The sequence below is a fragment of the Pseudonocardia sp. genome (assembly GCF_050250275.1).
In the GTDB taxonomy this organism is placed as follows: domain Bacteria; phylum Actinomycetota; class Actinomycetes; order Mycobacteriales; family Pseudonocardiaceae; genus Pseudonocardia.
Window position 1 is genome coordinate 1 of record NZ_JBFWOY010000011.1, and the last position, 115343, is coordinate 115343.

At 72.7% G+C, this 115343-nt stretch carries 103 protein-coding genes and 1 tRNA gene; 56 read left to right on the plus strand and 48 right to left on the minus strand.

What is annotated here, in order from left to right:
• Window positions 1–285: 285 nt before the first annotated feature.
• Window positions 286–2154: a helix-turn-helix domain-containing protein gene (locus AB7F12_RS12085; RefSeq protein ID WP_428502581.1), complete on the minus strand. Its 1869-nt coding sequence runs from the start codon at window positions 2152–2154 to the stop codon at window positions 286–288.
• A gap of 455 nt (window positions 2155–2609) precedes the next feature.
• On the opposite strand from AB7F12_RS12085, the gene AB7F12_RS12090 reads away from it, so the two are divergent.
• Window positions 2610–2903, plus strand: coding sequence for a BMC domain-containing protein (locus AB7F12_RS12090; protein WP_428502580.1), 294 nt, complete (start codon window positions 2610–2612; stop codon window positions 2901–2903).
• Window positions 2904–2913: 10 nt separating this feature from the next.
• Here AB7F12_RS12090 and AB7F12_RS12095 read toward each other — a convergent pair whose 3' ends face one another.
• The 8 genes from AB7F12_RS12095 to AB7F12_RS12130 form a co-directional block, all read right to left on the minus strand.
• A complete protein-coding gene (locus AB7F12_RS12095; RefSeq protein WP_428516523.1) occupies window positions 2914–5091 on the minus strand; it encodes a helix-turn-helix domain-containing protein in 2178 nt (725 codons plus the stop codon).
• Window positions 5092–5108: 17 nt separating this feature from the next.
• The gene (locus tag AB7F12_RS12100) at window positions 5109–6110 is read right to left on the minus strand and encodes an alcohol dehydrogenase catalytic domain-containing protein (RefSeq protein ID WP_428502576.1); all 1002 of its coding nucleotides are present in this window, start codon (window positions 6108–6110) and stop codon (window positions 5109–5111) included.
• A 29-nt stretch (window positions 6111–6139) separates the two neighbouring features.
• Window positions 6140–7432: a malate dehydrogenase gene (locus tag AB7F12_RS12105; protein WP_428516521.1), complete on the minus strand. Its 1293-nt coding sequence runs from the start codon at window positions 7430–7432 to the stop codon at window positions 6140–6142.
• A complete protein-coding gene (locus AB7F12_RS12110; RefSeq protein WP_428499616.1) occupies window positions 7429–8070 on the minus strand; it encodes a BMC domain-containing protein in 642 nt (213 codons plus the stop codon). Before AB7F12_RS12110 ends, AB7F12_RS12105 begins: the two co-directional genes overlap by 4 nt.
• Window positions 8067–8879 (minus strand): ethanolamine utilization protein EutJ, encoded by an 813-nt coding sequence (gene eutJ, locus AB7F12_RS12115; RefSeq protein ID WP_428499615.1) that lies wholly within the window; start codon window positions 8877–8879, stop codon window positions 8067–8069. The genes AB7F12_RS12110 and eutJ overlap by 4 nt, the downstream gene beginning before the upstream one ends.
• The gene (locus AB7F12_RS12120) at window positions 8880–10268 is read right to left on the minus strand and encodes an aldehyde dehydrogenase family protein (protein WP_428499614.1); all 1389 of its coding nucleotides are present in this window, start codon (window positions 10266–10268) and stop codon (window positions 8880–8882) included.
• 83 nt (window positions 10269–10351) lie between these two features.
• Complete coding sequence (locus AB7F12_RS12125; RefSeq protein ID WP_428516519.1) at window positions 10352–10681, minus strand: BMC domain-containing protein; 330 nt, start codon at window positions 10679–10681, stop codon at window positions 10352–10354.
• Window positions 10682–10722: 41 nt separating this feature from the next.
• The gene (locus AB7F12_RS12130; protein ID WP_428499612.1) at window positions 10723–11016 is read right to left on the minus strand and encodes a EutN/CcmL family microcompartment protein; all 294 of its coding nucleotides are present in this window, start codon (window positions 11014–11016) and stop codon (window positions 10723–10725) included.
• A gap of 195 nt (window positions 11017–11211) precedes the next feature.
• On the opposite strand from AB7F12_RS12130, the gene AB7F12_RS12135 reads away from it, so the two are divergent.
• Genes AB7F12_RS12135 through AB7F12_RS12145 form a run of 3 tightly spaced genes read left to right on the plus strand, consistent with a single transcriptional unit; the run spans window position 11212 to window position 13977 of the window.
• Entirely contained in the window at window positions 11212–12219 is a 1008-nt protein-coding gene (locus AB7F12_RS12135; RefSeq protein ID WP_428499611.1) for a DUF7064 domain-containing protein, read from the plus strand.
• A 7-nt stretch (window positions 12220–12226) separates the two neighbouring features.
• The gene (locus AB7F12_RS12140) at window positions 12227–13237 is read left to right on the plus strand and encodes an HAD family hydrolase (protein ID WP_428499610.1); all 1011 of its coding nucleotides are present in this window, start codon (window positions 12227–12229) and stop codon (window positions 13235–13237) included.
• Window positions 13234–13977, plus strand: a complete 744-nt coding sequence (locus tag AB7F12_RS12145; protein WP_428499609.1) for a tyrosine-protein phosphatase — start codon at window positions 13234–13236, stop codon at window positions 13975–13977. The genes AB7F12_RS12140 and AB7F12_RS12145 overlap by 4 nt, the downstream gene beginning before the upstream one ends.
• A 101-nt stretch (window positions 13978–14078) precedes the next feature.
• Here the strand turns inward: AB7F12_RS12145 and AB7F12_RS12150 are convergent, their stop codons facing one another.
• From AB7F12_RS12150 to AB7F12_RS12200, 11 genes are all read right to left on the minus strand, one after another.
• Window positions 14079–16538: a pyruvate, phosphate dikinase gene (locus tag AB7F12_RS12150; protein WP_428516517.1), complete on the minus strand. Its 2460-nt coding sequence runs from the start codon at window positions 16536–16538 to the stop codon at window positions 14079–14081.
• On the minus strand, window positions 16535–17155 hold the full coding sequence (locus tag AB7F12_RS12155) for a hypothetical protein (RefSeq protein ID WP_428499607.1): 621 nt from the start codon (window positions 17153–17155) through the stop codon (window positions 16535–16537). The genes AB7F12_RS12150 and AB7F12_RS12155 overlap by 4 nt, the downstream gene beginning before the upstream one ends.
• Window positions 17156–17222: 67 nt before the next feature.
• The gene (locus tag AB7F12_RS12160; RefSeq protein ID WP_428499606.1) at window positions 17223–18653 is read right to left on the minus strand and encodes a hypothetical protein; all 1431 of its coding nucleotides are present in this window, start codon (window positions 18651–18653) and stop codon (window positions 17223–17225) included.
• A gap of 19 nt (window positions 18654–18672) precedes the next feature.
• Window positions 18673–19092, minus strand: a complete 420-nt coding sequence (locus tag AB7F12_RS12165; RefSeq protein ID WP_428499605.1) for a PEP-utilizing enzyme — start codon at window positions 19090–19092, stop codon at window positions 18673–18675.
• 415 nt (window positions 19093–19507) lie between these two features.
• Window positions 19508–20503 (minus strand): carbohydrate kinase family protein, encoded by a 996-nt coding sequence (locus AB7F12_RS12170; RefSeq protein ID WP_428499604.1) that lies wholly within the window; start codon window positions 20501–20503, stop codon window positions 19508–19510.
• Window positions 20504–20554: 51 nt separating this feature from the next.
• Window positions 20555–21460: a formyltetrahydrofolate deformylase gene (gene purU, locus AB7F12_RS12175; protein ID WP_428499603.1), complete on the minus strand. Its 906-nt coding sequence runs from the start codon at window positions 21458–21460 to the stop codon at window positions 20555–20557.
• Window positions 21460–22704: a methionine adenosyltransferase gene (gene metK / locus AB7F12_RS12180; RefSeq protein WP_428499602.1), complete on the minus strand. Its 1245-nt coding sequence runs from the start codon at window positions 22702–22704 to the stop codon at window positions 21460–21462. Before metK ends, purU begins: the two co-directional genes overlap by 1 nt.
• 2 nt (window positions 22705–22706) lie before the next feature.
• Complete coding sequence (locus tag AB7F12_RS12185; protein WP_428499601.1) at window positions 22707–23816, minus strand: hypothetical protein; 1110 nt, start codon at window positions 23814–23816, stop codon at window positions 22707–22709.
• Between the two features lie 19 nt (window positions 23817–23835).
• Complete coding sequence (locus tag AB7F12_RS12190) at window positions 23836–25374, minus strand: hypothetical protein (protein WP_428499600.1); 1539 nt, start codon at window positions 25372–25374, stop codon at window positions 23836–23838.
• Window positions 25364–26302, minus strand: coding sequence for a methylenetetrahydrofolate reductase (locus AB7F12_RS12195; protein ID WP_428499599.1), 939 nt, complete (start codon window positions 26300–26302; stop codon window positions 25364–25366). The genes AB7F12_RS12190 and AB7F12_RS12195 overlap by 11 nt, the downstream gene beginning before the upstream one ends.
• Window positions 26303–26375: 73 nt before the next feature.
• Window positions 26376–26915, minus strand: coding sequence for a methylenetetrahydrofolate reductase C-terminal domain-containing protein (locus tag AB7F12_RS12200; RefSeq protein WP_428499598.1), 540 nt, complete (start codon window positions 26913–26915; stop codon window positions 26376–26378).
• A 280-nt stretch (window positions 26916–27195) separates the two neighbouring features.
• On the opposite strand from AB7F12_RS12200, the gene AB7F12_RS12205 reads away from it, so the two are divergent.
• Together AB7F12_RS12205 and AB7F12_RS12210 are read left to right on the plus strand one after the other, a co-directional pair.
• On the plus strand, window positions 27196–28554 hold the full coding sequence (locus AB7F12_RS12205) for a PucR family transcriptional regulator (RefSeq protein ID WP_428499597.1): 1359 nt from the start codon (window positions 27196–27198) through the stop codon (window positions 28552–28554).
• Entirely contained in the window at window positions 28551–30368 is a 1818-nt protein-coding gene (locus AB7F12_RS12210; protein ID WP_428499596.1) for a bifunctional homocysteine S-methyltransferase/methylenetetrahydrofolate reductase, read from the plus strand. The genes AB7F12_RS12205 and AB7F12_RS12210 overlap by 4 nt, the downstream gene beginning before the upstream one ends.
• A gap of 28 nt (window positions 30369–30396) precedes the next feature.
• Here the strand turns inward: AB7F12_RS12210 and AB7F12_RS12215 are convergent, their stop codons facing one another.
• Window positions 30397–32028 carry an AMP-binding protein gene (locus AB7F12_RS12215; protein WP_428499595.1) on the minus strand — a complete coding sequence of 544 codons (1632 nt, stop codon included), beginning with the start codon at window positions 32026–32028 and terminating at the stop codon, window positions 30397–30399.
• 248 nt (window positions 32029–32276) lie between these two features.
• On the opposite strand from AB7F12_RS12215, the gene AB7F12_RS12220 reads away from it, so the two are divergent.
• The gene (locus AB7F12_RS12220; protein ID WP_428499594.1) at window positions 32277–34127 is read left to right on the plus strand and encodes an acyltransferase family protein; all 1851 of its coding nucleotides are present in this window, start codon (window positions 32277–32279) and stop codon (window positions 34125–34127) included.
• Window positions 34128–34154: 27 nt separating this feature from the next.
• Here AB7F12_RS12220 and AB7F12_RS12225 read toward each other — a convergent pair whose 3' ends face one another.
• Window positions 34155–36143 carry a M13 family metallopeptidase gene (locus AB7F12_RS12225; protein ID WP_428499593.1) on the minus strand — a complete coding sequence of 663 codons (1989 nt, stop codon included), beginning with the start codon at window positions 36141–36143 and terminating at the stop codon, window positions 34155–34157.
• 63 nt (window positions 36144–36206) lie between these two features.
• On the opposite strand from AB7F12_RS12225, the gene AB7F12_RS12230 reads away from it, so the two are divergent.
• Window positions 36207–37637, plus strand: a complete 1431-nt coding sequence (locus AB7F12_RS12230; protein ID WP_428499592.1) for a DHA2 family efflux MFS transporter permease subunit — start codon at window positions 36207–36209, stop codon at window positions 37635–37637.
• Window positions 37638–37640: 3 nt separating this feature from the next.
• Here the strand turns inward: AB7F12_RS12230 and AB7F12_RS12235 are convergent, their stop codons facing one another.
• Window positions 37641–38021 carry a cupin domain-containing protein gene (locus AB7F12_RS12235; protein WP_428499591.1) on the minus strand — a complete coding sequence of 127 codons (381 nt, stop codon included), beginning with the start codon at window positions 38019–38021 and terminating at the stop codon, window positions 37641–37643.
• A 105-nt stretch (window positions 38022–38126) separates the two neighbouring features.
• A complete protein-coding gene (locus AB7F12_RS12240; RefSeq protein ID WP_428499619.1) occupies window positions 38127–39410 on the minus strand; it encodes a DUF349 domain-containing protein in 1284 nt (427 codons plus the stop codon).
• 628 nt (window positions 39411–40038) lie between these two features.
• On the opposite strand from AB7F12_RS12240, the gene AB7F12_RS12245 reads away from it, so the two are divergent.
• The 5 genes from AB7F12_RS12245 (at window position 40039) to AB7F12_RS12265 (ending at window position 46115) form a co-directional block, all read left to right on the plus strand.
• Entirely contained in the window at window positions 40039–40779 is a 741-nt protein-coding gene (locus AB7F12_RS12245; RefSeq protein ID WP_428499590.1) for a hypothetical protein, read from the plus strand.
• Window positions 40776–41690, plus strand: a complete 915-nt coding sequence (gene miaA, locus AB7F12_RS12250) for a tRNA (adenosine(37)-N6)-dimethylallyltransferase MiaA (protein WP_428499589.1) — start codon at window positions 40776–40778, stop codon at window positions 41688–41690. The genes AB7F12_RS12245 and miaA overlap by 4 nt, the downstream gene beginning before the upstream one ends.
• Entirely contained in the window at window positions 41687–42580 is an 894-nt protein-coding gene (gene dapF, locus AB7F12_RS12255) for a diaminopimelate epimerase (protein WP_428499588.1), read from the plus strand. Before miaA ends, dapF begins: the two co-directional genes overlap by 4 nt.
• A gap of 177 nt (window positions 42581–42757) precedes the next feature.
• Complete coding sequence (gene hflX / locus AB7F12_RS12260; RefSeq protein WP_428516525.1) at window positions 42758–44128, plus strand: GTPase HflX; 1371 nt, start codon at window positions 42758–42760, stop codon at window positions 44126–44128.
• 10 nt (window positions 44129–44138) lie between these two features.
• A complete protein-coding gene (locus AB7F12_RS12265) occupies window positions 44139–46115 on the plus strand; it encodes a hypothetical protein (protein WP_428516515.1) in 1977 nt (658 codons plus the stop codon).
• A gap of 147 nt (window positions 46116–46262) precedes the next feature.
• Here AB7F12_RS12265 and lexA read toward each other — a convergent pair whose 3' ends face one another.
• Complete coding sequence (gene lexA, locus AB7F12_RS12270; RefSeq protein WP_428502586.1) at window positions 46263–46997, minus strand: transcriptional repressor LexA; 735 nt, start codon at window positions 46995–46997, stop codon at window positions 46263–46265.
• A 492-nt stretch (window positions 46998–47489) separates the two neighbouring features.
• Here lexA and AB7F12_RS12275 point away from each other — a divergent pair, with 492 nt between their 5' ends.
• From AB7F12_RS12275 to AB7F12_RS12305, 7 genes are all read left to right on the plus strand, one after another.
• Window positions 47490–48017: a LysM peptidoglycan-binding domain-containing protein gene (locus AB7F12_RS12275; protein ID WP_428516513.1), complete on the plus strand. Its 528-nt coding sequence runs from the start codon at window positions 47490–47492 to the stop codon at window positions 48015–48017.
• 588 nt (window positions 48018–48605) lie between these two features.
• Window positions 48606–49118: a transcriptional regulator NrdR gene (nrdR, locus tag AB7F12_RS12280; RefSeq protein WP_428502584.1), complete on the plus strand. Its 513-nt coding sequence runs from the start codon at window positions 48606–48608 to the stop codon at window positions 49116–49118.
• Window positions 49119–49263: 145 nt separating this feature from the next.
• On the plus strand, window positions 49264–52119 hold the full coding sequence (locus tag AB7F12_RS12285) for a vitamin B12-dependent ribonucleotide reductase (protein ID WP_428502583.1): 2856 nt from the start codon (window positions 49264–49266) through the stop codon (window positions 52117–52119).
• A 181-nt stretch (window positions 52120–52300) separates the two neighbouring features.
• Window positions 52301–52441 (plus strand): hypothetical protein, encoded by a 141-nt coding sequence (locus tag AB7F12_RS12290; RefSeq protein WP_428498946.1) that lies wholly within the window; start codon window positions 52301–52303, stop codon window positions 52439–52441.
• Between the two features lie 215 nt (window positions 52442–52656).
• Window positions 52657–53721, plus strand: a complete 1065-nt coding sequence (locus tag AB7F12_RS12295) for a CHAT domain-containing protein (RefSeq protein WP_428498945.1) — start codon at window positions 52657–52659, stop codon at window positions 53719–53721.
• 428 nt (window positions 53722–54149) lie between these two features.
• Window positions 54150–54962: an NUDIX domain-containing protein gene (locus tag AB7F12_RS12300; protein WP_428498944.1), complete on the plus strand. Its 813-nt coding sequence runs from the start codon at window positions 54150–54152 to the stop codon at window positions 54960–54962.
• 25 nt (window positions 54963–54987) lie between these two features.
• A complete protein-coding gene (locus tag AB7F12_RS12305) occupies window positions 54988–55962 on the plus strand; it encodes a pirin family protein (RefSeq protein WP_428498943.1) in 975 nt (324 codons plus the stop codon).
• A gap of 82 nt (window positions 55963–56044) precedes the next feature.
• Here the strand turns inward: AB7F12_RS12305 and AB7F12_RS12310 are convergent, their stop codons facing one another.
• The gene (locus tag AB7F12_RS12310; RefSeq protein ID WP_428498942.1) at window positions 56045–56257 is read right to left on the minus strand and encodes a helix-turn-helix domain-containing protein; all 213 of its coding nucleotides are present in this window, start codon (window positions 56255–56257) and stop codon (window positions 56045–56047) included.
• Between the two features lie 187 nt (window positions 56258–56444).
• Between AB7F12_RS12310 and AB7F12_RS12315 the strand changes: the two genes are divergently transcribed.
• The 4 genes from AB7F12_RS12315 to AB7F12_RS12330 all read left to right on the plus strand — a co-directional run bounded on the left by AB7F12_RS12315 (window position 56445) and on the right by AB7F12_RS12330 (window position 59743).
• Entirely contained in the window at window positions 56445–57170 is a 726-nt protein-coding gene (locus AB7F12_RS12315) for a transglutaminase-like domain-containing protein (RefSeq protein WP_428498941.1), read from the plus strand.
• A 9-nt stretch (window positions 57171–57179) separates the two neighbouring features.
• The gene (locus AB7F12_RS12320) at window positions 57180–58286 is read left to right on the plus strand and encodes an MBL fold metallo-hydrolase (RefSeq protein ID WP_428498940.1); all 1107 of its coding nucleotides are present in this window, start codon (window positions 57180–57182) and stop codon (window positions 58284–58286) included.
• A gap of 221 nt (window positions 58287–58507) precedes the next feature.
• A complete protein-coding gene (locus tag AB7F12_RS12325) occupies window positions 58508–58996 on the plus strand; it encodes a DUF3145 domain-containing protein (RefSeq protein WP_428498939.1) in 489 nt (162 codons plus the stop codon).
• Window positions 58997–59188: 192 nt separating this feature from the next.
• On the plus strand, window positions 59189–59743 hold the full coding sequence (locus AB7F12_RS12330; RefSeq protein WP_428498938.1) for a hypothetical protein: 555 nt from the start codon (window positions 59189–59191) through the stop codon (window positions 59741–59743).
• 70 nt (window positions 59744–59813) lie between these two features.
• Here the strand turns inward: AB7F12_RS12330 and AB7F12_RS12335 are convergent, their stop codons facing one another.
• The 5 genes from AB7F12_RS12335 to AB7F12_RS12355 form a co-directional block, all read right to left on the minus strand.
• Window positions 59814–61058, minus strand: a complete 1245-nt coding sequence (locus tag AB7F12_RS12335) for a beta-ketoacyl-[acyl-carrier-protein] synthase family protein (protein WP_428498937.1) — start codon at window positions 61056–61058, stop codon at window positions 59814–59816.
• Entirely contained in the window at window positions 61055–61297 is a 243-nt protein-coding gene (locus AB7F12_RS12340; protein ID WP_098960337.1) for an acyl carrier protein, read from the minus strand. The genes AB7F12_RS12335 and AB7F12_RS12340 overlap by 4 nt, the downstream gene beginning before the upstream one ends.
• A 50-nt stretch (window positions 61298–61347) precedes the next feature.
• Complete coding sequence (locus AB7F12_RS12345) at window positions 61348–62334, minus strand: beta-ketoacyl-ACP synthase III (protein ID WP_428498936.1); 987 nt, start codon at window positions 62332–62334, stop codon at window positions 61348–61350.
• Window positions 62331–63263 (minus strand): ACP S-malonyltransferase, encoded by a 933-nt coding sequence (locus tag AB7F12_RS12350; RefSeq protein ID WP_428498935.1) that lies wholly within the window; start codon window positions 63261–63263, stop codon window positions 62331–62333. Before AB7F12_RS12350 ends, AB7F12_RS12345 begins: the two co-directional genes overlap by 4 nt.
• 184 nt (window positions 63264–63447) lie before the next feature.
• Window positions 63448–64767, minus strand: a complete 1320-nt coding sequence (locus tag AB7F12_RS12355; protein ID WP_428498934.1) for a PucR family transcriptional regulator — start codon at window positions 64765–64767, stop codon at window positions 63448–63450.
• A 185-nt stretch (window positions 64768–64952) separates the two neighbouring features.
• Here AB7F12_RS12355 and AB7F12_RS12360 point away from each other — a divergent pair, with 185 nt between their 5' ends.
• Window positions 64953–66074 carry a HoxN/HupN/NixA family nickel/cobalt transporter gene (locus tag AB7F12_RS12360; protein WP_428498933.1) on the plus strand — a complete coding sequence of 374 codons (1122 nt, stop codon included), beginning with the start codon at window positions 64953–64955 and terminating at the stop codon, window positions 66072–66074.
• Window positions 66075–66191: 117 nt separating this feature from the next.
• Window positions 66192–66956: a pirin family protein gene (locus AB7F12_RS12365; RefSeq protein WP_428498932.1), complete on the plus strand. Its 765-nt coding sequence runs from the start codon at window positions 66192–66194 to the stop codon at window positions 66954–66956.
• A 120-nt stretch (window positions 66957–67076) separates the two neighbouring features.
• Here the strand turns inward: AB7F12_RS12365 and AB7F12_RS12370 are convergent, their stop codons facing one another.
• Both AB7F12_RS12370 and aceE read right to left on the minus strand, forming a co-directional pair.
• On the minus strand, window positions 67077–67283 hold the full coding sequence (locus AB7F12_RS12370; RefSeq protein ID WP_098960333.1) for a cold-shock protein: 207 nt from the start codon (window positions 67281–67283) through the stop codon (window positions 67077–67079).
• Between the two features lie 345 nt (window positions 67284–67628).
• Window positions 67629–70421, minus strand: coding sequence for a pyruvate dehydrogenase (acetyl-transferring), homodimeric type (aceE, locus tag AB7F12_RS12375; RefSeq protein WP_428498931.1), 2793 nt, complete (start codon window positions 70419–70421; stop codon window positions 67629–67631).
• Window positions 70422–70607: 186 nt separating this feature from the next.
• Here aceE and AB7F12_RS12380 point away from each other — a divergent pair, with 186 nt between their 5' ends.
• The 3 genes from AB7F12_RS12380 to AB7F12_RS12390 all read left to right on the plus strand — a co-directional run bounded on the left by AB7F12_RS12380 (window position 70608) and on the right by AB7F12_RS12390 (window position 71748).
• Window positions 70608–71042: a DUF3052 domain-containing protein gene (locus tag AB7F12_RS12380; protein WP_147110864.1), complete on the plus strand. Its 435-nt coding sequence runs from the start codon at window positions 70608–70610 to the stop codon at window positions 71040–71042.
• A 141-nt stretch (window positions 71043–71183) separates the two neighbouring features.
• Complete coding sequence (locus tag AB7F12_RS12385) at window positions 71184–71642, plus strand: peroxiredoxin (RefSeq protein ID WP_428498930.1); 459 nt, start codon at window positions 71184–71186, stop codon at window positions 71640–71642.
• 31 nt (window positions 71643–71673) lie between these two features.
• A tRNA-Val gene (locus AB7F12_RS12390) sits at window positions 71674–71748 on the plus strand.
• Window positions 71749–72829: 1081 nt separating this feature from the next.
• Here AB7F12_RS12390 and AB7F12_RS12395 read toward each other — a convergent pair.
• From AB7F12_RS12395 to AB7F12_RS12410, 4 genes are all read right to left on the minus strand, one after another.
• Window positions 72830–73672: an alpha/beta fold hydrolase gene (locus AB7F12_RS12395; protein ID WP_428498929.1), complete on the minus strand. Its 843-nt coding sequence runs from the start codon at window positions 73670–73672 to the stop codon at window positions 72830–72832.
• A gap of 4 nt (window positions 73673–73676) precedes the next feature.
• Window positions 73677–74621 (minus strand): thioredoxin-disulfide reductase, encoded by a 945-nt coding sequence (trxB, locus tag AB7F12_RS12400; RefSeq protein ID WP_428498928.1) that lies wholly within the window; start codon window positions 74619–74621, stop codon window positions 73677–73679.
• Between the two features lie 102 nt (window positions 74622–74723).
• The gene (locus tag AB7F12_RS12405; RefSeq protein ID WP_428498927.1) at window positions 74724–75572 is read right to left on the minus strand and encodes a mycofactocin-coupled SDR family oxidoreductase; all 849 of its coding nucleotides are present in this window, start codon (window positions 75570–75572) and stop codon (window positions 74724–74726) included.
• A gap of 34 nt (window positions 75573–75606) precedes the next feature.
• Window positions 75607–77250 carry a flavin-containing monooxygenase gene (locus AB7F12_RS12410; protein ID WP_428498926.1) on the minus strand — a complete coding sequence of 548 codons (1644 nt, stop codon included), beginning with the start codon at window positions 77248–77250 and terminating at the stop codon, window positions 75607–75609.
• Window positions 77251–77360: 110 nt separating this feature from the next.
• On the opposite strand from AB7F12_RS12410, the gene AB7F12_RS12415 reads away from it, so the two are divergent.
• The 4 genes from AB7F12_RS12415 to AB7F12_RS12430 are packed head-to-tail and all read left to right on the plus strand — an operon-like array spanning window position 77361 to window position 81952.
• The gene (locus AB7F12_RS12415) at window positions 77361–78503 is read left to right on the plus strand and encodes a thiolase family protein (protein WP_428498925.1); all 1143 of its coding nucleotides are present in this window, start codon (window positions 77361–77363) and stop codon (window positions 78501–78503) included.
• Window positions 78500–78823 carry a hypothetical protein gene (locus tag AB7F12_RS12420; RefSeq protein WP_428498924.1) on the plus strand — a complete coding sequence of 108 codons (324 nt, stop codon included), beginning with the start codon at window positions 78500–78502 and terminating at the stop codon, window positions 78821–78823. The genes AB7F12_RS12415 and AB7F12_RS12420 overlap by 4 nt, the downstream gene beginning before the upstream one ends.
• Window positions 78820–80931: an acetate--CoA ligase family protein gene (locus tag AB7F12_RS12425; protein WP_428498923.1), complete on the plus strand. Its 2112-nt coding sequence runs from the start codon at window positions 78820–78822 to the stop codon at window positions 80929–80931. The genes AB7F12_RS12420 and AB7F12_RS12425 overlap by 4 nt, the downstream gene beginning before the upstream one ends.
• Window positions 80932–80950: 19 nt before the next feature.
• A complete protein-coding gene (locus AB7F12_RS12430) occupies window positions 80951–81952 on the plus strand; it encodes a cyclase family protein (RefSeq protein WP_428498922.1) in 1002 nt (333 codons plus the stop codon).
• Window positions 81953–82112: 160 nt separating this feature from the next.
• Here the strand turns inward: AB7F12_RS12430 and AB7F12_RS12435 are convergent, their stop codons facing one another.
• The 4 genes from AB7F12_RS12435 to AB7F12_RS12450 form a co-directional block, all read right to left on the minus strand.
• Window positions 82113–82940, minus strand: coding sequence for an LLM class F420-dependent oxidoreductase (locus tag AB7F12_RS12435; RefSeq protein WP_428498921.1), 828 nt, complete (start codon window positions 82938–82940; stop codon window positions 82113–82115).
• Window positions 82941–82965: 25 nt separating this feature from the next.
• Complete coding sequence (locus tag AB7F12_RS12440; protein ID WP_428498920.1) at window positions 82966–83799, minus strand: mycofactocin-coupled SDR family oxidoreductase; 834 nt, start codon at window positions 83797–83799, stop codon at window positions 82966–82968.
• A gap of 8 nt (window positions 83800–83807) precedes the next feature.
• Window positions 83808–84203 carry a nuclear transport factor 2 family protein gene (locus AB7F12_RS12445; RefSeq protein ID WP_428498919.1) on the minus strand — a complete coding sequence of 132 codons (396 nt, stop codon included), beginning with the start codon at window positions 84201–84203 and terminating at the stop codon, window positions 83808–83810.
• A 110-nt stretch (window positions 84204–84313) separates the two neighbouring features.
• The gene (locus tag AB7F12_RS12450; protein ID WP_428498918.1) at window positions 84314–84709 is read right to left on the minus strand and encodes an FmdB family zinc ribbon protein; all 396 of its coding nucleotides are present in this window, start codon (window positions 84707–84709) and stop codon (window positions 84314–84316) included.
• A gap of 117 nt (window positions 84710–84826) precedes the next feature.
• Between AB7F12_RS12450 and AB7F12_RS12455 the strand changes: the two genes are divergently transcribed.
• Genes AB7F12_RS12455 through AB7F12_RS12470 form a run of 4 tightly spaced genes read left to right on the plus strand, consistent with a single transcriptional unit; the run spans window position 84827 to window position 87088 of the window.
• Window positions 84827–85468 carry an aldehyde dehydrogenase family protein gene (locus AB7F12_RS12455; protein WP_428498917.1) on the plus strand — a complete coding sequence of 214 codons (642 nt, stop codon included), beginning with the start codon at window positions 84827–84829 and terminating at the stop codon, window positions 85466–85468.
• Window positions 85447–86166: an aldehyde dehydrogenase family protein gene (locus AB7F12_RS12460; protein WP_428498916.1), complete on the plus strand. Its 720-nt coding sequence runs from the start codon at window positions 85447–85449 to the stop codon at window positions 86164–86166. The genes AB7F12_RS12455 and AB7F12_RS12460 overlap by 22 nt, the downstream gene beginning before the upstream one ends.
• Complete coding sequence (locus tag AB7F12_RS12465) at window positions 86133–86255, plus strand: aldehyde dehydrogenase family protein (protein WP_428498948.1); 123 nt, start codon at window positions 86133–86135, stop codon at window positions 86253–86255. Before AB7F12_RS12460 ends, AB7F12_RS12465 begins: the two co-directional genes overlap by 34 nt.
• Window positions 86256–86299: 44 nt before the next feature.
• A complete protein-coding gene (locus AB7F12_RS12470; protein WP_428498915.1) occupies window positions 86300–87088 on the plus strand; it encodes an N-acyl homoserine lactonase family protein in 789 nt (262 codons plus the stop codon).
• A 46-nt stretch (window positions 87089–87134) separates the two neighbouring features.
• Here AB7F12_RS12470 and AB7F12_RS12475 read toward each other — a convergent pair whose 3' ends face one another.
• From AB7F12_RS12475 to AB7F12_RS12490, 4 genes are all read right to left on the minus strand, one after another.
• Window positions 87135–88721 carry an AMP-binding protein gene (locus tag AB7F12_RS12475; protein WP_428498914.1) on the minus strand — a complete coding sequence of 529 codons (1587 nt, stop codon included), beginning with the start codon at window positions 88719–88721 and terminating at the stop codon, window positions 87135–87137.
• Between the two features lie 79 nt (window positions 88722–88800).
• Window positions 88801–89394 (minus strand): carboxymuconolactone decarboxylase family protein, encoded by a 594-nt coding sequence (locus AB7F12_RS12480; protein ID WP_428498913.1) that lies wholly within the window; start codon window positions 89392–89394, stop codon window positions 88801–88803.
• Window positions 89395–89499: 105 nt separating this feature from the next.
• Window positions 89500–89955, minus strand: a complete 456-nt coding sequence (locus tag AB7F12_RS12485; protein ID WP_428498912.1) for a VOC family protein — start codon at window positions 89953–89955, stop codon at window positions 89500–89502.
• The gene (locus AB7F12_RS12490) at window positions 89952–90806 is read right to left on the minus strand and encodes a sugar phosphate isomerase/epimerase family protein (RefSeq protein ID WP_428498911.1); all 855 of its coding nucleotides are present in this window, start codon (window positions 90804–90806) and stop codon (window positions 89952–89954) included. The genes AB7F12_RS12485 and AB7F12_RS12490 overlap by 4 nt, the downstream gene beginning before the upstream one ends.
• 250 nt (window positions 90807–91056) lie before the next feature.
• Between AB7F12_RS12490 and AB7F12_RS12495 the strand changes: the two genes are divergently transcribed.
• From AB7F12_RS12495 to AB7F12_RS12505, 3 genes are all read left to right on the plus strand, one after another.
• On the plus strand, window positions 91057–92244 hold the full coding sequence (locus AB7F12_RS12495; protein ID WP_428498910.1) for a M24 family metallopeptidase: 1188 nt from the start codon (window positions 91057–91059) through the stop codon (window positions 92242–92244).
• A 201-nt stretch (window positions 92245–92445) separates the two neighbouring features.
• Complete coding sequence (locus AB7F12_RS12500) at window positions 92446–94200, plus strand: sigma-54-dependent Fis family transcriptional regulator (protein ID WP_428498909.1); 1755 nt, start codon at window positions 92446–92448, stop codon at window positions 94198–94200.
• Between the two features lie 76 nt (window positions 94201–94276).
• Window positions 94277–94978 (plus strand): GntR family transcriptional regulator, encoded by a 702-nt coding sequence (locus AB7F12_RS12505; protein ID WP_428498908.1) that lies wholly within the window; start codon window positions 94277–94279, stop codon window positions 94976–94978.
• 71 nt (window positions 94979–95049) lie between these two features.
• Here AB7F12_RS12505 and AB7F12_RS12510 read toward each other — a convergent pair whose 3' ends face one another.
• From AB7F12_RS12510 to AB7F12_RS12520, 3 genes are all read right to left on the minus strand, one after another.
• Window positions 95050–95916, minus strand: a complete 867-nt coding sequence (locus AB7F12_RS12510) for a mycofactocin-coupled SDR family oxidoreductase (RefSeq protein WP_428498907.1) — start codon at window positions 95914–95916, stop codon at window positions 95050–95052.
• Complete coding sequence (locus AB7F12_RS12515) at window positions 95916–96281, minus strand: DUF1330 domain-containing protein (RefSeq protein WP_428498906.1); 366 nt, start codon at window positions 96279–96281, stop codon at window positions 95916–95918. Before AB7F12_RS12515 ends, AB7F12_RS12510 begins: the two co-directional genes overlap by 1 nt.
• A gap of 114 nt (window positions 96282–96395) precedes the next feature.
• Complete coding sequence (locus tag AB7F12_RS12520; protein WP_428498947.1) at window positions 96396–97337, minus strand: NADP-dependent oxidoreductase; 942 nt, start codon at window positions 97335–97337, stop codon at window positions 96396–96398.
• A gap of 166 nt (window positions 97338–97503) precedes the next feature.
• On the opposite strand from AB7F12_RS12520, the gene AB7F12_RS12525 reads away from it, so the two are divergent.
• The 16 genes from AB7F12_RS12525 (at window position 97504) to AB7F12_RS12600 (ending at window position 115211) form a co-directional block, all read left to right on the plus strand.
• Entirely contained in the window at window positions 97504–98415 is a 912-nt protein-coding gene (locus AB7F12_RS12525; RefSeq protein ID WP_428498905.1) for an FAD binding domain-containing protein, read from the plus strand.
• Window positions 98412–98954 (plus strand): (2Fe-2S)-binding protein, encoded by a 543-nt coding sequence (locus AB7F12_RS12530; RefSeq protein ID WP_428498904.1) that lies wholly within the window; start codon window positions 98412–98414, stop codon window positions 98952–98954. Before AB7F12_RS12525 ends, AB7F12_RS12530 begins: the two co-directional genes overlap by 4 nt.
• On the plus strand, window positions 98954–101404 hold the full coding sequence (locus AB7F12_RS12535) for a xanthine dehydrogenase family protein molybdopterin-binding subunit (RefSeq protein ID WP_428516509.1): 2451 nt from the start codon (window positions 98954–98956) through the stop codon (window positions 101402–101404). Before AB7F12_RS12530 ends, AB7F12_RS12535 begins: the two co-directional genes overlap by 1 nt.
• Window positions 101405–101406: 2 nt before the next feature.
• Window positions 101407–102165 (plus strand): SDR family oxidoreductase, encoded by a 759-nt coding sequence (locus tag AB7F12_RS12540; protein WP_428501536.1) that lies wholly within the window; start codon window positions 101407–101409, stop codon window positions 102163–102165.
• A complete protein-coding gene (locus tag AB7F12_RS12545; RefSeq protein WP_428501535.1) occupies window positions 102162–103340 on the plus strand; it encodes an epoxide hydrolase family protein in 1179 nt (392 codons plus the stop codon). The genes AB7F12_RS12540 and AB7F12_RS12545 overlap by 4 nt, the downstream gene beginning before the upstream one ends.
• On the plus strand, window positions 103337–104251 hold the full coding sequence (locus tag AB7F12_RS12550) for an AAA family ATPase (RefSeq protein ID WP_428501534.1): 915 nt from the start codon (window positions 103337–103339) through the stop codon (window positions 104249–104251). Before AB7F12_RS12545 ends, AB7F12_RS12550 begins: the two co-directional genes overlap by 4 nt.
• A gap of 185 nt (window positions 104252–104436) precedes the next feature.
• Window positions 104437–105237, plus strand: coding sequence for a vWA domain-containing protein (locus AB7F12_RS12555; RefSeq protein WP_428501533.1), 801 nt, complete (start codon window positions 104437–104439; stop codon window positions 105235–105237).
• Window positions 105238–105356: 119 nt separating this feature from the next.
• Window positions 105357–106199 carry a mycofactocin-coupled SDR family oxidoreductase gene (locus AB7F12_RS12560; RefSeq protein WP_428501532.1) on the plus strand — a complete coding sequence of 281 codons (843 nt, stop codon included), beginning with the start codon at window positions 105357–105359 and terminating at the stop codon, window positions 106197–106199.
• 290 nt (window positions 106200–106489) lie between these two features.
• The gene (locus AB7F12_RS12565) at window positions 106490–107473 is read left to right on the plus strand and encodes a substrate-binding domain-containing protein (protein ID WP_428501531.1); all 984 of its coding nucleotides are present in this window, start codon (window positions 106490–106492) and stop codon (window positions 107471–107473) included.
• A complete protein-coding gene (locus AB7F12_RS12570) occupies window positions 107466–109952 on the plus strand; it encodes an ATP-binding cassette domain-containing protein (RefSeq protein WP_428501530.1) in 2487 nt (828 codons plus the stop codon). Before AB7F12_RS12565 ends, AB7F12_RS12570 begins: the two co-directional genes overlap by 8 nt.
• A gap of 13 nt (window positions 109953–109965) precedes the next feature.
• Window positions 109966–110976, plus strand: a complete 1011-nt coding sequence (locus AB7F12_RS12575) for an ABC transporter permease (RefSeq protein WP_428501529.1) — start codon at window positions 109966–109968, stop codon at window positions 110974–110976.
• Entirely contained in the window at window positions 110973–111761 is a 789-nt protein-coding gene (locus tag AB7F12_RS12580; protein ID WP_428501528.1) for an alpha/beta fold hydrolase, read from the plus strand. The genes AB7F12_RS12575 and AB7F12_RS12580 overlap by 4 nt, the downstream gene beginning before the upstream one ends.
• Entirely contained in the window at window positions 111751–112488 is a 738-nt protein-coding gene (locus AB7F12_RS12585; protein ID WP_428501527.1) for an HpcH/HpaI aldolase family protein, read from the plus strand. The genes AB7F12_RS12580 and AB7F12_RS12585 overlap by 11 nt, the downstream gene beginning before the upstream one ends.
• 18 nt (window positions 112489–112506) lie before the next feature.
• Entirely contained in the window at window positions 112507–113079 is a 573-nt protein-coding gene (locus tag AB7F12_RS12590) for a DUF421 domain-containing protein (protein ID WP_428501526.1), read from the plus strand.
• 22 nt (window positions 113080–113101) lie between these two features.
• Entirely contained in the window at window positions 113102–114214 is a 1113-nt protein-coding gene (locus AB7F12_RS12595; protein ID WP_428501525.1) for a zinc-binding dehydrogenase, read from the plus strand.
• A 124-nt stretch (window positions 114215–114338) separates the two neighbouring features.
• Window positions 114339–115211 (plus strand): sugar phosphate isomerase/epimerase family protein, encoded by an 873-nt coding sequence (locus AB7F12_RS12600; protein WP_428501524.1) that lies wholly within the window; start codon window positions 114339–114341, stop codon window positions 115209–115211.
• The last annotated feature ends 132 nt before the right edge of the window (window positions 115212–115343 follow it).

Here is a 115343-nt window from a genome sequence, read left to right on the forward strand (position 1 = left end):
CCTGCAGGATGTGCAGGTCGGTACCGCAGATCGTGGTCGTGTCGACCCGCACCACGACGTCGGTCGGGTCCTGGACCGCCGCGTCGGGAACGTCCTCCCAGGCCTTGTCGTCGGGGCCGTGGTAAACAAGTGCCTTCATCTGTTCACTCCGTGGGTCGAGGGTCGCCGTGGGCGCCGGCGTCACCGACGCTAGTGACGTGGGACCACGGACCACTGTCTCGTTCTGGGACCATCCCCGGGCCCCGCGCGACCGCGGACGGGCGCGGTGACCCGGGAGCGGGACACTCAACCGATGTAGGAGATGCCGAAGGCGTCGATCTTGCGGTACAGCGACGAGCGGGCGATGCCGAGCATCTCGGCCGCCTTGTAGCGGTTGCCGCGGGCCTCGTACAGCGCCTGGATGATCACGTCGCACTGGGCGGCCTCGAGCATCGACATCCGCGGCGCCCGGTGCGCGAAGCACGACGGCGGCAGGTCCGGCGCCTGGATCACCCCGACCGGCTTGCGCGCCACCACGTAACGCAGCACGTCCTCCAGCTCGCGGACGTTGCCCGGCCACGCGTAGCCCTCGAGCACCCGCACGACCTGCAGACTCAACGTCAGAGACCGCCCACCCGCGAGGCCGTGCAGGATCGACAACGCGATGTCGCCCAGCTCGTCGGCCCGGTAACGCAGCGCCGGCACCCGGACGGTCTCGTGGAAATGCCGCAGCAGCAGCCCGTAGGGGCGGGTCGCGTCGGCCGACGCGGTGTCGATGCACCCCGCCACCACCAGCGGATCCGGCATCGCGACCAGCGTGCGCAGCGACTCGTCCAGACGGCGGGCGGCGACCGGTGAGAGCAGGTTCATCTGGCGCAGGACGAGCAGCCGCGGGCGGTCGCCGGGCTCGCGCGCGACCCGGTCGAGCGGGTCCGGCCCGCCCGCCGAGTCGCCGATCCGGGAGCAGTCGACGACGTGCACCATCGCCGACGGGTGCGCCCGCCGGAACTGCTGCACCGCGAGGGTCTGCTTGCCGACACCCGCCTCCCCGATCAGCAGCTGGTGGCGGCGGCGCCCCACGGCGGCGGCGACCTCGTGCCGCGCCCGCAGGTAAGGGCTGAGCAGCTCGCGGTTGGCGCGCATCCGGGCCTCGGCGTGCAGCCGCGCGGAGTGCTCGCCGCCGCGCAGGTCCGCGGCGTAGTCACGGCGCGTCGTCGGCGCGACGTGCGAGCCCTGGCGGCGGACGGCCTCGGGGACGGCCGCGCGGGTCGCGTGGTCGATCGGCCCGCCCGCCACGACACAGCCGACGACGACCCCGCCGTCGACGACCGGTGTCACCGTCAGCCCCGCGCAGTGCCCGGACGGCAGGTCGACGTGCTGCTCACCGGTGTCGGCCTCACCCAGGACGGCGGCGGCGAGCGTGAGGTCGGCCAGGGCGCGCTGGTCGTCGAGCCCGAGCCGGCGCACGCCCGGGCAGGTCAGCAGCACGTCGCCGTCGGTCGCGAGCACCCACTCCGCGCCGACCTCGCGCGCCGCGGTGAAGCCGCGGTGGACCAGCAGCCCGCGCCGGTGCGCGCGGTCGGCGACGGCCTGCGCCACCCGGTCGGCCAGCAGCCCGGCGACGGTGGCCATGGCGTCGTCGGCGTGGGCGACATGGCGCAGCACGACCACCGCGTCCGGCGGCGCACCGTCGGCGCGGCGGACCCCCGCCGCGGCCTCCGACAGCCAGGCCAACGACGGGTGCAGGTGCTCGGGCCCGTCGACGCGCACGACGCCGTCGGCGCCGGGGAGCAGCGCCGCGGCCGTCGTGCCGACGTCGGCCTCCGCATAGCGGAAACCGGGCGTGAGCAGCACACCGTCGAGCAGCGAGGCCAGCACCGGGTCCCCGTCGTGGCGGACGCGGACCACGCCGTCGTGGTCGACGAGCGCCACCGAGCAGCGCGGGCGGGGGTCGAGCGCGAAGAACGCGGCGAAGACCTCGTCGGCCTCGGCGACCGCGGACTGGCCGCTCTCGTGCCCGACGTAGCCGGCGCCGATCTCGTCGAGCCGCGCGCCGGCGTCGACCGCGCGCAGCCACGACGCCAGAATCTCGGGGCGCACGGCGCCGGAGGCAGGGGCGATGCCACCTGAGCGCCGGAACCGCTGGACGGCCGCCTCGACGCCGATGGGGTCCACCGCCCCAGGCTAGGACGGGTTCGGTGCCGGGTCGGCCGACCGTCGCAGGTTGCGACACATCGCATCGCGGTCCGGGTGGACCGGCGGGGGCGGACCCGTCCACCCCGAGCGCGTCACCAGCGCGGCCGCACCGCGCTCATGACACGTCCGGCGGTGGGTCCAGCCCGCAGGGTGCAGCCCGCGGGTGCAGCCGGCGGGCGACGTGCCTGCAAGGGGGGCGACGTCGGCGAGCGAGCGTGTCGACAGCGCGCGCAGCCCGCGCTCACGACACGGTCGCTCGCGGTGGTCGGCCCGGGCGTGTCGGCGGAGCGGGGCGGCAGCGCTCACGACACGTCCGGGGGCGTGGGGTGGATCTCCGGGACGGACAACCGCGCCCCGTCCCGTTGTCCCCGCGGGACAGCGTCGTGGCCCGCGGGGAGGAGCTACCGTCGGACGCAGCGGCGGAGGGAGCCACGATGGCCGGCAGCGGTGCGCTCGGGATGGTCGAGACCCGGGGTCTGGTGGGCGCGATCGAGGCCGCGGACGCGATGGTCAAGTCCGCCAACGTCGAGGTCGAGGGCTACCGGACGCTGCGCAACGGGCAGGTGTCGGTGCTGGTGCGCGGCGACGTCGGTGCGGTCAAGGCCGCCGTCGACGCCGGCGCCGCCGCGGCCGCCCGCGTCGGGGAGCTCTACACCGCGCACGTCATCCCGCGCCCCCACGGTCAGACCGAGGGCGTCATCGCGCAGGCGGTCGTCCCGCTCGACTGAACCGGGCGGGTCAGCCGGGTTCGGCGCCGTCGTCGCCCGCCGTCTGGTTGACCTGCAGCAGCCGCAGCGCGAAGTCGGCGCGCATCCGGTCCTCGTGGCGGCTCAGGTCGAGCCCGGTGAGCTGACGGATCCGTTCCAGCCGGTACCGCAACGTCTTGTGGTGCACGAACAGCCGCTCCGCCGCGACGCGTTGCGAGCAGTCGGCGTCGAAGAACGTCCGCAGGGTCCGGATGAGGGCGCCGTCGTTGTCGCGGTCGTAGGCGACGAGCGGGCCGGTGACGTCGTCGATGAAGGTCTGCAGGTCGGGGTCGTCCCCGGACCCCAGCAGCAGCCGGACGATGCCGAGCTCCTCGTAGAGGAACGCGTTCTCCCCACCCAACCGACGCGCCGCCGACAGCGCGGTGCGCGCCTCGTTCCAGGCGCCGGGCAGGTCGACGACGTCGTGGTGCTCGCGGCTGATGCCCCAGGTCAGGCGCAGGTCGGGCCACTCCGTGCGGACGGCCGCGGAGAACGCGTTGACCAGGTCCTTCGCCTCGCCGCGACCGAGGTCGGAGGCGATCGCGACGAGCAGGTCACCCCGCAGGCTCGCGAGGCCCAGCCCGCGGCCGTCGTCGAGGGTGCGCACGGTGCGCAGCACCTGCCGGCGCAGCCGCTCGGTGCCGGAGGTGTCCCAGCCGTGCTCCGCCGCGAGGTCCTCGACGTTCTCGATGCGCCCGTGGACGACGCGCAGGGCCCCGGTGAGGGCGAGCCCGAGCTGCTGGGCGCGGGTGCGGGCGGCCAGCCGGTGCTCGACGGGCCCCTGCAGCAGGTCCCACAGCACCTGTTCGATGGCCTCGGCGCGGGCGCGGCTGGCGGCGCGTTCACGCAGCAGCGCCAGCGAGCAGGCCATCGCGATCTGCCCGGCGGTGGCTTCCATCATCTCGTCGGGGCCGCCGCCGGGGAGCAGCACGACCTGCCCGACGTGGTCGCCGTCGGCGTAGACGGGCCGGACCCAGCTGCGGCCGGCGGCGGCGCGGCGGCGCCGGTCGGGCCGGCCGACGGTCGCGGGCAGCGACGACACCAGGCGGCGCCCGCTGTGGGAGGCGAGCAGCGTCCCGTCGGGGCCGTAGACGCCGATCTCGCAGTCGAGCTCGGCGGCGACGCTCCGCACGATCGAGGGCAGCCCACCGCCCTCGACGACCGTCGTGAGCAGGTCGTGCTGCAGCCGTGAGCTGCGGTCGAGCACCGACACCTGGTGCTGCAGGGCGTCGCGGGCCCGTTCGGCGTCGGCCCTGGCGGCGGCCTGCTCGTCGTGCAGGCGGGCGTTGTCGATCGCGACGGTCGCGAAGTCGGCGAGGGTGACCATGCGCCGGACGTCGCGGTCGGTGAAGGTGGACCGGCGGCGCCGCCACACCTCCAGCACCCCGACGAACTCGCCCTGCAGCCGCATCGGCACGGCCAGCGCCGACCGGGTCTCCTCCTTCTCGGCCAGCGACATGAAGTCGTTGCTGATCGTCTCGTCGTCGAGGTAGGAGTCGATCTTCGCGGGCTCTCCGGTGAGGAACACCAGCCCGGCGACGCCCTGGCCGCGGTGCATCCGCAGCCGTGCGGTCTCGGCGACGCGGTTGCCGACGCACGCCCGCATCCGCACGACGTCGTCCTCGCGGAGCATGACGCCGCAGATGTCGGAGTCGAGCAGCCGCAGGGTGCGTTCGGCGATGGTGTGCAGGGCCTGGTCGACGTCGCGCGCGCTCAGCAGCTGGGCGACGACCTCGCGCACGGCCTCCGCCTCGGCGTCGGAGTCCTCGACGCGCCCGCCCGCCACGAGACCGGCCTGGGCGAGCGAGAGCCACACGCAGGTCTGGCGGAGCAGCGCGCGGGTGCCGGGGTCGACGTGCAGGTCCGGGTCCCAGCACAGCGCGACGGTCGTGCCCGGGGGCGCGACGAGCCCGCGCCGGTCGGAGCGGCGGGCGGGCGGCCCGGCCGGAGGCAGCCCGGCCAGCCCGGTCCCGGCACCCGCGAGCGCGCGCCAGCCGTTCTCGGCCCAGGCGGCGACGGTCACCGGGGAGCCGATGAGCAGCGACGCGTGCGCGGCGACGTCCCCGGCCGCGGCCGCGATGTCGGCGGGCATCGACTCCATGAGGGCGGCGAGGCCGGGCCGGCTCACGGTCCGGGGGACCGGGAGCTGCCGGGATTCGGCCGATGTCATGTCACCCCCCGGCCCGGTCAGGTCGCGATCAGGGTTTTGAGCGTACGTCGCTGCGCCATCGCCCGGTACGCGTCGGGGACGTCGTCGAGCGGGACGGTGCCGGTGGCGACGACGACCGGGTCGAGGACCCCGGAGGCGACGAGCGCGACGAGCGCCTCCCCGTCGCGCATGAGGTCGCCGATCGCGAAGCGCAGGGTGAGCTCGTCGGCGAACGCCCTCGCGACGGGCAGCGCGAACGCGTCGTCGGTGTGGACGCCGACGGAGACGATCGTGCCACGGCGCCGGACCAGCGAGAACGCGGTGTCGAGTCCGCGGGGGCCGCCGACGGCGTCGATCACCGCGTCGGCGCCGCGGCCGTCGGTCAGGTGCGCCACGGTCTCGTCGGCGGCGGTGGGGTCGGCGACGACCGCGCCTTCGCGTGCGGCCAGCGACCGGCGGTCGGCGACGGGTTCGACGACGACGACGGTGCCCGCACCGCACGCCTGGGCCGTCAGGCTGGTCAGCTGGCCGACCGGTCCGCCCCCGATGACGACGACGGTGTCGCCGGGGGTGAGCTGTGCCCGCCGGACGGCGGCGTAGCCGGTGGCGAGGGTGTCGCCGAGGAAGACGGCGGCGTCGAGGCCGATCCCGGCGGGGACCGGGCGCAGCACGGTGTCGGCGAACGGGACGCGCACCAGCTCGGCCTGGCTGCCGGCGAGCGGTGGGCCGTAGGCGGCGCCGGTGCCGAAGAACCGCCGGTGCGGGCACTCCCAGTGGTCGCCGCGGCGGCACCACCAGCAGGTTCCGCACGCGGTGAAGTCGGCGCCGACGACGAGGTCCCCGACGGCGTGTGCCCGCACCGCGGGGCCCGCCTCGACGATCTCGCCGACGAACTCGTGCCCCATCACGCTCCCGCGGGGCAGGTGCTCGGCGTGGGCGACGGCGTGCAGGTCGGTGCCGCACACCGCGGCGCGGCGGACGCGGACCACCGCGTCGGCGGGGTCGTCGAGGAGCGGCTCGGCGACGGACTCGACGCTCACCGCGCCATCGCCCGCGTAGAGGACGGCCTTCACGGTCGCGCCAGCGCACCGAGGCGTTCGCGGATGCGGTTGGCCGCCTCGCGCAGCGCGGCCAGCTCGGCGGGCCGCAGGTCGAGCTCGACGATGCCCTGCACCCCGCGACGCCCGAGCCGCGCGGGCAACCCGACGTAGACGTCGCGGATCCCGTAGCTGCCGTCGGCCAGCACGGCGGCGGGCACGACCTCGCCGCGGTCGGCGACCATCGACAGCACCATCCGCGCCGCGGACGTCCCGGGCGCCATGAACGCGCTGCCCGAGCGCAGCAGCCCGACGACCTCGGCCCCCGAGCCGCGGGCGCGGTCGACGGTGGCGTCGAGGTCGGCGGGCCCGACGCGTTCGAGTATCGGCCGCCCACCGGCCGTGGCCTGCGACAACGGGATGACCATCTCCTCGCCGTGGCTGCCCAGCGCCCACGCGGCCACACCGTCGGCGGGCCCGGCGCCGACGAGCGACGCGAGGGCCTGGAACCGTGCCGTGTCGAGCACCCCGGCCATGCCGACGACCCGCTGCGACGGGAACCCCGACGACACCCAGGCGTGCTGGGTCATCTCGTCGAGCGGGTTGGTGACGACGACGATCACCGCGTCCGGCGAGGTCCGCGCGAGCCGGGACGCGACGTCGCCGACGATCTCGGCGTTGGTCGCGATGAGGTCCGACCGGCTCATGCCGGGGGTGCGCGGCCTGCCGGCGGTGAGGACGACGTAGTCGGCGCGCCCGGCCTCCTCGACGGTCCCGACGCCGCGGACGCGGGTGGTGAACCCGCTCAGCGCGGCGGTGTGGGTGAGGTCGAGCGCGATGCCGGCGGCGCGGCCCTCGTCGATGTCGACGAGCACGACCTCGTCGACCACGTCGGCGTCGGCCAGGCGCATCGCCGCGATCATGCCGACGTTCCCGGCTCCCACGACCACGACCCGGTCGACCCTGCCGGTGCCACCGGCCCCGCCGCCCCGTGCCCGGCCCCGGGCCGGCGCCGTCGCGCGGGCGACGGGGGCGCCGCGGCGGTACAGCGCACCCGACGGCGGGCGGACCGGCCGCGGAGCCGACCCGAGCCGGGCCGACACCGCAGCCGGATCGGGCAGCGTCCAGTGGCGCACCGCGGTGGCGGGCGGCGGCGCAGGGACGGTCGGGGGGACGGGAGCGGGGGAGCCGACCACGATCTCCACCCCCAGCTCCCGGGCCCGTTCCCGGGCCAGCGGGGTGACGACGTCCCGGGCCCCGACGTGCACGGCCCCCGCCCCGCCCGCCACCGCCTCGTCGACGGCCGCCGCACCCCACACCGTCATCGCCGGTCCTCCCGCCCGTGCATGCCCTCCAGCGCGGCGACGGCGGCGTCGCGGGCCGTCTGCACCTCGCTCTCGGTGCCCGACAGGAACATCCGGCCGAACCGGCCCACCGCGCGCAGCTCGATCACGGTGATCGACGCGGCCTTCTCCGCCTCGTTGGCCGCCACCGCGATGTAGGCGGCGGGCGCCACCTCCATGACGAACAGGCTCTGCCCCGGCATGAGCATGGAACCCTTGCGCCACTTGTTGAGCAGCTGCGCCTGGTACGGGTGGACGTTGGTGATGAACTGCGTCGAGGCGATCGTCGGCCTGATCCGGTCGGCCTCGGTCATGCCCAGGGAGTCGAGCACCGCCTGCCCCGAGGCGAGGACCTCGGCCTGCTGCTCCGAGTGGATCTCCAACAGCCCGAACTCGCGCTCGATGATCTGCAGCGCCGGGCGCACCCCGGCGGCCTTGAGCGCGATGTCGGCGGCGCGGAACACCTCGTTGCCGGGTGCCATCTCGATGTAGAGCTCGGCCATCCCCGCGAGCGGGACGTCGCCGGGGCTGGTGGCGGCGATGTGGGCCGCGCACTGCGGCTGCATGCGGTCGACGAAGGCGTAGGTGCGCAGCGTCGGAGCGGGGTTCGAGGTGCTCACGCGGCCGACCTCGCGATCCCGACCGGGGTGATCAGCAGGGCGTGCGGATAGGTCACGACGGTTCGCTCCAGGTAGCCGGCCAGCACGTCACCCGCGCCGGGGATCATCAGTGCACCGCCGGCGAGGTGCAGCGGCAGGTCCTCGTGCCCGACGGTCAGGGCGCGCACGTTCTCCGCGATCCGTTGCAGCCCGGGGACCAGGACGGACAGGGCCTCGCGGGGGTTCGCGCGCTTGTAGGACTCGGCCTCCTCGACCGCGACCCCGAGGGCACCGGCGAGGACGAGATCGAGATGGTGGCCACCGCCGGCCCGGTCGTCGAGCCGCACGAGCCCGCCGTCGCGGTAGACGCCGACGCCCGTCGAGCCGCCGCCCACGTCGACGACGACCCCGTCCCGGACGTCGAGGGTGCGTTGCGCGGCGGTGACCTCGTCGACGAGCGCGACCTCGTCGAAGCCCGCCGCCTCGCACACGAACGTGCAGGCGCGGGCGTCGGCGACCGGGATGCACGGGGGATGGGCGGTCGCGGCGCCGGACAGCTCGGCGCCGAGCGCCTGCTGGGCGGCCTCGCGCAGGTCCCGGACGGTCGCGACGGCCCGCGCGAAGTCGACGACGACCCCGTCGGCCAGCGCGCCCGAGGCCCGGCTGTCGACCCACACCGGCCGGGAGCCCGCCAGCGCGACGAGCACGCAGCTGGCCGTACCGAGGTCGACGCCGACCCGCAGCGGCCCGTCACCGGTGGCCGCGGGCACCCCGGCCGCGGCGATCGCGGCCGCGTCGTCGAGAAGGCGGTGCACGCCGGCGACGAGCATCTACAGCTCCACCGGGTCGTAGACGGTCCGCCACGGCCGCACCTCGTGCGCGATCCGCTTGATGTTGATCAGATGCAGCGGTGTCACGTTGTCCGAGCAGATCGAGCCGCTCCACGTGCCGGTGCCGAGCTGGAACGACGGATCGACCTCCGTCGAGAACCCCATCCCGCCGAACAGGGCCGGGGTGTTGACGACGATCCGCCCCGCGGGCAGCGTCCCGAACGGCGCGATCTCCTCCGGGTCCGCCGCGTGCACCGCCGTGGTGTGGCCCTCGCCGTCGAGGGCGAGGATCTCGCGGCACCGGCGCAGGCCCGCCGCGGCGTCGGGCACCTGGTAGACCGACAGCACCGGGCCGAGGATCTCCCGCGACAGCGGCGTGTCCGCGCCGACGGTGTCGAGCTTGCAGGCCAGTACCCGCGTCGTCGACGGGACGCCGAAACCGGCGACCTCGGCGAGCCGGATCGCGGTCTGCCCCACCGCGTCGGGGCGCAGCGCGCCGCGCTCGTCGAACAGCACCCGCACGAGCGCGGCCTGCTGCGGGGCGTTCATCCAGTACGCGCCGCGGGCCTCGAACGCGGCCAGGAACGCGGGAGCGACCTCGTCGACGACGACCACCGACTGCTCGGCGACGCACGCCGTGCCGTTGTCGAACGACTTCGAGGTGATGATCATCTCGGCGGCCTCGGCCGGGTCGGGCACGCTCGCCCCGACATAGGCGGGGACGTTGCCCGCGCCCACGGCGATCGTCGGCTTCCCGCTGGAGTACGCGGCGCGGACCATGCCGGGCCCGCCCGTCGCCAGCACGAGCGCGATCTCCTTGCGGCCCATCAGCTCCGCGGTCGCGGGCAGCGTCGGGTTCTCCAGGCAGGAGATCAGCCCCGCGGGCGCGCCCGCCTTCGTCGCGGCCTCGGCCATGACCTGCGCGGCGCGCAGCGTGCAGCGGGCGGCGCGCGGGTGCGGCGCGAGCACGATCGCGTTGCCCGACTTCACCGCGGCCAGGCACTTGAACAGTGCCGTCGACGTCGGGTTCGTGACCGGGACGATCCCCGCGATCACGCCCATCGGGCAGCCGACCGCCGTCACCCGGGCCTCGTCGTCGACCCACAGGACCCCGACCGCGCGACGCTCCAGCATCCAGCGGGCGACGAACCCGGTGTTGTAGCGGTTCTTGTGGATCTTGTGCTCGTAGACGCCGTACCCGGTCTCGTCGACGGCGAGCCGGGCCAGTTCCTCGGCCGCTGCGGTCCCGGCCCTGGCCATGGCCCGCACCCAGCCGTCGAGCGTGTCCTGGTCGGTGTCCTCGATCTGCTCGAACGCGTGCCGCGCGGCCCGGGCCTTCACGCGGACGTCCGCGAGGCCTGCCAGGTCGGCGTCCAGTGCTGCGGTCATCTCCCACCTCGGGGTCGGACGGAACTGCGGGCGCGGCGGTCCGCGGGGCGCCGTCCCCGGCGACCCGCTGTCCGTGCGCCCGGTCAGCTCTTCGGGCGGGTGAGGACCGCGAGGATGCCCTCGGTCTCGTCGTGGGGGCGGGGGATGACGTGGACGGACACGACCTCGCCCGCCTTGCCCGCGGCGACCGCGCCGGCGTCGGTGGCGGCCTTCACCGCGCCGACGTCACCACGCACCATGACCGTCACGAGACCGCCGCCGATCTCGCGGTGCCCGACGATCTGCACGTTCGCGGCCTTGACCATCGCGTCGGCGGCCTCGATGGCGCCGACCAGGCCCTTGGTCTCGATCAGGCCCAGCGCGCCGCGCGGCGTCGATGGTGCGGCAGGGGTTCCCGCGGCGGTGGTCGCCATGTCGTCCTCCATGTCGGTGATGTGCTCGGTGATCGGGCGGCTCAGGTCTTGCGGTAGCGGACCGTCCCCGACCGGATCACGGTGTCGGCGATGGCGACGACCGCGCGGTCGGTGGGGGCGTCGGCGCCGGCGGCCACCCGTGCGGCGCCCCCGGTCGCGACGAGGACCACCTCGCCCACCCCGGCGCCGACGACGTCCACGGCCACGTACGCCGTGCCGTCGGTCTGCTCGGGGTCGTCGCCGGGGGCGTCCTGCACCAGCAGCAGGGTGAACCGCTCGAGCCCGGGGTCCTTCACCGTCGAGACGACCTGGCCCAGCACCTTGGCCAGCTGCATGCCCGGTCACCCCCGTCGGTCGGCGGCCCGCACCCGGCGGCTCCGCTGGCCGAACGGTAGGGCGGCCCGCGACGGCGCTGCGTTATCCCGGGCGGACAACGTCTCCCGGTGTCGTTGTCCCCGGACGCACTGGTCGCGCCGGCCCGACCGGCGAGACTGGTCGGACACGACGCCCCCGTGCCAGGAGGTTCACCGGTGATCCGCCCCGAGGACGCGCAGTTCCACGCCCCGACCAGCGACGACCCCCTGTGGGCCGAGACCAACTACTTCGGCCTGTACGCAGGCCAGGACACCGACCGGCCCATGAACATCGGCGTCTACGGCCTGTTCCGCGAGCCGCTCGGCGTCGTCGGGTCCACGGTGTCGGTCAACAGCCGCCGCGTCACGATGCCGTGGGCCGCCGACTACTGGGACGCCTGGGAGCACCTCGTCGTTCCGCAGCCGTCGAACCTGCTCGACTACACCCTCGCCAACGGGCTGCACGTCGTCTGCTCCGAGCCCAACAAGGTCTGGGACGTCGACTACTCCGACGCCGCCGCCGACCTCGAGCTGCACTTCCGCTACACCGCGCTCATGGAGCCCTACGACATCAACGACCCCGACCAGGACCCCAGGGCCGCCGGCCGGGACATGGACAAGACCTGGGGCCACGCCTACGCCGGGCACTTCGACCAGACCGGGCACTTCGAGGGCGAGATCCGGCTGCGCGGCACCACGACCCCCATCGACTGCGTGTCCACGATGGACCACAGCTGGGGCGTGCGGGCCGAGCGGCAGACGTCGCGGCTGAGCTGGATGCACGCCCACGTCGGCCCCGACCTCGCGCTGCACGCCCTGTTCGACTTCGACACCGCGAACGGCCCCGACGGCCCCTCACCGCTCACGATGACCCACGGCTACGTCCTCGACAACGGCGTCGTCCGCGGCCTCGCGTCCGGGGCGGGGGAGACGACCCGCGCCGGCCTCTACCCCGAGCACATCGAGATCAGCGTGTCCGACGCCGAGGGCCGCACCTGGGAGGCGGTGGGCGACGCGCTCACGACCTTCCCCTGGCAGTCCCAGCCCGGCGTCGTCGGCCACAACAGCCTGCTGCGCTGGACGCTCGACGGCCGCACCGCCCACGGCGAGTGCATGGACTTCGTCGGCATGGGCGAGCTCGGCCGCGTCTACGACCGCGTGCACGCCGCCGCGGCGGGCGTGTGAGCACACGGTGAGCGCCCCGCCGGTCCAGGCGGTGATCTTCGACCTCGACGGCACGCTCGTGCAGACACGCATCGCGTCCTGGGAGGTCTTCGAGAAGGTCAACCGGCGCTACCACCTGGGTGTCGACGAACCCGAACGCTACTTCGACCTGTTCCGCGGCAACATCTACGACTCCATCGCCCGGCTGTGCCGCGACGAGGCGCAGGCCGCCGAGGTGCGCGAGGAGTTCCTGCGGCTGCTGCGCAGCGACTACGCGCCACCGCTCGTGCCCGGGGTCGCCGACGTCGTGCGCCGGCTCGCGAGCACCTCGACGCTGGCGGTCATGTCGTCCAACGCCATGCAGGTGCTGCGGCGGGTCCTCACCGCGAACGACCTCGCATTCTGCTTCGCCCACGTCTTCGGCGGCGACGTCGCCCCCGACAAGCGCACCGCCATGCGCACCTTCCTCGCCGACCCCGGCACCGGCTTCGGCCGCCGCTGCGCCGCCGACTACGACGAGGCCGGCGTCCGTCCGCTGCCCGACCCGGCCGCGACCGTGCTCGTCACCGACACCGCCGGCGACGTCCGCGACGGGCTGGAGGTCGGCATCCGGGTGGTCGGCGTGGCCTGGGGGATGCACAGCGTCGAGGAGCTGACCGCGGCCGGTGCCGAGTTCGTCGCCCTGTGGCCGCAGGAGATCACCGCGCACCTGCTGGGCGACGCCGCGTCCGGCGCCTGCTCGGTCGCGGTGCCGCCCGACGCCCGCTCCGATGGGCATCGCCCCGAACGACAGGCGCAGGTCGACGGCGAGCGCGCCCGTGCCGTCGAGGCGCGCCGCGAGCGTCGCCGCGGCGCCGCAACACCCCCTCCCGCAGCACCCCTTCCCGCAGCACCCCTTCCCGCGGCACCCCTTCCCGCGGCACCCCTTCCCGCGGCACCCCCTCCCGCGGCACCCCCTCCCGCAGCCGCGCCGCCCCGGGTACCGACCGGGGTCGACGCCGAGCTCCTCGACGCCGTACGCCGGGTGGTGCGGCGATGACCGGCCCGACGGCGGTCCCCGACGCCCCGCTGGACGGCGCGTTCAACTTCCGCGACCTCGGCGGGCTGCGTGTCGGTGACCGGCTGCGGGTCCGCCGGGCGGTGCTCTTCCGCAGCGACACCCTGCAGGCGCTCACGCCCGCCGACGTCGCCCACCTCACCGAGCGCCTGCGCCTCGAGCTGATCGTCGACCTGCGGATCGGGCCGGAAGCGGTCTCCGAGGGTCGCGGCCCGATGGCCGAGGTGCCCGTCAGCTACCTCAACGCCCCGCTGCGCGACCTCCCCGTCTCCGACCTCCCGCCGCAGGAGCAGAGCCTGCGGTTCTACGTCGAGCACCTCGAGTCGCCGAGCTCGGTGCTCTCCACGGTCGTCCGCATCGTCGCCGCCATGGCCGGCCGCCCGGTCCTGCTGCACTGCGCGGCGGGCAAGGACCGGACCGGGCTCGTCGTCGCGCTCCTGCTGCGCCTGCTCGGGGTCGACGACGAGGACATCGTGGCCGACTATCTGCGTTCGGGGCTCAACATGCCGCGTATCAAGCAACGGTTCCTGGGCTGGCCGCGCTACCGCGACCACATGGCGACGGTGCCCGGCGAGGTCTACGACGCGCTCGAGTACACGATCCGCGGCTTCCTGGCCGAGCTCGACGCCCGCTTCGGCAGCGCCCGTGACTGGGCCCTCGAACGCGGTGTCGCCGACGAGGACCTCGCCCGTCTCCGCGCGGGCCTGCTGGCCCCGGCCTGACCCGGCCGCCGGCCCGACCCGACCCGACCCCGCGCGCAACCTCACGGTCGGGGATCGCGCCCGGGAGGACCGTGAGGTTGCGCGCGATGGTGTGGCGGCGGTCAGGTCGAGCCGGCGCAGGCGGCCTTCCCGAGGGCCAGCCGCATCGGCCGGACCTCCCCGACGTCCACGGCGAAGCGCCGGAACCCGAGGCCGTAGAGCTGCGCGACCAGCTGCTCCGAGACGCGCCCCGACAGCCGCATCCCGATCCGGCACCCGGCGTCCTGGGCGGCGGCGACCCGCACCAGCAGGTCCTCCACGGCCGGGTCCAACGCCACCCGCGGGTCGCAGGAGAGCAGCCCGCGGCGGACGTAGCCGTCGAGCGGCTCGGCGGTGAGCAGGTGCCGGGCGGGGATGCCGAAGACGGCGGCCTGCATCGTCCGGACCTCGACCCACAGCACGTCGCCGGCCGCCGCGATCTCCTTGGCCGCGAACGCCGCCCGGGGCCCGGTGACGTAGGCGCCCACCCCGACCGCCGAACCCCGGCCGAGCTCGCGCAGGGCGGCGGCTTCGGCCGGGTCGGTGAGGTGCCGCACGGCGAGATGCACGCGGGCGGCCCCGGCGGCCCGCTCCAGCCCCCGCAGCTGCGCCTCGACGAGGGCGGGGCGCCCGAGCGGCACGGTCAGCTCGGGGTGGCGGGTCGTGACGGCGGTCTGCTGCAACAGCTCGCGGGACTCGTCGGCGACGAGGTCGATCGCGCGGACCCCGATCTCGACGTCCCCCGCGGCCGCGAGCAGCGGTGCGAACTCGGCCTCGACGAGGTCGGCGACCCCGTCGAGTGCGTCGGAGGCCGGGCCGGGCTCGGCGAGCAGGTGCTCGACCAGCCCGTCGAGGTGCCCGGTGGCGACGAGGACGTCGTCGACCGCCGTGACCAGGCCGGACGCGCCCGCCTCCCGGGCGACGGCAACATCGGAGGGCAGGGTGACGCGCGCCAGTACCTCGGCCCCGGCGGCGTCGGCGGCGAGGGCCAGCAGGTCGCCGAGAGCCCCGGTCGCGGCGGCGGGCGTCGACACCGCGAACCGGCCGGCGAACAGTTCGCCGGTCGACCCGTCGAGGGACACCTCGTCGCCCTCGCGCAGCGTCCGGCCGTCGACGGAGAGGGTCCGGGAGGCCTCGTCGATGCGCAGCGCCCCCGCGCCGACGACGCACGTCGTGCCGAGGGCACGGGCGACGACGGCCGCGTGGCTGGTCGAGCCGCCCGTGGCGGTGACGATGCCCTGGGCGGCGATCATGCCGTGCAGGTCGGCGGGGCTGGTGACCGGTCGCGCCAGCACGACGTCCTCGCCCGCCGCGGCCCGTTCACCGGCCCGGTCGGGGTCGAGCACCAGCAGGCCGCTGACCTGGCCCGGGCAGGCGCCGATGCCGGTGGTCAGCAACCGGCCGGTGGCGCGGGCGCCCTCGACGTCGGAGTCGGCGAAGCCGGGCCGCTGTACCTGGCGGACCTGCTCGACGGTGACCCCGCGCAGCGCGGCGGCGGTCGTCGCGAGGCCTTCGGCGACGAGGTCGGCGGCGATCCGGACGGCGGCCTCCGGGGTGCGCTTGGCGCTGCGCACCTGCAGCAGGTAGAGCGTCGCCCGTTCGACGGTGAACTCGATGTCGAGGACGTCGCCCTGCGCGCGTTCCAGCCCGTCGCAGGTCGCGCGGAGCTCGGCGAGCACGTCGGGGGCGAGCGCCTCGGCGACGGGGTCGGGGGTGCGGGTGCCGGCGACGACGTCCTCGCCCTGGCTGTGCGCGAGGTACTCGCCGAACAGTCCGGGCTCCCCGGTCACCGGGTTGCGGGTGAACACCACGCCGGAGCCGGAGTCGTCGGACAGGTTCCCGAACACCATGGACTGCACGACGACGGCGGTGCCCAGGTCGTGGGGGATGGCGTGGAAGTCGCGGTAGGTGCGGGCGCGGCGGGTGTTCCAGGACCGGAAGACCGCCTCGATCGCGCCGACGAGCTGTTCCTGCGGGTCGGCGGGGACCGTCTCGCCGAGCAGCGTCTCCTCGCAGGCCGCCCAGATGCGGTCGTACACCGCGCCCGCGTCCTCGCCGGGGTCGACGGCCGCGACGAGCGTGTCCACCCCGGCGCCGGGGTCGAGGGCGTCGAGCACCGTCTCGGCGTACATGGTGTGGAACCGGGCGACGACGTCGGCCATGAAGCGGCTGTCGCCGGTGACCTCGGCGAGCGCGACGGCGGCCGCCCTGTCGAGGCCGAGGTTGAGGACCGTGTCCATCATCCCGGGCATCGAGATGGGCGCGCCCGAGCGGACGGAGAGCAGCAGCGGGACGGGCCCGCCACCGAACGTCTTGCCCGCGGCGGCCTCCAGCGCGGCGAGCCGGGTGCGCACCTCGGCGACGAGCCCGTCGGGGAGGGTCGAGTCGCCGAGGTACGCGCGGCAGGCGTCGGTCCCGATGACGTAGCCGGGTGGGACCCGCAGCCCCTGCCGGGTCATCCGGGCGAGACCGGCGCCCTTGCCGCCCAACCGGTCGAGGTCCGCGGGATCGGCCTCGTCGAAGGCGACCGTGAACCCGGTCATTCGGTCCGTTCCCGGCCGAGCGTGCGCAGCAGGTCCTCGTGGAACTCGAACCAGACGTTGTGCACGGAGTCGAGCGTCGGCGACGAGACGTACTCGTGCTCGCCGCGGTCGATCCGGTCGAGTGCGGCGCTGAAGCGTGCCGGGTAGCCGCCGAACCGCGGATCGTGGCCGGATAGGGCGTCGAGCAGCGGGCCAAGGCGGGCGACGAGCTTGTCCAGCCGCGCGATGACCTTGTCGTCGTACTCGGAGTCGGAGTGGTCGTTGGCGACCTTGCGGCCGCCGACGTCGATCTGCTGCCAGGCCGACATCGTCGTCAGGAACTGGGTGTTGACGGTCTCGAACCTGTCGACGAGCCCGCCGATCCCGGCGTCCTCGCGGACCGCGGCGTACCGGGTCGCGGCGGCGTCGGCCAGTGCGGGCCCGGCGGCGTCGGTCGGCAGGGCCGCACCGCCGGCGACGACGACGAGGCCCTGCGCGGCGAGCCGGTCGAACGTGGCCTCGACGTCGGCCTGCGCCACCCCGGAGGCGGTGGCGACGACCGGTGCGGTGGCCATCTTCTTCAGTGCGACGACGTTCAGCACGTCGTAGTCGGTCTTGTCGGACACGGTCGCGCTCATGGATGCCCCTCTCGCAGCAGGACGGGCGGCGCGGCGGGACCCCGCCACGCCGCCCGGGAGGAACGGACTACAGCCAGCGGCCCTTCGAGCTGCGCAGGTTCGCCTTGTCGGAGAACGGCAGGTAGCCGGCGCCCGAGAAGATCTTGCTGGGCACGGTCTCCTGCGCGAATCCGCGCTTGGTGATGTCGTAGTAGTAGTTCGAGACCCGCTGGTCGATCTCCCACAGGTCGTAGTCGCGGCAGGCCTTCTCGTAGGTCCCGGCCTTGCGCAGGTGCGGCAGGATCATGTCGACGTAGTAGACGTACTGGCCGTTCCAGATCAGGTCGCGCCGGCACATCTTCGACGTCTTCGTGTACAGCTTCAGGGTGGCCTGCTGCACCCGGGGCAGGTGCTCGGACAGGTCGTCGATTGCGATCGGGTTGACCTCGCCCATCGGGGTGTCCCACTTCTGGCGCGAGAACACCGCCCCGCCGATGATGGCCTCGATGTAGTTCTTGGGCCGCGTGAACGTGGTGGAGATGTCGTTGACCCGGATCTCCTCCAGCGCCATCTTCTCCGGGTCGATGATCATCGCCAGCGTGTAGGAGTAGGGCAGCCCGGCGTCCTCGGAGACGTCGGACCAGTGGTAGATCTCCTCGTTGACGAACAGGTCGCGCAGGATCAGCAGGTTGCCGTCGGGGAGCTCGTAGGGGCCGGTGTCGCCCAGGCCGAGCCGGTTGTCGTAGTGGTGCAGGAACGCCAGCAGCTCGGTCGCGGCGTTGAACTGGGTGAACGCGCCGTGCTTGGGGCTGCCCGGTTCGAGCGGCTCGATCTGGCCGACGAGCTGGTCGAGGAAGTCCTGCTCGTGGATCTGGCAGCGGTAGCGGTCCTGGGAGTTGAGGATGTAGCCGTCCTGGCGCTTGCCCCAGAGCACGCGCTGCATGAACTTGAGGATCTCGTTCGACTCGGCGACGTAGTCGTCCGGGCCGATGGCTTCCAGGGCCAGCAGGCCGCAGCGGCCCATGCCGAAGCCGACGGCTCCGATGCACCAGTCGTGCACCGAGTTGACCTTGGTGCCGATCTCGCGGCGGGCCGAGGCGCCGATGTCGAGGATGCCCTGGGCGCCGACCTCGTCGGTGGTCATGCGCAGGATCTCCGGCCACCGGTAGAACTCGTGCATGAAGGCCAGGATCTCGTACTCCTGGCGGGGGATCATGCCGCTGACGCCCTCGGTGGCGCGCATGACGAGCACGTCCCAGATGTTCCAGGCGAGGTAGTTGTTGAGGTCGTTGAGCTCGTCGATGCTGAACTGCGGGTTGAGCACGTCCTCCTTGGAGACCTTCTCCAGGACCTTGCTCTTCGCCCGCTCCTTCAGCATCTTGTCGCCCTTGATCCCGTCGGTGACGGGTTCGAGGCCGACGAAGTTGCCGGTGTAGGTGAGGCTCTGGAAGCGGAGGCCGTCGTCGCCCTGCTCGTACCGCTGCTTGTAGGTGGCGCGCTTGCCCTCGGTCGTCGTCATCGTCGGTTCTCCCCCGTCCTCAGTCGTCCGCCACGACGCGGCCGACCTCGTGGTCGGTGCAGTCGAGCCGTACCTTGCGCCCGTCCAGTGCCTTGGCGATCTCGTCGAAGTGCGACGGGTCGGTGTTGCCGACGACGTAGCGTGAGTCGCTCGAGGTGAGGTACGTGGTCATGACGCACGGGGTCTGGAACTCCCGCGACAGGATCCCGAGGTGCGACTCCGGGGCGCCGGACATCGTGATCACGCCGATCGCGCCCATGCTCAGGGCCGGGGCGAGGAACGTCGTCGTACCGCCCTGGACGAGCAGGATGTGCTCGGCGAGCTTCCCCGACTGGATCAAGCTGATGACGTCGGCCGGGGACTCGAGGTACTTCACCGTTCCGCTGGGGGATTTTCCGGTGTCGAAGACGTTGTAGCCCTCGGCCAGCACATCGGCCATGGATGTTCCTCCTTGAACTGGTGGGTCGCCCCGGCCATGCCGCCCGCAGGTGGCCGTGCGGGCCCACGCGGTGTGGCCACGCGGGGAGTTGCCTCCGTCACAGTGCCGTGGATCACCAGCGTCGCCGATGGACCGCGCGGATAGAACTGTCGGAGGGCGTTGTCCGGCCCGGATAGCGGGACGTCGCGGCTCGACCGCAGGTGGTGACGGCCCGACGGCACGCCCCGGCCGCGTCGGGACGACCCGGACGGACGCGCACCCGAGGCACAGGTCCGGCCCCGCACCGCACGACCCGCACCCGGCCGCACACGACGTCGCCGAGCCCGGCCCGGCACCGGTCGGCGGTGCTGGGCGAGCTCGGCGGGACCGGGGGTGGTCCGGGACCGGGGTGGCCGGGGCCGCGGCGGGGGAGTGGCTACGGTCGGGGGCCGGCGCGCAGCACGGGCTCGATCTCCGCGGCGGCGTCGGCGCCGTGGGCGTCACGCAGCCGGGCCAGATCGGACTCCGGTGAGAGGGTCCACTCCTGGGCGCCGTCCGTCTCCAGCACCAGTGTCGCGATCAGCGTGCCGAGCTGTGTGGCCCGCTCGACCGGGAGCCCGCCGTCCACTCCGGCGAGGAACCCGGCCCGGAAGCCGTCACCGACCCCGGTCGGGTCCTTGATCGTGTGCGCGGGGACGACGGGCAGCGAGAGGTCGGTCCCGTCGCTGCCGACGACGCGCACACCCTTGTCGGACAGCGTCGTGATGCGCAGCCCGACGCGGGAGGTGATCTCGTCGGCGTCCCACCCGGTCCGGCGGGTGAGCAGCTCCCACTCGTACTCGTTGCTGAACAGGTAGCGCGCGCCGTCGACGAGGCTGCGGCACTGGTCGCGGTCGAGCCGCGGGAGCTGCTGTGAGGGGTCGGCGGCGAATGCCAGGCCCAGCGCGCGGGCCTCCTCGGTCTGGGCGACCATCGCCTCGGGGTCGCTGGCCCCGACCAGCAGCAGCTCGATCCCGTGGCGCTCGACGATCGGGGCCAGCGCGATGTTCTTCGCCTCGGTCATCGCGCCCGGGTAGAACGACGCGAGCTGGCACTGGTCGTCGTCGGTGGTGCAGGTGAACCGGGGGGTGTTCGCGGAGTCGACGACGAGCACCGCGCCGGTCTGGACGCCGTGGCGCTGCAGCCATGCGCGGAAGTCGTCGAAGTCGTTGCCGACGGCGCCGACGAGCACCGGGCGCTGGCCGAGCACCCCCATGCCGAACGCGATGTTGGCGCCGACGCCGCCGCGGTGCACGACCAGGTCGTCGACGAGGAAGCTCAGCGAGATCCGGTCGAGGCGCTCGGCGACCAGCTGGTCGGCGAAGCGGCCGGGGAAGTGCATGAGGTGGTCGGTCGCGATCGATCCCGCGACGGCGGTGGTCCCGACAGGCATCGGCGGATCTCCCGTGGTCAGAAGACGATCGTGGTCGGAAGACGATCGTGGTCAGAAGACGATCGTGGTGCGGCCGTTGAGGAGTACCCGGTCCTCGCAGTGCCAGCCGACGGCGCGGGCCAGCACGGTGCGTTCGATGTCGGCGCCGCGGCGGGCCAGTTCCGCGACGCTCGCGCGGTGGGTCACCCGCACGACGTCCTGCTCGATGATCGGGCCCTCGTCGAGGTCCTCGGTGGCGTAGTGCGCCGTCGCGCCGATGATCTTCACGCCGCGTTCGCGGGCCCGCTCGTAGGGCCCGGCCCCGGCGAACGCGGGCAGGAACGAGTGGTGGATGTTGATGACGGGGACGCCGACCCGGTCGAGGAAGTCGCCGGAGAGGATCTGCATGTAGCGGGCGAGTACGACCAGGTCGACCCGGCCGCGCAGGAGCTCCAGCTGCCGCTGCTCGGCCTGCGGCTTGCTCGCCCTGGTCACCGGGACGTGCTCGAACGCCACCCCGAACGAGGCGACGTCCTCGGCGAGGTCGGGATGGTTGGACACGACGGTCACGACGTCGATGGGCAGCTCGCCGCGCCGGGCCCGCCACAGCAGGTCGAGCAGGCAGTGGTCGTGGCGGGAGACGAACAGCGCCACCCGCGTCGGCGCCGCGGCCTCGCTGAAGCGGTAGGTGCCGCCCAGCGGCCCCGCGACCTCGGCCTCGAAGTCCTCGTCGAGCGCGGGCAGGGCCGTCGCGAGCCCGGGCAGGTGGAAGACGATGCGCAGGAAGAACCGGCCGCCGGTGGCTCCCGTCGAGTCCTGGTCGGACTGGACGATGTTGGCGCCGTGCCGGTGCAGGAACGATGAGATCCGGGCGACGATCCCCGGTCCGTCCACGCACGACACGACGAGCCGGCCGAGGTCCGGGTCGTCGGCCGCCGCGCCGGTGGGGGTGCGGCGGCCGTCGGACAGGACCGTCATCAGGCCGTCGGGGAGTGGGCGGGCGCGGCGTCCGCGGACAGGCCGGCGGCCCGGCGCAGGGCGTCGGCGCGGTCGGTGCGCTCCCAGGGCAGGTCGACGTCGGTGCGGCCGAAGTGTCCGTAGGCGGAGGTGGGGGAGTAGATGGGGGCGTGCAGGCCCAGGTAGTCGCGGAATGCGGCGGGCCGCAGGTCGAAGTGCTCGGCGACGAGCTTCTCGATGTTGGCGCGCGAGACGCGCTCGGTGCCGAAGGTGTCGACGAGCACCGACACCGGCCGGGCCACCCCGATGGCGTAGGCGACCTGGACCTCGGCCCGCTGGGCGAGCCCGGCCGCCACGACGTTCTTGGCGACGTAGCGGGCGGCGTAGGCGGCGGAGCGGTCGACCTTCGACGGGTCCTTGCCGGAGAACGCGCCGCCGCCGTGGCGGGCGAACCCGCCGTAGGTGTCGACGATGATCTTGCGGCCGGTGAGGCCCGCGTCGCCGACGGGACCGCCGATGACGAACCGGCCGGTGGGGTTGACCAGCAACGACGACCGCAGCTCGGCGGCGTCGTAGAACTCGGCGGGCAGTACGTCGGTGACGACCTGGTTCCACAGGTCCTCGCGGATCTGCTCGTTCGTCGCCTCCTCGGCGTGCTGGGTGGAGATCAGCACGCGCTCGACGGCGACCGGCACGTTGTCGTGGTAGCGGACCGAGACCTGGGTCTTGCCGTCGGGGCGCAGGTAGTCCAGGCCGCCGCGGCGCACCTCGGCGAGGCGGCGGGAGAGCCGGTGCGCCAACGCGATCGGCATCGGCATCAGCTCGGGGGTCTCGTCGGTGGCGTAGCCGAACATCATGCCCTGGTCGCCGGCGCCGGCCTTGTCGAGCTCGTCGTCGGAGAGGTTGCCGCGGTGCTCGTGGGCCTGGTCGACGCCCTGGGCGATGTCGGGGGACTGCTTGTCGAGCGCGACCAGCACGGCGCAGGTGTGGCCGTCGAAGCCGTAGCGGCCGTCGTCGTAGCCGATCTTGTTGACGGTGTCGCGCACGATCTGGGTGTAGTCGAGCTGGCCGGGGGTGGTGATCTCGCCCGCGAGTACGACCATGCCCGTCGTGATCAGGGTCTCGCAGGCCACGCGCGAGTACGGGTCGTTGGTGAGCGCGGCGTCGAGGACGGCGTCGGAGATCGCGTCGGCGATCTTGTCGGGGTGGCCCTCGGTCACCGACTCGGAGGTGAACAGGTAGTCGTGCGACTCGTGCTGGGTCATGCTCATGCTCCTCGGGCGACGGACTCGGGCGGTGTGTCTGCGGATGTCTCTTCAGGGGCGGCGGCGATGCGGGGGGCCAGCTCCGCGCGGACGGCCGCCGTGCCGGCGACCATGGCCTCCAGCTTGGCCCGTGCGACCGCTCCCGTGACGTTGCGCAGCCCACAATCGGGGTTGACCACGAGCCGCTCGGCCGGGACCAGCTCCAGGGCGCTGCGGATGCGGGAGGCGATCAGCTCGGGCGTCTCCACCTCCGAGGACTTCACGTCGACGACGCCGAGCCCGATGGTGCGGTCCCAGCCGAACTTCTCGATCACCGGCAGGTCCGCGTAGCCCTTGCGCGCGAACTCCAGCACCAGCTGGTCGACGTCCGCGTCCAGGACGGCGGGGAACAGGAAGTCGTAGTGGCCCTCCCACAGCGGGCGGGCGTAGCGGTTGCCGTAACAGACGTGCAGGCCCCAGGTGACGTCCACGCCGTCGGTGACGATGTTGACGGCCTCGACGGCGGTGCCGACGGCGTCGGGGTAGCCGGCGAGGAACGGCTCGTCGATCTGCAGCAGCTGCGCTCCCCGCCCGGCCAGTGCGTGGGCCTCGGCGTTGAGCACCCGCGCGATCGCGAGGACCAGCTCGCGGCGGTCGGCGTAGACGGAGTCGTGGATGCGCCGCGACAGCGAGAACGGGCCGGTGAAGGAGAACTTGACCGGGCCGGTCGTCTGCTCGCAGGTGAAGGCGAAGTCGTCGGCCAGTCCCAGCGGTGACGGGCCGAACCGGTCGGGCAGCGGCGCGGGGACCCGCGCCTCGTAGTAGTCGAAGTAGAACTCCTTGGCGGTCTGCGGGATCTCCACGCCCGGCATGCGGGCGAGGAAGTAGTCGACGTCGTTGTCGCGGCGCAGCTCGCCGTCGGAGACGATGTCGATCCCGGCGAGCTCCTGGTCGCGCAGCGCGGCCTTGATCGCCATCTCGTGCAGGTCGGTGAGCTGGGCGTGGCTCATCCGGTTGCGGTAGTAGTCGGTCTTGAGCCGCTCCATCCACTCCGGCACCGGGTAGGACCCGACGACGGTCGTGGGCAGCAGCGGGACCCGCCCCATCAGGGCGGCGTTGCGCGGAGCCGACATCAGTCCCTCACCCCCGTCATCAGTCCCTCACCTGGGCCGTCATCGTGACGATGTTGCCACCGGAGCGGTGGGCGAACGGGGTGTAGTGCACGTCGAACCCGTGCCGGCGCCCGACGTGGGCGAGCAGTGGCCCGTTGACCCAGTTGACCACGGAACCGTCGTACTTGCCGGGTCCGCGGAAGTTGGCGCGGTAGGCGGCGACGTCGGTGACGAACAGGTCGTGACAGATCAGCTTCCCGAACGGATGCAGCAGCTGCAGGCTGTCGACGAAGCTGGCGAGTGCCCCGTTGTTGACGTGCATCCGCACGTCGGCGCCCGACTCCAGCAGCGGGCGCAGCATCTCCCCGCTCACCGCCGGGTCCCCGCTCGACGCGGGTGTCAGCTCGTAGAGGTCGAGCCCGGCGAGCGGGACGTAGCGCTCCTCCAGGCGCACCGCGCTCCACGCCGCCCGCCAGAACGCCACCGCGGCGTCGGTGTCGGCGAAGTGCGCGGGGGCGGCCTCGGCCAGCAGCGCCGGGCCCAGGCGCAACAGCTTGTGCACCAGCGCAGGCAGCGCGTCGGGCGTCGTGTTCGTGGTGGCGGCGAGGTCGGCGGCGGCGTCGGCGGACAGGTAGGCGCGCGTCTGCACCTGGTAGGTGCGCCCGCCCAGCTGGGCGACCTCGTCGGTGGGCAGGTTGTCGTAGACGTTGGAGATGTAGACCAGGAACACCTTGTAGCGCAGGAACCCCAGCGACGTCCGCGGCCGGGTCGCGTCGAGGGTGAACGAGCTGACGTGCGCCAGGTGCTCGGCGACGGTCTCGCGGGCCAGGTCCAGCACGTGCTGGGAGTAGTCGCACATCAGGTAGTGCAGGCGGCGGTAGTAGCCGCGGCCGTGCTCGGTGTCCAGGGCCCGGAACTCGTCGAGGAACACCTTGGCCTGGCTGCCGTTGCCCACCCCCAGCTCGACGACGTAGAGCTCCTCGGGCAGCGCGCCGGTGTCGGCGAGCGGGTCCCACACCGCGAACAGCTTGCGGATCAGGTCGCGGGCGGCGTCGTGGTTGCGGGCGTCGGACTCCCCACCGGGCAGCGCCTGCTCGTAGCCGCGGCCCGTCGACTTCTCCCACAGGGCGAGGTCGGCCCAGTAGCGGGCGTTGAACGCCCAGATGCAGCTGCGTGACCCGGCGCCCCAGTCCTCCAGCAGCACCCGCCCACCCGGGCCACCGGCCGCGCGCTCGCGCAGCAGCGCGGCGGTGTGCTCCTTGAGCGGCAGCTTCGCGCTGCGCCGGACGTCGACGGCGACCTCGAGGTCGTCGTCGCGCACGCCGACCTGCTCGATCACCGGCGCCCCCGCGGGCACGTGCTCGGGCCGGTGCAGGATCGGGCGCAGCTCGACGACGTCGCGGAAGTTCTCCTTGTACTGCACCCAGTCGCAGACCAGCCGCACCTTCGACAGGTCGACGGGCCGGCCGTCGTGTCCGGGGTCCTCCGACAGCGCCTCCACGACCGGGACCAGCGCCGTCGTGATGTCGATCGGTGTGGTGCCGCGCAGCCGGGAGTGCGGCCGGAAGTCAACCAGCATGACCGAGTCCCTCCATCGAACGGGCGGGCCGCGGGGCGATCCCCGCGCGTTCCAGGATCCCCGGGACGCCCCGCTCGTACCCGAACGCCATGACGTGCACCCCGGCGACGCCGGGGATCGCGGCGACCCGCTGGATCGTCTCGACGCACATGGATACTCCTTCGTCGGCGACCCGGTCGGACGCAACCCCGCGCAGCCGCCGCTCGACCTCGTCGGGGACGTGGATGCCAGGGACCCCCGTGCGCAGGAACTCCAGGACCCGCAGCGACCGGATCGGCCCGACCCCGGCGAGGACCTTGCAGCCCTCGGTGACGCCCAGGTCGCGCAGCCGCGCCATCCACGCCGCGAACACCTCGACGTCGAACACGTACTGGGTCTGCACGAACTCCGCGCCCGCCGCCACCTTCTTCGCCAGCCGCCGGGCGCGGAACGAGCGCGGCGGCGCGAACGGGTTCTCCACGGCCCCCACCAGCCAGCCCGGGCGCGCCCCGATCTCCCGCCCCGACGCGAGAATGCCGTCGTCGCGCAGGGTGCGCGCCGTCGACACCAGCTGGGTGGAGTCGAGGTCGAACACCGGGGCGGCGTCGGGGTGGTCGCCGAAGCGGGGGTGGTCGCCCGAGAGCAGCAGGACGTTGGGGATGCCCAGCGCGCCGGCGGAGATCAGGTCGGACTGCAGGGCGATGCGGTTGCGGTCGCGGCACGTCAGCTGCATGACGGGCTCCACCCCGGCCCGCATCGCCAGCACGCTGCCCGCGAGGCTCGACATCCGCACGTGGGCGCCCTGGTTGTCGGTGACGTTGGCGGCGTCGACCCAGCCGCGCAGCAGCTCGGCCTTGCGGGTGACCGCGTCCGGGTCGGCGCCGCGGGGCGGCCCGATCTCGGCGGTCACGGCGAACCGCCCGGCCTCGAACGCGGCCCGCAGACTCATCGCGCTCCCACGCCGGGGCCCGGTCGGCGCTGCGCGCGGGCGCGGTGCCGACCGTTCGCTCGCAGACGCTCGCTCATCGGTCGCCCACGGGCAGCAGCCCCAGCTGCCGCCCGAGCAACGGCTGCTCCGCCCACAGGTCCTCGTCGCGGCCCTGCCAGTAGTTGACCCACGAGCTCTGGTCGCGCAGCCGCTGGTCGACGGGGCGGTGCAGGAGGTCGAGGTCGGCGCCGTGCCCGGCGGCCTCGGCCCGCTCGACGGCGATGACCCACACACACGTCAGCTCGGGATGCACCTCGCACGCGCCGGTGGGGGAGACGCCCCCGCAGGGGCCGTTGCGCAGCTGCTTCGGACACGTCATCGGGCACGTGTAGCCGGTGGCGGGCAGGGCGCACTGCCCGCACATGCGGCAGCCGAACAGCTCCTGCTTGGTGACGCGCTCGGCGGCGGTGAACGCCCGGTACGCCCGGGGGTGGCGTTCCAGCCAGGCCCCCAGGCGGGCGTAGAGCGGGTTCGCGGCGAGCCCGGCGTGCAGCAGGTAGCCCAGCCGGGCGCCGACGCGGGGGCGGAACGGTCGCGGCCAGGCGCGGCGGGCCGTCCCTGCTGTGTCCGCCACGCCGCGCCTCCTCCGGTCGTCCGCCGCACCGAGGTTGGCAGCCGCCGGTGGGCCGCGTCATCGTGGCAGGCGGCAACGTCCCCACCAGCTCGTTGTGGTCCAGCACAGCGTTCGCGCATCCGGATCGGCTCGCCGGGGCGGCGTTCCTTCTGGCGGCACGGCGCCCGTGCGTGCACCGCTGGTGGAGCGGCTCACAACGGGACCGCGTGTCGTTTGTGGCCGCGGACAACGGGCTCCCGAGTCGTTGTGTCCCGTCACAGGCCGCAGGTACGGTCCGCGCATGGCGGTCCCGGGATCGACGGCGAGGACGCCCCGGCCCGTGCCGGCGCGCCCCACCGCCGGGCGGCGGTTCGGGGGCGTCGACGAGGCCGCGGTCCTGCGCCGCGTCGTCAGCATGTGCGGGCACCTGTCGGCCCTGGCCTCCCAGAGCAGCGAGCTGGCCGACGTGGTCACCCTGCTCGCCGACGGTGCCGCCGCCGGGGTCGTCGTCCTCGACCGCCGCCTCGACGTGCTGGCCCGCGCCGGCGTCGGCGACCGCGACATCGTCTCCGCGCTGCGCGACCAGGCCGGCGTCACCGGGCTGCAGACCGTGCTGGCCGCGGCGGCCCGCAACCGCCGCGCGCTCACCGTCCCCGGCACCGCCGGCGCCGGGTCGGCGACGATCGTCGCGCCCGTCTCGGTCGGCGAGGACGTCTCCGGCTACCTGGTGACGACGACACCGTGCCCGTCCGCGGTGCCCGCGTCGGGGGTGCCGGGTGGGGAGCTGACCGAGGACATGCGGCTGCTCGTCACCGAGCACGCCGCCATGGTGTGCGGGGTGGTGCTGGGCCGCGAGCTCGTCGTCACGGCGGCGGCCGGCCGGGCCCGTCAGGAGCTGGTCGAGGGGCTGCTGCTGGCCCGCGACCGCGACGACCCCGAGATCGACCGCTGGGCCCAGCACCTGGGCTTCGAGCCGGGTCGCGGGTACTGCGCCGTCGCGATCGGGGCCGCGGGGGACCGGGCCGCGCTGGTGTTCGGGACCGTCGAGGCCGCGGCGGCACGGCTGGTGCCCGACGCGATCGTCGCGACCCGGACCGACGAGGTCGTCGCGCTCGTCCCCGCACCGCCGGGCGGGGGCTCCCCGGTGGACGCCGCCCGCGCCCTCGCCGCCGGCTGTCTCGGCGCCACCGCGGGCCGGATGGGCCGGCGTACCCCGGTCGCGGCGGGCGTGGGCAACCCGTGCACGAGCGCCGCGGAGATCTCCCGCTCCTACACCGAGGCCCGGCACGCCCTGCTCGCCGGTGAACGCCTCGGCGGCACCGGCAGCGTCACGGCGTTCGCCGATCTCGGCATCCACCGGCTGCTGCTGCGGGTGCCCGACGTGGCCGACCTGCGCGGGTTCGCCGAGGAGGTCGTGGGCGCGCTCATCGCCGAGGAACGCAACGGCGGCATGGAGTACCTGGCGACGCTCTCGGCGTACTTCGAGCACAACAACTCCCCACGCCGGGCCGCGGAGAAGCTGCACGTGCACCCCAACACGGTGAGCTACCGGCTCCGGCGCATCGAGGAGATCACCGGGCTGTCGCTCGACGTGCGCCGCGACCGGCTGATGGCGGAGGTGGCGGTGGAGATCCTGGACGCGCTCGGAGGCAGGCGATGACCCGTCCGCGCGAGGTCCGGGACGTGCTGTCGTCGTCGGTGCTGGTGGGCGACGGCGCGATGGGCACCATGCTCCACGCGGCCGGGAACTCCCTGGACCAGGCGCTGCCCGCGCTCACCCTCACCGAGCCCGGTCTCGTCCGCACCATCCACGACAGCTACGTCGGCGCCGGCGTCGACCTGGTGCAGACCAACACCTTCGGCGCGAGCCGGCTCCGGCTGGCCGAGTACGGTGCCGCCGACGACGTCGCCCGCATCAACGCCGAGGCCGCCCGGCTGGCGCTCGAGGCCGCCGCCCGCGCCGACCGGCCGGTGTTCGTCGCCGGGTCGGTCGCGCCCGCGGTGAGCGTGCACCAGCGCCGGCGCGTCGGCGTCGACGAGCGCCGGGCCGCGATCCGTGAACAGGTCGAGGTCCTGGTCGGCGCCGGGGTCGACGTCGTCATGCTGGAGACGTTCGGGCATCTCGACGAGCTCGTCGAGGCCTCCGAGGTCGCGCTGGAGGTCGCGCGCCGCACCGGCGACGTGCCCGTCGTCGCGCAGGCCACGTTCGGCACCGACCACCACACGCTGTCCGGGCACAGCCCGCACGAGCTCGTGGCCGCCCTGGCCGGGCTGCCGCTGGCGGCGATCGGGGTGAACTGCACCCTCGGTCCGCAGGGCTGCCTCGCCGTCCTGCGCGAGCTGCGGTCGCACACCGCGATGCCGCTGACGGCGCAGCCCAACGCCGGGCTGCCGCGCCGTGTCGGGCCGGCCCGGTTCGAGTACGACGTCGACGCCGAGTACTTCGTCCGCTACACCCGCCAGCTGCTCGACGCCGGGGCCGCGCTCGTCGGCGGCTGCTGCGGCACCACGCCGGGCCAGCTCGCCGCCGCGGCCGCCGCCGTCGCCGAGTACCGCGCCCACCGACCGGCCACGGTCGTCGAGGCGTCGCCGGCCCTGCCCGCCCAGGCGTCGCGGCCGGGGCTGCTCGACTCGGCCGGCCCCCTGATCGGGGTCGAGCTCGCGGCCTCCACCACCGGCGGGGTCGACGAGACCGTCGCGCTGGCCGCCGAGCTGCGCGAGGCCGGCGCCGGGCTGGTCTGCGTCCCCGCGACCTCTGGCCCCCGCGCGCAGGTCAACTCCGTCGACCTCGCGCTGCACCTGCACCACCGCCTCGGCGTCACGACGCTCGCGAGCGTCACCACCTGGGACCGCACGATCATGGCGCTGCAGGCCGACCTGCTCGGCGCGCACGCCCTCGGCGTCCGCGGGGTGCTGTGCGAGACCGGCACCCCGCCGCTGGTCGGCGACTACCCGCACGTCGACGGGATCTGGGACGTCGACTCCCTGGGCCTGATCGAGCTGCTCGCCGGGCTCAACGAGGGCACCGACTACCACGGCCTGCGGCTCGGGACGAAGACGTCGTTCGACATCGGCGCCCGGGTCAACCCGGGCAGCCGCGACCCCGGGCGCGCCGCCGCGGGTGCGGTGGACAAGATCGCCGCGGGCGCACAGTTCCTCATCAGCCGGCCCGTCTTCGAGCCGGCGGGTCTGGAGCGGGTCGTGGAGGCCGTCGACGGGCGCGTCCCCGTCCTGGTGGCGATCCGCCCCCTCACCGGTTTCGACGAGGCCGACTACCTCGCCCACGAGGTCCCCGACGTCACGATCCCCGACACGACCCTGGCCGCGCTGGCCGCCGCGGGCCCCGACGCCGCGGCCGCCGGCGTCGACCTGGCGCTGGCCCTGGCCGAGCAGGTCCGCGCCATGACCCGCGGCATCGTCGTGACCGGCGACTCCGACGTGGCGACGACCGTCCGCCGCCTGCTGCACCCGTGAGCGGCGACCGTCGCCGCCCACGAGAGTGTCATCGGTTGCCGGTCATCTCCGCCGCGATCAGATGCTTGCGGATCTTCCCCGACGTCGTGGTCGGGAAGGCGTCGACGAACCGCCAGATCCGCGGGACCTTGTGCGGGGCGAGACGCTCCCGGCCCCACGCCACGAACGCGGCCTCGTCGGGGGCGGCGTCCGGGCGCAGCCGGACCGCGGCGCCGACCTGTTCCCCCCACAGCTCGTCGGGCACCCCGACGACGGCGACGTCGGCGATGTCGGGATGGCCGAGCAGGACCTGCTCGATCTCGCGGGGGAACACGTTCTCCCCACCCCGGATGATCATCTCCTTGAGCCGGCCCTCGATGCGGCAGTAGCCACGCCCGTCCATGCTGGCGAGGTCGCCGGTGTGCAGCCAGCCGTCGTCGTCGATCGCCTCGGCCGTCTGCTCCGGATCGCCCACGTAGCCGGTCATGGCGTGGTAGCCGCGCGTGCACAGCTCACCGACGACGCCCGGCGGGACGGGGGTGCGCCGGTCGACGGGATCCATGATCGCGACGTCGATCGCCGGGAGCGGACGCCCCAGCGTCGTGGCGCGGTCCTCGGCCGAGTCCGCGTACGGCGCGGTCATGGTGATACCGGGGGAGGCCTCGGTCTGGGCGTAGATGATCCCCATCGGCACCCCGAGGGTCTCCTCGACGCGGCGGACCAGCGCGGGCGGCACCGTCGCCCCACCGGAGAGCGCGACCCGCACCGACGACGTGTCGGTCGTCGCCATCGCGGGGTGGTCGAGGGTGGCCAGCAGCATCGTCGGCACCCCGCCGAAGAGGACGCTGCGCTCCTCCTCGATCAGCCGCAGGTAGAGAACCGGGTCGAACCAGGGCTGCAGCACGTGGGTCGCGCAGGTCCCGATCGCCGACAGGGTTGCCAGCACCGACCCGGCGGTGTGGAACATCGGCATGACGTTGACCACCGGGTCGCCGGGCCGCATGCCGAGCAGCTCGCCGTAGGACAGGCAGGCGCTGTTGACCTGGCCGCGGTGGTGCAGGACCGCGCCCTTGGGCAGACCGGTGGTGCCGGAGGTGAACTGGATCTGGGCGGCCTCGCCGGGGGAGACCACCGGCAGCGCGGCCGCCGGGTCGCCGGTGTCGACGAACTCCGCCCAGTCCTCGAACAGGACGGCTCCGCGCAGCGCCGGGAGGTCGTCCGACAGCACGGCGACCGTGTCGGCCATGGGGTTGCCGCGGTACTCGCGCACGAGGAACACCCCGGCCGCCTCCGACCGCCCGAGCACGTGGGCGACCTCCTCGCGGCGCAGCGCGGGATCGACGGTGACGAGGGTGAGACCCGCCAGCGCGGCGCCGGTCTGCAGCAGCAGCCACTCGGGCACGTTGTGGGCCCACACCGCGATCCGCTCACCCGGCGCGAAGCGGCCGAGCAGGGCACGCGCTGCGCGTTCGGCGTCGTCGAGCAGCTCGGCGTAGGTCCAGCGGCGCCGGGCGTCGCGATCCGGGACGCCCTCGACGAGCGCGACGGTGTCGGGTGCGAGCATGGCGGCGCGCTGCAGCAGCCCGCCGACGGTGAGCTCGCCGACCCGGTCGGCCCCGGTGCGTGTCCACACGGAACGGCCCGTGTCCCCGGGTGCGGCCGACTGCGCCGAGAGCGTCATGCGAGGGGTCTACCGACTGCTGCCGCGGGCCGCCAGGGTCCTCCGGCCGCCCGGGAGCCGAACGGTCGCCCGGGCCCGGGAACCCCCGGGTCCCGGGGCGTCCGGGCCGGACGAGCTCACAGGTGCCCGAGTCGTTCCCGATAGTCCCATCCGGCTCCCCGGCCCCTCACGACACGCCGCTCCCGTGCATTCACGATCGGCACAGCACGTGACATGGTCACCTGGTCGGCTGACTGGCGAGGGGGCGGATGGTCGAGCAGCTCGTCACGCGCGCCGATCCGCAACGCGTCGGCGCCACCCGGGCGCGCTCGTCGGCGGTCCCGTACGCGCCGGGGCTCGACGGCCTGCGGGCCATCGCCGTGCTCGGTGTCCTCGCCTACCACCTCGAGCTGCCGTGGGCCGGGGGCGGATTCCTCGGCGTCGAGGTCTTCTTCACCCTCAGCGGGTTCCTCGTCACCCAGCTGCTGGTCGGTGAGCTGCGCGCCCGCGGCCGGGTCGACGCCAAGGCGTTCTTCCTCGCCCGCGCCCGCCGGCTCGTCCCGGCGCTCGTCGCCTGCGTGGTCGCGACCGTCGTCGCCTACCGGCTGTTGCTACCCGGCGACGTCGGCGGGCTGCGTGGCGACGCCCTCGCCTCGCTCGGCTACGTCCAGAACTGGCACCTCGTCCTCGCCGACGTCCCCTACGGCGAGGCGTTCGCCCGCCCGTCGCCGATGCTGCACATCTGGTCACTCGGGGTGGAGGGGCAGCTCTACCTGGTCTGGCCGCTGCTGTTCGTCGGCGTCCTCGCCATGGTCGCCCGCCGCCGCGCCGCCGCGTTCGCGCTGCTGCTGGCGCTCTCGTCGGCGGTCGTCATGGCACTGCTGTTCGACCCCGACTCCAACATCCGTGTCTACTACGGCACCGACGCCCGCGCGTCGGGGTTCCTCGTCGGTGCCGCGCTCGCGCTCGTCTACGGGCCCGAGGCCTGGTCACGACGGCTGTCCGGGCCGCGCCGCACGATCGTCGACGTCGCCGGGCTCGTCGCACTCGTCGCCCTGCTGGTGGCGTTCACCCAGGCGTCCGAGTTCGACTCCGCCCTCTACACCCAGGGCGGGTTCCTGCGCACCGGGCTGCTCGCCGCCGTCGTGGTGGTCGCCGCCGCGCGCAGCGGGATCATCGGCGCCGTCCTCGGACGCGGTCCACTGATCTGGCTCGGCCGCCGCTCCTACGGCATCTACCTCTACCACTGGCCGATCTTCGTGCTGACCAGGCCGGGCATCGACATCCCCGCCCCGGCGTGGCTCGTCGACACCGGCCGGGTCGTCGCGACGCTGCTCGTGGCCGAGCTGTCCTATCGGCTGCTGGAGACGCCCGTGCGCCGCGGCGCGATCCGCAGGCTGTTCGCCCGCGCCCGCGCGGGTACCGCCGCGGCCCTGACCTGCGGCCTCCTGTGCACAGCGCTGACCGCGTGTGGTGTCGTCGCCGTGACGGGAACTCCTGTCGGCACGCCGCCCCCCTCGGCGGCGGCCGACCAGGACACCGAACCGCCCGTCGACGCCACCGGCCCGGCCACGGCCCCGACGGGCGCGCCGACGACCGGTCCGGAGCCCGCCGAACCCGCGCCGACGACCGCACCACCGGCGGGCGGAACGTTCTCCGGGCCCGTGTTCGTCGTCGGTGACTCGATCACCCTCGGCAGCGCCGGCGCGCTGCAGGCGATCCTCGGCCCGCACGCCACCGTCGACGGCAAGGTGGGCAGGCAGTTCAGCACCGCACCCGACCTCGTCGCGGGCTGGGTCGCCCGCAGCGACGGACCGGTCGTCGTCGACCTCGGCGCCAACGGCACCATCACCGCCCGCGACGTCGACGCCGTGCTGACCGCGGCGGGCGAGCGCCGTGTCGTCCTCGTCGGCATCTCGGTGCCGCGACGCTGGGCCGACGGCAACAACGTCACCCTGCGCGCCGCCGTCGCCCGGCACGCCACGCAGGCCCGGTTCGTCGACTGGGGCGCCTACGTCGCCGGCGACCCCGGCCTCGTCGGACCGGACTCGGTGCACCCCACCGTCCGCGGCCGCACCGTGCTGGCCACCGCGATCCGCGACGCGCTCACCGGCCCCTGACCGGCCGAGCGCGCCGCGTCGCGCGGCTCACCAGATGCGCACACGCTCCGCCGGCGGGGTGTAGAGCGAGTCCGACTCCTGCACGTCGAACGCCTCGTGGAACGCGTCGAGGTTGGTGACGACGGCGTTGCAGCGCAGGTCCGGCGGCGAGTGCGGGTCGATCGTGAGCCGGCGGATCGCCTCCGCGTCGCGCGTGACGGCCCGCCACACCTGCGCCCAGCCCAGCAGGACCCGCTGCAGGCCGGTGAACCCGTCGAGCTCCGGTGCCTCCTCGTCGCCCAGGGCGATCCGGTAGGCCTTCAGCGCGATCGTGAGCCCGCCGAGGTCGCCGATGTTCTCGCCGACCGTCAGGGCGCCGTTGACCTTGTGGTCGGCCAGCCCGATCGGCGACAGCGCGCTGTACTGGTCGATCAGGGCCTTCGCACGACGCTCGAACTCGGTGCGGTCGGCCGCCTGCCACCAGTCGGTCATGTTGCCGTCGCCGTCGTACTTGCTGCCCTGGTCGTCGAAGCCGTGACCGATCTCGTGGCCGATGACCGCGCCGATCCCGCCGTAGTTGGCGGCGTCGTCGGCCTCGGGGTCGAAGAACGGCGGCTGCAGGATCGCCGCCGGGAAGACGATCTCGTTCATCCGCGGGTGGTAGTAGGCGTTGACGGTCTGCGGCGTCATCAGCCACTCGTTGCGGTCGACCGGCTTGCCCAGCTTCGAGAACTGGAAGTCCGACATCCACTCGCCCGCGCGGCGGACGTTGCCCAGCAGGTCGGTCGGGTCGACCTCCAGCGCCGAATAGTCCTTCCACTCGTCGGGATAGCCGATCTTCGGGGTGAACCGCCCCAGCTTCTCCAGCGCCCGCTCGCGGGTCTGTTCGCTCATCCACTCGAGCGACGAGATCGACTGCCGGTACGCCTCGACGAGGTTGGCGACGAGCTCGACCATCCGCTCCTTGGCCGCGGGCGGGAAGTGCCGCTGCACGTAGAGCTGCCCGACCGCCTCACCCAGCGCGCCCTCGACGAGCCCGACGCCGCGCTTCCAGCGCTCCCGCAGCTCCGGCGTGCCCGACAGGGTGCGGCCGTAGAAGTCGAAGTCGGCCTCGACAAGCGCCTCGTTCAGGTAGTCGGCGCACGAGGACACCGTGCGGATCGCCAGCCACGCCTTCCACTGCTCCAGCGGACGGTCGCGCCACAGCGCCGCCGCCGCGGTCACGAACGTGGGCTGCCGGACGACGACCTCGTCGAACGCGTCGTCCGGGCCGCCCAGCGCCTGCTGCCAGACGTCCCACTCGAAGCCCGGCGCGTTCGCGGCCAGCGCCGCACCCGTCATCAACGTGTACGTCTTCTCCGCGTCGCGGTTGGTGACGCGGTCCCACGACACCGCGGCCAGCGCCGTCTCCAGCTCCATCACCGTGGCCGCCAGCGCCGCCGGCTCCTCCAGGCCCGCCAGCGCGGCGAGGCGCTCCAGGTGCGCGACGTACTTCTCGCGGATCTCGGCGTAGGAGTCCTCGCGGTAGTACGACTCGTCGGGCAGGCCCAGCCCCGACTGCGACAGGTGCACCAGATAGCGCGACGAGTCCTTCGCGTCGGTGCTGACGAACGCGCCGAACAACCCCGCCCGGCCCTCCCGCTGCCGACGGCCCAGCACCGCCGCCAGCGCCGCCGTGTCGGCCGCCTCGGAGACCTCGGCGAGCAGCGGCCGCAGCGGCTCGGTGCCCAGCTTCTCGATCCGCTCGACGTCCATGAACGACGTGTAGAGGTCGCCCACGCGGCGGGCCTCGGAACCGGGCGCGGCATCGGCGGCCGCGCACTCCTCGACGATCGCCCGCACGTCGGCCTCGGCGTTGTCGCGCAAGGCGTGGAAGGCGCCGTCCTGCGACCGGTCGGCCGGGATCTCGTGGGTGCGCAGCCACTGTCCGTTGAGGTAGCCGAACAGGTCGTCCTGCGGACGGATCCCGGTGTCGACCCAGCGCAGGTCGAGCCCGGACCGCTGCGTGGAAGTCGGGGAGGGCGGGGAGGTCGTCATGGCGCCATTCTGCCCCGCCCCCACGACATTCGGGGGCGATCACCGTTCGCCTACGGTGGACACATGGTCGAGGCGGAGGCAGGTCCGTCGGCACGTCCGGAGCCGACGGGGCTGCAACGCCCGCTCGCGCTGCTCGTCGCCGGCGCGTTCTTCATGGAGATCCTCGACGGCACCGTCATCGCCCCGGCCGCGCCGCACATCGCCGCCGACCTCGGGGTCGGCGCGGTCGACGTCAACGTCGCGATCACCGGCTACCTGCTCACCCTCGCCGTGCTCATCCCGATCAGCGGATGGCTCGCCGACCGGTTCGGCGCCCGCCGGGTCTTCAGCGCCGCGCTGGTGATCTTCACCCTCGCCTCGGCGGGCTGCGCGATGGCGCCGACCCTGCCCGTCCTCACCGCGACCCGGGTGCTGCAGGGCATCGGCGGCGCGCTGATGGTGCCGGTCGGGCGGCTGGTCGTGCTGCGGACGACGCCCAAACGGGACCTGGTGCGCGCCATCGCCTTTCTCACCTGGCCGGCCCTCGCCGCGCCCGTCATCGCACCGGCCCTGGGCGGGCTGCTCGCCGAGTACGCGTCGTGGCGCTGGATCTTCATCGTCAACGTGCCGCTGGGGATCGCCGCGCTCGTCCTCGCCCTGCGGATCGTCCCCGACGTGCGGGCGCCGCGGCGCGACCCGCTCGACTGGCGCGGGTTCGTGCTCACCGCGGGCGGGGCGGCGGCGCTCGTCGTCGGCCTGGAGAGCGTCGGCGGCGGTCGTTGGGCCTCGGCGGTCACGGGCCTCGCCCTCGCCGCGGTGCTGCTCACCGCGGCCGTGCTCTACCTGCTGCGGGCCCGCCGCCGCCCCCTGCTCGACCTGCGGGTGCTGCGCGTCGCCACCTACCGGCTCACCGCCTCGGGCGGCTCGGTCTACCGGATGGTCATCACCGCGATCCCGTTCCTGCTGCCGCTGCTGTTCCAGCTGGGCTTCGGCTGGTCGGCCGCGCAAGCCGGGCTCGTGGTGATCGCGCTGTTCGTCGGCAACGTCGCCATCAAGCCCGCGACGACACCGCTCATGCGCCGCTTCGGGATCCGCACCCTCGTGCTGTTCTCGATCGCCGCGTCGGCGGCCTGCCTGGTGGGCATGGTGTTCCTGACCGGGTCGACGCCGCTGGTCGTCGTGCTGCTCCTGCTGCTCGTCAGCGGCATCGTCCGGTCGACCGGGTTCACCGCCTACAACAGCGTCGCCTACGCCGACGTCGAGCCCGACCGGATGACCGGCGCCAACACCCTGATGTCGACGTTGCAGGAGCTCGGGGCCGGCCTCGGCGTCGCGGTGGGCGCCCTGTTCGTGCGCCTCGGCGACCCCCTCGGGCAGCTCACCGGTCTGTCCGGCAGCCCCGCCACGCCCTACCGGATCGCGTTCGTGCTGCTCGTGCTCGTGCTGCTGGTCCCGGCGGCGGAGGCGCTGCGGCTCTCGCGCACCGCGGGCGACGTCGTGACCGGCAGGGCCTGAGGATCAGACCGACCGCGCGAACGGCACCCCGGGGTCGGGCGCCGGGGTGTTGACGGCCAGATGCACCGTCGGCGCACCGCCCGCGTTCCAGTTGCGGTGCGCCACACCGGCCGGGAACACCACCAGGCTGCCCGCGGGCGCGTCGAACACCCGGCCGTCGACCTCGATGCTCATCGTGCCCTCCAGCACCCAGAACACCTGGTCAACCTCGTGGGTGTGCAGTCCCGCGGGTGACCCGCCGCCCGGCGGCGTCCGGATCCAGTCGACGTGGCACGTGGACGCACCGGTCGCCTGCCCGATGAGGTTCTGCGAGAACCGGTCGCCCACGCCCGTCGCGGCCAGCGCGTCGGCGTCCACGCGACGCAGGTACGGGTTCTCGGTCATCGGCGCTCCTGTCGGTTCGCGCCCCCGCACCGGCGCGAGGACGACGTCCACCCTCGCACCCGCGGCCCCGCGGGCGGTGTGACGACGGTCTCCACCGACGCTCGGTCAGCGCTGGTTCACCGACTCCTCCGCCGTCTTCAGCCACTCGCGCCACTGGTCGGCCTGCTCGCGGGCCTGCCGCGCCCGCTTCGCGTCGCCCGCCGCCTCGGCCTTCTCCGCCTGCGACTCGAACTGCGCCACCCGGTCGCGGAACTGAGCCACCCGCGCCTCGGCCTCCGGGTCGGTGCGCCGCCACTGCCGGTCGACCGCGTCGCGGACCCGCTCCTCGACCGCACGCAGCGCCGACTCCAACGGCCGCATGTCGTCGCGGGGGACCTTGCCGATCGCCTCCCAGCGCTCCTGGACGTCGCGCAGCGCCGCGCGGGCCGAGTCGGGATCGTCGGTGTCGATCTTCTCGGCCTCCGCGAGCAGCGCCCGCTTCGCGTCGGCGTTGGCACCGAACTCCGCGTCACGCTCGCTGAACACCTGCGTGCGGCGGGAGAAGAACTGGTCCTGGGCACCGCGGAACCGCTGCCACAGCGCGTCGTCGGCGTCCTTCTGGGCGCGGCCCGCCGCCTTCCACTCGGCCATCAGCTCGCGGTAGCGCGCCGCCGTCGGACCCCACTCCGTGGACTCGACGAGCTGCTCGGCCTCCGCGGCCAGCTCCTCCTTGCGCGCCTTGGCCGTGGCCCGCTGCCGGTCGAGATCGGCGAAGTGCGACCCGCGGCGCCGGTTGAACGCCTCACGCGCCCGGGAGTACCGCTTCCACAGCGCCTCGTCGGTACGGCGGTCGATGCCCTTGATCGTGCGCCACTCGTCGAGGATCGCCTTGAACCGGTCGCCCGCCTGCTTCCACTGCGAGGCCTCGGCGGCCAGCGTCTCGGCCTCCGCCGCGAGCGCCTCCTTGCGTGCCACGGCCGCCTCGCGCTGCGCCGAGCGGGCCGAACGTGCCGCGCCGACGTGCTCCTCGGCCACCGTGACCAGCTGGGCGACGTGCGTCGACAGCGACTCCACGTCGCCGACGACGGCCGCCTCCGGCAGCGAGTCGCGCAGCGCCGTCGCGCTGTGCAGGGCCTGCTTCGGGTCGCCCCCACCGGCCGCGAGCCGGTTGGTGAGCAGCTCGGCCTCGGTGCGCAGGTCGTCGAACCGGCGGGCGAAGTGGGCCAGGCCCTCCTGCGGCGCACCGGCCTGCCACGAGCCGACCTCGCGCTCACCCGACGACGTCACCAGGAAGACCCGGCCCTCGTCGTCGACCCGGCCCCAGCGGGCGGGGTCGGCGCTCGCCTCGGGTACCGCGATGGCGTGCGCCGCGGGCACCGCCGCGACCGGTGTCGGCTCCGCGGCGGCCACCTCCGCGGGCGAGGCCTCCGCCGCCGGGGTGACCGCCGGGCGGGGCGGCGGGACCGGACGCGGACGCCCACCCGGCGGCGGGCCGGGCAGCGGCGCGCGGGGCGCGGGCGGCGGGCCGGGGACCGGCCGCGGCGGGGCGGCCACCGTGCTGCGGGCGGGCTCGGCCTGCTCCTGCCCGGAAGCGGTGCCGGGCCCGCCGGCCCGGGGCTCGGCGTTCTCGGGCCCGCCGGCGCGGGGCTCGGCGTTCTCGGGCCTGCCGGCCTGGGGCTCGGCGTTCTCGGGCCTGCCCGCCTGGGGCTCGGCGTTCTCGGGAGCGTCCGTCTGCTGCTCGGGCTCGGTGGCGGGCGGCGCTCCGGCCGCGGCGGCCTCCGTCCCCGTCCCGTCCCCGCTGTACGCCTGCTGGTCCGACACCCGTGCCTCCCTCGTCAGGCCCGCCCCTGCGGGGTGGGCGCTCCGCCGAGGCGGAGCCCGTTGCACATCGCGGAGCCGATCGGCGTCACGACCGGCCCGTCGCAGCGATTCAAACAGGTAACCGCACGTACGGGAACCGCTCGCCCGGGTCTCGCCGCCAGCGGGCGCTGCGGGGCGACGAGTCGCGGCGGTGACGGGACGCGGGCACCGTCGCGGGATGGCTACGCTCGCAGCCGTGATCTCCGCGGTGGCCGTCCTGCCCCAGCCGCCCCTGCTGGTGCCCGAGCTCGCGGGTGCCGCCGCGGCCGAGACCGCCGGCATGCGCGACGCGGTCCTCGACGCCGCCGCCGGGCTGGCCGCGCGGGCCCCGCGCTGGGTCGCCGTCGGTGCCGACGCCGGCGGCCGGCGCACCGTCGCGTCCGACGCCGCCGGGACGTTCCTCGGGTTCGGGGTCGACGTCCGGGTCGCGCTCGACACCTCGGCCTGCCTGTCCGGGACCGTCGACGCCGACCTGCCGCTGCCGTTGCTCGTCGCCGGCTGGGCCGCGGCGTCGACGGGTGCGGCGGTGACCGTCCGCGGCGAGCTGGTCGCCCCCGACGTCCCGACCGTCGACGCGCTCGCGCTGGGCCGGGAGCTCGCCGCCGCCGACGATGCCGGGCCGATCGGGCTGCTCGTCGTCGGCGACGGCGCCGCCACCCACACCGAGAAGGCTCCCGGCCACCTCGACCCCCGCGCCGCCGAGTTCGACGCGGGGGTCGCCGCCGCCCTCGCCCGCGCCGACACCGACGCCCTCGCCGCCCTCGACCCCGCGCTCGCCGCGCAGCTCTGGGCCGTCGGCCGGGCGCCGTGGCAGGTCCTCGCGGGGGCCGCGGCCGGCCGCCGGTGGGACGCCGAGCTGCTGTGCTCGGTGGCGCCCTTCGGCGTGGCCTACCACGTTGCCTTCTGGACGCCCCGGTGAGCGGGCCGCCGCTGATCGCCGTCGTCGGGCCCACCGCCACCGGCAAGTCCGACCTCGGCCTCGCGCTCGCCGAGAAGCTCGGCGGCGAGGTGGTCAACGCCGACGCGATGCAGCTCTACCGCGGCATGGACGTCGGTACGGCCAAGCTCACCGCGTCCGAACGCCGCGGCGTGCCCCACCACCTCCTCGACGTCCTCGACGTCACCGACACCGCGTCGGTCGCCGCCTACCAGCGCGAGGCCCGCGCCGTCGTCGAACGGCTGCGCGCGGACGGCCGCACCCCCGTGCTCGTCGGCGGCTCCGGGCTCTACGTGCAGGCCGTCCTCGACGAGCTCGAGTTCCCCGGCACCGACCCCGGGATCCGCGCACGCCTGGAGGACGAGCTCGCCGAACAGGGGTCCGGCGCCCTGCACACGCGCCTGGCCGGGCTCGACCCCGCCGCCGCGGCCGCGGTCCTGCCCAGCAACGGACGGCGCATCGTCCGGGCCCTGGAGGTCATCGAGCTCACCGGCCGGCCCTTCACCGCGACCATGCCGCGCATCGGCGCCCCCCGCTACGACGCCGTCCTCGTCGGGGTCGACCGTGACGTCGCCGACCTCGACGAGCGGGTCGCCACCCGCGTCGGGCTCATGATGGCGGCCGGCCTCGTCGACGAGACCCGCGCACTGCTCGACCGCGGCCTGCGCGAGGGCCGCACCGCCTCCCGGGCGCTCGGCTACCAGCAGGTCGTCGAGGCCCTCGACGGCGGCTCCCCGATGGCCGAGGCCGCCGAGCGCACCGTCGTCGCCACCCGGCGGTTCGTGCGCCGGCAGCGCTCCTGGTTCCGCCGCGACCACCGCATCCGCTGGTTCGACGGGGCGGCCCCCGACCTCACCGCCCAGGTGGTGGCGTCGATACCCTGCGGCCCGTGAGCAGCGGAATCCGGTTCGCGAAGGGCCACGGCACCGAGAACGACTTCGTCGTCCTCCCCGACCCCGACGGCGCGCTCGACCTCACCCCCGCGCGCGTCGCCGCCCTGTGCGACCGTCGCCGCGGCCTCGGCGCCGACGGGGTGCTGCGCGTCGTCCGCTGGGCCGCCGCCGGGCCCGACGCCCCCGCCGCCGAACCGGGCGTCGAGTGGTTCATGGACTACCGCAACGGCGACGGCAGCGTCGCCGAGATGTGCGGCAACGGCGTCCGCGTCTTCGCCCGCCACCTCGCCCTCGACGGCCTGCTGCCCGGCGGCGCGGGCGAGCACGTCATCGGCACCCGCGGGGGAACGCGCACCGTCCGCTTCGCCGGTGGCGACGGCGCCGCCGGCGAGGTGTCGGTCGGGATGGGCGTCGCGCGGGTCGGCGCCGAGAGCACCGCGACCGTGCGCGGGCACGCCTACACCGGGGTCGCCGTCGACGTCGGCAACCCGCACCTGGCCTGCGTCACCACCGCCGACATCGGCGGGCTCGACCTGCGCGTGCCACCCGGGCACGACCCGGCGCTGTTCCCGCACGGGGTGAACGTCGAGTTCGTGACCCCGCTGGTGGACGGTGGCGCCGAGGTCGCCATGCGCGTGCACGAGCGGGGTGTGGGGGAGACCCGTTCCTGCGGCACCGGGACCGTCGCCGCCGTCGTCGCCGCCCTGCGCGGGGCGGGCCGTGAATCCGGAGACGTGCGCGTCGCCACCCCGGGTGGGCGGTTGCGCGTCACCGTCGACACCGACGGCACCACCGTCCTGCACGGGCCCGCCGTCGTCCTCGCCCGCGGCGAGCTCGACCGTGCCTGGTGGGACGGGCTCGACACCGGCGCCGTCACCCACAACGGGTGACCCTCGCCCCGTCGCCGCCCAATGCGGCGGACACCGTCGTCGCGACGTGGGAGGATGGGACCCACGATGACTGAATCGCGACTCGACATCTCCGCCATGGTCACCTCTCGCACCGACGACCCCCGCCGCGCCGCGGCGGCGGCCGGACCCGGGGGCCGTGAGCCGTCGACGGGCGACATGGACCTCGAGGAGCGGTCGTCCCTGCGGCGGGTCGTGGGCCTGTCCACCGAGCTCACCGACGTCACCGAGGTCGAGTACCGGCAGCTGCGCCTCGAACGCGTCGTGCTCGTCGGCGTCTGGACCTCGGGCACCGCCGCGCAGGCCGAGGCATCCATGGTGGAGCTGGCGCGCCTCGCCGAGACCGCCGGCTCCGAGGTGCTCGACGGCCTCGTCCAGCGGCGCGCCCGTCCCGACCCCGCCACCTTCATCGGCTCCGGCAAGGTCGACGAGCTGCGCGACGCCGTCCAGCTCGCCGGCGCCGACACCGTGATCGCCGACGGCGAGCTCTCACCGGGCCAGCTGCGCCAGCTGGAGGAGAAGCTCAAGGTCAAGGTGATCGACCGGACCGCGCTGATCCTCGACATCTTCGCCCAGCACGCCCGCTCCCGCGACGGCAAGGCCCAGGTCGAGCTGGCCCAGCTGTCCTACCTGCTGCCGCGCCTGCGCGGCTGGGGCGAGGCCCTGTCGCGGCAGGTCGGTGGCCGGGCCGCGGGCGGTGTCGGCATCGGTGGCCGTGGCCCCGGTGAGACCAAGATCGAGCTCGACCGTCGCCGCATCCGCCACCGCATGTCCAAGCTGCGCCGCGAGATCGCCGCCATGCGCACCGTCCGCGACACCCAGCGCGGGTCGCGGCGGCGCAACGAGACGCCCGGCGTCGCCATCGTCGGCTACACCAACGCCGGCAAGTCCAGCCTGCTCAACGCCCTCACCGACGCCGGGGTCCTCGTGGAGGACGCGCTGTTCGCCACCCTCGACCCGACCACGCGTCGTGCCGAGACACCCGACGGGCGCGCCTACACCCTCACCGACACCGTCGGGTTCGTGCGCCACCTGCCCCACCAGCTCGTCGAGGCGTTCCGGTCGACGCTGGAGGAGACGGCGCAGGCCGACCTGCTGGTCCACGTCGTCGACGCCTCGGACCCGCTGCCCGAGGACCAGATCGCCGCCGTGCGCAAGGTCCTCGTCGAGGTCGGTGAGGAGCAGCAGGGGCGGATGCCCCCGGAGCTGCTCGTCGTCAACAAGGTCGACGCCGCGGGCGACCTGCAGCTCGCCCGGCTGCGCCACCTGCTGCCCGACGCCGTGTTCGTCTCCGCCCACCGCGGCGACGGCATCGCGCTGCTCGCCCGGCGCATCGCCGAGCTCCTGCCCAACCCCGAGGTCGAGGTCGACCTGCTGCTGCCCTACACGCAGGGCTCGCTCGTCGCCCGTATCCACTCCGAGGGCATCGTCATCGAGGAGGAACACGTGGCCGACGGCACCAGGCTGCGCGCCCGCGTCGGCCCCGAGCTCGCCACGGCGGTCGCGGCCTTCACGGCGGCACCCCGATGAGCACCCGACGGTGATCCGTCGCGCGGCCGCGGTCGTCCTGGTCCTGGGGGCCGCCCTGCTGGGCGGAGCCGGGACGGCCCTCGCCGCCGACCCGCCCCCGGGCGTACGCACCCACTGCACCGTCGACGACCCACGGCTCGCCGAGCTGTCGGGTCTCGTCGTCGACGGCCCCGCGGACAAACCTGTCGTCTGGGCCGTGTCCGACGGTGGCCGGCGCACCGCCGCCTACGCCATCGACCCGGTGACCTGCGCCGTCACCGGCAGCCGGACCGCCGCCACCGACCCGTTCGACGCCGAGGACGTCGCCCGCGGCCCCGCCGGGGCGCTGTGGGTGGCCGACATCGGCGACAACCGGCTCGCGCGCCAGAGCGTCGCGATCGTCACGCTGCCCGAGACGGGCGCGTCCAAGCTCTACCGGTTGAGCTACCCCGACGGCCCGCACGACGCCGAGGCACTGCTCGTCGGCACCGACGGCGTGCCCGTGATCGTCACCAAGGACGCCGTCGGCCCCGCGGGCGTCTACCGCACCCCGGGACCGCTCACCGGCACCGGCCCGACCGCGATGCAGCGCGTCGGTGACGTCTCGCTCCCCGCCTCCGACACCCCGGGCGGGCCGCTCGGCGGCATCGGGTCCCGCCTGGTCACCGGCGGCTCCGTGAGCCCTGACGGGCGCACCGTCGCCCTGCGCAGCTACACCGACGCGTGGCTCTACCCCGTCGCCGCACCGGGCGACGCCGCCGCCGTCGTCGAGGCCCTGAAGGCCACCCCCACCCGCATCCCGCTGCCCGACGAGCCCCAGGGCGAAGCGGTCGCGCTCGACGCCGGGGGCGCCCTGTGGTCGGGCTCGGAGACCCGCGGCGGCACACCCGGGGCGCTGCGCTCCGTCGACGGCGCCGTCGCGTTCATCGGCAACGGGGCCGCGCAGGCTCCCGCCGCGCCGGCCGACCCCGTCGAGAAGGACGCCGTGTCCTGGTCCTCGCCCGCGATGATCGGTGCCGTCGGCACCGCCGCGGTGCTGGTCGTCGGCGCGGTCCTGATGGCCCTTCGCTCGTTCTCCCGGTCGCGCCGCGAGCTGCGCAGACTCGAGGCCGAGGAGTCCCGGCCCGACGACTCGCCGACCGTCACGGCCGACAGCCCGCCGCGCCCCGACGACCCCGCCGTGTCCGCGGGCGGTCCCCCCGCTGACGTTCCGGTGCCGGTCCCGGCCGCAGGACCCGGACCCGGCGGTTCGCGCCCGGGTCCGCCGCCGCCTCCGGGTTCCGGTCCGGGGCGTCCGCCGTACGGGCCGCCGCCGGGGCCGCCGCGCCCGGGACCGCCGCCGCCCGGCCGGTTGCCGGGCCCACCGCCCGGACGTCCGCCGGGGCCGCCGCGTGTCGGCCCACCCGCAGGCCGGCCGGTTCCCGCCGGTGGGCCGACCCCGGGCCCGGGACCGACCGAGGGCCGCCGCGGCGGCCCTCCGGGTCCCGGCCGCACCGGGCCTCCCGGCCCGCCCCACCTCGAGGGGCCCGCCCGGCCGCCGCGGCCTGCCGGTCCCGTCACGCCCGACGGCCGCCCGCAGGCGCCGGGCACCCCCGCTCCTGGTCCGCACGGCCCTGGTCCGCACGGCCCTGGTCCGCACGGCCCTGGTCCCCTGGGTGTCGCTCCCGGCGGCGTGGGGACCGGCGCCCGGCCCGCCCCCGCCACGGGACCGCGGCCGACACCGGCGGGGCCCCCGTCGCCCGGACAGCGGGACAACGGCGCCCGCGGCGACCGGACACCCCGCCCCGGGGCCGACGACGGCTCCCGCAACGGCGGGGGAGGACGCTCGAACCACGAGTCCGGCAGGGACTCCCAGGGCGAGCCCGGGTCCCGGACACCCGAGAGCTCCCGGGACGACGCGGCGTTCCGGACCACAGCCGCGGCGGCCCACCGCGAGTCGCGCGGTGAGGCCCGTGGTGAGGCCGATCATGTGGACGCCACCGACGTCGGAGCGCGTCCGGGTCGCTGACCGGCGTCCCGCGCCTCGCCGAGCCCGGCGGCGGGCTCCCGGCCGGAAGGTCCGGTGTGGACGTCCTGCGTAGACGTCGTGTGCGGACGTCGTGTCTGCGGACATCCTGTGTGGACGTCCGTACAGGACGCCCACGTTCGGCCGAGGTCAGAGGCGGCGCAGTACCGCGACGACCCGGCCGAGGATCGACGCGTCGTCGCCCGGGATGGGGTCGTAGGCGGAGTTGGCCGGCATCAGCCACACGTGCCCGTCGCGGCGGCGGAAGGTCTTCACCGTGGCCTCGCCGTCGATCATCGCGGCGACGATCTCGCCCTGCTCCGCGACCGGCTGCTGGCGCACCACGACCCAGTCCCCGTCGGTGATCGCGGCCTCGACCATCGAGTCACCGCGCACGTTGAGCAGGAACAGCGTGCCCTCGCCCACGATCTCCCGCGGCAGCGGGAACACGCTCTCGACGGCCTGCTCGGCCAGGATCGGGCCACCGGCGGCGATGTTGCCCAGCAGCGGGACGTAGGCGGGGGCCGGGTGCTCGTCGCGCTCGGCGGCAGGATCGGTGCGGGTGTCGGCGCTGCCGTCGGAGATGTCCTCCGGCGAGCGCACGTCCACCGCGCGGGTGCGGTTCGGGTCGCGCCGCAGGTAGCCCTTGCGTTCGAGGGTGCGCAGCTGGTGGTGCACCGACGACGTGGACGTCAGTCCCACCGCGTCGCCGATCTCCCGCACGCTCGGCGGGTAGCCGAAGCGGTCGACCCAGTCCCGGATGACCTCCAGGACCTTGCGCTGCCGTGGTGTGAGCGCGGGGTGCGTGCCCTCCGCGTCGGCCGGGTCCGGGAAGGACCGCACCTGCCCGGCCTCACGGTCGGTACCGGTCTCGTCCCGTGCCATTCGTCCGCCTCCTCGATCGGCGCGGCGGGATCGTCCGTCTCCGCCGCCGTCGCCACCGAACCGTAGACCCGATCTTCGCCGCCGCCAAACACATGTTCGAACGACACGCGGGCGCGTCGCGAAGAATTGTCGGTGGCCGGTGGTACACATTCGCACGGGCGTTCGATCGAACGTCCGTGCGAACGGAGCGTATCCGATCCGGTGCGGCGGGCCACCGTCGACGGCGCGGATGCACCCCGGACGACGCGAGTCGCCGACGCAGCAGCCGGCGCCGACGGGAAGGGAAATGCCATGTCTGTCAGCACGGCTCCCGGGAGTGCGGGCGCGCGGTGGGAGGCCGAGCCCGGAAGGCCGGGCGGGGGCGTCGGTGACGAGGCGGTCGCCCGCCGCGGTTCCCGGCCCGAGGCCGGCTCGGGGCGTGGGAGGCGGCACGTCCCGGGGCCGCGGTCCGCGCGGCCGCGTGAGGCGCGTCGGGGTGAGGCGCGCCGCGGTGTGTCGTCGCGGGAGCCGGCCCGGACCGGCGGGGCGCCGTCGGCGTGCCGCCCGGCGCTGACGCTCGTCCCTGGCGGCCTCTCGGCCGGTCCCGCAGCCCCGGTGCGCGGGCCGGCGCAGTGGGAGGCGCCCCTGGCCGGGCCGGTCGGGCGCACGGCGCGTGGGCGGTGTGTTCCCGCCCCGCGGGTCCGCCGCCGTCCTGCGGGTGCGCGAATCGTCCGGCGGGCGCCGCTCGCGCTGCGCTTCCGGGTCCGCCGGGCAGCGGCGCTGGTGGTGCTGGGGGCCGTGGCGGCGGGTGTGGTGGTGGGTCTGGGCTCGCTGGGCGACGCGGCCCGTGCCGCCGGCCCCGGGATCCCGCACGGCACGGCGCAGGTCGTGGTCGGGACGGGCGACACGGTGTGGGACATCGCCCGCCGCACCGCTCCCGATGCCGATCCCGCCGCGGCGGCGGCACACATCGTGGAGCTGAACGGTCTGCGGTCGGCCGCGCTGCGTCCGGGGCAGATGCTCACGGTCCCCGCCGCCTGAGCCCGTCGGGGTCGCAGCCCCAGCGCTGCCGCGCGGTTCCCTGTCGGCCGCTGCTCGTCGGCGACGCCCGGTCGAGCTCGCGCTCGCAGGTGCCGGGCGTCGGTGCAGGTGCCGGACGCCGACGGCGGACCGCCCCGCGTCGCTCCGCGTCGTGAGCCCGTCGGACGGGTGGTCGTCACGCGGGGCAGTGCCTTATCCGATCGCGGGCCGTGTTCGACGACGGGTGCCGTCCTCGGCGGGGTGCCCGGGATGGCAGTGTCGGGCGCTGCGGATCGGGTCTCGCCGGCACGCCGGACGAGTCGGATCGTGGCTCCGTGGCCGTCCCGGGGTGGTCGCGCGTCGTGGCGGGAGGCCCCGGGCGGGGCCTGTCGGGGACGGTTCGGAACGTCGGTCGGCCGCGCAGAGTGGCCGCCACGACGCGCTCCGCGACAACGGGTGGCAGGGTCCGCCCCCGCCGACCCACCGGATCGGCTGAACCTGCAACCTGTGGGCCGCCCGGTGGCGACGACCCCAACATATTGTGGTTACATAGGTGTCGTTCGGCCACAGGTTGGGTTGTCGGTCGCTCTCGGAGAGAGGATCACTTCTGTGCGCTGCCCGTTCTGCCGTCACTCCGACTGCCGCGTCATCGACTCCCGTGAGGTCGACGACGGGCAGGCGACACGCCGCCGCCGCTCGTGCGCGTCGTGCGGACGGCGGTTCACCACGGTCGAGGAGCCGGTGCTCGCGGTCGTCAAGCGCAGCGGGGTGACCGAGCCCTTCCTCCGCGACAAGGTGGTCAGCGGAGTGCGACGCGCGTGCCAGGGGCGCCCCGTCGACGAGGACGCGCTGCAGCAGTTGGCGCACCGTGTCGAGGAGGCGGTCCGGGCGGGCGGGACGGCCGAGATTCCCAGCCACGAGGTGGGGCTGGCGATCCTCGGGCCGTTGCGCGAGCTCGACGAGGTGGCGTACCTGCGCTTCGCGAGTGTGTACAGGTCCTTCTCGTCGATCGACGACTTCGAGAAGGAGATCGCGGACCTGCGGAAGTCGGATGCCGGGGAAGCAGCCGACGACGTGGTTGGCGCTGCGGGGGCGAACACCGCCCCGCGGAAGAACACGTAGGACGACATCGCCTGTCGCCCGGCCGGCGCGCGACACCGGCCGGTCGACCCATCGGACGGCCCGCCGGGCGGCTCGTTCGCCGGCGTGGTCGTTGACATCGGTGCGGCACCACCGCACCACGGTTGCTCAGGGGAAGAGGACGAGGATGACGGAGACGGTCGGGGCGACGGCCTCGGGGGACGCTGCCGGGAACACGCGTGGCGCGAAGGCCGGGAGCCGGGCCGGGCGCAAGCGGACGGCCGGGCTGACCGTCGAGCGGCTGTTCACGACCGCGGGCGTGCACCCTTACGACGAGGTGGAGTGGGAGCGTCGCGACGTCGTCATGACGAACTGGCGTGACGGCACCGTCAACTTCGAGCAGCGCGGCGTGGAGTTCCCGTCGGCGTGGTCGCTGAACGCGACCAACATCGTCACCAGCAAGTACTTCCGTGGCGCGGTGGGTTCGCCCACCCGCGAGTCGAGCCTGCGTCAGCTGATCGACCGGGTCGTCGGGGTGTATCACCGGGCCGGTGTCGAGAACGGCTACTTCGCCACCGACGACGACGCCGAGGTCTTCGCCCACGAGCTCACCTGGATGCTGCTGCACCAGGTGTTCAGCTTCAACTCGCCGGTGTGGTTCAACGTCGGCACGTCGTCGCCGCAGCAGGTCAGCGCCTGCTTCATCCTCGCGGTCGACGACACGATGGAGTCGATCCTGAACTGGTACCGCGAGGAGGGCCTGATCTTCAAGGGCGGCTCCGGTGCCGGGCTCAACCTCTCCCGCATCCGGTCGTCGAAGGAGCTGCTCTCCAGCGGCGGCACGGCGAGCGGCCCGGTGTCGTTCATGCGTGGTGCCGACGCGTCGGCGGGGACGATCAAGTCGGGCGGCGCGACGCGTCGTGCGGCGAAGATGGTCGTGCTCGACGTCGACCACCCCGACATCGAGGAGTTCGTGGAGACCAAGGCCAAGGAGGAGGCCAAGGTTCGCGTGCTGCGCGACGCCGGATTCGACATGGACCTGGGCGGCGCCGACATCACCTCGGTGCAGTACCAGAACGCCAACAACTCCGTGCGGGTCAACGACGAGTTCATGCGCGCCGTCGAGGAGGGCACCGCCTTCGGGCTGCGCGCCCGGATGACCGGCGAGGTCATCGACTCCGTCGATGCGCGCACGCTGTTCCGCGGTATCGCGCAGGCCGCGTGGGCGTGCGCCGACCCGGGCATCCAGTACGACGGCACGATCAACGACTGGCACACCTGCCCCGAGTCGGGCCGCATCTCCGCGTCCAACCCGTGCTCGGAGTACATGCACCTCGACAACTCCAGCTGCAACCTGGCGTCGCTGAACCTGCTCACGTTCCTGGGTGCCGACGGCCTGTTCGACGCCGACCGCTTCCGCCGGGCCGTCGAGTTCGTCATCACCGCGATGGACATCTCCATCTGCTTCGCCGACTTCCCGACGGAGCCGATCGGCGACACCACGCGCAAGTTCCGCCAGCTCGGCATCGGCTACGCCAACCTGGGCGCGCTGCTGATGGCCACCGGTCACGCCTACGACTCCGAGGGCGGCCGGGCCCTGGCGGCGTCGATCACGTCCCTGATGACGGGTGCCGCCTACAAGCGTTCGGCCGAGCTCGCCGGTGTCGTCGGCACCTACGAGGGCTATGCCCGCAACGCCGAGGGCCACCAGCGGGTCATGCGCAAGCACGCCGCGGCCAACGACGACGTGCGCACTTTCGCTGCGAGCACCCACGTCCACAAGCTGGCGACGATCACGTGGAAGGAGTGCCTGGCGGTCGGCGAGCGCAACGGCTGGCGCAACGCGCAGGCCTCCGTGCTGGCCCCCACGGGCACGATCGGCCTGATGATGGACTGCGACACGACCGGCATCGAGCCGGACCTGGCGCTGGTCAAGTTCAAGAAGCTCGTCGGCGGCGGCTCGATGCAGATCGTCAACCAGACGGTCCCGCGGGCGCTCGCGAGGCTGGGCTACCAGGACGAGCAGGCCGAGGCGATCGTCGAGTTCGTCGCCGAGCACGGCCACGTCGTCGACGCCCCGGGCCTGCGCACCGAGCACTACGAGGTGTTCGACTGCGCCATGGGTGAGCGGGTCATCCCCGCCATGGGCCACGTCCGGATGATGGCTGCGGTGCAGCCGTTCCTGTCCGGCGCGATCTCCAAGACGGTGAACATGCCGGAGGCGGCCACCGTCGAGGACGTCGAGAAGATCTACCTCGAGGGCTGGAAGCTGGGCCTCAAGGCGCTGGCGATCTACCGCGACAACTGCAAGGTGGGCCAGCCGCTGAGTGCGGGCAAGGAGGCCCGCAAGGACGCGGTCGCGGAGACCACCGCAGAGCCGCACGAGCACCGTCCGGTGCGGCGCCGGCTGCCCAAGAAGCGCCCGAGCGAGACGGTGTCGTTCACGGTCGGGGGTGCGGAGGGCTACCTGACCGCCGGCTCCTACCCGGACGACGGTCTGGGCGAGATCTTCGTCAAGCTCGGCAAGCAGGGCTCCACGCTGTCCGGTGTCATGGACGCCTTCTCCATGTCGATCTCGGTGGGGCTGCAGTACGGCATCCCGCTGGAGTTCTACGTCTCGAAGTTCTCCAACCTGCGCTTCGAGCCGGCGGGGATGACCGACGACCCGGACATCCGGATCGCGACGAGCGTGCTCGACTACCTGTTCCGCCGGCTCGCGCTCGACCACCTGACCTATGAGAAGCGTGCCGAGCTGGGCATCTTCTCCGCGGAGGAGCGGTCGGCGCAGGTGGCGACGAACTACGGCGCGCCGGACCTGGTTCCCGACGTGGACCTGACGTCGCTGCGGTCGACGGTGTCGGTCGACGAGCCCACCCCGCCGGCCTCGGCTCCTGCCACGGTGGGGAGCTCGACGGAGCTGCTGGAGCTGCGGCTGGGCAAGGCGGCCGACGCGCCGCTGTGCCTGACCTGCGGCACGAAGATGCGTCCCGCCGGGTCGTGCTACCTGTGCGAGGGCTGCGGCTCGACCAGCGGCTGCAGCTGAAAGTAGGCGATACTGCGCTAGCTGCAACAGGTCGCGTCGCGTCGGCCGACAACTACGCAGAAGGGGTAGCTACCCCCACACGACGGCCGGTGGGCGCAGCCCACCGATGACTCGGGCCGCCTAGGACTCTGTTGAGGATCTAGGCGGCCCGAGGCGGATCGGAGCTCAGAAAGGAGGAAGCATGGCGAAGGTCAATCCAAAGCAGACCAGCGCGAAGGCCGCGAAGGCGGCGTCGAAGGTCCTGCAGAGCAAGGCGTCGCCGGCGGCTAAGTCAGCTGCTGGAAGCGCTCTGGCGCAGACGCGCCCGAGCAAGAAGAAGTAGGGGCGACGAGGGCCGGGCCGAGGATGTATGAGGCATCCTCGGCCCGAGCCTCGGAACCCTAACGACGCTGCGGTGCATCGCGCGACGGGAAGTGGCCAATTACTACCCGATCGGCCACGCCTGCGTGCGCCAACGTCGGATCCGAAGACTATGAGGTCATGTATCTCAGAGTGGTCGCGCGCCAGGTCTGAGGTGGCGCGCGGAGAGGCAGCGCCATGAACAGCGATCACTACCGCAGGGAACTGCTCAGGAAGCAGGAGCAGCAGGCTGCAGCCGAGCGCAAGGCGGGGGATGCCCGCAAGAAGGACGCCGACAAGCGCGCCGACGCCGCCAAGGCCAGGGCAGCCGCAAGCGGCACGAGGAGCGAGATCACTCGCCGCTCGAGGCACCGCGACGCCGAACGCTACGAGAAGGCGGCGAACGACGCGGCCAAGGATGCCGCTAACGCGCAGGGCAAGGTTGCCAGTCTCGCGAAGGACATCGCCTCTTTACAGGCCCGACTGTCGAAGGCCGAGCAGGACGAGTCTCGGAAGCAGCAAGCAGAGCATGCAGCGGCTCGGCGACGAGCCGACCAGGACCATCGGCAGCTGATGGCGAGGCTTGCTCGGACTGAAGCTGATGTGACTGAGCTGCAGAAGATGCGGCCGCCGAAGGCAGAGCGGCTGCGGATCCTGATGCTCGCAGCCTCGGCAGAGGGGAACCTTCGGGTTGGCCGTGAACAGACACGGATTCGCCGCGCGACCGAGAGCGCCCTGCACCGCGATCTCATCGAGTTCGAGGTCAAGACCTCGGCGACTACCGATGACCTGATCGACGGTTTGGTCAGGTTCCGTCCTCACGTCGTCCACTTCTCAGGACACAGCAGCAAGGACTTGCTGGTGTTCGAGAACGATGTTGATATGCCCCACGCTGGCGTCCACGTCGAAGCCGACGCCTTTGTCAGGACAGTGGGTGCTGTGAGCGAACCCCCGCTGTTGGTGATGCTCAACTCGTGCGAGTCGGCGGATCAGGCGGCCCGGCTAGTCGAGCAGGTCGTTCCGTTCGCGATCGGAATGTCCGAAAGCGTCGAGGACGGGACGGCGATCTCCTACGCCGCACGGTTCTACACCTCTATCGCAGACGGGACCTCCCTGCATGAGGCGCACGAGCTGGGCCGCGCGAGTCTGGCCCTCAACGGCCTGACCGGGGCCGAGCTGCCGCAACTTTTCCACGCGGCCGATGCCGACCCCCGCTCGCTGACCCTCGTCGTTCCGCCCGACGCGACCGAGGCGACGGGCTAGGTAGGTGGTGCCGCCCCCGGTCGGGCCGGCTAACTTTCATCGGCTGCATCGATGTTGTGTTAGAGGCAACGTTGTGGACGGGTGCGGGCATCCGGGCGCGGCACGTCCTGGGGTGGGCCTCGATCTCGGGCTGCCGACGGGTGTGCTGGCCGGTCTGGTGGCGACCGAGGCGGAGCAGAACGGCCACATGGTCGCGGCGCTGCTGGCCGAACACGGGGTGTCGTACCTGGCGCACGGCACGGTCGGCCACCAGCTGGCGGTGCACCTGGCGTCGAGCAACGCGGCGGTGGCCAACGGCTACCCGCCCTACGGCCTCTACGAGCGGCCGGCGGCGCTGGGCAAGATCCCGCCGCACCGCAGCGACGCGGGATCGCTGCTGCTGGCCGACGCGTTCGGCGCCGATCGGATCTACGTCAAGGACGTCAGCGGTGTTCCCCGCCGACCCGAGGGCGGTTCCGGGCGCGAGGCTCGTGCCGTCGGCGACGGCGGCGGAGCTGCTGGACGGGGGGTTCGGGTCGCTGCCGGTCGACCGGGTCGTGCTGGAGCTGATGGGCCGCGCCAAGCACGTGCGCCGCATCCAGGTCGTCAACGGTCTGGTCCCGGGGCAGCTGACGGCCGCGCTGGCGGGCGAGGACGTCGGCACGGTGGTGCGCGCGGACCGACCGCGCGCCGAGTCCTGCTCCGGGCCGCGGTTCCCCCGACCGCGGCCCGGAGCGTTCCCCGTACTGTCGGCCATCGTGACCGACCGGTTCCGGCTCGTCCCCGCCGCCTATGTCCTGCTGCTCCGTGACGGCCCTGAGGGGGCGGAGGTGCTGTTGCAGCTGCGCGCCGGCACCGGGTTCATGGACGGGTTCTGGGCGTCGGCGGCGGCGGGGCACGTGGAGGACGGCGAGTCGGTGCAGCGCGCCGCCGTGCGGGAGGCGGCCGAGGAGCTGGGCATCGTCGTCGACCCGGCGGACCTGCGGCCGCTGACGACGCTGCACCGTACGCAGGCGACGGGCCTGCCCGTCGACGAGCGCGTCGACTTCTTCTTCACCTGCCGGCGCTGGTCGGGGGAGCCGCGCGCCGTCGAGGACGACAAGTCCGAGGGGGTCGGGTGGTTCCCGCTGGCGGGGTTGCCCGAGCCGGTGGTGCCGCACGAGCGGCAGGTCCTCGGGTGGCTGGCCGGCGACGCACCTGTCCCTGCGGTCGCGGCGTTCGGGTTCGACGTCGAGGGCGTGCGTCCTACTCTGGACCGATGAGTCCGATGAGTCCGGTGACCGGGGGATGAGCGACACGTCGACGCGGCCGGTGGTCGAGGTCTGTGGGCCGCAGGCGCGGGCGGAGCCGGTGCGGGAGGTGCTGCCCGCCAAGACGGTCGCCTTGGGTGGGTCGACCCGGGTCCGCCGCCTGCTGCCGACGTTGGGCCGGCGCATGGTCGGCGCGTGGTGTTTCGTCGACCACTACGGCCCCGACGACGTCGCGCAGGCTCCCGGTATGCAGGTGCCGCCGCACCCGCACATCGGGTTGCAGACGGTGAGCTGGCTGCTGGAGGGCACGGTTCACCACCGCGACAGCCTGGGCAGCGACACGATGATCGGCCCGGGGGAGCTGGCGCTGATGACGGCGGGCCGGGGTATCGCGCATGCGGAGCAGTCGCCCGATCCGCACGCGCCGCTGCTGCACGGTGCCCAGCTGTGGGTGGCGCTGCCCGACGGCGCGCGTGGGACGGCGCCGCGGTTCGAGTTCCACGCGGGGCTGCCGGCGGTCACGGGCGCGGGTGTGCGCGCGACGGTGCTGCTCGGTGAGTTCGCCGAGGCGCGGTCGCCGGGGCGGGTGCACACCCCGCTGGTCGGGGTGGACGTGGAGCTGGCGGCGGGCGCGGACGTGGTGATCCCGTTGGAGCCCGACTTCGAGCACGCGGTCCTGACGGTCTCCGGGGAGCCGGACATCGACGGTGTTCTCGACCCGGGAACGTTGTGCTATCTGGGGTGCGGCCGGTCGCAGCTGCGGTTGCGCGCGGCGTCGGCGAGCAGGTTCCTGCTGCTGGGGGGCGTGCCGTTCGACGAGGAGATCGTCATGTGGTGGAACTTCGTCGGTCGCAGCGGCGACGAGGTGCGCGCGGCACGGTCGGCGTGGCAGGCCGAGATCAGTGGTACGGGCCCGGCCCGGTTCGGTGAGGTCACGGGCTACGACGGGGCCCCGCTGTCGGCGCCCGCGATGCCGCCGGTGCCGCTGCGTCCGCGCGGCCGCACCCGCTGAGCCGCCGAGTCCGACAGGGGATTGCTCCGGGAAGGCCCGGAACCGTTCTCCTGTCGAACTCGGCGGGTTCGGTCGCCCCGGGTCAGCCCGCCTCGTAGCGGGCCGACTCGATGAGGTCGTCCACGGCGCTGCGCTGTACCCGGAACGAGCGTCCGAACCGGACGGCGGGCAGCTGGCCGCTGTGCACCAGCCGGTAGACCGTCATCTTCGAGACCCGCATCCGTTCGGCCACCTCGGCGACGGTGAGGAACGGCGCCTGCACCACCTCCGGGCGCTCCGGCTTGCCTGCCACCATCGACGGACCCCCGCTCCTTCCGTGCCGTCACGAGCCGTACATCCCGGTCGCGACGGTCACCTGACCGATTTGCTGCATGGCGACACTAATCGACGAAGCGTCACCTCCGAGGTGGGAAACCCACCCCGACCGGGTGGTATGGCTGGATAGTGGACTGCGCGGTACGGTGACGGCGTGCGAGCCTGGCATGACGGAGAGTGAGGGGCTGCCTGTGATGGACAGGGGCACGACCGCATCGGTCTCGGACCGTCCGGGCGACAACCTGGCGCCGGGGGAGTTCGTCGACTCCGACGCCCCCGCGGTGCGGGAGTTCGCGGAGCGGGCCGTCGACGGCGAGGACGACGAGGTGCGCCGGGCGGGGCTGTTGTTCGGCGCCGTCCGCGACCGCATCTGGTACGACCCCTTCCGGATCAGCACCGATCCGGGTGACTACCGGGCGAGCGCGGTCGCGGTGGCCCCGCGCAACTGGTGCGTACCCAAGGCGGTGCTGCTCACGGCGTCGGCGCGGGCCGTCGGTATCCCGGCACGGCTGGGGTTCGCCGACGTCCGCAACCACCTCAACACCCCGCGGCTGCGCGCGCTGATGAACGGCCACGACGTGTTCATCCACCACGGTTACAGCGAGCTGTACGTCGGGGGCCGCTGGCTGAAGGCCTCGCCGGCGTTCAACGCCGAGCTGTGTCGCCGGTTCGGGGTCGAGCCGCTCGACTTCGACGGTGCCGGACACGCGCTGATGCACCAGTTCACCGGTGACGGCTCCCGGTACATGGAGTACGTCGTCGACCACGGCCCGTCGGCCGATCTGCCCCTCGACACGATCCTCACCCGGTTCCGCGCGACCTACGGTGAGGCGCTGCTCGGTGGCGACTCTCACGCAGGCACCGACGAGTTCTCCGCGCCCACCTCCGCCTAGGGTGCTGGGGTGAGCGCGACGATCCTCGACGACGAGCCCGACGGCGACTGGACCGCACCCGGTACCTATCGCTGCGCCCCGGGCGTCTACCGCATCCCGCTGCCTCTGCCCAACGACGGGCTGCGGGCCGTCAACGTCTACGCGATCGAGGACGTCGACGGCTGGACGCTCGTCGACTCGGGCTGGGCGCTCACCGTCGCCGAGGAGCTGCTGGCCGAGAGCCTGTCGGCGCTGGGCACGGGGCTGCAGGGCGTGCGCCGGTTCCTGTGCACGCACTCGCACCGCGACCACTACACGATGGGTGTGGAGCTGCGGCGGCGCTTCGGGTCGCGGGTGCTGCTGGGCGCGGGGGAGAAGGTGGGTCTCGACGAGATCAACCGTCCCGACCGTGCGCAGGGCGGCTCGTCGCACATGGAGCGGCTGCGTCGGGCCGGTGCGGCCGACCTGGCCGATCTCATCACCGCGAACCCGCCGCCGCGGATGGACCTGCGGCTGTGGGAGCCTCCGGACGAGTGGCTGGAGGACGGCGCGGTGCTCACGGTCGGCCCCGAGGAGCGGAGCACGGAAGGCGGCCCGCTCGGGCGCACGCTGACCGCGATCGCGACGCCGGGCCACACCCGCGGCCACATGGTCTTCTCCGATGCGGCCAACGACCTCATGTTCACCGGCGATCACGTGCTGCCGACGATCACGCCGTCCATCGGGTTCGAGCCGGTCGCGCCGCCGAGCCCGCTGTCGGACTTCCTGACGTCGTTGCAGCTGCTGCGCGACCGGCCCGACGCCGCGATGCTGCCCGCCCACGGCAAGGTGGGACGGCGGGTCCACGAGCGGGTCGACGAGCTGCTCGCCCACCACGCCCAGCGTCTCGACGACACGCTCGCAGGCCTGGCCGAGGGCCGCACGACCGCGTACGAGGTCGCCGCGACGCTGGCCTGGACGCGACGCGGCCGCACGCTGGCCGAGCTCGACCCGTTCAACCGGATGCTGGCGGTCCTGGAGACGGGGGTGCACCTGGACGTGCTCGTCGAGCGCGGGCTGGTCGTGTCCGACGCCGACCCGACGTCCGCGGTTCCGGACGGCAGCGATGTCGCGGTGGTCCACTACCGCGCGGGGTGAGTACGCGCGAGCAGCGACACGGGTGATCGACACGCCCGACGCGCCGGGATCCTTTGCCCCGGACGGCCCCATCGGGCAGAGTGATCACCGACAGCCGATCACCGCCGGGTCCGCCCGGCCGAACCGGCCCACCAGGGTCACAGCTTGACGCGATCTGTTCGCCGACGCGGTGCGCGAGGACGTAGGGGAAGACGATCCTCGTCGAACAGCGGAGGTCTGCAGTGAGCACACGCGGCGTGGTTTTCGTCCACTCGTCGCCGACTGCGGTCTGCCCGCACGTCGAATGGGCGATGTCGGGGGTACTGGGGAGCAAAGTCTCTCTCCAGTGGACTCCGCAGTCGGCCGCGCCCGGAACACTCCGGGCGGAGGTGACGTGGTCTGGCGTGGCCGGAAACGGTGGTGCACTCGCCGGCGCGCTTCGCGCCTGGCCGATGTTGCGGTTCGAGGTCACCGAGGAGCCCAGCCCGGGCGTCGACGGTGAGCGGTTCTGTTATGTCCCCGGACTCGGGATGTGGCGGGGGCGCACGAGCGCCAACGGCGACATCGTCGTGGGCGAGGACCAGCTGCGGGCCGTGATGGCGGGGTCGTCGGCGGGCAAGATCCACGCGGGTGTCGACGCGCTGCTCGGCTCGGCGTGGGACAACGCGCTCGAGCCCTTCCGGCTGGCCGGTGACGGCGCCCCGGTCACCTGGCTGCACCAGGTCGGCTGACGGTCGCGGAGCCGCGTTCTCTCCGCCTACCGGTCGGGGCCCGCGGCGGCGCGCACCCCGACGGTCCTGCGGCCCCACTGTGGACGGCGGCCGGGTTGCGCCCGGCCCGGGGGAGGGCCGCCGTGATCGTGTCGGGGCGGTCGGGGAGACTGTGATCGTGGGGGATGCACGACCGGTGAGGACGTCGGCGGGGTGAGGTCGGGGGTCCGCTACACACCCGCGCTCGCGGTCGCCCTGGTGGCGCTGCTCGTCGCGGCCGGGGTCTCGGCCTGGGTGCTGGGCGGGCGCATGTTCGAGGGCGTCGCACCGTCCGGCGCGCCCCCGGCGCTGCCGGCGTCCGGGGCGGGCTCGTCGCAGGTCGAGCTGTCGTCCGACGCGGAGGACCATCCGCTGGCAGAGGCTGTCCGCAGCCAGCTGCAGCGCTATTTCGACGCGATCAACTCGCGCGACTACGACCTGTGGTCGGTCTCGGTGGTGCCCGAGCGGGTGGCCCAGCAGCCCCGGGAGCACTGGATGGCCTCGGTCGACACCGCGACCGACGGCACGATCCGGGTCGACCGCATCGACGACGTCGGTGGTGGCCGGGTGCTGGCCATGGTGCGGTTCGTGTCGACGCAGTCGCTGGAGGACGCGCCGCCCGACCTGAGGGTGCCGCGCATCTGCTGGCGCGGGGCGTTCCCCATGCTGGGCGACCCGCCGCGGCTGGAGACGGGCTCCGCCGGCAGTCTGCTGTCCGAACCCTGCTGAACCGTGTGGGTGGCAGTGGTCGCGGTGGCGACCATTGCCACCCACAGGCTCTGAGCTGCGAGAACGAGGCTCACACCTTGGTGAAGACCACCGAGGCGTTGTGCCCGCCGAAGCCGAACGAGTTGTTCATCGCGGCGTCGATGTCCATCTTGCGCGGCTCGCCGCGGACGACGTCGAGCGAGACGCCCGGGTCGAGCTCGTCGAGGTTGAGGGTTGCCGGGACGATCCCGTCGCGGATCGACAGCATCGTCACGAGGCTCTCCACCGCCCCCGCGGCGCCGACCAGGTGCCCCAGCGCCGACTTCGGCGCCGTCAGCACCGGCTGGTCGCCCAGCGCCTTGCGCACCGCCGCGGCCTCGCCCACGTCGCCGGCGACCGTGGAGGTCGCGTGGCAGTTCACGTGCGTGATGTCCGACGGCTCCAGGCCCGCGGTCCTGACGGCCTTGAGCATGGCCCGCGACTGTCCCGCTCCCGAGGGATCGGGCCCGGTGATGTGGTAGCCGTCGGAGGTCAGCCCGTAGCCGGCGAGCCGGCCGTGGATCGTCGCCCCACGGGCCTTCGCGAAGTCCGCCCGCTCCAGAACCAGGATGCCGGCGCCCTCGCCGAGGACGAACCCGTCGCGGCCCGTGTCGAACGGGCGCGACGCACGTTCCGGGTCGTCGTTGCGCTGGCTGAGCGTGCGCGACTGGACGAAACCGGCGACGGTGATGCCGGTGATGCAGGCTTCCGCGCCGCCGGCGATGACGACGTCGGCGTCGCCGTCCTGCAGCAGCCGGTACGCCCACGCGAGTGCCTCGGCGCCGGACGCGCACGCCGAGACCGGCGCGTGCGTGCCCGCGCGTGCCCCCAGTTCGAGGCTGACGACGGCGGCCGGTCCGTTGGGCATCAGCATCGGGACGGTCAGCGGGGACACCTTGCGGACCCCACCGCTCTCGAGCAGGTCGTCCTGGTCGAGCAGGGTCACCGCCCCGCCGATACCGGTGCCGACACAGACCGCGAGCCGCTCGGGTTCGACCTTCGGGTCGTCGCCGTCGAGGCCCGCGTGCGCCCACGCCTCACGGGCGGCGACGACGGCGACCTGCTCGCAGCGGTCCATGCGTCGGGCCTGCACCCGGGCGATGACGTCCGTCGGCTCGACGGCCAGCTGGGCGGAGATCTTCACCGGGAGGTCGAACCGCTCGGTGAAGGCGCCCTGCGTCGTGGCGACGCCCGATTTCCCGGCCAGCAGCGCCTCCCAGGTCGACGCGGCGTCCCCGCCCAGCGGGGTGGTCGCGCCGTACCCGGTGACGACGACCTCGACGGGGGCCCCCGTCACTGGTTCTTCGCGATGTAGTCCACCGCGTCGCCCACCGTCTTGAGCTCGGCGAGCTGCTCGTCGGGGATCTTCACACCGAACTTGTCCTCGGCCTGGACGGCGATCTCGACCATCGACAGCGAGTCGATGTCGAGGTCGTCGACGAACGACTTCTCGGCCGCGACGTCACCGGCGTCGATACCGGCGACCTCCTCGACGATCTCGGCGAGGCCGGCGAGGATCTCGGCGTTGTCAGCCACTGGGTGCTCCTTCTGGTGGGAAACTGTGGGAGGTCCGTCGGTCGACGATCCTAGGGACAGACGACGACCTGGCCGGCATAGGACAGCCCGGCGCCGAACCCGACGAGCAGGGCGACGTCGCCGGACCGGATGCGGCCGGCGGTGCGCATGTGGTCGAGGGCGAGCGGGATCGACGCCGACGAGGTGTTGCCCGAGTGGACGATGTCGTCGGCGACGACCATGTCCTGGCGGGCGCCCTTGGCCCGCAACCGCTTCGCGACGGCCTCGACGATCCGCAGGTTGGCCTGGTGGGGGACGAGCACGTCGATGTCGGCGGGGGTGAGCCCGGCCAGCTCGATGGCGCGCAGGGCGACCGGGGCGATCTTCGTCGTCGCCCAGCGGAAGACCGCCTGGCCCTCCTGGGCGAGCGCGTTGTTGTGCGGGCGGACCTCGATCATGGAGTGCAGGTCGCCGGCCGAACCCCAGGCGACGGGGCCGACGCCCACCGACTCGGCGTCGGGGGCGGCGGACAGGACCGCCGCTCCGGCGCCGTCGGCGAAGATGATGCAGGTGGAGCGGTCGTCCCAGTCGAGCCAGTCCGTGAGCTTCTCGGCGCCGATGACGAGCGCCGTGCGGGCGGAGCCCGCGCGGATGAGGTCGGCGGCGGTCCCCAGCGCGTAGCTGAAGCCCGCGCAGGCGGCGTTGAGGTCGAACGCGCCGGGCGCGACGATGCCGATCCGGTCGGCGGTCTGGGCGGCCGCGTTGGGGATCGGGAACGGCATCGTGCAGGTGGCGACGATGACGGTGTCGACGTCGGTGGGGGCGATCCCGGCGTCCTTGACCGCGAGCCGGCCCGCCTCGGCGGCCATGGCGACGAGGAGCTCGTCGTCGGCGGCGACGCGGCGCTCGACGATGCCGACGCGCTCACGGATCCACTGGTCGTTGGTCTCGACGCGGGCGGCGAGGTCGTCGTTGGTGACGATCTTCTCGGGCTGGTAGCTGCCCATGCCGATGATGCGTGCGCCGGGGGCCGCGGGCGCGAGGGTGAGCCGGCTCATGCCCGGGCCTCCGTGTGCTCGGTGACGAGGGCGGCGGCCGCGTCGAGGTCGTCGGGGGTCTTGAGGGCCAGTGTGGCGGTGCCCTTCAGCTCGCGCTTGACCAGTCCGACCAGTGCACCCGCGGGTGGCAGCTCGATCACCGCGGTCACCCCCTTCTCGCGCAACGTGGACATGCAGGCATCCCAGCGGACGGGCCGGGTCACCTGGGAGACGAGCCTGCGCAGCGCCTCGGCGCCGTCGGTGACGACGGTGCCGTCGGCGTTGGACAGCAGCGGCCGGCTCGGGTCGGCCGGCTGGATCGAGGCGGCGTGCTCGCGCAGCGCGTCCTCGGCGGGGGCCATGAACCGGGTGTGGAAGGCGCCGGCGACGGGCAGCGCCTTGACGCGGGCGCGCTCCGGCGGGTTCGCGGCGAGCTCGTCGAGCGCGGCGAGCCGGCCGGCCGCGACGATCTGGCCGGCGCCGTTGCGGTTCGCCGGGTCGAGGCCGAGCTCGGACAGTCGTGCGAGCACGTCGTCGGGGTTCCCACCCAGGGTCGCACTCATGCCGGTCGGTTCGAGCGCGCACGCGGCGGCCATCTCACGGCCGCGGACGGCGGCCAGGGAGACGGCGGCGTCGGTGCCGAGGACGCCGGCGATCGCGGCGGCGGCGAGCTCACCGACGGAGTGCCCGGCGATCGGGCTCGACCCGGGCAGCGTGACGTGGCCGCCGAGCCGGGCGGCGGCCAGCAGCGCGGTCGCGACGACCAGGGGCTGGGTGACCGCGGTGTCCTTGATCTCGTCGGCGTCCGCGGTGGTGCCGAGGCGCCGCAGGTCGAGGCCGATGGCGTCGGACCAGGCGGCGATGGTCTCCTCGGCCCCGGGGTCGTCGAGCCACGGGGTCAGCATGCCGGGGGTCTGGGAGCCCTGACCCGGCGCGAGCAGCGCGATCACGACGGACAGCGAACACCGGTGAGGTGTTCGCGCGGGATAGCGGCACGCACGAACTCCGCGGGTGCCTTTTGGAGGTTCTCCACAACGACCCAGACTATGTGACCGACGACTCGCCACGTGGGGGGACCGTCGTTTGTAGGAGTCGCAACCCGTCGCGCCACGGTCGGGTCCGATTCGCCGCAGCTCAGGACGCAGCGCCGGGCCGCGCCGACGGGTCGGGCCCGTCCTCGGCGCCCGCGAGCCGCCCGGCCAGCAGCGCCGCGCGCAGGACGAGCGCGTCGCGCGGGTCGGCGGGGGAGCGGCCCGTGAGGTCACTCACCCTGCGCAGCCGGTAGCGGACGGTGTTGGGGTGCACGAACAGGGTCCGCGCGCACGCCTCCAGCGAACCGCCGCCGTCGAGGTAGGTGGCGAGGGTCCGCCACAGCTCGCCGCCGGCCTCGGCCAGCGGCGCCACGACGGTCTCGACGAGCCGGCGGTGTGCCTCGGGGTCGCCGGAGAACGCACGTTCGGGGAGCAGGTCGTCGGCGGGGACGGGACGCGGCGCCTCCGGCCACGCGGGTGCCGCGCGCAGCCCGGACAGGGCGTCGCGGGCGCTGGCGTGTGCCGACGGCAGGTCGGCGGCGAGCGGTCCCACGACGACCGGGCCGGGCCCGAAGTCCAGCGCGACGGCGGCGAGGACCGCGGCGAGGTCGTCGGACTCGTTGTCGGTGTCGGCGCCCGACAGCAGCACGATCAGCCGGCTGCCCTGGGCCCCGACGAGGACGGCCCGCCCGGCCCGCCCGGCCCGGCGGCGCAGCTCCCCGAGGCGTTCGGGTGCGTGGTCCGACGGTGGGGTGCCGACGACGACCCGCACCGGCCCGGCGGGGTCCCAGCCCAGCGCCGACGCCCGCGACACGAGTTCGTCGCCGGTGTCGCCGCGCACGACGCCGTCGACGACGAGCGCCTCGAGCCGGGCGTCCCAGGCGCCGCGGTCCTCGGCCGCTCCGGCGTAGGCCGTCGCGGCGGCGAACGCGACCTCGCGCCCGAACCGCAGCACCGCCTCGGACAGGACGCGGAACTCGTCGTCGTCGGCGGCGAGCGGGGGCAGCCGCTCCTCGAGGACGTCGGTGGCGACGCGGACGAGCTCGACGGTCTGGCGCAGCGTGAGCCGGCGGGCGAGGTCGCGCGGTGCGATCCGGAACGCCTCGGCGGTGAGCCGCACCGACCCGGTGCCGACGTGGCCGCCGTCGGCGACGGCGGCGACCTCGCCTGCGTGCTCGGGGGGTTCGGGCTGCTCCGCGGTGCGCGTCGGCCCACCCCCGGTGGCGACGAGCCAGCCCACGAAGTTCGCGACCCCGGTCTGGGTGACGAGCTGGACGCCCGAGCGCAGCGCGGCGGGCAGCTTGCGGAACCACGGCTGGCGGCGGTCCATCGCCGCGAGGCAGGCCCCGGCGATGCCACCGGCGGCGAGCTCGAGACGGCGCAGGGTGGCGGGGGAGACCGGAGCGCCGGTCGCGGGCGTCACGGCCGGAAGCATCGCACGGTCCGGGACGTGTGACTCAGATCACGGAGGTGGTTCGTTCCGCGGTGTCCGGAAGCGGTCCGCTTCGTGCCATCTGGTCACCTGCTCAATGTTGTCGACGAGCCGATGTCGCTGTTGTGCTGGACCCGCCCGCGAGGACGCCCCCGCGAGCGGACGAGAGGACGTCGATGGCTCAGCCGCCCGGCACCGGTCGCACCCGGATCGACCTGCAGCCCGCGGAGCGGCGCGCCGCCGTCGCCATGGGGGTGTCGCTGCTCGCGCTGACCGTCGCCGGCTGGGGGGTGCTGGCGGTGTTCGTCGCGCCCCGCCACTACGCGCTGGGCTCGACCGGCGCCTTCGGCCTCGGCCTCGGGCTGACGGCCTACCTGCTCGGGATGCGGCACGCATTCGACGCCGACCACATCGCGGCGGTCGACAACACCACACGCAAACTGCTCGCCGAGCGCGAGCCCGGGCAGCCACGGCCGCTGTCGGTCGGGTTCTGGTTCGCCCTCGGGCACGCCTCGGTGGTGCTCGTGCTGGTCGCACTGATCTCGCTGGGCGTACACACGATCGCCGGCGAGATCTCCGACGACGGCTCGTCGCTCAAGCAGATCGGCGGACTCGTGAGTACCGGGGTGTCCGGGCTGTTCCTCGTGCTGCTCGGGCTGATCAACCTGGTGATCCTCGTGCAGATCCTGCGGGTGTTCCGCGACATGCGCCGCGGCCGCTGGGACGAGGCCCAGCTCGAGGAACAGCTCGACCGGCGCGGCCTGATGAACCGCATCCTGGGCAAGGCGACCCGGGCGGTCCGCAGGCCGCGGCACATGTACCCCGTCGGGCTGTTGTTCGGGCTGGGCTTCGACACCGCGAGCGAGGTGACGCTGCTGGTGATCGCCGGCGGTGCGGCCGCCGGGGCGCTGCCCTGGTACGCCGTGCTGGTGCTGCCGGTGCTGTTCGCGGCCGGCATGTGCCTGTTCGACACCCTCGACGGGGCCTTCATGTGCTTCGCCTACGACTGGGCGTTCCTGCGGCCCGTCCGCAAGGTGTTCTACAACGTCACGATCACTGCGCTCTCGGTCGCGGTCGCCCTGGTCATCGGCATGGTCGAGCTGCTGTCGCTGTTCGCCGACAAGCTCGGGATCGAGACGGGCCCGCTCGGCTGGGTGGCCGGCCTCGACCTCGACGACGTCGGCTTCGTGGTCGTCGGCCTGTTCGTGCTGACGTGGGTCGTCGCCCTGGCCGTCTGGAAGCTGGGCCGGGTCGAGGAGCGGTGGTCGGCCGGGCTGGCCCGCCCGGAGGAGGGCTGAGCGGCCGGGCACAATCACTCTCGGCGCCGGGTCCCGCAGGCCGTGCAACAGCTGCGCAACACGCGGCTGCGACGGTCGTGGTGGGCGACCGTGCGACGACGACGAGGGGAGTGCCCGATGACCCGATCCGCCGCGCACGACGTTCTCGTCCGGCGCGCCGCCGACCGCATGCACACCGAGATCGACTGGCTCGACTCGCGGCACAGCTTCTCGTTCGGCGCGCACTACGACCCCGACGACACCCACTTCGGGCTGCTGCTCGTGAACAACGACGACCGCGTCACGGCGGGCAGCGGCTTCGAGACCCACCCCCACCGCGACACCGAGATCGTCACGTGGGTGCTCGAGGGGTCACTGGTCCACCAGGACTCCACGGGCCACTCCGGGGTCATCCATCCCGGTCTGGCGCAACGGATGTCGGCGGGCAGCGGCATCCTGCACTCGGAGAAGAACGACGCCTTCCGCACCGACCCGGACGCGCCCGCGACCGACGTCCACTTCGTCCAGATGTGGGTCGTGCCCGACTCGGCCGGTGTCGTGCCCGGCTACGAGCAGCTCGACATCGGGCCGGAGCTCGACGCGGGCGACCTCGTGGTCGTCGCCTCGGGCATGCCGCGGCACGCGGGTGACCGCGCCATCTCGATCCGCCAGCGCGACGCGGCACTGCACGCCGCCCGGCTGCGGTCGCACGGCGGGACCCGGCTGCCCGTCGCGCCGTACGTCCACGTGTTCGTGGCGCGCGGCGACATCGAGCTGGAGGGCGCCGGACGGATCGCCGAGGGCGACGCCGCCCGGATCACGGCATCCGAGGGCCGGCGGATCACCGCCGGCGCCGACGGCGCCGAGGTTCTGGTGTGGGAGATGCACTCTTCCCTGGGCTGAGTCTCGCGACCGGGCCCCGGCTACCGCTGCGGACCCGGACACGAGGCGTCCGGGTCCACAGAGGAGGGTCGGCCGGGGTCGGGCGGAGGGAGTCGGCTGAGGGTCGGGTGACCGCCGAGATCAGGCGATCGGGGTGACCCCGGTGGCCTGCGGGCCCTTCTGGCCCTGCTCGATGTCGAACGAGACGCGCTGCCCCTCGTCGAGGCTCTTGTAGCCGTTGACCTGGATCGCCGAGTAGTGCACGAACACGTCCGCGCCACCACCGTCAGGAGCGAGGAAGCCGTAGCCCTTCTCGCTGTTGAACCACTTGACGGTGCCCTCTGCCATTCTTGCTCTCCTCGTACCTGTGCCGAGGCACTCGCCCCCGGCATCGCGCCGCCCGGGCGCTGGGTTCCGCACCCGGGTCGGGACCCCGTTCGCGATCACGCGAGGCCGGCGTCGGGCGGAGCGTACCGTGACTCAGGCCTCATGCCGAGAGCCAATGACCTGTGGATTCGTGTCGGACAAGCCCTCCGCGAGCACCGTTCGGCCCCGATCCGGTGAGCCCTGGACGGGCCGCGGACGGGGCCGTCGCGGACGGTGTCCAGGCGTGTGTCGAGGGTGACCGGGGTCTCGGACACGTCCGCCCCGGAGCCCTCGCGGGCGCCGGGGCGGACGAACCCACGACCGTCCTCAGGCGACGCCGGAGTCCGACGTCTGCGGACCCGCCGCCTGCGGGTCGTCGATCGCGTACTTGGCCGCGGCCTCCGCCACGACGGCACGGTCGATCTCCCCGCGCGCGTGCAGCGACCCCAACGCGGCCACCGTGATCGACTCGGCGTCGACCGCGAAGTGCCTGCGCGCCGCCGGGCGGGTGTCCGACAGGCCGAAGCCGTCGGTGCCCAGCGTCGTGTACGGCGCGGGAACCCACTGGCGCACCAGGTCCGGCACCGCGCGCATCCAGTCCGACACCGCCACCACGGGCGAGTCCGAATCCGACAGGACGGTGCGCAGGTACGGCTCGCGCGGCGCCTCCTCCGGGTGGATCAGGTTGTGCCGCTCGGCATCCGCGCCGTCACGGCGCAGCTCGCCCCACGACGTCACCGACCACACCTCGGCGCCCACGCCCCACTGCTCGGACAACATGTCGCGGGCCTTCAGCGCCCACGGCAGCGAGACACCCGACGCGAGCAGCCGCACCTGCGGCCCGTCGACCTGTGGCGACGCCGCGTACCGGTAGATGCCGCGCAACAGGCCGTCGACGTCGAGGTCGGCCGGCTCGGCCGGGTGCACGTAGGGCTCGTTGTAGACCGTCAGGTAGTAGATGACGTTCTCCGGAGCCTCCCCGTACATGCGGCGCAGCCCGTCCTTGACGATGTGCGCGACCTCGTAGGAGTACGCCGGGTCGTAGGACACGACCGCCGGGTTCGTCGCCGCCAGCAGCAGCGAGTGCCCGTCGTTGTGCTGCAGGCCCTCCCCGGTCAGCGTCGTCCGCCCCGCCGTGGCGCCCACCAGGAAACCGCGCGCCATCTGGTCGGCCGCGGCCCAGATCGAGTCGCCCGTGCGCTGGAAGCCGAACATCGAGTAGAAGACGTAGACCGGGATCATCGGCTCGTCGTGCGTGGCGTAGGACGAGCCCGCCGCGGTGAACGACCCGACCGAACCGGCCTCGTTGATGCCCTCGTGCAGGATCTGGCCCTGCTCGGACTCCTTGTACGCCAACATCAGCGACGCGTCGACGGACGTGTACTGCTGGCCGTTCGGGTTGTAGATCTTCTGCGTCGGGAACATCGAGTCCATCCCGAACGTGCGCGCCTCGTCCGGGATGATCGGCACGAAGCGGGCGCCGATCTCCTTGTCCTTGATCAGCTCCCGCAGGATGCGGACGAACGCCATCGTCGTGGCGGCCTCCTGCTTGCCCGATCCCTTGCGCGCCACCTCGTAGACCTTGTCGCCGGGCAGCACCAACGCCTTCGACGCGGTGCGCCGCGACGGCACCGGGCCGCCCAGCGCCTTGCGGCGGTCGGCCATGTAGCGGATCTCCGGCGCGTCGTGGCCGGGGTGGTAGTACGGCGGCAGGTACGGGTCGCGCTCGAGCTCGGCGTCGCTGATCGGGATGCGCTGCTCGTCGCGGAACTGCTTGAGGTCGTCGAGCGACAGCTTCTTCATCTGGTGCGTCGCGTTGCGGCCCGCGAAGTGCGCGCCCAGGCCGTAGCCCTTGATGGTCTTCGCCAGGATGACCGTCGGCTGGCCGTTGTGCTCCACCGCCGCCGCGTACGCCGCGTGCACCTTGCGGTAGTCGTGCCCGCCGCGCTTGAGGTTCCAGATCTGGGCGTCGGTCAGGTCGTGGACGAGGTCCTTCGTCCGCGGGTCCCGGCCGAAGAAGTGCTCACGGACGAAGGCGCCGTCGTTGGCCTTGTAGGTCTGGTAGTCGCCGTCCGGCGTGGTGTTCATGAGGTTGATCAGCGCGCCGTCGCGGTCCGCGTGCAGCAGCGAGTCCCACTCCCGGCCCCAGATCACCTTGATGACGTTCCAGCCCGCGCCGCGGAAGAACGACTCCAGCTCCTGGATGATCTTGCCGTTGCCGCGCACCGGGCCGTCGAGCCGCTGCAGGTTGCAGTTGACGACGAACGTCAGGTTGTCGAGGCCCTCCGTCGCCGCCACGTGGATCAGGCCCCGCGACTCCGGCTCGTCCATCTCGCCGTCGCCGAGGAAGGCCCACACGTGCTGGCCCGAGGTGTCCTTGATGCCGCGGTCGCGCAGGTAGCGGTTGAAGCGCGCCTGCATGATCGCGTTCATCGGGCCCAGACCCATCGAGACGGTCGGGAACTCCCAGAAGTCCGGCATCAGCCGCGGGTGCGGGTACGACGGCAGCCCGTGCCCGGGGCCGCCGTGGGAGAGCTCCTGGCGGAAACCGTCGAGCCGGTCCTCCGAGAGCCTGCCCTCGAGGTAGGCGCGCGCGTAGATGCCGGGGGAGGCGTGCCCCTGGATGTAGATCTGGTCGCCCCCGCCGGGATGCTCCTTGCCGCGGAAGAAGTGGTTGAAGCCGACCTCGTACAACGTGGCCGACGACGCGTAGCTCGAGATGTGCCCGCCGACCCCGATGCCCGGCCGCTGCGCGCGGTGCACCGTCATCGCCGCGTTCCACCGGATCCAGCGACGGTAGGCCCGCTCGGCCTCCTCGTCGCCCGGGAACCACGGCTCCCGGTCCGTCGGGATCGTGTTCACGTAGTCCGTGCTGGTCAGCGACGGAACGCCGACGTGACGCTCACGGGCGCGCTGCAACATGCGCAGCATCAGGTAGCGGGCGCGCTGCTGGCCCGCCTCGTCGAGCACCGCGTCGAAGGAGTCGAGCCACTCCGCGGTCTCCTCGGGATCGATGTCCGGGAGGTGCGCGGCGAGGCCGTCACGGATCACGTGTACACGCCCGGTTCTCTCGGAGCGGTTGTTCTGGCCGGTCAAGGGGTCTCCCTGGGGGGCGGTCATGCCGTTCGTCGTGCGTCGCCGTCGTCATTGCCGGCCCGCGTCTCGTCAGGTACGTACAACCCCTATCGTGCCCCCCGCGGTGCGATCGTGGAACGGCGGTTGCGCAGCGCAGGCCCTACGTGTTCGGATTCCGCATCCGGAACACGGGTCGACATGGCCCATACACGACACAAAGGGGGCGCGCGCGTGGTCGCCGCGGAAGATGCCGGACGTACGTCCGACATCGCGGGCAAGCTCGGCATCGAGCCGGGCATGGTCGTCCAGGAACTGGGTTGGGACTCCGACGTCGACGAGGCGGTGCGCGACGCCGTCGAGGAACGAAGCGGCGACGAGCTGCTCGACGAGGAGGCCCAGGAGGTCATCGACGTCGTCCTCATGTGGTTCAGGGAGGGCGACGGCGACCTCGTCGACGCCCTCGTCGACGCCAGAGGGCCGCTCGCCGACAACGGCGTGGTCTGGGTGCTCACACCCAAGACGGGCCGCCCTGGTCACCTGGAGCCGAGTGAGATCGCCGAGGCCGCCCCGACGGCCGGGCTCGCACAGACGTCCAACGTGAGCGTGGGCGAGGAATGGGCAGGTGCGCGGCTCGCCTCCCCGAAACAGGGCAAACAACGACGCTGAACCGCCGCCGACCCCGCCCGCGCCCCCGACGAACGGGGGCGCGGGCGGGGTCGCGCCCGCGGGTGGCATAGGCTCGCGGACAGTGCGGCGCCCCGAACCGGGGGCGCGGTGTCGTCGACGTGGCCGAGGAGAACCCTGATCATGGCGCTCGCGGTGGGCTCGCAGGCTCCCGACTTCACGCTCAAGTCCGGCGGCGGCGAGGAGGTCACCCTCTCGTCGTTCCGTGGCGACAAGGCCGTGCTCGTCGTGTTCTACCCCTTCGCCTTCTCCGGCGTGTGCACCGGCGAGCTCTGCTCGGTCCGCGACGACCTCTCGGCGTTCCAGAACGACGACGTCCAGGTCGTGGCCGTCTCGGTCGACCACCCCTTCGCGCTCGCCGCCTGGGCGAAGGAGCAGAACTACTCCTTCCCGCTGCTGGCCGACTTCTGGCCGCACGGCAAGGTGGCGCAGGACTACGGCGTCTTCAACGCCGACGCCGGCTTCGCCCTGCGCGGCACCTTCCTCGTCGACAAGGGCGGGGTGGTCCAGTTCGCCGAGGTCAACGGCCCCGGCGATGCCCGCGACCAGGACGGCTGGCGCAAGGCCATCGCGGCCCTCTGACGCCGCACGCCGGCCCCGAGGGCCGGCTCCCGGGCGCGTAGCTCAGCGGGAGAGCACTCGGCTTACACCCGAGCGGTCGCAGGTTCGAACCCTGCCGCGCCCACCAGATCTGACCAGCAGAAATGCGATCGCAGATCAGTCGCCCTGCCGCTCGTCGAATCAAATGTGGTGCGAGTCGCTGCTAGTTTGATCTCGTGGCAGCGACGACTGGTCGGCCGAAGCGGCGCCGCGCAGGGCCGAAGGCGGCGTCGGAGGCCGAGAAGGTCGCCCGGCGTCTCGCGGCGCAGGTCGACGAGCGGTGCACCCGCGGACCGCGACAACTATCGATCAACTGCTCGACAAGTACCGGGAGACGCTCGACGTCGGCGTGACGACGCATCGTATGTACACGCGTTGTGTGGACAAGCACGTCCGCCCCTTCATCGGACGTCTGAAGGCAGGCGCCCTCGACGCCGACGCCCTCGACTCGCTTTACGCCGGGCTCCGGCGGTGCCGGATCCCCCGCACCACGCGCAGTCGCCGGTGGCCGCGGGTCTCGACGACGGCACCAGCCAGCCAGCGGCAGGTGATCGTCACCGCACCCGCAGACCGGTCGGTGACACCCGCGTCGGCCTGCGAAGTCGCGGCGGCCTCGGCCGCCCTCCAGACTCGAACTCGGCGACGCCGATGCGCAGGTTGGGGCGTCGAACGCGCTCCAGCTCGTGGTCTGAGACCTGCACACCCGACGTTCTCACAAACCAGCGACAAGACTGCGTCAGGAGGACGCCGCGACATGGGGCAAGGACAGCACGGCCGGTTCAAGGTCGGGTGCTGTCGCACCATGGCGGCAGTGGTAGCGCGGAGGCTGCAGCCGCCGGAGTGGGCAGCGTTGCGCCGTCTTCCTGCGCTCGTCGCCGCCCCGAGTCGCACACCTGGAGCGGTGCCCCGGCTGCCCACCCGGCTGCACCGTGATCTGGCGGGCATCACGGGGGCCACGAGAGTCTCCGGGCGGTGTGGGTTGTGGACGAGCCACACCCCCACTCGGGGGCTCTCCCTGGTTCGACAACCTCGACCGGGTGTCGCGATGATCAGATCGTCACCCAACGTCGTGGCCGGGTACGCCTAGGGCGGCGAGGCGAGCCGGGCTGCGAGCGTGACGCCCGGCCAATGGTGCGGCACGAGCCGCCACGGCATCGACCTCGGTGTGCTCATGGGCGGAAGGCGGCACGAATCGCCTCGGCGAACTCGTGTGGGGCCTCGACCGGCACGAAGTGCCCGACGCCATCGAGGTGGCGCACGGTGAACCTGCTGAACCACTGGTCGATGCGATCGGACCAGGCCCGCGGAAAGATCGGGTCGAACTCCGGCCACAGGACTGTCGTGGGCACGTCGATTCGCCGCGCCGGAGGCGACTCGACCAGTGAACGGGCCACCGTTGCAGCACCTGCGCGGTACCAGGCGATGGAGGCGGTGAAAGCCCCGGGCGAGCTGTAGCAACGGGTGAGCCGGTCGAGCAGGTCCTCGTGCAGCGTGAAGTGCGGGCCCGACCAGTGCGTCCAGAAGTGCCGCAGGTAGGCACGCACGACGTCGGGCCGGCCGTCGATGAGCTCGCGTGCGACGGGCAGCCGGTGGAACGTCTGGTACCAGAACTCTCGTTGCGCGCTCTCGTCGAGTATCCGCCGCCCGATGCCGGGCAGCGGCGGCGCGAGCACGAGCGCGGCAACGCGGTCGGGGTGTTCGGTCGCGATCACCTGCGCGACGCGTGATCCGATGTCGTAGCCGGCGAGCACCGCACGGTCGACCCCGAGCTCGTCCATCAGCCCGACGACGCTGCGTGCCTGCCCGGCCGCCGAGTAGTCGCCGTCGGGATGCTTGTCCGACCGACCGAAGCCGCGCAGGTCCGGACGGATGACGTCCGCGTCGAGCAGGTCCGCGACCTCGCCGAAGTCGCCGCTGTACCCGGGCCAGCCGTGGAGCAGGACGACGGGGTCGCCGGACCCGCTGCGGTCGTGGGCGAGATGGAAGCCGTCGACGGAGTGGCGGGAGATCACGGCGTCAGGCCGCCGCGTGGTCGTCGGCCAGCCAGCGTTCGGCGTCGATCGCTGCCGCGCAGCCCGATCCCGCGGCGGTGACGGCCTGCCGGTAGTGCCGGTCGACCAGGTCACCGCACGCGAAGACACCGGGAACGTCGGTGTGCGTCGACGGGGTCCGCGTCCGTACGTATCCGGCGTCGTCGACATCGACCTGGCCCTCGACCAGGCCGCTGCGGGGGTCGTGACCGACGGCGACGAACATGCCGCTGACCTCGAGTGTCGACTCCTCGCCCGTCACGGTGTCCGCGAGCCGGATCGAACGCAACCCGTCCTCACCGACGGCCTCGACGACCTGCTTGTGGGGCGCCCACCTCATCTTCGGGTCGTTGCGGGCTCGCTCGAGCATGATGCGCGAGGCGCGGAACTCGTCGCGTCTGTGCACGATCGTCACGGACCTGGCGAACCGGGTGAGGAAGGTGGCCTCCTCCATGGCGGAGTCACCGCCCCCGACGACGGCGATGTCCTTGTCGCGGAAGAAGAAACCGTCGCACGTCGCGCACGACGAGACACCGCGGCCGAGGAGGGCCCGCTCGCCCGGGACCCCGAGGTAGCGGGGGGCGGCGCCCATCGCGAGGACGACCGCCCGTGACCGGTGGGTCGCGCCGTTGACGACGACGGTCTTGGCCGGACCTGTCAGTGTCACCGACTCGACGTCCTCCGCGCGCAGCTCGGCGCCGAAGCGACCTGCCTGCTCCCGCATCCGCAACATCAGGTCGGGTCCCATGACGCCGTCGGTGAAGCCGGGGTAGTTCTCGACATCGGTCGTGGTCATGAGGGCGCCCCCGAACTGGGTGCCCTCGAACACGAGCGGCGCGAGCTGGGCCCGCGCGGCGTAGACGGCAGCGGTGTATCCCGCGGGCCCGGATCCGATGACGATCAGGTCGTGGAGCTTCTCTCCGGCACTCATCGATTCTGCTTCCTGCCTGCTCGTCGCTCGGGGCACGTGGACGCGGTCGCGGCGGCCCGCCGGTTCGGGCGGCCCGCCGTGGGTGGGTCGGCCGGGGGTGGGTCAGCTGGGGGTGTGGTTGAAGCCGGGCAGGATCAGGTGACCCGCGTCGATCGGCATCGCGACGCCGGTGATGTCCTTGGCCTCGTCGGAGACGAGGAACAGGACTCCGTTGGAGAGCGTCTGCGGGTCGAGCAGGCGCCGGTCCTTCAGTGCGGTCCAGTTCTTCGTCGCGTCCATCAGGTCCTGCGGGCCCGCGCCGGGGAACAGCAGCCGGTCGTAGAGGCCCTGCCAGTTGGCGATGCGGGTGTTCGCGGCGCCGGGGCAGATGGCGTTGCAGCGGATGCCGTAGCCGCCGAGCTCCAGGGCGATGTTCTTCATCAGCATGACGACGCCGGCCTTGGACACGTTGTAGTGCGTGTACCCGGGTCCGGTCTCGATGGCGTTGATCGACGCGGTCATGCAGATCGCGCCCTGCCCCCGCTCGATCATGTGCGGGGTGACCGCCTTGGCGGCCCGCCACATGCCCGAGAGGTTGATGTCGATCATCTGGTTCCAGCGCTGTTCGCTCATCTCCCAGAAGGGTTCGATGCTCAGCACGCCGTGGTTGGCGACCAGGATGTCGATCTGGCCGAACTCGGACAGACCCGCGGCGACGGCGCCGTCGAGCGACTCCTGCGAGCGGGCGTCGCCCTCGACGGCGATGATGCGCCGGTCGAGCTCCTCCACTCCCTTGACCGTCTCGGCCAGGTCCTCGCTGCCGGAGAGCTCGTACTCGATGCTCGACGCCTCCCCGGGTACGTCGATCGCGATGATGTCGGCGCCCTCACGGGCGAGGGTGAGTGCGTGCGAGCGGCCCTGGCCGCGGCCGGCACCGGTGATCAGGGCGACCTTGCCGTCGAGCTTTCCCATGGTCAGTCCTCTTCGTCGGGGATGTTCGGGAGGGTCAGGCGGGGGTGCGGTCGGACGCGGTGAACCGGAAGCCGGGGTACTCCTCGTCACGTGCCGCGCGGAGCTGCTCTGCGTAGGAGCCCAGGCCGGCCATGTAGAACATGATCGTGACGGGCTTGCCCGGCACGTTCGCTCCGTTGATCCAGGAGTCGACCTTCGGGAACAGGGTCGAGTGGCCGATCTCGTCGCACGTCGCGACCCAGGCGGCCTCGGTCTCGGCGGTGGGTTCGATCGTGTCGGCGCCCGTCTTCTGCAGATGACGGATCGCGTCGGCGATCCACTCGATCTGGACCTCGTCGGCCGGTGGCTGGTTGGTGAACGGGCCCATCGGCCCGAACATGGTGAACATGTTGGGGAAGCCGCTGGTCATCAGGCCGAGGTGGGTCTTCGGCCGGTGCGCCCAGTGGTCGGCCAGGTCGACGCCGCCGCGACCGGTGTGGGCGATCTTGAGGGTGTTGCCGGTGACCGCGTCGAACCCGGTCGCGAACACGATCACGTCCAGCTCGATCTCGGTGGTGCCGGTGCGGATGCCACGCGGGGTGATCTCGACGATCGGGTCGGCCTTCACGTCGACGAGTGAGACGTTGTCGCGGTTGTAGGTCTCGAAGTAGCCGTCGCAGCACAGCGGCCGCTTGGCGTAGAGATCGGTCGGCGTGAGCAGCCGGGCGGTCTCGGGGTCGGTGACCGTCGACGCGATCTTGCGCTTGATGAAGTCCGTCGCGGCGTTGTTGGCGAACATGTCGACACCGATGTCGCTGAAGGTGGCGAACATGAACTGGAAGCCGCCGCCGTGGCGCCACCAGCGTTCGAAGATCGCCTCCCGCTCCTCGTCGTCGACCTCGGACGCGGGGGTGGTGCTCTCCTCGAACCCGAAGCCGGTGATCGAGTTGCGCACACGCGCCCAGTAGCCCTCGTAGTCGTCGTGGATGGAGGCGAGGAACTCGGCGTCGATCGCGCCGTGACGGGCGGGAACGCTGTACTGCGCGGACCGCTGGAAGACGGTCAGGTGGTCGGCCTCCGGCGCGATCTCGGTGATGACCTGCACGCCGCTGGAGCCCGTGCCGATGACGCCGACGCGCTTGCCGCGGAAGTCGGTGCCGGACTGCGGCCACCGCGCGGTGTGGAAGACCTCGCCGGTGAACGTCTCCTGGCCGGGGAAGGCCGGCATGTTCGTCGACGACAGCAGGCCCACGCCCTCGATCAGGAAGCGCGCGGCCAGCCGCTCGCCACCGTCGGTGACGACGATCCAGCGGTTGACGGTCTCGTCGAACGACGCGCTGAGCACCCGCGTCTCGAGGGTGATGCTGCGGCGCAGGTCGAAGCGATCCGCGACGTGGTTGAGGTAGGCGAGGATCTCGGGCTGGCGTGGGTAGCGCTCGCTCCAGCGCCACGAGTCGAAGAGGTCACGGTCGAACGAGTAGCAGTAGGCGGTGACCTCCGTGTCCGCCCGCGCGCCCGGATAGCAGTTCCAGTACCAGGTCCCTCCGACGCCGGGGGCGTCGTCGAACGCTCGTACCTCGAGGCCGAGGTCGTTGCGCAGGGTGTGCAGGGCGAGGAGGCCGGCGAAACCGGTGCCGATGACGACGGCATCCAGCTCGACCGGCTCGACGCCGTGGTCGGTATCGATCGGTCCGCTCATGTCACCGATGCTGGGCGACGGTCATCACACCGTGCTGTCCCATTTCGGTACGTGCCCGTGTTCCAGATTCGTACATGTGTCGTGTGCGGTCGGTCCCTACGGTGAGGCAGGTGGCGTGGATTCGTGGGGCGGGACTCACTGCGTTCGGCCGGCTCCCCGGCCGGGACGCGCTGGGCTGGCAGGCGCATGCGGCGAGGCTCGCCATGGCCGACGCGGGCGTGCGGCCGGCGGACGTCGACGGCCTCGTCGTCGGGTACGCGACGACGCTGGGTCATCTGATGCCCGCCAACCTCCTCGGGGAGTACCTGGGCATCACCCCGCACGTCGCCCTCGGCGCGTCGGTCGGTGGGGCCACCGGGCTGGCGATGGTCGCGCAGGCCGCGGCGCTGGTGGACTCCGGCGCGGCATCGACGGTCCTCGTCGTCGCGGGGGAGAACCGGGCGAGCGGCCAGAGCACGCAGACCTCGACCGACACGCTCGCCCAGGTCGGTCATCACCGCTACGAGGTGCCGATCCGGGCGACGGTTCCGCAGTACTACGCGCTGCTCGCGTCGGCGTACCTGCACGAGCACCGGCTCGACCCCCGCGACGGCCTCGCGCCGCTGGCGGTCGCGATGCGCACCCACGCCGCCCGCCACGACGGCGCCCAGTTCCGCAAGCCGGTCACCGTCGCCGATGTCGTCGCGTCGCGCCCGGTCGCCGAACCCCTGCACCTGCTGGACTGCTGCCCGATCTCCGACGGCGGCGCGGCCGTCGTCGTCGGGGCCGGAGGTGGCGCGCGTGACGTCGAGATCGCCGGGACCGGACAGGCGCACCTGCACCAGCACATCAGCGAGGCCGACCTCCACGAGTCCGGTGCTCGCGTGTCGGCACGCCGGGCGCTGTCCGCGGCGGCCACCGACGTCGCCGACGTCGACGTGTTCGGCATCTACGACAGCTTCACGATCACGCTCGCGCTGCTGCTGGAGGAGCTGGGCCTGGCGGAACCGGGGCGGGCCGGAGCGGCCGCGGCGGAGGGTCGCCTCGACCTCGACGGGTCCACACCCGTGAACCCGCACGGTGGTCTTCTGTCCTACGGGCACTGCGGCGTCGCCGGCGGGATGGCCCACCTCGTGGAAGTGGTCTCGCAGCTGCGAGGGGAGGCGTGGGGGCGCCAGGTCGACGGGGCCCGGCAGGGCCTCGTCCATGCCGACGGTGGGGTGATGTCGGCCCACGTCACGGCCGTGCTGCGACGTGCGGGAGGTGAGGCGTGAACAGCGACTGGACGGACGGAACCCCTCGGGTGCTGGTGAGCGTGTGCGACGACTGCGCGCACCGCTGGTACCTGCGGCGCGACCGGTGCCCCCGGTGCGCCGGGCCGGTGTCCACGACGGTCGCGGCCGCCCGTGGGGTGGTCGTCGGGGTGACGTCGGGGGAGCGGGGCGCCATCGCCCTCGTCGACCTCGTCGACGGCATCCGGGTGCTCGGGCGCTGCGACCCCGCGCTGGAGGCGGGCTCACCGGCCCGTCTGACGTTCCGGGCCGAGGCGGACGACCCCGTCGCGGTCCCCTTCCTCGAGGTGGAGAGCCCGTGACCGAGCTGTCGTTCTTCCACACCCCGCGCTCGGTCGCCGTGATCGGCGCCTCCGACAACCCGGACAAGATCGGCGGCCGGCCGATCCGGTACATGACGACGCTCGGCTACACGGGCGCCGTCTACCCGGTCAACCCGAGCCGTCCCACGATCCAGGGGCTGCCGGCGTTCGGCTCGGTCGAGGACCTGCCCGAGGTCCCCGACGTCGTGGTCGTCGGAGTCCCGGGACAGGCCGCGGTCGACGCGGTGACGACCTGCGCCGAGCTCGGGGTGCGCGGCTGCGTCGTGATGTCCTCGGGGTTCGGGGAGATCCCGGATCCGGACGGACGACGTCGTCAGCAGGAGATGGTGGCCGCCGCACGGCGGACCGGCATGCGTCTCGTCGGACCCAACACCCAGGGCCTCGCCTCGTTCGGCTCGGGCGCGGTGCTGGGCTTCTCGACGATGTTCACCGAGGCACCGCCCGCCGACGGGCCGGTCGCCGTCGTCAGCCAGAGCGGTGCCATGTGCTCGGTGCCCTACGGTGCGCTGCGCCGCCGGGGGATCGGGGTGCGCTACGCCCACGCCACCGGCAACGACGCCGACGTCGGTGCGGCCGAGCTCGCGGCGGCCGTGGTCGCCGATCCGGAGGTACGGCTGCTGGTGCTCTACCTCGAGGACATCCGCGACCCCGCCTCCGTCGAACGGCTGGCCGAGATCGCCGCCCGCCGTGGTGTGCCGGTCGTCGCGCTCTCGGGTGGGCGGAGTGCGGGCGGGCAGCGGGCGGCCGCGTCCCACACCGGGGCGCTCGCCAACGAGACCCGCGTCGTCGACGCGTTCTTCGAGAGGCTCGGTATCTGGCGGGCCCGTGGCTCGGCGGATCTGACCGCCGCCGCGGAGCTGTATCTGCAGGGAGCGGCGACGCCGCGGGAGCGTTCCGATTCCTCGGGGCTCGCGATCGTCAGCAACTCCGGCGCGATCTGTGTGCTCGCGGCCGACGCCGCAGCCGACCGGGGCCTCGACCTGGCGACCTTCTCGCCGGCGACACGCGAGCGTCTGGACGTGGCGCTCCCCGCGTTCGCGGCGACGGCCAACCCTGTCGACGTCACGGCCGCACTGATGACCGACAGCAGCCTGTTCGGCAAGGTGCTGCCGGCGATCGGCGCCGATCCCGGCGTGGACGCCTGCGTGGTCGGTATCCCGGTCGCGGGCCGCGGCTACGACGTCGCCGCGATCGCCGCCGACGTCGCCGCGTTCGCGCGCGGCGGCGATGTTCCGGTCGCGGTGGCGATCGCGCAGCCCGAGATAGGGGAGCTGTTCCGCCGGGCCGGTCTCGCCGTGTTCGACGACGAGAACGCCGCCGTCACGGCGCTCGCCCAGGTGACCCGCCACCGCGCCGCGGCCGGCGCCGCCGCGGGGAGGGCACCGTTGTCGGCGCGGCGGTACGCGGGCCCGACGGACACGCTCGACGAGGCCCGGAGCCTGGCGACGCTGGTCGGGCTGGGTATCGAGTGCGTTCCCGTGACGCGGTGCGTGGACGTGCGGACCGCCGTCGCCGCGTTCGAGGCGCTCGGGGGCAGCCCGGTCGTCGTGAAGGGGTGCACCGCGGCGATCACCCACAAGTCCGACATGGGTCTGGTCCGGTTGGGCCTCGCCGACGCAGGCGCGGTGTCGGCGGCGGCGGCCGACGTCCTGGACATCATGGCGTACAACGGCATCACGGACGGCTCGGTGCTCGTCGCGCCGATGCTCTCCGGAGCGCTGGAGGTCATGGTCGGGGCCCACCTCGACCCGGTCTTCGGCCCGGTCGTCGTGCTCGGTGCCGGGGGGACGGCCGTCGAGGTCGCCCCTGACGTGCAGGTGCTGCTGCCTCCGTTCACCGCCGAGGAGGCCCGCGCGGCGGTCGGCTCCCTGCAGATCGCGCCCCTCCTCGGGCCGGTCCGCGGGAGCGCGGCGGCAGACCTCGATGCGTGGGTGGACATGGCCGTGCGGCTCGGGGACGAGATGGTCCGCCCCGGGTCGCGGATGGTGAGCGCCGACGCGAACCCGGTCCTGCTGCGCCGCGGCGAGGGGGCCGGCGCGGTCGCGGTCGACGCCGTCGTCCTCGTCGAGCGCGGCGCCCGGTCGTGAGCTGAGCGACGATGCGGCCGTGACCGAGCAGACGTTCCCGACCTACGCCCAGCTCCGCGCCCGCACCGACGCACCGCCCGGGTCGTCCTGGGGCGTGTGGGGTGACGACGACGAGATCGGGACGCTGAACCACATCACCCCGGAGCGGGTGCGGGCGGCGGCCGGACTCATGCGCACGGGGGAGCGGGTCCGTCTCGACCACCCGCTCGAGGCGTTCGACCCGCCGCCTGCGCCGACGCGCAAGCCGTTGCAGCACAACATGTTCGGCGCGAACGACCATCACCGTGACGAGTACCTCGACGGCTTTTACACCCAGGGCAGCAGCCAGCTCGACGGGTTGCGCCACTTCGCCCATCCCGAGCACGGCTTCTACAACGGCACGGACCCGGACCGGCTGCTGCCGGGCACCCCGACGCTCGGGGTGAACCGCTACTCCGAGCACGGGATCGTCGGCCGCGGGGTCCTGGTCGACGTCGACAGCCACCTGCGCGCCCGCGGCCACGTCCTCGACCACGACGCGGGTGAGCCGATCGACGTCGCGACGGTCACCGAGGCCGCCGCCGCGCAGGGCGTCGAGTTCCGCCCGGGGGACATCCTCATGGTGCGCACGGGGTGGGGGCGCCACTATCTGCACGAGCTGAGCGCCGCGGAGCGCCGCGAGCTCGTGCCGCTGCGTGCATCGGGACTGCGGGCGTGCCACGAGACCGTCGAATGGCTGTGGGACAACCGGTTCGCCGTGGTCGCGAGCGACACGTTCGCCGTGGAGTCGTGGCCGGCGCCGCTGGACTCGCCGTTCCTGACCGCCGCCGAGCGCGCGGGAGCGCCCCGGATCCCGCACAGCGGGCTGATGCACCGGGTGTTGATCCCGCTGCTCGGCGTGGTATTGGGGGAGCTGTGGGCCCTCGACGAGCTGGCCGCAGCGTGTGCGGCCGACGGCCGGTGGGACTGCATGGTGGTGGCGACGCCGCTGAACCTGACCGGCGGCGTGGGCTCGCCGAGCAACGCCGTCGCGATCCGCTGACGCCCCGCAACCTCATTGCTCCTCAGCAGCTCCCCGACGACCGTGAGGTTGCGGCCGGCCGTTCGCGCGCAACCCTACGGTTGGCGGCGCGGCCGCGGGCGACCGTGAGGTTGCGCTCGGTTGGTCGGGCGCAACCTCACGGCCGACAGGGCCTGGGGCCTCAGTGGTAGCGCTCGACCAGGGCGGCGAGCACGTCGAGCCGGGCGAGGGTGTCACCCTCGGAGGCCGGCTCGAGGACGACGGCGACACGTTCGGCCCCACCGTCGCGGTAGGCGTCCAGGACGGCGAGATCGTCGCCGTCCGCGCCGAAGACACTCATCGGGGCATCGGGCGCGTACTCCGCGCGCATCTCGAACTGGGCCTTGACCGCGTCCGCGTCGGGGGCGCCGCCGTGCAGCCAGCCGTCCCCGTAGGCGTTGACCCGCTTGGCCGCAGCCGGGCCCCACCCGCCCACGTAGAGGGGAAGGCGCTCCTGCACCGGCTTGGGCCACGACCAGATCGGGTCGAAGTTCACGAACCGGCCGTGGAACTCGGCCTCGTCCTCGGTCCAGATGATCCTCAGCGCCTGGAGCTGCTCGTCGAGCAGCGCGCCACGGGTACTCGGATCGGTCCCGTGGTTGCGCATCTGCTCCTTGTTCCAGCCCGGCGCCACCCCGAACAGCACCCGGCCGCGGGAGATCACGTCGAGGCTCGCGACCTCCTTCGCCGTGTAGATGACGTCGCGCTGGGTCATGAGCGCGATTCCCGTCCCCAGGGTGATCTGCGAGGTCACGACGGCGGCCGCCGTGAGCGCGACGAACGGGTTGAGCAGCCGGGCGTAGTAGTCCGGCATCGGCCCGCCCAGCGGGAAGGGCGACTCCCGGCTCACCGGGATGTGTGAGTGCTCGGTGACGAACAGGGACTCGAACCCGCGGTCCTCCACCGCTCGTCCCAGCACGTCGGGGCGGATCGCTCCGTCCGCGACGAACGCGCCGATGCCGATCTTCATGTGGTCTCCTCGATCGATCGGTCCGTCAGATGCGCTGGAACCCGGCGTCGACCGGGAGCGCGATGCCCGTGATGTAGCGAGCCTCGTCGGAGGCCAGGAAGGCGATGGCGTTGGAGATGTCGCGCGGCTCGATCCACGGGATCGGCAGCGCGTTGAGGGCTGTGTACGCCGGCACGCTCTCCTCCCGGGTCGGGTTCTCCGAGTCCGGGACGAACGCCTTGCGCATCGACGGGTTCTGGATCATGTCGGTGTCGCAGTTGGTCGGATGCACCGTGTTGACCCGGATGTGATGCTGAGCCAGCTCGAGCGCCAGGGTCTGCATGAGTCCGACGACACCGTGCTTCGCGGCGATGTAGTGGCCCGCGCCCTGGACCGGGCGCAACGCCACTGCGGTGCTGGTCAGCGTGATCGAGCCGCCGCGGCCGCCGGCGATGATGTGCGGGATCGCCGCCTTGCAGGTGTGGAACACGCCGGTGAGGTTGACCCCGATCATGGTGTCCCACTGCTCGAGCGAGAGCTCGTGCACCATGCCGAGGTTGACGATGCCCGCGTTGCCGCAGACGATGTCCAGCCGGCCCAGCGACGACACGCCCGCGTCCACGGCCGCGGAGATCGCGGCGTAGTCACGTACGTCGGCCTGGGTGGCGACGATCCGGCGGTCGAGGTCCTCGACCAGGCGCACCGTCTCCTTCAGGTCCTCCGGGGTGGACATCGGGTACTCGACCGTGTCGACCTGTCCGCACACGTCGACGGCGATGATGTCGGCGCCCTCCTGGGCGAGCCGGAGCGCGTGCGAGCGGCCCTGGCCGCGCGCGGCGCCGGTGATGAGGGCGACCTTGCCCTCGAGCTTCCCAGCCATGGCTCGGCTCACTTCTCGTTGTAGAGGACGTTGATGGCGACCGGGTCCTTGTAGAAGGAGTCGAGACCGACGATCTTGCCGTCGCGGACGGTGTAGATCTCGGTGACCCGCGTCGGCATCGACCGGCCGCTGCCCTTCGAGGTGAACGTCATCTCCAACCGGGAGACGATCACGTCGCCACCGTCGATGAGGGTGTTCGTGTCGATGCGCGGTTCGACGCCGGCCGTCATCTTCTCGATCAGCTTCACGAACCCCGCGGGGCCGGTGAACTTGCCGGAGAAGTCCATGCCGTCGGCCTCGTCGACGATCGCGTCGTCGGCGAGGCGGCTGAGGGCGTCCTCGAGATCACCGCGGATGAAGGCGTCGACGAAACCCTTCACGACCTGCTTGTCGGCGTCACTCATGAGTTGCCACCTTCCGTTGTCACGATGTCCGGCCGTCGTCGGCTGTCCGACGAAGGATGCTATGGACGCGGGTCCCGGGGGTGTTGTTCCACCTTGGGACAAGCGCCGGCTCAGCCGGCCGGAGCCGGGCGCGAGTGGCTGTGGCTCAGCACGTCGTCGAGCTTCGGGGTCCGGACGGCCGCGGCCGCCTCCTGCTTCGCCAGCTCGCGCTCGAGCGTGCGGTTGTCACCGCGCACCCGCGCGACCCACGCCCGGCCGGCGTCAGGTGTCATGTGGCAGAGCCCGAGGACGTCCGGGTTGCGGGTGCACAGCGAGGGTTCGGCCCCGGCGGCCCGAGGGGCCTGCGGCGCGGGGGCGCCGCCACGGCTCAGCCCCACCGGGGACCAGGCTCGCCGGGCCGTGGAGCCGCACGCCGGGCAGTCCCGTGACGTCGGCGGCGGGACCGCGACCCGGGCCTCGAACCGGCCTGCGCAGGTGGGGCACACGTAGTCGACAAGGATCGCCATCGGCACAGGGAAACAGAATGGGCGGCTGCGAGTCTGTGTCGATATGACACAACGGCTCGCGGGTGTCCCGAAATCGCACACCAACGACGTTCTCGCCGTCCCTACGGTTCTGGAGCCATGACCGAGTTCCTCGACCGGATGTTCGTCGACGGCGAGTGGCGTGGGGGAGTTGGCGGAGCGACGTTCGCGGTGACCGACCCCGTCGACGGGCTGGCCGAGGTCGCCGACGCGACCCCGGCCGACGCGACGGCAGCGGTGGACGCGGCGAGCGCAGTTCAGGCCGCATGGGGATCGACCCCACCAGTGGAGCGGGCCGCCACGATCCGGGCGGCAGCCGCACTGATGCGGGACCGCATCGGACACCTCGCCGAAGTGCTGACCCAGGAGCAGGGCAAGCCGCTGGACCAGGCCCGAGGCGAGATCGAGTACGGGATCGGGTTCCTCGAGTGGTTCGCCGAGGAGGGCCCGCGCGCCTACGGCATGACGATCCCGGCCGCGGTGCACGAGAAGCGGATCACCGTGGTCAAGCAGCCGGTCGGGGTGACCGTGGCGATCACGCCGTCGAACTTCCCGGCCGTACAGAGCCTGCGCAGGCTCGGCGCCGCGCTGGCGGCGGGCTGCACGATGATCGTCAAGCCCGCCGAGCTCACGCCGATCTCGGTGCTGGAGATTGCCCGCTGCTTCGCCGCCGCCGGGCTTCCCCGCGGCGTGCTGCAGGTCGTCACGAGTACGACCCGGTGCCGGTCGCGGACGCGCTGATGGCCGACCCGTGGGTCCGCCTGGTGTCGTTCACCGGCTCCGCAGAGGTCGGCAAACTGCTGATGCGCGCCGCCGCCGACACCGTCGAACAGGTCTCGCTCGAACTCGGCGGACACGCTCCGCTGATCGTGTTCGACGATGCCGACCTCGACGCCGCCGCCGAGCAGGCCATCGCCTCGAAGATGCGCAACATGGGCCAGACCTGCGTCTCGGTGAACCGGCTCTACGTGCACCGCGCGGTCGTCGACGAGTTCGTGGCACGGCTCGTCGCGCGGCTGGGCTCGTTGCGGGTGGGCGACGGGATGCACGACGGGGTGGCGGTGGGGCCACTCGTCGAGCAGGCGGCCGTCGACAAGGTCGTGCGGCACGTCGAGGACGCGCAGCAGCGCGGCGCGAAGGTCGTGCTCGGCGGTGGTCCCGCGACGGGCCTGTTCTACCCGCCGACCGTGCTGGTCGACGTCGACGAGACGATGGACCTCACCCGCGAGGAGACCTTCGGTCCGGTCGCTCCGGTGTTCGTCTTCGACACCGAGCGGGAGGTTCGACCGCGCGAACGGCACCCCCTACGGGCTCGCCGCCTACGTCTTCACCAACGACCTGAACCGCGCCGTCCGGGTCAGCGAGGGGCCTCCACTACGGGACGGTCGGTGTCAACGACGCGTCGATCTCGGCCGTCCAGGCCCCGTTCGGCGGGATGAAAGCCAGCGGGATCGGCCGCGAGGGCGGTCCCGCGGGCATGGAGGAGTTCCTCGAGACGAAGTACGTCTCCCTCGGCGGCCTGGCCTGAGCCGGCCCGGCGACACGACACACCACCCTCGAAAGGAAGAGCCAATGCCGTCCTTCGCCACCTGCAAGCGGTTGTGGGCGCTCGACTCGCCCAGCTTCACCCTCGATGCGTCGACCCTGATGTACGGGCTCAGTGGAGAGCTGACGGTTCCGCTGCCCGCGTACCTGATCGAGCACCCGAAGGGTCTCGTCCTGTTCGACACCGGTCTGGTTCCCGAGGCCCACGACGATCCCGAGGCCGTCTACGGCGAGCTGGCCACGATGACGAAGCTGGCGGTGAAGCCCGAGCAGCGGCTCGACCGCCAGCTCGCGGCGCTGGGCTACAAGACCTCCGACGTCACCCACGTCATCGCCTCGCACAGCCACCTCGACCACACCGGCGGGCTGTCGCTGTTCCCGCAGGCGAAGTTCTACGCGGGCGAGGGGGAGCTCCCGTTCTCGTTCTGGCCCACGAGTGTCGGGGCGGGCTTCTTCCGGACCGCCGACATCGAGGCGACACGGCACTACGACTGGAACTACATCCCGGGTGTCGACGTCGACCTGTTCGGCGACGGCAGCCTCACGGTGCTGTTCACCCCGGGCCACACCCCGGGGGAGCTCAGCCTGCTGGTCCGGTTGCCGTCGCGCACGTTCATCCTGACCGGTGACACGGCCCACCTGCGGGCCGCGTTCGAGCAGGAGATCCACTTCCCGATCGACTCCAACACCGAGGACGCGGTCCGCAGCCTCCGGAGGCTCAGGCTCCTGCGCGACGCCGCCGACGCGACGGTGTGGATCACCCACGATCCCGAGGACTGGGCCGCGTACGGCCACGCCCCGCACTGCTACGAGTGAGCCGCTGACCCACCCGGCCGGGGCCCCGTCCCCGGCCGGGCGGCGGTCAGCCCCTGAGGGCGCGGCGCAGGATCTTGCCGCTGCTGGTGCGAGGCAGCTCGTCGACGAGATCGACGTGCCGCGGGCACTTGTAGGCGGCGAGCCGGTCGCGCGTGTAGGACTGCAGTTCGGCCACCGTCACGTCCTGGCCCGGCTCGAGGCTGACGAACGCGGCGACGGCCTGTCCCCGGTAGTCGTCGGGGACCCCGACGACGGCCACCTCGTGGACGGCCGGGTGCGAGTACAACACGTCCTCGACCTCCCGGGGCCAGACCTTGTAACCGCTGACGTTGATCTGGTCCTTGAACCGGTCGATGAGGAACCACCAGCCGTCGGCGTCCACGTACGCGGCGTCGCCGGTGAAGAGCTCGTCGCCGCGCAGGGCGTGTGCGGTCTCGTCGGGCCGGCCGCGGTAGCCGGCGAACACCTGGGGCCCCCGGATCGCGAGCTCGCCGATCTCGCCGGGGGCGAGCGTCGCGCCGGCCGCGTCGACGGCACGGGCCGTCGTCTCACGGACGGGCCGCCCGATCGAGGTCGCGCCCGAGGCCGGATCGACCGGGGCCCGGGTGCCGAATGGGACGACGTGGGTCGCCGAGCTGGCCTCGGTGAGGCCGTAGGCGTTGTGGATGTAGACCCCGAACCGCTCCTCGAACGACGAGACGACGGCCGCGGGCACCGGGGCGCCACCGGACATGACCTTGGTCAGGCAGCGGAGGTCGTCGCGGGTCGCGCCGGGTACGCCCTGGAGCGCGATGAACGCCGTGATCGGCCCGATCGTGAAGGTGGGCCGGTGCTCGCGGATCTGGTCGACCACGAGCTCGGGGTGGAACCGGTGGGTCAGGATCAGAGGTACGCCGGTGAGGATCGCCGTCGCCAGATGGGCGACCATCCCGGTGATGTGGAACAGCGGAGCCAGCCCGAGGATGCGGTCGGTCGCGGGGTCGAGGCCGGCCCAGTCGCGGAACGTGGCCGCGTTGAACGCGAGCGCTGCATGGGTGCTGACCGCGGCCTTCGGGGGACCCGTCGTCCCCGAGGTGTACGTGAGCAGTGCGGCGTCGTCCGGACCGGGGCGCGGCGCCGACGCACGCTCCCCGGTGTGCGCGGCGACCACCTCGCGGAGGTCGTCGGTGCCGGGGAGTCGCAGGCGCCGGGAGGTACCGAAGACCCGTGGGTCGTCGCCACCCTGACCGTCGAGCTCGGAGGTCGTCACGACGTGGCGGACCGCGGTCGCCGGGACGACCTGCGCTGCGACGTCGGCGTGGAGCGCCTCGAGGCACACCAGGGCGACGGCCCCGGAGTCGGTGAGAACGGTCTCGAGCTCGTGGGAGCGGTACATCGGGTTGACGGCCAGGACCGTCGCGCCCGCCTTCCAGACCCCGAGCACGGTGACGACGAACTGCGGGACGCTCTGCATGTACACGGCGACGACATCGCCGCGGCCGATGCCCTTGTGCTGCAACCAGTACGCGAACGCGTCGGCGTCGGCGTCGACCTCGGCGACCGTCGAGAGCCGGTCGAAGTACCGGATCGCCGGAGCCGAGCGGTTGCGGGCGACCGTCGCGTCCCACGCGTCGACCATCGATCCTGCGGACATCGTTGCCTCCTCCTGCTGGTACGACGAACGGACGGCCGTCCCCCGACCGGGAACGGCCGTCCGTGGACGACGGGCGAACTCAGCCCATCGCGACCTTCACCCACGAGTCGCCACCCCATGGGGTGACGATCGTGCCGCTGCTCGCGGGCCCCTGGTCCTTGAAGTGCTCGGGCAGGTCGTCGCGCAGGTCCCAGGTCGCGTCGAGCCGGCCGAGACCGACGCAGATCGCCGCGATCTGGCCCAGCTCGACGATCTCGCCCTCGCTGAAGTGCACCCGCAGGCCGTCGTACACGGCGTCGTCGATGGACAGGTGGTTCGTGGCGAGCCGGTCCGCATAGTCGAGCGCGGCGCGGTCGGCGTCGGACAGGTTCGGTGCCTCCGCCGGCTTCTCCAGCGAGCACACCAGGTTCTCGTCGACCCCGTCGATCGTGGCGTTGTCGTAGCGCATCGCCATACAGCTGCGGCACTGGTTGTGGAAGGCGATTCGCAACCGGACGAGCTCGACGAGGCGTGGTGTCAGCGACGTGTCGGTCATCCAGGAACCGAAGAACTGCACCAGGTTCTGGACGCGTTCCGGGCGGGTGGCCCGGGCGTGGATCTTCATCACGAGCGGCACGTCCTCACCGATGAGTGGGGCGTAGACCTCCGGCGCTGCAGGCGCGATCCGAGCCATCATGTCTCCTCGTCGACCTCGTCGTCCGGATCGGTGCTCCGGACCGATGCCCCCATCGTCGAACCGTGGGCGGCAGGTGTAGGTGTCCCAACTTCGGGCACCGCGTCAGGGACGTGACACCAGCTCCAGCAGCCCGCCCCAGGGCAGCCGGCAGTAGACCCACATCCGGCCGGGCCCGGCCTCGGGCCCCGGCAGCGGGGCCGGAGCCGCGAGCAGGACGGCGCCGGCATCGGTCACCTGCCGGACGGCGGCGTCGATGTCCGCGACACGCACGGCGAGGTGCTGGATCCCGAGATCGCCGAGGCGCGGCGCGTGCCGCTGGTCCCGGGTCGCGATCTCGAAGAGCTCGATCGTCGCCCCGTCGCCGAGCCCGATCTGGCGGACCCGCGTCACGACGGCACCTCTCGACAGACCCAGCGCTGCCTCGATGTCGGGGCCGTCGAGGGGTTCGGTGACGATGTCGTGCAGCACGCGGGCGTCGAGCGCGTCGCGCAGGAACGTGGTGGCGACGTCGATGTCGGGGACCGTGAGCCCGACGTGGTCGATGCGGGGGCCGGTCACGAGACGAACCGGGTCGCGGTGTCGCGGGCACGCAGCAGGCCGTCGGCCAGTGGCAGCGCCCGGTGCTCGGTGGAGAGGATCTCGACACCCCATGGTCCATCGAAACCCAAGGTGCGCAGGGCCTCGACGACGGAGGGGATGTCGATGTCGCCCTCACCGCAGTAGCGACGGTTGTCGACGGTGTCGGTGAACAGGTCGCCCACGGGTTCGTGGTCGGCGTCGGTGAGTTCGACCGCCCAGACCTGCCCGTGGGGGATGGATGACACCAGCTCCTCGGGTGTGGTGCCTGCCCGCAGGACGTGCCAGAGGTCGACGAGCAGGCCGATGTTGTCGCGCCCGGTCCGGCTCACGAGCTCGGACCCGCGTGGAACGGACTCGACCATGGCGACGGCAGCCGGCTCCAGAACGATCCGCTGCCCCCTGGCAGCAGCCCGGTCGCCGAGACGGGCGAGCGGCTCGACGAGGGGCTCGAGATCGGCGATCGGCTCCCGGAACGCCGTGCCGACCTTCACGAACGCGGCGCCCAGTTCGGCGGCGGCGTCGAGCAGGACCTCCTCGGTGCGCCGTGACGCGTCGCCCTCGGCACCGTCGCACCACCAGTCGCTGAGGAACTCGACCTCGACGTGGCCGATGCCCGCCGCGTCGAGACGGCCGCGCAGATCGGCGAAGCCGCCGTCGTCGCGGACGGTCTCCAACTCGTCCTGGGTGAAGCCGACGCCGTGCCAGCCCTGTGCGGCAAGGATGTCGAGCCGCTCGGGCAGCGCGATCGGGCTGACCCACCGGGGGTCACGGGGCGTCACGTCACCGAGGACGGTCCATGAGGTCGCGACGAGCTTCGGCGGTGTGGACATGGGTCTCCTCTGCCGGGTCCGTCGGCGAGCGCGATCGAGGTGCGCCGGCGGACGCGACGGTGTCGGCGATGGGGGAGCGCGGCGACGCCGCGCGGTACGCGCGATGGTCGCGATCATCGGTGGGGCCGGAGTTGTCCCAGGTTGGGACACCTGTGAACGCTGCGTGACAGGCACGTTGACAGCGTTGTGGCGACGCTCATACGGTGTCGGTCGACAGGCGACAGTCGCCCGAAGTTCTGGAGGGACCCAGATGTCCGCAGCACCCGCGCCACCCGCGCCGTCGGTCGCGCCGGCGTTCGACCACGCCCAGCTCGACGAGCTCATGGAGCGGGCCGGGATCGATGCGCTGCTGGCGACCTCGAAGCACAACGTCCAGTACCTGCTCGGCGGGCACCGCTACTTCTTCTTCGACTACATGGACGCCATCGGCGTCAGCCGGTACCTGCCCGTCGTGGTCTACGTCCGGGGCGCCCCCGACGCGACGGCCTACATCGGCAACGCGACGGAGGACTGGCAGCTCGAGAACCGGCCGCTGTGGGTGTCGGACGTCGAGCTGTCGAGCTGGGGTTCCGTCGACGCCGTCGACCGTGCACTGGCCCACCTGCGCAAGGTCCGTCCCGGTGCCGTGACGGTCGGCATCGAGCCGTCGTTCCTGCCGGCCGACGCGTACCTGCGCCTCGCGGCCGAGCCCGGGGTCACGATCGGTCACGCCCACCTCGCCCTCGAGCGGCTCCGGGCCTGCAAGTCACCGGCCGAGCTCGAGCTGGTCGAGCGGGCGTCGGACGCGATCGTCGAGTCGATGGTCGCGGTGTTCACGACCCACGGGCAGGGCGCGACGAAGCATGAGCTCGTCGAGGCTCTTCGGCGGGAGCAGACCGCGCGCGGGCTCACGTTCGAGTACTGCCTCACCACGATGGGCGCGAACCACAACCGCGGCGCCTCCGACCAGCCGTGGCGTCCGGGGGAGGTGCTGTGCCTGGACTCGGGCGGCAACCTCGGCGGATACATCGGCGATCTCGCGCGGATGGCCGTCCTGGGCGAACCCGACGGCGAGCTGCAGGAGCTGCTCGGCTACATCGAGGAGATCCAGCAAGCGGCACGCCGGCCGATCCGCGCCGGTGCGCCCGGCGAGGAGATCTTCGACGCGGCCCGCGAGGTGATCGAGCGCGGACCGTTCGTCGACACCACCTTCTTCCTCGCGCACGGCATGGGCCTGATCAGTCACGAGGCCCCGCGCCTGACCTCGACGGGTCCGGTGCCGTACCCCAACGACCACGGCGGTCTGCCCCTGGAGGAGGGGATGGTGCTGTCGGTGGAGACGACCCTGCTCCATCCTGCCCGCGGGTTCATCAAGCTCGAGGACACCGTCGTGGTGTCCGCCGACGGTTACCGGGCGTTCGGGGACGGTGCCCGCGACTGGACGGTCGCGGGTCGCTGATCCGTTCGGGCAGCTTGTGCTCGGACCCACGTGACTGTCTGATTGCGGTACTGCGCACGACGTGGTGCGAAGGGGCGCGCCGTCGCCCGGGTCCGGATGGCGTGCGTCGGAAGTCGAAGTCCGAAGTCCAGGGACCGATCCGGTCCGCACGGCGTGCCATGCCGGCCGCCGGTGCAGAGCTCCACCGACGGGAGGCCGACGATGTCCACCACCTATGCGCGCCAGCTCCGATCCGCCCGCGACGAGTTCGTCGTCACCGGGCAGGTCCCGGAGCGGTACCGGGCGGCGGTGCGCCCCGAGATCGCCGCGTCGTGGGCACGCTCCCGCAGCAGCGGTGCCTCGCCGGAGGAGGTGCACCTGCCCGCACTCCCGGAGATCGACCAGGAGAGCGAGCTGGCCGTCGTCGCCGGGCGGGTGCTCGACCGGCTCGCCGCCGAGATCGACGATCTCGGGGGCGCCGTCTTCCTCGCCAACTCCCAGGCCCAGCTGGTGCGCAGCTGGATCCCGGACGAGATGGTCCGCACCTCGCTGCGCCGCATCCTCGCCGAGCCCGGGGCGAGCTGCAACGAGGCACACGTCGGGACCAACGGCATCGGCACCGCTCTCGCCGACGGCCAGACCAAGATCATCGGCGGGCCGGAGCACTGGGGTGAGCTGCACCAGGACATGACCTGCGTGGCGGCGCCCATCCTGCACCCGGTCACCAGGCGACCCGCCGGCGTCCTGAACGTGACGCTGATGGACCAGCAGATCCATCCGGCCCTGACCGCGCTCGTGCGGTGGGGCGTCGAGGAGATCCGGCAGGGGCTGCTGGAGCGAACCGGCCGAGCCGAACGTGTGCTCTTCGAGCAGTTCATGGCGCGCCGTCGCACCGACCGGCCCTCCCTGCTGCTGAGTCCGCGGCTGTGCATCGCCGATCCGGCGGCCGCAGAGCTGCTGCCCGACCTGGACGCGGCGGAGCTCTGGGACCAGATGAACCGTTCACGTGGACCGGGCGGGGTCACCGAGCTGGAGCTCGCCGACGGCGCCGTCGTCCCGGTCAGCGTCACCCAGGTCGACGAGGGCCTCCTCATCGAGGTCCGACGGCAGGGACGGCCGCCGCGCCGCCGGTCGACGGCCCGGCCCGGCCCCAGCGCGGCCTACGCCGCCGCCGCGGAGGCGGGTGCCGACGCGGTCGTGAGTGGGCTGCCGCTGCTGATCGTCGGCGAGCCCGGCACCGGGAAGCTGACCCTGGCGCGGCGGCTGACCGACCGCGATCCCGACCTCGACCCGATCGTCACCGTCGACTGTCGGACCGTCGGTGACCAGCCGGAGAAATGGGTCGAGGACCTCAGGACCGTCGGGGAGGGGGCCCGGGTCCTCGTCCTGCACCACCTGGACCGGTTCGGGATGCGAGGCGCGCGGCTGCTCGCCCCGGTGTTGGAGGGACTTGCGGCGCGCCCGTCGCCGCCCCGGCTGATCGCGACCGCCACCGATCGAGCGCGGCACCAGGACGTGCTGGACGCGGTGTTCGGCCGGTTCGCCGTCGCCACGGTCGAGGTGCCGCCCCTGCGTGACCGCGCAGCCGATCTGTCGTCGCTGGTGTCCGCACTGACCTCCGCACTCGACCGACGGGCCCGCTGGAGCGCCGAGGCCCTCGAGGTGCTCGGCCGGCGGAGCTGGCCGGGGAACGTCCGGGAGTTGGAGAACGTCGTCGCGCGCACGTTGAGCAACAGCGGCGGCTTGATCCGTGTGGCGGACCTGCCGCTCGACGTACGCCAGGAGGCCGGGCGCCGGAGCCTGACGAGGATGGAGCGGGCGGAGCGGGACGCGATCATGGCCGCGCTGGAGAACTCCCGCGGCAACAAGGTGATCGCCGCCGAGGAGCTGGGCATCTCGCGGTCGAGCCTGTACCGCAAGATCGAGCGGTACGGCCTCGCCGACGCTGGACAGGTCGAGATCCGGCTGCGGAGCTGACGCGTCGTCCGGTCGCCTGTCGACCGGTGATATGTTCGCTACCGATCGTCGCCGACGTCGGTCGGAGAGGTGAGTCATGTCCGTGTCCGTCCCGCCGTGGGAGTCGCTCGACCTCGGGGGGAGGGCGCCGAAGAAGGCGCCGTCCCTGGCCGACCAGGCCTACGTGACGCTCAAGGAGTGGATCGTGGTCGGCGATCTCGCCGCGGGGGTGCCGCTGAGCGAGAACGACCTCGCGCGTCGCTTCTCGATCAGCAGGTCGCCCCTTCGCGAGGCCGTGCGGCGGCTGCAGGACGAGGGTCTGCTCGAGCCGTCGGGGCCACGAGGGTTCAGCGTGCCGCCCATCGGTGTCGGGCTCGTCCGTGACGTGTACGGCGTCCGCAGGGCGCTCGAGACCGCCGCTGCGGAGACGGCCGTCGCGATCCCCCGTGACGAGATCGCGCGCATGCGCGAACGGCTCGACGAGCAGGTCGTCCAGGTCCGGCAGGGCGACCTGGCGCCGTTCAACGACAACGACTTCGCCTTCCACGACCTGTTCGTCGCCCACTGCGGCAACCGCCTGCTGATCGACCATCTGGCACGGCTCCGGGGCAACCTCTCCCGGATCATCAACTACGCGGGCCAGTTCGCCGAGCACACGATGGCCTCGTGCGAGGAACACCTGGCGATCATGGCTGCCATGGAGTCGGGGAGCACCGCCGAGCTCCGGCACACCGTCGACGTACACATCCGCGGCGTCGCCGAGCGGCTCGTGGCCACCTTCGAGGCCCGGAGCGCCTGACACCGGTCGCGCCGGCGGCCCGACACGAACGAGCCCCGGAGCGGCATCGCCGCCCCGGGGCTCGTCGCGTCTCACTTGATCAGCGCGCCGAGGTCGACCGACATCCGCAGGCCCGTGATGTACCGGGACTCGTCGGAGGCCAGGAACAGCACCGCATTGCTGATGTCGGTGACGTCGAGCCACGGCACCGCGTGCTTCCACGGCTGCGACGGGTCCCAGAGCAGGTTCATCTGCGACGACGCCTCGCCGAACTCCTCACGGCTGGGGGAGTGGTCGAGATCGGGCCGGAACATCCGCTTCAACGGCTCGTTCTTGAAGTTGATGTCCGTGTCGACCGTCGTCGGATGGATCGTGTTGACCCGGATCCCATGTTCGGCGACCTCGGCCGCCAGTGACTGGGACAGCCCGACGACCGCGAACTTCGCCGCGCAGTACGCCGCCAGGTTCGGCATGCCCTTCAGGCCCAGCAACGAACTCGTGATGATGATCGAGCCACCGTTGCCCGCCCCGATCATCCGGGGAACGACCGGGCGGACCGTGGCCCACACCCCCTTGGCCATCACGTCGACGTGGGCGTCCCACATCTCCTCGGTGATCTCCCAGGTCCGCGGTCCGACCTGGCAGATGCCGGCGTTGGCGCAGACGATGTCGATGTGGCCGAACTCGTCGTAGGCCTCGTCGGCGATCCGCTGCATGGCGGCGACGTCGCTCACGTCGGCCTGCCGGGCGAGGATCCGCCGGTCCTGGTCCTCGACCAGGCCCACCGTCTCCTCCAGCTCGGCCGCCGAGCCCAACGGGTAGCCGAGGCCGTCGATGTCGTCGCAGAGGTCGACTGCGACGATGTCGGCCCCCTCGCGGGCGAGCATCCGTGCGTGCGACCGACCCTGGCCGCGCGCCGCACCGGTGATCAGTGCGACCTTGCCGTCCAACCGGCCCATCAGATGTCCCACGGCGTCGTGACCTGCAGGACGGCCTCCTGCAGTGAGTCCCCTCGCAGATGGAACCCGGACTTGAAGTCCGCGTCGTGGAGCAGGGCGAAGAACTGCTTCGAGTTGGGGTACCGCACGATCCAGACCGCGTCCCACGACTGTCCGTCCTCGGCAACCATCACGTGTCCGCCCTTGCCGAGGTAGACGAACTCGACCCCGAATCGCGGCCCGTGCACCTTGCAGTGCCGGACGTACTCCTCGTAGGTCTTCTCGCCGCCCTCGTTGAACCGCAGCAGATTCATGAGGATGATCGGCTGGTCCTCTGGGAGATCCAGCAGCGCGTTGATCTCAGCCTCTTGAGGGTCGATAGCCATGATCGTTTCCTCTCGTGCATTCGCTGGTCCGAGTACTCGCACCGGCAGAGTCCGGCGTCGTGACCAACGCTAGGAACGGTCCGCCGACAACTGTTGTCCCGGCATGGGACAGGGTCAGGAGGAGACCTCGAGAACGATCTTGCCCGTGGTGCGTCCGGCCTCGCCGTAGCGGTGCGCGTCGGCGGCCTTCTCGAGTGGGAACGTCGAGTCGACGACGACCTCGAGCGCGCCGTCGGCCACGAGGGAGGTCAGCGCGGCGAGGCCGCACGGGTCGGGCTCGACGAGCAGCCACTTCACGTGGACGCCCTCGCGCGAGGGCAGCAGCGAGTTGTCGAACCCGGCGGGCGGGATGATGCTGACGAGCGTGCCGCCCTCGCGCAGCACACCCAGCGACCGTGCGGCCACCTCGCCGCCGAGGGTGTCGAACACGACGTCGACGTCCTTGACGACCTCGGTGAAGTCCTGGTTGCGATAGTCGACGAGCTCGTCGGCGCCCAGCCGTCGCAGGAAGTCGTGCTTGCCCTCGCTGGCGGTGCCGATGACGTAGGCGCCGCGGGCCTTCGCGATCTGCACCGCGAGGTGGCCGACGCCGCCCGCCGCCGCCTGGATCAGCACCCGCTGTCCGGCGCTGACGCCCGCGGTGTCGACGAGCGCCTGCCACGCCGTGAGGCCCGCCAGCGGCAGGGCCGCGCCGTGCACGGCGTCGAGCTGCTCGGGGCGGTGGGTGAAGTGCCGGGCCGGGCCGGTGACGTACTCGGCGTAGCCACCCGCCGGGCGCGGGAAGCGCGGCATGCCGATGACGGCGTCGCCGGGGGCGAAGATCGTCACGCCCGGGCCGACGGCCTCGACGATGCCGCTGACGTCGAAGCCGAGGGTGAACGGCGGCGTCTCGTCGTGGTAGAAGAACCCACGGGTGCGGGTCTTCCAGTCGGTCGGGTTGACCCCGGCCGCCTGGACGCGGACGAGGATCTCCGTCGGACCCGGCGTGGGGCGCGCCGTCTCGACCACCTCGAGCACCTCGGGCCCGCCGGGCTGGTCCTGACTGATCGCCTTCATCGTGGTCACGCGGCTGTCCGTCCTGTGTCGGGGAGACCATCGATCGGGCGACGGTCGGCTGTCGACCGCACGGTAAGAGGGCCTTCTCTGGGGTGTCAATCCGCATCTGCGGCCCGTCCCAACTTGGGACAACCCGGGCGTGTGACCCGCTGTCAGCGTTCGCGGGGTGAAGCCACCACCGTTCAGCTACCACCGCGGCCGGACGCCCGAGCACGCCGCGGGTCTGCTGCGCGAACTCGGTCCGGGCACTCGTGTCCTCGCCGGCGGCCAGTCCCTGCTGCCGATGCTGAATCTGCGGCTGGCCGAGCCCGCGCACCTGGTCGACCTCGGGTCGATCCCCGACCTCGGGTTCATCCGTCACGAGGGCGACCGGCTCGTCGTCGGTGCCACCGCTTGCCAGTCGGCCGTCGAGCACTCGGCCGACGTGCGCAGCCTGGTGCCGCTGCTGGCCGAGGCTGTCGAGAACGTCGCGCACCCGCCGATCCGCCACCGCGGGACGGTCGTCGGCAGCATCGCCCACGCCTCGGCCGTCGCCGAACTGCCGTGCGCGGCGCTGGCCCTCGACGCCCGGCTCACCCTGCTGAGCGCCGACGGCGTGCGGACGGTCGGGGCCGGTGAATTCTTCACCGGTGCCTTCATCACCGCTGCGCGGCCCGACGAGATCGTCGCGCAGGTCGACTTCCCGGTCGCCGGTCCCGGCACGGGGCAGGCCTGGTCGGAGTTCAGCCTGCGGCGCGGCAACTTCCCCGTCGCGGGTGCCGCGGTGTCGGTGACCGTCGCCGACGGCCGGGTCATCGACGTCGCGATCGCCGTGTGCGGCGTGGCCGACCGGCCCGTGCGGCTGCACGCGGCCGAGGACGTGCTGCGCGGCGCCACCGCGGACCGGGAGACGATCGCGATGGCCGCCGCGGCCACCGTCGCCGGTCTCGAACCGCGTGCCGACGGCGACCTTGCCGCGCACATCCTCCCGGTGACCTCGGCGCCCGTTCTCGGCTGGGCCTACCGCGCGTCGGTCGCGACGTCCCAGGTCCGGCGCGCCCTGACCACTGCCGTGACCCGAGCCGGAGGTATCCGATGACCGCGACGCACGAGTCGGCTGCCCCCGTCGGCACCGACGTCGACACCGACCCGGAGACCCTGCACCCGGTCACGATCACCGTGAACGGCAAGGAGCACAAGCTGCGCGTGGAGGGCCGTCGGCTGCTCGTCGACGTGCTGCGCCAGGACCTGCGGCTGACCGGTACGCACACCGGCTGTGACCAGGGCGTCTGCGGCGTGTGCACGGTCCGGCTCAACGGCGAGACGGTGCGCTCGTGCATCACGCTGGCCGTCCAGGCCGACGGCGGGGACGTGCGCACCATCGAGGGCGTCGCCCCCGACGCGTCCACGCTGCACCCGATCCAGCAGGCGTTCTGGGAGAAGCAGGGCCTGCAGTGCGGCTTCTGCACCCCGGGGATGGTCCTGCGCGTGCAGGAGATCCTCGAGACGAACCCCACGCCGACGCGCGAGCAGGTCCGCGAGGGCATCTCCAGCAACCTGTGCCGCTGCACGGGCTACCAGTTCATCGTCGACGCGGCCATGGAGGCGGCGGAGAAGATGGCGAAGGGCGACTCCTGATGACGCAGACGGACATCCCGGCGGACGTGCCCGCGCCGATGGCGCCGCACAAGGACCTCAAGTGGATCGGCAAGTCGGTCAAGCGGGTCGAGGACCCCAAGCTGCTGCGCGGGCTCGGCCGCTACATCGACGACGTCGTCCTGCCGGGCATGCTGCACGCGGTGGTGCTGCGCAGCCCGCACGCCCACGCGCGGATCGTGGCCGTCGACGCCGAGCGCGCCCGCAACGCGCCCGGCGTCGCCGCGGTGCTGACCGGCCCCGAGGCCGCGGAACTGTTCGGCCCGCTGCCCGACTCCGGCCCCGCCCCCGACAAGCACGTCTGGCGCGTGCTGGCCGCCGACAAGGTGCACTACGTCGGCGAGGGTGTCGCGGTCGTCGTCGCGGAGACCCGGTACCAGGCCGAGGACGCCCGGGCCCTGATCGACGTGACCTACGACGTGCTCGAGCCCATCGTCGACCCGATCGCCGCGGCGGAGAACACCGAGAACCTGGTCCACGAGGCGCTGGGCACCAACATCGCCTACGAGCGGACGTTCACCTTCGGCGAGGTCGCGCGCGACTTCGAGGAGTCGGACATCATCGTGCGCGACCGGCTCCGCTGGGGCCGCCAGACCGCGCACCCGCTGGACACGACCGCCGCGATCGGCGACTACGACGCGGGCACCGGCGAGATGGTGGTGCACACCAACAGCATCAGCATGACGTGGCTGGCGTTCGGTGCGGCCGCGGCACTGGGCATCCCGAGCAACAAGCTCGACCTGAAGCCTTACATCTCCGGTGGCAGCTTCGGCTCGAAGCAGTTCTGCTGGCGCACGACGGTGACCGCAGCGATGATGTCCAAGATCACCGGCCGGCCCGTGAAGTACGTCGAGGACCGTCTCGACCACCAGCTCAACGGCGACCAGCACGGCTCGGACCGCTACTACGACGTCGAGCTCGCGGTGATGCGCGACGGCACCTTCCGCAGCCTGAAGATCGACTGCATCGACGACTACGGCGCCTACATCCAGTTCGGTGTCGGCTCGCACGGCAACGCGCTCGCGCAGGTCACCGGCCCGTACCGGATCACCAGCACCGAGTACCGGGTGCGCGCGGTCCTGACGAACAAGACCCAGCAGGGCGCCTACCGCGGGTTCGGCGCCGACGCGGGCAACTGGGCGCTGGAGCGCATCGTCGACAAGGCGGCGGCCGAGCTGGGCATGGACCCGGCCGACATCCGGCGGCACAACCTGATCCCGCCGGACGCGTTCCCCTACCACATCCCGAGCGGCAACATGTATGACTCGGGCAACTACGAGCCGGTCCTCGACCACGCGCTCGCGCGCTTCGACTACGCCGGCTGGCGCGAGAAGCAGGCCGCGATGCGGGCCGAGGGCCGCAAGGTCGGCATCGGTGTCGTCACGGCGAACGAGCGCAGCGTCTACGGCGCGACCGAGTTCTGGTTCTGGTTCGACGACAAGGACGTCCCGGTCAAGACGACCTCGACGCCCGAGGGCGTGTCGCTGACCGTCGACACCGTCGGCAGCCTGACCGTGACCCTCTACTCGACGCCGTTCTGGGGCAACAGCTCCGACACCGTCGCGGCGATGCTCGTCGCCGAGGAGTTCGACGTCGACCCGGCCGACGTCACCGTCGTGCACCACGGCACGAAGGGCGGCCTGCCCGCGGCGGGGCCCGGCGGCAGCCGGCTGACCGTCATGCTCGCGGGGGCCGTCACCGGGGCATCGAAGAAGATCAAGGACAAGATGCTGCGGATCGCCGCCCACGACATGGAGGTCGACGAGGCCGACCTCGAGTGGGTCGACGGCGGCTACCAGGTGCGCGGCGCGGAGGACTCCCGGCGCAGCACGGCCGACCTCGCGATGCTGGCCTACCTCGTCAAGACGGCGCTGCCCGAGGGCGAGGAGAGTGGCCTGGCCGCGAACTTCGTCTACGACCACCCGCACCTGACGATGCCCAAGCCCGACCGCAGCGACCTCGGCTCGTTCTACCCGTGCGTCGGCCATGCCTGCCACCTGGTGGCCGTCGAGGTCGACCCGGAGACCGGGGCCGTCGACATCCTGGACTACGTCGCCGTGCACGACTCGGGGACGCTGGTCAACCCGCGCTCCTACGACGGTCAGATCGTGGGCGGCACCGCGCAGGGCATCGGGACGGCGCTGTCCGAGGAGATGACCTACGACGCCGGCGGCAACCCGCAGGTCGGCACGTTCTGGGACTACCTCATCCCGACCGCGCTCGACGTGCCCGAGGTCAACTTCGGCCACGAGCAGACGCCGTCGCCGATCACGGCGCACGGGATCAAGGGCGGTGGCGAGGCCGGCCGGCTGATGGCCCCCGGCGCGCTGTCGGCCGCGATCGACGACGCGCTGCGCGACCACGACGTCCGGGTCACCGAGCTGCCTGCGACGCCGGAGCGCATCGTCGGCTGGATCCAGGAGGAGGCCTGACGATGGGGCGCTTGCAGGGCAAGGTCGTCCTGGTGACCGGGGCCGGCCGCGTCCCCGGGCGCGGCTTCGCGATCCGGCTCGCACAGGAGGGCGCGGCGGCCATCGCTGTCGACCACGACGCGTTCGAGCCGGCCTGTCCCGCCGACCTGAGCTCCACCGTCGCGGTGGTCGAGTCGCTCGGCGGGCGGATCGTCGCCCGCGAGGCCGACGTCCGCGACGCGGCGGCGCTCGCCGAGGCCGTCGCCACCGCGGCCCAGCGGCTCGGCGGGCTCGACGCCGTCGTCACCGGCCCGGTCGTGACCGCGCCCGGCTCGGTCGACGGCATCGCCGACGACGTCTGGCGCGGCACCCTCGACCGCGTCCTCACCGGCGTGTGGAACACCTGCCGTGCCGCCCTGCCGCACATGTCCGACGGCGGGTCGATCACCGTCGTCGGCAGCGCGGCCGGGCTGCGCGGATTCGCCCACCTGGCCCACCACGCCGCCGCCGAGCACGGCGTGGTCGGCATGGTGCGGGCGATGGCCCACGAGCTGGCCCCCCGTTCGATCCGCGTGAACAGTGTCCATCCCGCGGGCGGTCCCGCCGCCGCGGCCATCCCGGCGCCGACCGGCAGCCTCGTCTTCGACCCGGAGGCCGAAGTGCCGCATCCCTTCATCGACACCACGGACGTGTCCGAGACGGTGGTCTACCTGACCTCCGACGACGCGCGCCTGCTCACCGGCCTCACCGTGCCGGTCGATGCCGGGCTGGTGTCCCGATGAGCGCCGCGGTCGAGCCGTTCACCGTCGCCGTCCCCGACGAGGTCCTCACCGACCTGCGCGAGCGGCTGACGCGCACCCGCTGGCCCGCCGATGTCGGCAACGAGGACTGGCGCTACGGCGCCAACCGCGTCTACATCGAGGAACTCGTCGCCTACTGGCTCGACGAGTACGACTGGCGCGCCGTCGAGCGGCGGATGAACGAGTACGAGCACTTCCGCACGACGATCGACGACGTCCCGATCCACTTCATCCACGAGCGCGGCAAGGGCCCGAACCCGATCCCGCTGGTGATGAGCCACGGCTGGCCGTGGTCGTTCTGGGACTTCGAGCAGGTCATCCGGCCACTTACCGACCCGGCCTCGTACGGCGGCGACCCGGCCGACTCGTTCGACGTGATCGTCCCGTCGCTGCCCGGCTTCGGCTTCTCGACCCCGTTGCAGCGCACCGGGATCAACTTCCACCGCACCGCCGGGCTCTGGGATGTGCTGATGCGCGAGCGTCTCGGCTACGACAAGTACGCGGCGCAGGGCGGCGACTGGGGGCAGCTCGTCACCTCCGAGCTGGGCCACCGCTACTCCGAGCATCTGATCGGCATGCACCTCAACCTGTCGCTGCCGCTGGACTTCTTCGAGGTGCCGTTGCCGGCCGAGGAGGACTACGCCCCCGACGAGCGGCACTGGTTCCACCACAACCAGCTCCGGATGGCGCACGCGTCGAGCCACATCGCCGTGCAGAGCACCGACCCGCAGAACCTCGCCTACGCCATGCACGACTCGCCCGCCGGCCTGTTGGCCTGGCTGGTCGATCGGCGACGCTGGTGGAGCGACTGCGGCGGCGACGTCGAGACGGTCTTCTCGAAGGAAGACCTGATCACGCTGACGATGCTCTACTGGGTCGACGAAAGTTTCGTGACCAGCGCCCGCTTCTACTGGGAGGCGCGCAACGACCTGTGGAAGGCCGCGTCGGCGGAGCGACCCGTCGTCAAGGCGCCCACCGGGATCGCCGTCTTCCCGCAGGAGCTGCTCGTCATGCCCAAGGCATGGATGGAGAACTACTACAACCTCCAGCGCCTGACCTACATGAAGGCCGGCGGCCACTTCGCGCCCGCAGAGCAGCCCGCCGCGATCATCGACGACGTCCGTGAGTTCTTCCGGCCGCTGCGGTCGGGCCGATGAGCGGCCTGGAGTCGACGGTCCGAGGGGCCTCCCGTGCCCGTCGCGACGCCGTCGCCGGCTGCGTCGTCGGCCGCGAGCGCGAGCTTGACCTCGTGCTCGCGGCGGTCTCGGCCGGGCGCGACATCCTGCTGGAGGGCCCGCCCGGGACCTCGAAGTCGACGATGCTGCGCGCGATCAGCTCGAACTGGGGCGTTCCGTTCTTGCTCGTCGAGGGCAACGGTGAGCTGACCCCGGCACGGCTGGTGGGACACCACAACCCGGCGCGGGTGCTCGAGGAGGACTACTCCGACGACAACTTCGTCCCCGGGCCGCTGCTGCAGGCGATGCAGTCGGGCGGGTTCCTCTACATCGAGGAGCTCAACCGCGCACCCGAGGACACGCTCAACGTCCTGCTCGCCGCGATGGCGGAGCGGGAGGTCGTCGTGCCACGGGCCGGCACGGTGCGCGCCCTGCCCACGTTCCGGCTCCTCGCGTCGATGAACCCGTTCGACAACATCGGCACCTCGCGCATCTCCGACAGCGTCTACGACCGCTGGTGCCGCCTCGTCGTCGACTACCAGGACGACCGTGAGGAGCGCGCGATCGTGGCCGCCCGCACGGGGTGTGCCGACGATCTCCTCGTCGCCGACGCGGTCGCGATCACCCGGGCCACGCGCACACATCCCGAGCTGCGGCGCGGGTCGAGCGTGCGCGGTGCGATCGACCTCGTCGCGATCGCCGTCGAGCTCGAGGCCATGGACGTGCGCTCCGAGCGCACGCAGCTCGTGCTCGACGCGTCGCTGCTCGCACTGTCGGCGCGGATCGCGGTGGACGAGACGTCGGAGGCGACCCCGGAGAAGGTGATCACCGAGATCTGGGAGAACCATTTTTTCTCGCACCCCGGCGTGCGGCGCCGGGACCGCACCGCCTAGAGATCGACAACTCCGTCCAGCTGCCGGCGGGACCGGATCCTGATCGGCCCGCCCGGCGGCGCTCGGCGAAGCAGCTGACCGAACCTCCGGCACTGTTCCAGGACGCCGGCGGAACCCCACTCGTCGTCGACCTCGCCGACGGACGTGGCGACGGGGCCGACGAAGCCACAGCCGGTGGCCAGGGGGTGCTCCTCACCGGGCAGCGAGCGCGCCGGCGTGGTCTCGACGACCTGCTCGAGGACACACCCGCCGACGACGAGGTGGCCGTCATGGCGCGCCGGATCGCGCGCAACCTCACGGTGCGGCGGCGGCTACGGGTCAGGCGCGGCGATCGCGGCGGCGGACGCACGGTACCGATGCCCTACCGGTACCGCTCCGACGACATCGACATCGACCGGACCGTCGAGGTACTCGCCGAGCGACCCCGCCCGGACGACACCGAGATCGTCGTGCGCGAACGCGTGCAGGCACGGCGCGCGGTCGTCCTCGTGGTCGACGTGTCGGGCTCGATGCGCGGGGAGAAGGCGCGGATCGCCGCTGCGACGATCGCCGCACTGTCGGCGGACCTGACCGGCGCCGGGGCCGACGACCAGATCGCGCTCGTCGCCTTCTGGTCGGACGCCGCGCTGCTGAAACCCTTCGACGCCCGGCTCCCGGTGGGCCGGATCGTCGACCGGTTGCTGAGGATCCCGGCCAGGGGGCTGACCAACGTCTCGTTCGGCCTGGAGGTCGCGCGGTCCGAGCTGGCGCGGTCGCCGCTGCGGCGGCGCTCGATCGTGCTGCTCTCCGACGCGGTGCACAACGCCGGGCCGGACCCCCGGATCACCGCGGCCCGCTGCGGGGAGCTGCACGTCATGCTCGAGACCGATGGTGAGCACGACGCACCCCTGGCCGCCGACCTGGCGAGGACGGGGCGGGGGCGGCTGGCTCATGTCGCGACCCACCGTGACGTGGCCCCCGCGCTCAACCGGCTCCTCGCCGATTGATTCGTGTCACATTCCGGGACAACTCGCACGGTTCTCTGCGGCTTACTGTCCGAATGGTCGGCGGATCACTCCACCGGACAATGCCGACCATTTCGAAGAGCAACAGGGAGCGGGGAATCGTGGATCGGGTGAAGGGAAAGGTTGCACTCATCACGGGTGCTGCCCGGGGCCAGGGGCGGGCACACGCGAAAAGGCTCGCGGAAGAGGGCGCCGACATCGTCGCCGTCGACATCTGCGCCGACATCGACAATCTGGGGTATCCGCTCGGCAGCTCGGAGGAGCTCGCCGAGACGGTGCGGATCGTCGAGAACGAGGATCGCCGGATCATCGCCCGCCGGGCCGACGTCCGCGACGGCGCCGCGCTGCAGGCGGTCGTCGACGAGGCCGTCGCCGAGTTCGGCGGCATCGACATCGTCTGTGCGAACGCGGGGCTCATCGACTCCGTCCCCAAGGTGTGGGAGATCACCGAGGAGATGTGGGACGTCCAGATCGACACGATGCTCAAGGGCGTCTGGAACACAGTGCGGGCAGCGGTCCCGGTGATGATCGAGTCCGGCCGCGGCGGCTCGATCATCATCACGAGCTCGCTGGTGGGGCTCAAGGGCACCCCGCACACCGGGGCCTATTCGGCGGCGAAGGCAGGCGATGTCGGGCTGGCCCAGTCGCTGGCCGCGGAGGTCGCCCCGTACGGCATCCGCGTCAACACCGTGCACCCGACGGCGGTCGACACCGACATCCTGATGCGTAACGAGCCGATGCAGACGCTGTTCCGCGCCGATCTCGGCGGCCGTGTGCCGACACGCGAGGAGTTCGCGGAGGCGTGCGCCCCGATGAACCTCCTCCCCATTCCGTGGATCGAGGCCCGCGACGTCAGCAACGCCGTTCTGTTCCTCGCCTCCGACGAGTCGCGGTATGTCACCGGCCTGCGCATGTCGGTCGATGCGGGCGCACTGATCAAATAGTGATCCGTGTCCCACGACGGGACACCTCTGTGGGGCAGCTCTCGACGAGCATTTAAATCCGGCCGGCGATACGGCTCGGCCCGCACGACCTGTCCGCCGGGATTCCGGCACCCCTGAGATCACAATTCTCGTCAAGGAGGTCGGTAATGCGAATTCTCGCCTCGTCGTCGCGTGCGCGGATCGTAGCCGTGGCAATAGCGGCAGCAGCGGCCGTCGGGCTCGCTGCCTGTTCCCCCGCTCCGACTTCTGCATCCGGAGGTGGCGCGGGCGGAGCGTCGGGCATCAATGCCGTGGCGGACAGCAAGCCGGGCGACATCACGCCCTACTGCCCGGCGGAGCCGACGAAGGTCGTCTTCATCAAGTCCGCGGGTGGGCAGGTGTGGGCGGCGATCGCCAACGCCGAGTTCATGGCCGAGGCAGCCAAGTGCCCGACCATCCAGGCGAGCTGGTACAACGGCACCTCCGGCGTGCAGGGCGCCATCGCGGCGACCAACGCGGCCGTCGCGCAGGGTGCGAAGGCGCTGGTCGTGATCGCCGACTTCGGTGCCGCCCAGCTGCCCTCGCTGCGCAAGGCCGTCCAGTCCGGCGTGACCGTCGTGACGACCGTCAGCGACGGCGGTGCCCAGAAGGGCACCGACGTCAGCGAGTCGCTGCTGTGGGACGTCAACTCCATCGGCGAGAACCAGGCCAAGTGGCTGAACGAGCACGTGAAGACGGGCAAGGTCGCCTTCCTCGGCGGGCAGCCGGGTGCTCCCTCCACGGAGACGACGTTCAACGCGTTCAAGGCGGCACTCACCAAGTACGCCCCCGGAATCCAGCTCGTGCCCGACACCTGGGTCCCGACCAACTGGGACGGGGCGCAGAAGCGCCGTGCCGTGGCCGGTCTGCTCGCCCAGAACGGCGAGTACGCAGCGTTCGTCAGTGACTACGGCGCCTCCGACATCGGCGCTGTGCAGGCGATCCTCGACGCGAAGGCGAAGATGCCCGCGTTCCTCAACATCGGGTCCTCCCAGGGCTTCGTCTGCACCGTGAAGCAGAACAACATCCAGTGGATGGGCCAGGACGGCTCCACCCGGATGACCGCGTCAGCGCTGCGGATCGCGCTCGCGGACATGCAGGACAAGCCCAGCGCCGACCCGAACCCCTACGTGCTGTTCACCTACGCCGACACCGCCGCAGCCAAGATGCCCGAGTGCGACCCGTCGGTCTCGCCCGACGCCGACCTGTCCTCGAGCTTGTCGGTGGCCGATCTGAAGAAGGTCCTCAGTGGCTGACGAGAACCCGGTCGACCAGCCGGTGCCCGCACTGCGCATCGACCACGTGACCAAGACGTTCCCCGGTGTGGTCGCCCTCGACGACGTCGACCTGACGGTCCGGGCCGGTGAGGTCCACGGGATCGTCGGGGAGAACGGCGCCGGCAAGTCGACCCTGATGGCCGTCGCCTCCGGAGCCCTGGTGCCGGAGGCGGGAACGGTCTCGGTCGGGGGACGCCCCCTGCGTGCCGGCTCGACCCACGACGCGCAGGAGCTCGGTGTGGCGATCGTGCTTCAGGAACCCGCGCTCCTGCCCGATCTCACCGTCGCCGAGAACATGTACCTGGGCCAGCCGCCGACCGCCCGCCCCCCGATCGCACGGCTGCAGTCGTGGTGCCGGGAACGGCTGCGCGACTGGAGCGACGACGTCGGGATCGACCCGGCCGCCCGGATCGAGGAGCTCGAACCCGAGCAGCGGTTCATCGTCGACATCGTCCGGGCACTCGCCCGCCGGCCGGCGGTGCTCGTGCTCGACGAACCCACCGAGCACCTGGCCGGTGAGGACGTCGAGCGGCTGTTCGCGGCGGTGCGGGAGCGGGTACGCGACGGCGGTGCGGTCGTCTACATCTCGCACCGGATCCGGGAGGTCAAGCAGATCGCCGATCGGATCAGCGTCCTGCGGGACGGCTGCCACCGCGGCACGTTCGACGCGGCGACATTGTCCGAGCGCGACATCGTCGACCTCATCGTCGGACGCCGCCTGGACGCGGTGTTCCCGGACAAACCAGCCCTCGACGACGACGTCCCACCCGTCCTGGGTGTCGCGTCGGCGGGCGGGCGCGGCTTCGAGGACCTCACGTTCACCGTGCGGCCCGGCGAGATCGTGGGGTTCGCCGGCATCGAGGGGAACGGCCAGCGCGACGCCCTGCGCGCGCTGGCCGGGCTCGGTTCCCGCAACGGATCGGTCGAGGTCGACGGAGCACCGGTCCGCCGACGGTCGTCGACGATCGCGTACCTGACCGGCGATCGGCACCGCGAGGGTGTCTTCCCCGGGCTGACCGTGCGCGAGACGATCGGGCTGCGCAACCTCGACCGGTTCAGCACCGCGGGAGTGGTCGAGCCACGCCGCGAGCGGGAGTTCGCCCGGGCCGCCGTTGCCGAGCTGGCCGTCAAGACCCCGACCATCGAGACGCCCATCGAGTCCCTGTCGGGAGGCAACCAGCAGAAGGCCCTGCTCGCGGGCGTGCTGCGCCGCGACCCCAGGGTCCTGCTGATCGACGAGCCGACCCAGGGCGTCGACGTCGGCGCCAAGTCCGAGATCTACGACCTGCTGCGGGACAACGCCCGCGAGCGGGGGATGGGTGTCGTCGTCGTCTCGTCCGACGGCATCGAGCTGGCCGGGCTGTGCGACCGCATCCTCATCTTCTCCCGCGGCCATGTCGTGGAGGAGCTCTCGGGCGACGACGTGACCGAGGCCCGGATCACCGCAGCGGCCCTCACGGCGACCACCCACCGGGACAAGAGCGCCCGGCGCGCCGGTCCGGCCGTCCGCTGGTTCGCCGGCGACACCGCGCCGATCGCGATGGTGGCGCTGGCGGTCCTCGCGCTCGGCCTGTGGACGTCGCTGTCGAGCGCCTTCTACCTGACGACGCCGAGCATCGCCGGTCTCCTCGCCCTCGTCGCCGTCCTCGGGTTCGTGGCCCTGGGACAGACCGTAGCGTTGACGATCGGCGCGGTCGACCTGTCGGTGGGTCCGCTGATGGGCTTCGTCGTCGTCGTGGAGTCGTTCTTCCTCACCGCGGAGTCGATGCCACTCGACAGGGTGCTCGGCTGGGTGCTCCTGTTCGGCGTACCGCTGGCCGTCGGTCTCGTGAACTGGGCACTCGTCGACGTCGTGAAGATGAACGCCATCGTCGCGACACTGATCACCTTCATCGCGCTCCAGGCCCTCTCGCTCGTCCTGCGGCCCCAGCCCGGCGGTCTGTTCGACAGCCGCATCACCGACGCCCTGACGTATACGTTCGGCCCGATCCCGGTCGCCTTCGTCGTGCTGGTCGTCGTCGCCGCGGCGATGCAGTTCTGGCTGCGCCGCAGCCGGACCGGCATCGCATTGCGATCGGTCGGGTCGCAGCCCGAGGCCGCCCGGCTCAACGGGCTCAGCGCCCCTCGCGTCCGGCTCATCGGGTTCCTGCTGTGCAGCCTCATGGCAGGTCTCGCCGCACTCTTCCTGCTGGCCCAGGTCGGTTCGGGCGACCCGACCTCCGGCATCGACTACACGCTGACGAGCATCTCGGCCGCGGTGATCGGTGGCGCCAGCATCTTCGGCGGCCGCGGCTCGTTCGTCGGCACCATCGCGGCGGCGTTCCTCGTCACCCAGGCGATCGGCGCGGTCACCTTCCTCGGCCTCGACGCCGCGTGGTCGTCGTACCTGCCCGGGGCGATGACGCTGATCGCGGTGGCCGTCTACTCCCGCACCCGCCATCTCGCACGCACACACTGACTCGGAGACGTCGATGAGCAACTCGTTGAGCGACCCGGAGCGGGTCGCCACGGTCGACCTGGACGTGAGCCCACCGGCGCGCAGGCCGCGGGCCGCCGGCCCGTACACCGGCATCGTGCTGGCGACGTGTGCGCTCTTCGTCCTGAGCGCGATCGTCGTGCCGAAGTCACTGTCGGCGCAGTCGCTCGGCGCGATGCTGCCGTTCTGGGCGATCCTCGCGATCATGTCGGCGGGCCAGACGCTGGTCATCCAGCAGCGCGGCATCGACCTCTCGATCCCCGGAGTGGTCAGCCTGACCGCCATGGGCTTCGTCGTGTTCGTCGACCGCAACGATGCGCCCGTGTTCGTCGGGCTTTTGGTGGTGGTGGCTCTCGGCGTCGTCATCGGCCTGGTCAACGGCCTGATCAACACCAGGATCAACGTGACGCCGCTGATCACGACGCTGGCGCTCAACGCGTTGCTGGTCGGCGCGATGTTCACCTACACGAAGGGGGTCGGGTCCGCGGCCCCGCCGAGCCTGCAGGCCTTCGCAGCCTCGAGCGTCCTCGGGATCTCCACGCTGGTCTGGCTGGCGATCGCGACGGTCCTGGTCGTCGGCTTCGTGCTGCGCCAGACAGCCGTCGGGCGGCGGTTCGTCGCCGTCGGGGCGAACCCGGATGCGGCGCGGGCCATCGGGGTCCGGGTCGACTGCTACATCGTCGGGGCGTACATCGCAGCGGCCCTGCTGTTCGCCCTCGCCGCGGTGCTGCTCGCCGGCTACGCGCAGAACCCGGCCCCGACGATGGGCAACCCGTACCTGTTCCAGACGGTGATGGCGGTCGTCATCGGCGGCACGAGTCTCGCCGGTGGGCGCGGCAGCGTCGTCGCGACCGCCGTGGCCGCCCTGTTCCTCACCCAGCTCGGGCAGGTCGTGCTGACCCTCGGAGCCAACGCTGCCGTACAGCTGCTCGTCCAGGCCATCGCCATGGCGCTCGCCCTCGCCGGCGCGGCCATGCTCGAGCGACGGCGGAAGCGGACTGCATGACGACGGTCAGCTGTCACCTGGCCGCAGGTCTGCCGCCGCCCATCGCCGGTCCAGCGGTCAGCCGGCCGGTGGACGGGTTCCGCCTCGCCTACGACCGGTCCGGCACCGGACCGGGGATCGTGCTCCTGCACGGCGGTCACGGCGACCGGACGGACTGGGCAGACGTTGCGGTGCGGCTCGAGGGCACAGTCGTCACACCTGACCTCCGGGGGGTCGGCGAGTCCGACCGGTGGCCGGGCGGCGACGTCTCCGTGTCCGCCCAGGCCGCAAGCGTCACGTCGTTGATCGACGAGCTCCGGCTCGGCCCCGTGGTCCTCGGTGGCCACGGGATCGGGGCCGCCGTCGCCCTGCGGGTCGCCGCTCGGAGCCCGGGCCGCGTCGCGGGCCTCGTCGTGACCCCGCCGCCCGAGGTGCCGACGCGATCGGTCACCGGCACGGGGCGCAACGCCCTCCAACGGGTCTGGACGACCTGGTCGGCGCCGGGCTACACGCCGTCACGACTACGGCTCGATCACCTTGCCCAGCAACACGACCGGCGCCTGCTCACGATGAGCAGCGACCCGATCGGGCGGCACGTCGTGGCCGCGCCGACCACCATCCTGTGGCCGGACCTCGACCCTCTGGTCCCGGACTCCTGGTTCGACGGTCTCGGGGAGTGGTTCCGCCGGGTGACCGTCCGTCGGGTACCAGGCGTCGGCCATTTCCTGCCCGTCGAGGCGCCCATGGCGTTCGTCGAGGCCCTGCAGCGGACAGTCCAGGAGAGGACGCAGCAACGTGGGTTCTGAGAACGTGACACTCGGTGGCTGGTGCCATCTCGAGTCGCCCTTCGCCGTGGAGGCCATGGCCTCGGCCGGGTTCGACTGGTGCTGCCTGGACATGCAGCACGGCACCGTCCGTGACGACGACGTCGTCGGGCTCCTGCAGGCGGTGCAGGCCGGCGGCGGCACGGCGTACCTGCGCGTCCCCGGCACCGACGCCCCCCTCATCGGCGCTGTTCTCGATGCGGGCGCCGCCGGCGTGATCGTCCCGCAGGTCTCGACGCCCGAGCAGGCCCGCGCGGCAGTCGCCGCGTGCCGGTACTCACCGGACGGCACCCGCAGCTGGGGCCCCTTGCGGCCGAAGCTCGCGACCGCACGTCCTGATCCCGCAGTCCTGGGTGCCGCCGCCTGCTATGTCATGGTCGAGGACCGGGCCGGGGTCGAGAACGCCGCTGCGATCGCGGCCGTGCCGGGGCTGACAGGCATTCTCGCCGGCCCGGCCGACCTCGCCCTGGACCTGTGGGGCGACCCCTACCTCGCGTCCGACCCGCGGACCGTCGAGGTGCTGGCCCCGGTCGTCGCGGCGTGCCGTGCGAACGGCATCACGGCAGGGGTGTTCTGCGGAACCGGCAATGTGGGTCGCTGGCACACCGCGGGGTTCACCATGCTCGCCGTCGAGTCCGACTCGACCCTGCTGCTCACCGCCGCCCGCCGCGCGGCCGCGGACGCGCGTGCGCAGCTCGGCGACGCCTGATCGGCGGCGGCCGACACGGTGACCACGCCCCTCACGTCGGAGCTCGGTGTCGACCTGCGCACCGCGGGACTCGTCGCCGTGGCGACCCTGGGGATCTACCTGGCCCTGCTGGTGTGCGTCCGGGTGAGCGGACAACGGAGCCTGTCGGCCATGTCGGCGACCGATGTCGCCTGCGTGATCGCGCTCGGTGCGGTGGTCGGGCGGACGACGCTCCTGGCGACACCGACGCTCACCACCGGGGTGATCGCGCTCGTGATGCTGTTCGCCGTGCAGCGTTGCCTCGGGCTGTTGCGTCGCAACAGGATCCTCGGCCGAATCCTCACGAGGGAGCCCGTACTCCTGATGCGCGGGGGCAGCGTGCTCCCCGACGGCCTGCGAGCGGCACGGATGAGCGAGGACGACCTCCGGCAGCGCCTGCGTCTCGCGGGTGTCGCCCGGCTGGCCGACGTCGACTGCGTCGTCCTGGAGCGCAACGGCGTCGTGAGCGTCCTTCGCGCCGGGCCGGAGCCCGACGCGTGGGTGATGGCCGACGTACCCGGCCACGACGACCCGGCCCGGCACGCGACGACCGTGCACCGAGGTGGCGGGTGAGTCCGACCGACAGGAGGAACCGGTGGAGGAATTCAGCGACGTCGCGGCCGAGGGATCGGTGGCGGCCTCGGTCGGGCCGGGGGCGGTCGAGGTGCAGCGGTACCCGCTGCCACGGCCCGGCCCGGGGGAGGCGCTGCTCGAGGTCCTGCAGGCCAACGTGTGCGGGTCCGACGTCGGGATCTACCACCGTCGCAATCCCGTTCTGCGGGACGTGGTCCTCGGGCACGAGTTCGTCGCCAGGGTCGGTGCTCTCGGCGACGGACTGACCCACGACTCGGCCGGTACTCCTGTCGCGGTGGGAGACCGTGTCGTCGTCGTGTACTTCCGCGTGTGCGGGCACTGCCGGCCGTGCGGGCGCGGCGAGTTCAACATGTGCTCCGAGTGGGCCGACACGATGGCCTCGCCGCCCGGCCGTGCGCCGCACTTCCACGGCGCCTTCGCGAGCCACTACCACCTCGCCGCCGGCAGGCATTTCTACGTCGTGCCCGACGTGCTCACCGACGCCGAGGTCGCCGGGGCCAACTGTGGGCTGGCCCAGATGCTGTTCACACTCGAGCGGGTCGGTCTGCAACGCGGACAGACGGTCGTCGTGCAGGGGTGCGGCGGGCTCGGGCTCTACGCCTGCGCCGTCGCCGCCCGCTCGGGTGCGCGGGTGATCGCGGTCGAGCGCGACCCCGGCCGCATCGCCGCCGCGCTCCGCTTCGGCGCGACCGAGGTGATCGACATGGCGGCCATCGCCGCCGTCGCCGACCGGCAGCAGCGGATCGACCGGCTCACCGGCGGTGACGGGGCGGACCTCGTCGTCGAGGTCACCGGACGCCCGGAGGCGTTCGCCGAGGCCGTCGGGTTCGCACGCACCGGCGGCACGATCGCCTCGGTCGGCAACCTGAACGTCGGTCCGGGCGCCGAGCTGTCGATCGCGCCCGCGCTGTTCACGCGCAAGAACCTCACCGTGCGGGGATTCCTGCGCTACGACCCCTGGTTCCTGCGCCGCGCCCTCGACTTCCTCGTCGACACCCGTGACCTGTATCCCTTCGGGTCGATGTCCGACCGCGTGTACGGGCTCCACGAGATCCACACCGCGGTGGCCCAGACCGAGTCCGGCGGGGTCATGCGCGCCGCCGTCGTTCCGTGACCCGCGCGACACCCGTCCGCGCAGCGGCCGTCCCAAGGCGGGACAACTCGATCGGCGGGCAGATCCCTAACGTCGGTCGCGGTTCGACGGCAGGCGCCGAGCAGTCGACGCAGGAGGCGTAGTGATGAGCGGAAACAAGGCAGACACGGGACCCGGCCTGATCCTCGGCTACGGGAACCTGACCGGCGTCTCGTTCGAGGAGCGGGTCGCCGCGGCCGTCGCAGCAGGAGCCGACGCGATCGGGTACTCGGTCTTCGAGTTCCAGGACGCGAAGCGCGAGGGCGTCGGTGCGAAGGACCTCGCGGCGATCGCCGACCGGTCCGGAATGCGGGTCGCCGAGCTGGAGGTGGGGCTGGGATTCGACGGTCCCGCCGACGGTCGGCGATGGGGCCCGTCGTGGTTCCCGTGGGACCTCCCGTACATGGACGCGGGTGTCGAGCAGGACTTCATCGAGCTGGCCGACGCGTTCGGCGCACACCACATCGTGGTCGCCGCCTCCTCCGGTGGGGACGGCGCCGAGTCCGCCGCGCGGTTCGCGCGGATCTGTGACCAGGCCGCCGAGGTCGGGGCGAAGGTGGCGATCGAGTTCCTCCCCGGGACCGACATGCCCGACATCGCCACGTCCCTGGCGGTGGTCCAAGCGGCCGACCGCGACAACGGCGGCCTCTGCGTCGACAACTGGCACTTCATGCGCGGCAACGCCGATGAGCAGGCTCTGCGGTCGCTGCCGGGGGACCGGGTCGTGGTCGTCCAGCTCTCGGACGGGCCGGCGACCCCGCTCACCGAGGACTACTTCGAGGAGACCCTCAAGCACCGCAAGCTCTTCGGTGACGGCGAGTGGGACGTCGTCGGGTTCCTCGGGGCGCTGCGGGCGTGCGGGGCCACCGCTCCCGTCTCGATCGAGATCCTGTCCGAGCAGTGGCAGGCGCGGCCGGCCGCCGAGACCGCCGCAGCGTTCGTCGCCGGCGCCCGGGCGCTCGAGCCCCGCACCAGCTGACTCACTCTGCCACGTCCGGGCGACGCCCTGCCGGCCCCGGCACGTCATCCCTGAACTGCAAGGAAACATGGTGAGCAACAGCGCCATCGCAGGTCGTCCGCGCCAGCCGCACGGAGAACACCGAGCTGTTCT

Bases quoted from the DNA above. Each gene is read 5' to 3' on its own strand.
- AB7F12_RS12090 (WP_428502580.1), top strand. From the start codon at position 2,610: ATGGCCGGCAGCGGTGCGCTCGGGATGGTCGAGACCCGGGGTCTGGTG.
- AB7F12_RS12095 (WP_428516523.1), bottom strand. From the start codon at position 5,091: ATGACATCGGCCGAATCCCGGCAGCTCCCGGTCCCCCGGACCGTGAGC.
- AB7F12_RS12105 (WP_428516521.1), bottom strand. From the start codon at position 7,432: ATGACGGTGTGGGGTGCGGCGGCCGTCGACGAGGCGGTGGCGGGCGGG.
- eutJ (WP_428499615.1), bottom strand. From the start codon at position 8,879: ATGCTCGTCGCCGGCGTGCACCGCCTTCTCGACGACGCGGCCGCGATC.
- AB7F12_RS12120 (WP_428499614.1), bottom strand. From the start codon at position 10,268: ATGACCGCAGCACTGGACGCCGACCTGGCAGGCCTCGCGGACGTCCGC.
- AB7F12_RS12125 (WP_428516519.1), bottom strand. From the start codon at position 10,681: ATGGCGACCACCGCCGCGGGAACCCCTGCCGCACCATCGACGCCGCGC.
- AB7F12_RS12130 (WP_428499612.1), bottom strand. From the start codon at position 11,016: ATGCAGCTGGCCAAGGTGCTGGGCCAGGTCGTCTCGACGGTGAAGGAC.
- AB7F12_RS12145 (WP_428499609.1), top strand. From the start codon at position 13,234: ATGACCGGCCCGACGGCGGTCCCCGACGCCCCGCTGGACGGCGCGTTC.
- AB7F12_RS12150 (WP_428516517.1), bottom strand. From the start codon at position 16,538: ATGACCGGGTTCACGGTCGCCTTCGACGAGGCCGATCCCGCGGACCTC.
- AB7F12_RS12155 (WP_428499607.1), bottom strand. From the start codon at position 17,155: ATGAGCGCGACCGTGTCCGACAAGACCGACTACGACGTGCTGAACGTC.
- AB7F12_RS12160 (WP_428499606.1), bottom strand. From the start codon at position 18,653: ATGACGACGACCGAGGGCAAGCGCGCCACCTACAAGCAGCGGTACGAG.
- AB7F12_RS12165 (WP_428499605.1), bottom strand. From the start codon at position 19,092: ATGGCCGATGTGCTGGCCGAGGGCTACAACGTCTTCGACACCGGAAAA.
- AB7F12_RS12170 (WP_428499604.1), bottom strand. From the start codon at position 20,503: ATGCCTGTCGGGACCACCGCCGTCGCGGGATCGATCGCGACCGACCAC.
- purU (WP_428499603.1), bottom strand. From the start codon at position 21,460: ATGACGGTCCTGTCCGACGGCCGCCGCACCCCCACCGGCGCGGCGGCC.
- metK (WP_428499602.1), bottom strand. From the start codon at position 22,704: ATGACCCAGCACGAGTCGCACGACTACCTGTTCACCTCCGAGTCGGTG.
- AB7F12_RS12185 (WP_428499601.1), bottom strand. From the start codon at position 23,816: ATGTCGGCTCCGCGCAACGCCGCCCTGATGGGGCGGGTCCCGCTGCTG.
- AB7F12_RS12190 (WP_428499600.1), bottom strand. From the start codon at position 25,374: ATGCTGGTTGACTTCCGGCCGCACTCCCGGCTGCGCGGCACCACACCG.
- AB7F12_RS12195 (WP_428499599.1), bottom strand. From the start codon at position 26,302: ATGAGTCTGCGGGCCGCGTTCGAGGCCGGGCGGTTCGCCGTGACCGCC.
- AB7F12_RS12205 (WP_428499597.1), top strand. From the start codon at position 27,196: ATGGCGGTCCCGGGATCGACGGCGAGGACGCCCCGGCCCGTGCCGGCG.
- AB7F12_RS12210 (WP_428499596.1), top strand. From the start codon at position 28,551: ATGACCCGTCCGCGCGAGGTCCGGGACGTGCTGTCGTCGTCGGTGCTG.
- AB7F12_RS12215 (WP_428499595.1), bottom strand. From the start codon at position 32,028: ATGACGCTCTCGGCGCAGTCGGCCGCACCCGGGGACACGGGCCGTTCC.
- AB7F12_RS12220 (WP_428499594.1), top strand. From the start codon at position 32,277: ATGGTCGAGCAGCTCGTCACGCGCGCCGATCCGCAACGCGTCGGCGCC.
- AB7F12_RS12225 (WP_428499593.1), bottom strand. From the start codon at position 36,143: ATGACGACCTCCCCGCCCTCCCCGACTTCCACGCAGCGGTCCGGGCTC.
- AB7F12_RS12230 (WP_428499592.1), top strand. From the start codon at position 36,207: ATGGTCGAGGCGGAGGCAGGTCCGTCGGCACGTCCGGAGCCGACGGGG.
- AB7F12_RS12235 (WP_428499591.1), bottom strand. From the start codon at position 38,021: ATGACCGAGAACCCGTACCTGCGTCGCGTGGACGCCGACGCGCTGGCC.
- AB7F12_RS12245 (WP_428499590.1), top strand. From the start codon at position 40,039: ATGGCTACGCTCGCAGCCGTGATCTCCGCGGTGGCCGTCCTGCCCCAG.
- hflX (WP_428516525.1), top strand. From the start codon at position 42,758: ATGGACCTCGAGGAGCGGTCGTCCCTGCGGCGGGTCGTGGGCCTGTCC.
- lexA (WP_428502586.1), bottom strand. From the start codon at position 46,997: ATGGCACGGGACGAGACCGGTACCGACCGTGAGGCCGGGCAGGTGCGG.
- AB7F12_RS12285 (WP_428502583.1), top strand. From the start codon at position 49,264: ATGACGGAGACGGTCGGGGCGACGGCCTCGGGGGACGCTGCCGGGAAC.
- AB7F12_RS12290 (WP_428498946.1), top strand. From the start codon at position 52,301: ATGGCGAAGGTCAATCCAAAGCAGACCAGCGCGAAGGCCGCGAAGGCG.
- AB7F12_RS12295 (WP_428498945.1), top strand. From the start codon at position 52,657: ATGAACAGCGATCACTACCGCAGGGAACTGCTCAGGAAGCAGGAGCAG.
- AB7F12_RS12305 (WP_428498943.1), top strand. From the start codon at position 54,988: ATGAGCGACACGTCGACGCGGCCGGTGGTCGAGGTCTGTGGGCCGCAG.
- AB7F12_RS12310 (WP_428498942.1), bottom strand. From the start codon at position 56,257: ATGGTGGCAGGCAAGCCGGAGCGCCCGGAGGTGGTGCAGGCGCCGTTC.
- AB7F12_RS12315 (WP_428498941.1), top strand. From the start codon at position 56,445: ATGACGGAGAGTGAGGGGCTGCCTGTGATGGACAGGGGCACGACCGCA.
- AB7F12_RS12345 (WP_428498936.1), bottom strand. From the start codon at position 62,334: ATGAGCCGGCTCACCCTCGCGCCCGCGGCCCCCGGCGCACGCATCATC.
- AB7F12_RS12360 (WP_428498933.1), top strand. From the start codon at position 64,953: ATGGCTCAGCCGCCCGGCACCGGTCGCACCCGGATCGACCTGCAGCCC.
- AB7F12_RS12365 (WP_428498932.1), top strand. From the start codon at position 66,192: ATGACCCGATCCGCCGCGCACGACGTTCTCGTCCGGCGCGCCGCCGAC.
- AB7F12_RS12370 (WP_098960333.1), bottom strand. From the start codon at position 67,283: ATGGCAGAGGGCACCGTCAAGTGGTTCAACAGCGAGAAGGGCTACGGC.
- aceE (WP_428498931.1), bottom strand. From the start codon at position 70,421: ATGACCGCCCCCCAGGGAGACCCCTTGACCGGCCAGAACAACCGCTCC.
- AB7F12_RS12385 (WP_428498930.1), top strand. From the start codon at position 71,184: ATGGCGCTCGCGGTGGGCTCGCAGGCTCCCGACTTCACGCTCAAGTCC.
- trxB (WP_428498928.1), bottom strand. From the start codon at position 74,621: ATGAGTGCCGGAGAGAAGCTCCACGACCTGATCGTCATCGGATCCGGG.
- AB7F12_RS12405 (WP_428498927.1), bottom strand. From the start codon at position 75,572: ATGGGAAAGCTCGACGGCAAGGTCGCCCTGATCACCGGTGCCGGCCGC.
- AB7F12_RS12410 (WP_428498926.1), bottom strand. From the start codon at position 77,250: ATGAGCGGACCGATCGATACCGACCACGGCGTCGAGCCGGTCGAGCTG.
- AB7F12_RS12435 (WP_428498921.1), bottom strand. From the start codon at position 82,940: ATGAAGATCGGCATCGGCGCGTTCGTCGCGGACGGAGCGATCCGCCCC.
- AB7F12_RS12440 (WP_428498920.1), bottom strand. From the start codon at position 83,799: ATGGCTGGGAAGCTCGAGGGCAAGGTCGCCCTCATCACCGGCGCCGCG.
- AB7F12_RS12445 (WP_428498919.1), bottom strand. From the start codon at position 84,203: ATGAGTGACGCCGACAAGCAGGTCGTGAAGGGTTTCGTCGACGCCTTC.
- AB7F12_RS12450 (WP_428498918.1), bottom strand. From the start codon at position 84,709: ATGGCGATCCTTGTCGACTACGTGTGCCCCACCTGCGCAGGCCGGTTC.
- AB7F12_RS12455 (WP_428498917.1), top strand. From the start codon at position 84,827: ATGACCGAGTTCCTCGACCGGATGTTCGTCGACGGCGAGTGGCGTGGG.
- AB7F12_RS12470 (WP_428498915.1), top strand. From the start codon at position 86,300: ATGCCGTCCTTCGCCACCTGCAAGCGGTTGTGGGCGCTCGACTCGCCC.
- AB7F12_RS12475 (WP_428498914.1), bottom strand. From the start codon at position 88,721: ATGTCCGCAGGATCGATGGTCGACGCGTGGGACGCGACGGTCGCCCGC.
- AB7F12_RS12480 (WP_428498913.1), bottom strand. From the start codon at position 89,394: ATGGCTCGGATCGCGCCTGCAGCGCCGGAGGTCTACGCCCCACTCATC.
- AB7F12_RS12490 (WP_428498911.1), bottom strand. From the start codon at position 90,806: ATGTCCACACCGCCGAAGCTCGTCGCGACCTCATGGACCGTCCTCGGT.
- AB7F12_RS12495 (WP_428498910.1), top strand. From the start codon at position 91,057: ATGTCCGCAGCACCCGCGCCACCCGCGCCGTCGGTCGCGCCGGCGTTC.
- AB7F12_RS12500 (WP_428498909.1), top strand. From the start codon at position 92,446: ATGTCCACCACCTATGCGCGCCAGCTCCGATCCGCCCGCGACGAGTTC.
- AB7F12_RS12505 (WP_428498908.1), top strand. From the start codon at position 94,277: ATGTCCGTGTCCGTCCCGCCGTGGGAGTCGCTCGACCTCGGGGGGAGG.
- AB7F12_RS12510 (WP_428498907.1), bottom strand. From the start codon at position 95,916: ATGGGCCGGTTGGACGGCAAGGTCGCACTGATCACCGGTGCGGCGCGC.
- AB7F12_RS12515 (WP_428498906.1), bottom strand. From the start codon at position 96,281: ATGGCTATCGACCCTCAAGAGGCTGAGATCAACGCGCTGCTGGATCTC.
- AB7F12_RS12520 (WP_428498947.1), bottom strand. From the start codon at position 97,337: ATGAAGGCGATCAGTCAGGACCAGCCCGGCGGGCCCGAGGTGCTCGAG.
- AB7F12_RS12530 (WP_428498904.1), top strand. From the start codon at position 98,412: ATGACCGCGACGCACGAGTCGGCTGCCCCCGTCGGCACCGACGTCGAC.
- AB7F12_RS12535 (WP_428516509.1), top strand. From the start codon at position 98,954: ATGACGCAGACGGACATCCCGGCGGACGTGCCCGCGCCGATGGCGCCG.
- AB7F12_RS12540 (WP_428501536.1), top strand. From the start codon at position 101,407: ATGGGGCGCTTGCAGGGCAAGGTCGTCCTGGTGACCGGGGCCGGCCGC.
- AB7F12_RS12545 (WP_428501535.1), top strand. From the start codon at position 102,162: ATGAGCGCCGCGGTCGAGCCGTTCACCGTCGCCGTCCCCGACGAGGTC.
- AB7F12_RS12550 (WP_428501534.1), top strand. From the start codon at position 103,337: ATGAGCGGCCTGGAGTCGACGGTCCGAGGGGCCTCCCGTGCCCGTCGC.
- AB7F12_RS12575 (WP_428501529.1), top strand. From the start codon at position 109,966: ATGAGCAACTCGTTGAGCGACCCGGAGCGGGTCGCCACGGTCGACCTG.
- AB7F12_RS12580 (WP_428501528.1), top strand. From the start codon at position 110,973: ATGACGACGGTCAGCTGTCACCTGGCCGCAGGTCTGCCGCCGCCCATC.
- AB7F12_RS12600 (WP_428501524.1), top strand. From the start codon at position 114,339: ATGAGCGGAAACAAGGCAGACACGGGACCCGGCCTGATCCTCGGCTAC.